This window comes from Sporosarcina cyprini (genome assembly GCF_022048975.1).
GTDB lineage: Bacteria > Bacillota > Bacilli > Bacillales_A > Planococcaceae > Sporosarcina > Sporosarcina cyprini.
Window position 1 is genome coordinate 1 of the sequence record NZ_JAKMHX010000028.1, and the last position, 115,343, is coordinate 115,343.

A 115,343-nucleotide genomic window follows, 5' to 3' on the forward strand; every position below is an offset into this window, starting at 1 on the left:
TGAAGTGACCCCTAAAAGTTAGACACGGTATTACTTCAGGCAGCTTGGGTAAAATGAGTTCGGTATTGCACCGGACTCATTTTTAATTTTGCCTTCAACCGTTTTGTATTATAGTAATTGATGTATCTTTCCAGTTCTATTTTGAAATGTTCTACACTTTCAAATTCCTTTAAATAGAGGAACTCGGATTTCATAATGCCAAAGAAATTTTCCATCACAGAATTGTCGTAACAGTTTCCCTTGCGGGACATACTTTGCACAATCCCCCTAGACTCAAGTGCGTGACGATATTGCTTCATTTGATAATGCCAACCTTGATCCGAATGCATTAGTAGCTGGTGGTCCTCCGGCAAGCGTTCCAAAGCCTTCTCCAACATATCGGAAACAAGTGAATACGTTGGTCTTGAACCAATGGTATAGGTAATGATCTCACCGTTAAACAAATCCAATACAGGTGATAAATAAAGTTTTTCCCCAAACAGCTTAAATTCCGTAATGTCGGTGACCCATTTTTCGTTTGGGGCATCTGCAGTAAAGTTGCGTTCTAAATTATTAGGCGCGATTTTACCAACCGTCCCTTTATAAGATTTATATTTTTTCATACGGACCAAGCACTTTAAACCTAACTCTCTCATGATGCGCTGAACCTTCTTATGATTCACCTTTCGTCCACGATTGGCAAGCTCATCACGGATACGACGATAGCCATAACGTCCTTCGTGTTCTTCATAAATCGACTTAATTTCTGCCTTTATATCTGCGTCTGGATCTGGCTGATTCAGACGTGCCACCAAATGATAATACGTACTCCGTGGAATACCAGCGAGCTTCACGAGTAACTTTACCGGATATGCATGCCTTAGTTCAAAGACTACTTGCGCTTTGTCTTTTTTGGTGATTTTTCCTTGTTTTGAACTAAGGCATTCAACTTTTTTAAATACGTGTTTTCCATTTCTAGTTGTTTAATACGAGCTTCAAGCGCCTCAGTAGACCCTTTAACCGGTGCAGGTTTATGTTGTTGATTGGATTCCTTTTTCACGGATGGACGCCCCTTTTTCTTTGATTGAAGGGCATCCACTCCTTGTGTCTCCAACTGTTTCCTCCAAACTAAAATTGTAGAAGGGGAAGGGATCTTAAAAATAGCCGCAGTTTCATTTAAGGATGTGCCCTGTTCAATCATGTAATTGAGTACGTCCAGTTTAAACTGTTGTGTGTAAGTTGTACAAGACTTAATAAAAGCTTCGGCACCATGATATTCGTATTGTTTGACCCACTTAAGGATTGCTTTATTATCTGTCTGCAAAGACTTGGCTATTTCATGTGAACTTTCCCTGCCATTTAAATAACGATTAACTGCATGTAACTTATCTTCTACAGTAAATTTAGCCATAGAAAAACTGCACCTCCAATTATTAGATGGTGTCTAACAATTGGGGTGCAGTTCAATATTCAAGGTTTTTTTCTATTACCCTGTTTCATCTGATTTCATGTAGTATCAATGGAACGTAGTCAAAGCGTAGTCATTTATCTTCATCTCAATGTAGTTGGCAAACTTCAATATAGATTCTTCTTTTGCATACGTCACCCCATTTCAATATGAGTTATTTGGTAAACGAGATACAGTTCACTTTGCTCAAGTGACCGATGTTTTATTGGGTTATCTCAAACCTGAGGATTTCCTGCTGTTGAAATGATAAACCAAAAATTGTTAAAGAGTATCCGTACATAAGGATACTCCATTTGTACAAGGGATTTAATGATTCGTTGTAGAATGTTAAATTAATGCGCTAAGGAGTGATATATTTTGAAATTTGTATACTGTAATGACACTGGTAGAGAGATAGGTATCCATCCAGCAACAAAGGAACACGGGACAGAATGCGATATGTCGATAATTAAACCGTTAGAAGTTCGCACTTTTTATCTCCCTAACGGTACCTATCCTTGGGTTAAAATGTGGGATTATGGGGAGGAACGTGGACTTAGTATATTAGTTTCCCCTCATAAGGAAAGTGATTAGGCTAGTAGTGGATTAGCCAATTTAAAGCCGAGATACAGCTTTAAATAATCGACTATTATGTCATAAAAATTGCCTAAAACCTTCCTGGTATTGTCGGAAGGTTTGTTTTGTTTAAAGGAGAAAGAAAAAAAGAACGAACCTTTTTTGGTTTGAAGGTGTATATAGTGTGAAGTTACTAAAAAAGGGGGGAGTTAATTTGGCAACAGAAATAACCAAGGATGAGGCAGAAAGGATATTCAATGAATATTCTCCTTATGTATATAGGACAGCATTATTGCTTACGAAATCTGAAGCACTGGCAGATGATATAACACAAGAAACATTCATTAAAGCATTTGAGAAATACCATTTATTTGATCCAACACGACCTATAAAGCCCTGGATTTATAAAATCACTGTCAACACGTTCCGTAATATGTATCGTAAGCAAAAATGGCTTAAATTTATTGGGGTGATTCCTGATATATCCACGATTGAAAATACGGTTGAAACTACGATTTTACGAGGAGAACAAAACCGGGAGATATACAATGAAGTTGCAAATTTGCCAGCTAAAAGCAGAGAAGTAATCGTTCTTTATTATTTTGCGGAACTAAAGATAAGTGAAGTTTCATTAATACTGGATATCCCTATAGGCACTTGTAAATCAAGAATAAATAGAGCTATAAAACAGTTGCGTTGCCAGCTGCCAGAAAATAAATTAAACCTTAAACGAGGAGGAGAAATTCATGGAGAAATTTAATCAAGACGTTAAAAACCATCTGTACAAAACAGTTGAGAATTTCAATCCAACGGTTGGTTTCGAACAAGTATGGAATAGGTACTCGTATAAAAAAAGTAAGAACAAAAAGGCTTATATCCGTCCAAAATTATCATATATCATAACTGCTGCACTATTACTTTTGGTAATGGTACCTGTTAGTGCTGCGATCGGACCGCTTGAGTGGAATGGAATAAAGATTACTTTGACAAAAGCTAATGATACTGGTGAAAATGCAAGTATAGAAAAGGAACTTTTATCCGGGCACAGTCCTATCTACAAAGAAATTGTCGATTATATAATCAAATCGGATGTTACATTTTCTTTGAAGGATGCTCAAAAGGAATTTCAATTTTCAATTTTAAGACCTGAAGTAGCATTAACACCAACAATGTCTTTAGGAACAATTAATGAAGTTGTTATACTAGAGGACGATGACAGGGAAAAGGTTGGTGGCTACAAGCAGGCTTTTCACGATTTTTATGAAACGGAAAATCAGTGGGCTGTCGTCACACAATTTTTAGATCAAACAACAACTGACTATTTGATTGGAAATATTGAGAGTATGCCGACTACATTTGTGGGTGATTGGGAAATTGTTGAGATGAGTGAAAACAAGATGGCAATGTTTATAGAAGGTGATAAGCTGAATAAAGAAGGCGATAAGGTGAATACATTAGTACTTAATTATCAAATCGATGATCAAAAAGTCATTATGTTGAATTTAATGGGAAATCAATCTAAGGAAGAGTTATTAAAACTTGCAGAGGCTTATAATATTCATATGGAAATGTCTATTAACTGAGTTTGCCATGTGCAACACGGCCGCAATACAACCAATACCAAGTGGCAATGAGTATTTTTAGCTGCAATGGGAGAAGGCGCATTGTACAGAAAGGGCAATGATTTTTTCATAAGGTTAATAATTGATCTCTAGAAACGGGCACTTTTCTTGAAAAAGATTGAAGTTTGGTGAGGTATTTGAAGAAAAGTGAACTTATAACTCAACTAAAAACTGCCCCCGCAACGTAAATTGGCCAAACCTAGTCAAAAACGTAGTCAAACTTATGCATTAACTACTGTTAACTCTAAGAATCATTGGCCTTACAGCACTTTCATGCGTATCGGGTTCGACTCCCACCGTCTCCATTTTGCAATTTTAATGAGTTTCAATGAGATGAAAAAGCCTTGATTATCAAGGCTTTTTCTTTTTTGCAGTGTCATTAGGTTTCAGTGGATTTAAATTACTCAGTACCTAAGTCAGTACCCGTTTTCTGTTGCATAATAAGATAGTTCGTAAACTTATCGACGACACCATCTTTTGCGTCTTTGGATAAATGTGCATAGATGCTCAATGTTGTCTGTACATCTTTGTGACCCAACCGGTCCTGTACTTCTTTAATAAGGATAGTATAACTACCAATCATCATAACAGTTACTATTATTCGGGAAATTAGATTCATGGTATTGTATAATAGTGGAAAAGAGAGAGTTCGAATGTCGAAAACTGTGATGCCTAATGTTTATGAAAGATCTTTCAATTGTCCCAAGGTGGGAAGTGTTATGTCTCAAGAACATCATGAATTAAGACTTAACTCACCTTCAGAACTGGATATATATTAGACATAAATAGCATCCCGTTGGTTTTTCATGGTGGTAAACCCATTAGGTTTGAACTAAGAAGGAGATGTGCAATGTGGTAAACATACATCCAAACGCACTTGAAGCACTAGCTGTGACAAGAATTGTGACATTAGCAATGCAACCAGGTACATTATTAGAGCCATCCATCCCTATTGGTGATAAGGGGGTATCATTTGATGGTCACATTTCAGTTTACAAAGATAATTCCTTAAAAAAATCTTCTTTATTAGGAAGAGTTCCTGTTCAAGTAAAAGGGAAGGCTGTTGAAAAATTCTCTTCCTTACAAACAAAATATTCTAAATTAGAGCTTGACGATTTGAGAAACTATTATAACGAAGGAGGAGTAATATTTTTTGTCTGCGAAGTCATGGAAAATGGGAATGTTGAGGTCTTTGCAAAAATTTTGTTACCATTAGATTTGAAGGCATTAATAGATGGTTATGGTCAACAACAAACAACAACCATTAATTTGAACCATGTCAAAGACCTGAAAACACTTACTGCTATTTGCAATCACTTTCTGAAAGAACAAAGAAGACAGCCTGTAGGACATATCGGAAAGCATTCTTTTCATTCACGTAAATACGAGAAATTTACAGTATCCAGAATTTCATTTGCACCATCTAAGGAACAAAGTACCTTTGTAAATCATGAAATGTATTTTTACGGGGTTGATGATGGTATAGAGTTTCCCATTGGTCTTATGAAATTCGAGGAATTTGCTAATGAGGGTACAACATATATAGAAATTAACGGAGTTTTAACCCCATATCATTATAAACTTTCTGAGTTGAGAGAAACGGATGAAATTATACTTGAACATTCGTTTTTAATTTCTCATAATCGTAAAACAAAATCGGTAAGATTTAAATTATTAAATTTTTATACATTAGAGTCTTACCAGAAGGTTTTATCGCTTTTAGAAAAGATTGAACAAGATAAATCAGTTTCAATGTTTGATGGATCTATTGAAATCACTGATTTAAAGTGGGACGATGGTGATTATGCTGAAATAGAAGAAGGAATAACGTGGTTAAGAAATATGACGAGAGTCTATGACAAGATAGGTATCCCACATGATTATGTTTCAAAAGGTACTTATGAAAATTTGAATGATTACCTACAAAGCCTAACAGAAGCTTTTATTGATGGAAACTATGATTCCGTAATAAAGAATTACCCTTCTGATATAGGTATGTTATATATTCGTTTGGGTGAGGATCATATTCTCACGTTCTATTCTCCAAATGAAGTGGAAAAATTACAGAGTGTTGCAGGAGAAAGCTTTAAGGATAAGGAGATTTCTTTGAGATTTGACGAAAGTTTAGAACAGTTCAAAATCAGTCCGTTTCTATTAGTTGATCCGGAGGGGTTGTTAACTGCAGCAAATGTAACTTTAGAATTAGTAAAGGATTCATTTAAACCCGATTCACATGTCTATAATAAATTTACATACCAAAAAACAAACCAATTTTGTTTAGAATGTCTAAATGCTTACGATAAGACTAAGCTGGTAGATTATCTTTATCTTGTTGAAACGATTTATGATCACCTTCTAGCCAATAAGATTTCGGAAGGCGATTATTCAATTGCTGCTATCAACTACTATCAGACACTGTACAGGAAGGATAAGGTGCTATCAGAAAATAAGCTTCAACACATTGTGGAAATTAAAGAAAATCCAGAAAACGTTGAAGATATAATGCTTCGACTATGCTGTAATGTATTATTACAAAATGTATTGGAATCCAAATATTATTTTAATAAATTGAATTCGAAGCAAACAGAAGATTTCTTAACTTTTCCAATTTATACTTTGTACCAGCAATTAGTCGATGAAGTATAGAATACAAGGAAGTATTAATAAGACCAAATTTTGCAGATTACTTTTTCTTTTGGAAAGGAGGTTCTTCATGCTTAGAGAAGAATTTATAGAAAAAATTTTTGGGTATGACAATAGAAATTCATTAAACAGTATTTACCATGATGCATATGTAATTCTTGATTCAGAACAGGAATATCAACTTTTTATCAATGAATATTGGGGTAAAGATAGTTCGCAAAAAGAAAGGTATCCTAAGTTATACCAAGGTGCCGTGCTTAGAAAATATAGAAAGGATAAAATAAAGCGGCTTAATATAACCAAGCAAGAATTTTTAATTGAGTATGATAAATGTGGGAAGACTGCACTTCAAAATTTGTTTCAGGAAAGTGTACGGGATATACATATGAAGGGTTTCTTTCGAATGTTAGGAGAAGAATCAGTTGAATTAGTATTCGATACTTTCTCCTTTCGAAAAGAGGAAAGGCTTCTGCGTATGACAACCGCCTCAATACGTTCGATTTATGAACTCGAAAAAAGATTTTATTTGAGAGAACAGAGTAGAGTCAAATTAACCTATAAGTCAGAAAACGATATTTCGATTGTTGATGTGGAAAATTTCGATACATTCAATACTAAAAATCACAGTGAAAAGGAAATTATGATTTCACGTTTGGTTAGGGATACCGCTCTTACAAAAAAACTTAAGGAGCTTTATGAAAACGAATGTCAAATATGTACTATTAAACTTAAATCTCCTCGTGGATTAATATCCGAAGTACATCACATTCGACCTTATAATAAAACACATAAAGGAGACGATGCTTGGGGTAATATGATCGTCTTATGCCCAAATTGCCATTCACAATTCGATAACCTTTATTTTGCAATTCATCCAGGAACAATTATTCTACACTGTGTCGATGAAGATCACCCTTATCATGGAAAAAAGATTGTGACCCGAGACGGTCATAAGTTTGAGTTGATTTATTTAGAATATACTTGGGAGAAATTCATTGATATTCAAAATAATCTGGCACGGGGATAAAATGAATATTAATTTAACGAAGGTTCTGTGAATAGGTTGGAAGAAATTCCAAAAATCATTCACTCTTTTAGTGGACTTAGCGAAAGAACAAAAGAATTCGTCGTCCATACGAACGGATGGAGACGGCTATTAAAAGCATACTTGAAAGCACTCCTAACGGGTGCTTTACTTGAAAATCAGTGAGCTGCTTAGACGGCTCTTTTTTCTTGTTTAAGGGGGGGGCAGAATAGTTCAATAATTAATTAGAAAATAATGTTAGAATGTTACTATAGATAAGGGGGCATTATATGGTTTTTGAGATACTATCAGGATGACTTTCGGTTGTAATTACACTCGCATTTGGCGTAATACTAATTGTTCTATATCCATTAATAGATATGGAAAATAAAAACTTTGTCTGGTTTTGGTAATGGACGTTTTAGTCGTATCGCTTTATTATGGTTCATCTTTGGTGATGAGATTATTAGATAAATCAGATACTTAAATATGACTACATTAAAAATTATTGTCTTATAATTGGAGGACTTTAAATGCGATTAAATTATATTGAGCTGAAAAACTACCGAAGTTTTATCGATGCTAAAATAAGTTTTGATGAAAAGACACTAATTATCGGAGCAAATGATATTGGTAAAACTAATGTTTTATATGCCTTACGACTGCTCTTAGATAAATCATTATCTGAAAACGACTTAGAACCGCTTGATGAAGATTTTTGCATTCATTCAGGTACAGAAACCAAGGAATTTTCTATCACTCTTCACTTTGTCGAAGCTGTTGAAGAGTGTATTTTGTCATGTTTTAGGGAACTTATCAGCGATGAAGACGAAGTCTACATTAGGTATACAGCTACACGAACTAGGATAGGTGGCACGAAAGATTATAAGCTATTTGTAGGGACATCTCCTGAAGAACTACAACTAGTTACAAGTAGGTTTTATTTAAGAGCATTGAACATGAGATACATTAGTGCCACTCGACAAATAGACCAATATTTAAAGAGTCAAAAAAATAAGCTCTTAGAATATTTGCAAGATGCTAGGTCGGAAGAGGAAGAACAGTCAGATAACGCAAGGTTTGAAGATTTAAGTGGTCGTATAAAAGTTATAGAAAATGAATTGAATACATTATCCTTTATTGGAAAAGCTGGAGAAACTCTTAATAACCAATTAAGAGACTTGTCAGAACACCATCAAGAACAGAAATTGAAGTTAGGTGTCGATTTACCATCAAATGATGATTTATTTAGAAAAATCAATCTTCTATCTAGTATTGGAGAACACACTATTCAATTGGGTGGTGAAGGAAGAAAGAACCAGGCTTTTATTGCTCTTTGGTCTGCTTTAAATCAAATTTCTATTAAGGATGGACAACCTGATGAAGTTTCTATTTTCTGTATTGAAGAATCAGAAGCACATCTTCATCCACATCAACAAAGAAAATTGGCGGAATATCTAGTTAAAGTATTACCAACGCAGGTGATCTTAACAACTCATTCTCCTTATATTGCGTGTGAATTTCAACCTAATTCAATTATAAGGTTGCATACGAAGCAAGGTTCTCCAGCTACAGTTTGTAATCAAAATGGAGTATCGAAGGAATTGGGAGACCATATTAGAGCGATGGAATATCGTTTAAGTCCTCTTATTGCAGAGGTATATTTTAGTGACTGTGTACTTCTGGTAGAGGGGACTTCTGAAATTGTTTTTTATAAGAGTTTAGCTCATGAAATAGGAATAGATTTGGACAAGTTAAATATAAGTGTTTTATCTGTTGAAGGTGTCGGTTTCACAAGATATATTGATTTATTAAATGCACTGGGTATACCTTGGGTAATGAGAACGGATAATGATTATCAAAAGTACAATCGACCAAAGCAACAGTTAAAAGAAGCATATTATCTAACTGGAATAAGAAGATTAATCACTATTTATTCTACAAAATGTTCTAGTAAAGTGCCAATTGGAGAACAGCTTTTAAATCTTGAAGAATTGATTTTTGAGAACAAAGAAAAACTCACGGAAAACTCTGGTGCAAGTAATTCTCATAGGCAGGAAATGTACGATTTATTTTACCAACCACTAAGTAATTACGGTTTGTTTTTAGCAAAAGAAGGATTAGAAGAAGATATTTATCATTCAAATAAAACTGTCCAAGAGTCAATAAATCAGTATTTTTCACCTAGACAAGAGGATGAAGAAACTTTAGTGATTCAAGATATGGTATCAGAAATGAAAAGTAAAAAATCTACATTTATGTATTACTTTTTAGAAAAAAATAGAGGCTTTTTAAGTTCTTTGAAGGATGATCCTTTAGCGGGACCATTGTATGCAGTTCAAACCATTGTACAGCAAATGAGGGTTGGTAATCATGGTGAACTTTGATCCGACACCTCAACAAAGTACCATACTAGGATGGAGTAATAACGCAGTAATTATTGCTGGACCTGGAAGTGGAAAGACCTGGACACTTGCTAAAAAGATTCAACAAGTTATATTGGATTGTAGAGAATACCAAGGAGTCATTGCTATTTCTTATACTAATAAAGCTAGTAAAGAATTAGAAAAGAGAGCAAAATTATTATGTAATGATACAAAGCAATCTTTTTTTAGTACAATCGATAGTTTTTGCAGTTCGGAAATCGTTTTGTCTTTTGGTAAGAGACTGATGGGAACAAGCTTAGGACAAGTCTTAGTTGAAAAAGTCCGGGACGAAGAACAAGAACGACTTATAATTTCTATAAAAAACGAAATAAAATCGATTATTGAAAAATATTCGCACTACCCCATTCAACAATTATATGACCAAGGAATTTGTGTATATGAAGAATTAGATCCTTCTTATAGAGTATATTTGGAAGAACGGTTTCTTTCGGGTTACTTTGATTTACATTTAATTGGTAGCATGGCGAATTTAATACTTTTGAGTTCTGAAACATGTGCTAAATATCTAAAAGCAAAGTATCGATATGTATTTATTGACGAATTTCAGGATTCGGATTTCGAGCAATTTAGCCTATTTAAACGGTTATCAGAGATTGGGATAATCAGCTGGGCAGTTGGTGATTTTAATCAATCCATATACTCGTTTAAATCTGGTAGTCCTGAGTATATGGAACAACTAACAACAATGGCTAATTTCGAGAAATTTGATATGAATATTAATCATCGGTGTCATCACTTTATTCAAAATTACGCAGACCTTTTTTTATGTCTTCAAAGAGGTATGGACCTTACTTCTGTTCCTGAAGGTGATAGTAGAATCGCTAGGGTCTCATTGACAGGAACGCAATATCAAATTGGATATTGGTTGAACGAATCCATTGAAAAGATCATTGAAATAACAGGTGTTAAAAAGAAGTTTGAGATTGCATTGCTAGGAAGAACAAATGAAACATTGGAAATGATATCAGACGTATTAACAATTCCACATCGATTACAGTACAAATTACTCTTAAATGACGACAGAAGTATTGGTGGGAATATGCTGCGACTATTGTTCATTTTATCATTTAATCAGAAAGAGTATACCGCTAAGGATTTTATTGAGAGTTATTTTGATTCCCGTGTACGAGGAATAAGAAAAAATATAGATGCTGTTAAGGATCTAATAAAAAAGTTTAAACTAGAATGTCAAAACGAAGCTACTGATGTTAATAAAAGCGAAAGAGTAATTAGTATTTTTAGTGAAATAGTTCGAAATATTTATCCTGATTATGAAATAAGCGAACTCACCAAAGCAGCTTGTGAACAATTGTTAAACAATCCAATGTTACTTGAAAATTTTAAGCCATTTAAGGAAGATGAGATTCAATTATTAACTATTCACAGTTCTAAAGGGTTAGAATTTGATGTTGTTTTACACTTAGACTTATTTGAAGATACGTTCCCGGATTTTCGTTCAGTGGGTGAACCTGTAAAACTACGAGAAGATGAAAATCTGCATTACATAGCCCTAACAAGGGCTAAAGAGTATGTATTTCTAATTTCAAACTCTATAAAGCGATTTTATTCATCAAATGCACAAAGGTATTATGAATTTGATAAAAAACCCTCACCATTTATTTCAGGTTCAATCGAAGAGTATCAGTTTACTATAGAATAAGCACTATTAAAGTAACGAGTAATCCGGTTCATCGCGTGGGGAACATCGAACAATAAAAAGCGGGTTAGTTAATAATCCGCTTATTTATTTGTCTCGAAATCGAACGTGTGTACTAAAATTACTTATACAACAATGAGTGATGAATAATGCTTTATTCAAAAAGAAGTATTTACACCATTAATGAAAACGAGGAACAATTCAAATGATCATTAAACGTTCGTCTTCATCGGTCATCTAGATATCTTCCATACCGCCTCTATAAAACTTCTCCCATTGGAACAAAATTTATTGATAAACGGGCTTATCGGTTATCAAAATGAAGAACATCACTGCCATCTATACCATTGTACAGAAGGTAACGCGGCAGTTTAGTTGAAGATGAATAATGTCTTGCAACAAGGATGGACTACCCAAAATTAGGTATTTATGTTAATGTTATTTATAAAGATTGGTAAAAATCTATTGCTGGAGGACATCCAATGGAATTAAAAGTAGTGCATTCAGTGGAGTTACCTTTTATATTAAATCTACCAAATGACACCTATGATACAAGAGTTGAATTTGGGGGAAATAGTTATCAGGTTGGTTTGCAAATTAGTAATACAAAATATAAAGTAATGACAACCTACCGAGGGAAAGAAGCATACATGGAAGTAGAAGAAGATGAAATTTCTACATTAAGTGAAAAAGAACAAAATAACTACAGAGAGAAATTACGTACTCATATTAGTTGGGATTTAAAAGAAAGCAAAATTTATACTAAACAAGAGTTAGATAGTGTAAGTGAGGAAAAAAGACTAAGTGAATTAACGACTAGTATTCTGATGAATAAAATTGATTACGAAGATGACCTAGAGGCTACTACACAAAAATTGTATTCAACTTTCACTGAGGAGGAAAAAGTAGAATTAAGCTACTCGTTCCTTATAAATAAAGAGCTTTCTAGATTAACCAATGCAGATTTGTTTTTAGAAGCAATTAATCAGTTAATAAAAGCATATTCAGTTTTCAGAAATGATTATTTTGTTGAAAAATGCTCTTATCACACATTACGAGGTGTCCAGATAACTCGATTTGTTGATAACGTTCAATGGGATGATTTCAAAAGAATAGAGAAATTACCTCCTATGATGAATAAGCCCTGGTTATCTGATAACACCCAAGACGAATTAACAGAGTTTCAAAACAACTTGCGCGCTGGAACAGAAATCGATCCCCTCCAATCTTTAATATTGGTCGCTAAGAATCTATTAGAGAAGAGTGAGACAAGATCCGCGATTATTAATATTTCAGCTGTACTTGAATATTCAGTAGAAAGAAAAATTAGAAATAAACTTCTGGCTAAAGGTAAGACTGAGCGAAGTATTGACAGGTTATTAGATAAAACTAAGATGAACTTCAGAGAAAGATGCGATAAAAATCTGAAAAATGCAACAGGTGTATCGTTAGTAACTAATTATCCGGACGAATGGAGAACAGTTCAATTTTATAGAAAAAAATATAGGCATTCAATAGCCCATTCGGTATTTGAACCAACACCTGCAGACACTAATAAAATGATTTTAGAGTTCGAGAAAGTAATTGCTATAGTTGAATCGTTATAACAAACTACATTAGTTGAACCACTAACGGGTACTTTAGCTAAAGATCATGGGGTTGCCATAGGCAGCTCTTTTATCTTATTAAACTAAAGGGGCAGCAAAAGAATAATTTTCCTCACATCACGAAGTGATGTAAACCGTTCATACTTCAATGTTTATAGAGGGAGTTTAGTTGAATAAGGGATGATTGTAACTGAAGAGGACAAACAAAACCTAAATATAATTTAGGGTGATGAAATTGGATAAGGATAAACCTCTTCTATTGGTTTTATTTAGCATACTAATTTGTGGGTTGTATTATGGAACAGTAAATGCAAATGTGAACGATACTACTCCTTCCATTGAGGAAAAAATCATTGAAGGCAAACAACTCACTCCTTTAGAAAGCCAATTAATATCTTTTCTGTATGGTTTGATGGTAGACGAACCGAAACAAGCCGTTGAATTGTGGATATTAGGCGTAAATAATCGAAGCGGTTCTGTTCAATATGTGATGTTGTCCCCTTCACTTCGAAAACAATCAAGGAGTAAGTTTGAGGAAACTCACTGGATAACAGGTCAATCAAGCCCTTCGGTTAGTAACTTTCGTTTTACAAAAGTAGAAAAGCTTAGCGAATCCAAAATGCGGTATACCGTTAAATACGATTTATGGGCATCATATGGAGATTTTGGAGGCGGGGAGAAGATAATAATTGTGGAAAAGAATTTAGAACCATCTAAAGAGTATTGGTTTATTTCATCAATAACAACGAAATTTAATCCATGGGAAGCATTTACCCCAGCCGAGACAGTTTTAAAATGAAAATATTGATTGAACAAACGGTAGTGCAGCAGTTTAGTTTAAGAATCGATGTTGTGTTAACCTGGTGTACCCGTTCTGAAACAATTTTCATCCTCTGTGGTGCAGTGTTTTTTTGCTGCATGGATTGGCTAACGGGTGCTTTAGTAAAATACCTCTCTAAAAAAACGCTCAAATTTCTGTGCTTTTTTTCGTGTTTTTTATTGCACTTTTCCCGATCAACCGAACCCGTTACTCTGGTATAACTACCTTTTTACGGTATAACTACCTTTTGATTCTCAAAAGGTAGTTATACTTTTCTTATTCTCCATACGAAAAAGACGGGCAATTCCCCCGTCATTAGAATTTGGCTTCAGAAGTTGCACTATGCAACATTTGAGTTTTATCGTGCATACTTTTATATATATGATACTTTGTTCGGTTCGTATGTTCATAAAAATCCATGCAATCTTCCATCATTTTTAGAAACTTATCATGAGGCATGGTTTCATTAAAATAGAAAAGTTCTTTCATTATTATCAACCTCCCCATAATTTTATATCACCGTTTTACAAATAACGGCGATTTCAGTCAAAAAGTTTAGTGATACAAAAAGGAGCCAATCCAACGTACTAGCCCAAAGTTGGGAGACAGATGAACAGATATTATAAATTCACCAATGCGAAGCATTGACTTTATATATACCAAACATTTTAAGGAGTATTGTAAATTAACAAAAGTTAAAAGATATTCATATTTAAAATGAATTAATTGGCTGTGTAGGTGATATTCTTTGAAAAAACGGCAATATATTAACGTAGAACAGTTTAAACAAACGAGCTGTTTATTCACCTGATTCAGTAGGACTATTGGTTGGATGGAAAATAAACGGACTGCAAGCTCTGAAAGAGCTGAAAGAAGTCTACACGTCCGATTGGGAAATGCTCCCTGTATATATAAATCAATTGGAGAATAATTTACAGGGGTTCTTGAGATAACCTTCTACAACCCTAATCATAATCCTGAATTGGATGCAGTATATTGGCTGGACTGAAAATAAGATCTCTACGATAGAATAGGGATAAAAAAGTCTTGTCTCCGTAAGTTTTGGACATATGAGTACCATTTTGAGTACCTAAAATTTAAGTAAGGCGTAAATAACCTTCATGAGCCTTGCTGTAATAATGTTTCGTTGAGAAGGGAGTTCGACTCCCACCGTCTCCATAGTAGATAAAGAAAGCAATGTGAGTCCTTCTCGCATTGTTTTTTGTTTTGTATTTGTTTCATTTGCAACAATTTTTCTAGAAATATTGCTAGTGATTTCGTAAAGATTTTTATAGGAAATCCTTCTTGCCATTTTGTTAAAATATCTCATTCTGTATGGTCGTTAAGTGCTCTTTTACATGAAATTCGTTTAGAACACTACAATTGGTGAATTGTAAGGATATCAATCTATTACTAGAGGGAGTGTGTGTGATGAAAAAGTGGACGTGGCTGATGTTGCTTCTCGCATGTGCTTTTGTTTTTGCAGGATGCGCCGATAAAAAAGATGACTCAGCTGGCGAGGTCGATGAGGAGACTGCAGCTGATCCGGCGGAAGATGGTGTTGAAGACGATGTTACAGATGAGGGTAACGTGCCGCCTGTGACTGTACATCTAAAGGATCGAGACGGAAAGTCGGTCGGAACGGCTGAGTTGAGCGAGGAAGAAGAAGGGCTGCGAATCATGGTGGACGCGAAGGATTTGCCTGAAGGAACTCATGGTTTTCATTTCCACGAAAAAGGTGTATGTGAAGCGCCTGACTTTGAATCCGCGGGAGGACACTTTAATCCTACCGATGCCAGCCATGGATTTGATCACAAAGAAGGTCCGCATGCCGGTGATATGCCGAATCTGGAAGTTGGCGCAGACGGAACGGTGAAAAAAGAGTTCACCGTGAAAAATCTCACATTGGAGAATGATGAAGAAAACTCACTGTTTCAGGATGGCGGCACAGCCCTTGTCATTCACGCGGAAGCAGATGATGGAAAGACCCAGCCATCCGGCGATTCTGGAGACCGCATCGCTTGTGGTGTAGTGGAATAATTCCGTTCGGTTAACTGCCTGCCGAATAGAGTAAATGAAGAAGCCAACCGTTTAAAGTTGCGGTTGGCTTCTTTCTATCTATCGGCTCTGACTATAGGAGAATTAATCGTATATAACATTTTTCCCTTCTTCACTTAACTTTTGTAAAGATGTAACCATATGGTTTATTTGTTCATCAGAATGTCTTTCCCATGAGCCTAATTCTGCTATTATTTTCAAAGGAGATGTAGACCGATAGGATCGTTTCGGGTTTCCGGGAAATCTTTTGTCCGTTAAGTTTGGATCATTTTCAAAATCACCTAACGGTTCTACGATATAAATTCTCTCTTTTGAATTAGACCTAGCTAATTCAGCACCCCATTTAGCAGCGTCTAACGTTGCGGTAAAATAGATATGGTTAGATTTTTTATCCTGATAATTGGAGAAGTGCAAAGGTTCGAGAAGGTCTCCAATTTCCAGCTTTGCTTTTGTGCCATGAAAGAACGGTCCAGGATCTAAAATATTTTTGTTGTCAGCCATGTAAATACACCCCTTAAGCTTTTTACTTGCGAATTACAGTATAAGGGATGGGATGGGTGGAAAAGTAGTCTATAATTAATTATTGGAAGATGTTATAATATAAGTAGAGGATAATAATATCGAAAGAATTACTAAAAAACAGCCGAATGGAGGGGACCCCCTTTTCATCCGGTTGTTTTTCTTCATATACATCATTTAACGCATATTAGTTTCATCTTACCAATATTTCATCAACTACCCGCTTGGCAAAAAAACAACTCCTTTTAGGGAAGATAGATGACTTGGCTAATAAAAAGGAATAATTCAACATAATATTATTGAGGAGGTATAGAAGTGGAATGTAAGGTTGGAACAATAATTTATCCCTTGCCGGACGATAGTTTAATTATTGAAAAGGAAGGTAAGTGGAGAATTAATTTACCGGAAAAATATAAAGAATTTATAAAGAAATATAACGGTGGTTCTCCAATAAAGGAGAGTTTTAAGTGTAAGGATAATATGTACGCGATTGATAGGTTTTTATGTATTCTAAAAGTAACAGGTGAAATAGAAGATGACTATTACGATATAGGAGTAGTTAGAACACAACTAGAAGAAAGAATTGTGTTTGATGAAAATTTTGTAGGTACTGAACTGTTACCAATAGCTGTTTTATTTGCAGGTGACTTTGTTTGCTTAGACTATCGGAGCAATGTTGAAGAGCCTATTGTATGCGTTTGGAATCATGAAGAGTCTTCAGATTTAAATCCTATAACTGATTTTATAAGTAATAGCTTTGAAGAATTTCTAAATATGTTAACAGACTGATACTGTAGTAATTAAATCTTGATAGTGCTGATTTAATAATCGCTAGCGATAAACCAACATCATGTTAATTTAAGATGACAGGTTCTAAAACAATTCAGGAATCAACAATTAGAACCTGCCCTCTAACTATTCCCTTACCAAAAGTAATTGGCCTCTCCCAAATCCCATTCATTTGAAGCTATCCAAGTTCCTTTCTTCCTTTTCGGCATGTTCTTAGGAACTGAAAATGCCAATGCAAATAGAACCAATCCCCACACAACCAAAAGAAGTCCTGATCCAAATAACTGTTGTTCATCAAAGAACAGTCCCTTTAAAGGAACATAAACAAACAAATAGCCATTAAATATTAAGGTTAGAAATAAATGAGCAAACATATCTACTGGTATTCCATATTTATAAAAAAGATAAACCAATCGAAGTTGAAAAAACCAATAGGCAAATGACAATGTGAGCACCACTATTATTCCCACCCATTCCCCTCCTAGCGTAGTTCTTCATTTATCCTAGTATACTGAATAAATAGAGGGAAATCTCCATTTCTCGTAACATAGTCAGTTATTTAATCATGATTTAGACTCATTAGTATCATAAGGAGGTTGATTTGGTTGAATGGCAACTTGGAAGAGTCAGAGGGCAAAGAAGATACTCCACGCGAGATTACGAATGAGGAAGCAAAGCGACTCGATGACAATATAGAAGAGGTTGAGGATGAAATCGACTTAGATAGATATATTAAGACAACCGCGGCAAAAATAGAGCAACGCCTTTCGGGGATAGACTATTTAGAGTATATGCAAGAAGTTCGGAAAAAGGATCGAGAAAGAAGGGAGGAGGAGTTACGAAAAATTTTGGAAAAACATAGTATTACTTTTGAGTATAAAAAAGAATGAGAAAAAGGTTGAGGGTACTGGAAAAGTCCATCCTTTCAAAGTTAATCTGAACCCTCCGATAACTTCATTTTGTGATGCCAAAGTTTTTTGGCTATATGACATATTAGTAAGTACACCAGGCATTAAATAGTACTTCAAGGAGTTTAGTAGCATGAGGAGGTTGAATGGGATGGATGAAAAGATGGATTGGTTAAAGTATATAGATGGTGCGTATAACGAAAAACTCATGAGGGAGATAATGGATAAGGACAAGAGGAGAATGGATGAAGAACTACAAAAGATACGAGATAAATATGCCAAGTTAATCAAGGAGCCTCAAGAAGAAAGTGAGAAGGCTTTACAAGATATTCGCCATAGAAATGGTATCAATTTGGAGGACGGAAAGTTTGAGAATTGACTAGATGGCACTGAAAAAGTCCGGTCGGAATTTAATGTGTATCGGGAACGCTAATCTTCATTTCCCAACTAGATGAATTCTGGTGTTCTTTTTATCTTGAATGAATTAGATTGCTTTTTCGATTCATTAGATGTAGATACACATAATGCGGAATGAGCGGGTGGCACACCATTTCGAAAGGGTGTGTTTACATGTTGACTTACAAAGCAATGAGTATGATGTTCCAACTTGCAATGTTTCATCAGCAATGGTGACAGCTTGGATGCCGACATTCCTATAAACAACAAAAGGAAGGTAACCACCCTCCGCTAAGTGACAAGTAAGCAGGGGAGATACTCTCCAATAAAAACTCTCTATTACTGCCGACGGCTCTTCATTCGGATGTCTGCTACATTGACAGGGTGTTCAAGCACCCGGTCTTTTTTTGTTTCCGTTAAGTTGCCTGGTCCTCGATCAGAAGCTAGCTATCACTTTCCTAGCTCACTTCCCACCCTCCACTCTTACCAACTCTATCATCATCTTTCCCTTGGGATCCGTACGCTTCACAAACCTAATACCTCTCACGAAGAGCATCCTTCGGAAACTTCAAGCGCCTTAAATCGTCCTGAATTGGCGGAAGGGCAGTCGGGATGAATGCAAAGAAAGCAGAGCCCGCTATGATTCTCCACTTCAACTTGGAAGTTTTTAACTTGACGAAAAGCCTCAAGAGGAGTACTATGTTTTAGTTGTAGAAATAAATTAACTTAAAAATAACATTTTCCGTAGATCAAATATGAAATTAAAAAATAAAAGGTTGGTGGTTACATGAGAAATCAATGGAAAGTGAAAGATTTTTTTCTACACAACTTTTTAGGATTCTATGCAGTCGCCGTCTTGTTGTTATGGATGAAAACATATATCGCTCAAACCACTCAATTTGATTTAGGGGTAGAAGGAGCACTTCAACACTTCCTGTTACTGCTCAATCCGCTCGGTTCAGCGATGCTGTTTCTAGGCATTTCATTCTTGTTTAAAGGTAAGAAAAAATATACAGTGCTCGTCGTCGTATACACACTGATGTCGATTCTTTTGTATGCGAATGTCGTCTATTACCGGTTTTTCAGTGATTTCATTACACTGCCTACTTTATTCCAAACACAGAATTTCGGGGATCTAGGCGGAAGTATTTTGTCTTTGCTACAACCTTTAGATGTTTTGTTCTTTGTGGATGTATTCGTTATGATGTACCTTCGATTTTCTCGTAAGGTGGAAAAAGGGACGAATCGAGTTGGAACTAGAACAGCGTCTGCCATTATTGCTGGCGCATTAGTCATTTCTTTGATTAATCTAGGACTGGCTGAAGCAAGCCGTCCGCAGCTGTTGACTCGTGGCTTTGATCGAAACTATATAGTGAAATATCTAGGCATGTACAATTACACGATTTATGACTCGGTGGAAACGGCGGCCGCTTCCACGCAGCGAGCGATGGCGGATAGCAGTGATATTACCGAAGTGATCAACTATACACAATCTGCTTATGCCGAGCCGAATCCGGCCTACTTTGGGAAGGCCAAAGGAATGAACGTCATCTATTTGCACTTAGAATCATTCCAAAACTTCCTCATTGACTATAAATTGAACGGGGAAGAAGTAACGCCGTTCTTAAATTCATTAACAAAAGATAAGAACACCGCGTATTTCGATAACTTCTTCCATCAAACGGGCCAAGGGAAAACGTCTGATGCGGAATTCATGTTAGAGAACTCCCTATTCGGGTTGCCGCAAGGATCTGCTTTTATTACGAAAGCTCAAAATACGTACCAAGCTGCGCCAAGTATTTTGAAGGATTACGGCTATACATCGGCTGTCTTCCACGGCAATAACGGCAGCTTCTGGAATCGAAACACTATCTATAAAGGATTTGGATTCGACCATTTCTACGATGCGAGCTATTATGATACGAGTAACCCAATCGACATGGCGGAATATGGATTGTTGGATAAACCGTTCTATGAACAATCGGAAAGTATGCTAAGCTCTCTGCCGCAGCCTTTCTATACGAAATTCATTACGGTTGCAAACCATTATCCATATGCGATGGATCAGAGTTTAGTGTCCATCGATAAAGCTCAGACCGGGGATGCCAGTGTGGACGATTATTTCCAAACTGCGCGGTACACAGACGAAACGATTGAAAAAGTCTTCACCCGCTTAAAGGAAATGGGCTTGTACGATAACTCGGTCATTGTGTTGTATGGTGACCATTATGGTATTTCCGAGAACCATAAAAAAGCGATGGCGCAAGTTATGGGGAAAGAAATTACTCCTTTTGAAAGTGCAAACTTGCAGCGCGTTCCTTTATTCATACACGCTCCTGGATTGAAAGGCGGCGTCAACCATACGTATGGTGGCCAAACAGACCTTCTTCCGACGTTGTTGCACTTGCTGGGAATTGATACGAAAAACTTCGTTCAATTCGGTTCCGATTTATTCTCGAAAGAGCATAATGAAGTAGTTCCTTTCAGAAATGGCGATTTTGTCAGCCCGACGATCGATTCCATTAATGAAAAGTATTACGACAGCCAAACAGGCTTGCCACTCGACGAAAGTAAATTGGAGCAAGCGGAAGCGATGAAAAAAGAAGTGGCATTTAAATTGGGGCTATCCGATAAAGTCGTCAATGGCGACTTGTTGAGATTCTATACGCCAAAAGGCTATACGCCTGTCGATCGATCTCAGTTTAACTACACCAAAGATGCAGATGTACAAGCTGGTGAATGATAGATAAAAGCAAAAGAAGCATGTTCTCTCCTGAGGGGGGAGGGCATGCTTCTTTTTTGGTAATATCTCCTTTGGTGCATTCCCGCATGCCGAATTCCAAAGCATGTGAGTGAGAGTAACTATCAGAATAGCGCTCAACGCTTAAATTTAGGACTGTCTCCTGTTTCCTAATGTAACAAGGATTATCGTTAGGGAGAGGACGATCATACAGATAATGACAGTAAGTGTAATGGCGGGATATTGGTTGTTGAATCCAGTTTCTGATGTATGTTTAGAGTAGATACCGAAATAAGCCCATAATACAGCCAAACCATATGCAGGGTTGTGTAAGCGAAGCATGGTTGTCACACTGATGATCGTTCCGATAATTAGTATGAGTATAGTCCATGTCACTTCAGACAGACCAAATCCATCCCATTCGATCGAGACAAGGAAAGCTGTAATGTTGGCAATTGTTGCGACTGTTATCCAGCCAAAATATATACTAAAGGGAAGTTTGATAAAAAAGCTCTCTTTTAAAGAGAGGGAAGCCTCTGCGGTCATTCTGTTGATGATGATTAGGCATAGGAGCAATCCGACCATGAGAATGACAGAAAGGAAGAGTTTTTCGTAATGCCATGCTAGTATCCAAAGAGTATTGAGTATAGAAGAAATGGAAAAGTAGATGCCGACTGGTGTTAACAGACGGGCTGTAGAAGGTTTTTGCTTTTTATGAAAGAAACCGAGTTGGTAAAAAACGTGTAATGCCAGTAAGACATATATGACGCTCCAGATTGAGAATGTAAAGCCTGCAGGAGCAAATAAATTACTGTATTTCGCTGAAACTTCCCCCGTCGTTTGGCCATTAATGGGTAAGACGTTCGCCAATACATTGGTGACAATCATTAAGACATATGTTAGAACGATTATTGTATTTAACCATATTCGTTTGCCTGTTAACTTCATCGAATCCTCCTTTCGTGAACACCATAGGAATGATCTGACCGGGCTTACTACTCTTTGCTAGGAAACGCCCTTCTGAAACGATAGTGATAACTGATCGCAATCCCAAGCACAGGCAACGATATAACGTCCCCTTATTTACCTTCCTCCATCGACACCAATTCCGTAATAACCTTTCCATTTTCACCTGTACTCTTTATAATTCCAACCCCTTCGGCAAAGTACTCTCGTGCGCCATTTGGATACTTAAGAATGACGGTATTCGTAAAGGTACCAGCTTTCACGGTCACAGTTTTTGTCGTGCTTTCGACCAACACCTTCTGCTCCTCGAACATCATAGACGAATCGGTTACTGACGCTCCTTGTTTCAATGGATAGGGAACATTGACGAAGATGAAGTCGGAGCTCGATACACCCATCAGCAGCCTTTTGCCGTCTTCGATATAGGTGAAGTTCGATAAATCCGGGTAGAGTGGGCTCTTTTTATTGTATAAGTACGTGTAGTCGTCCTCTTTTTCTACGTAAAATGTCTCTTTCTTGTCTTCCAAAAATGATGGTTCGTACGTTAAAATCAACCCTGCTTTAGGCGCCAGGCCGCCGGTAACAGTTGTGGCTGCAGCTTTCGGATTTTTCTTTGATAAGGCAGATGTATACACAAACCCTTTGTTTTTTCCGGCTTGCACATAGGACCACCCATTTGAGGAAGACAATACAGTTACCTTGGAATGGTTTTTTATCGTACTGATTTTAGTGGCGTTTTGCTTTGGTTTGTCACGCAAAATAATATCTGTTTTCGCGTTTACATACATGTCGGATGCCGCCGCTTGCGTTGTCTGAAGCGGAAAGGCGTAGGCATAACCAATCATCAGCATCATTATAGCTAGGAGTGCTTTTCGAATCGTGGATCACCCTTTCATCTCGTTCGTGCTAAACGAAGTTATGAAGCTAGTTTGGAAATTAGAACCCTTAGACTTCGTCATATCTTCCAGTTCAATTACTTAGAGGTTTCGTTGAGGTAAGCCTTAAACATCTCCCCACCGCTTGCAGTTCAGTTTCTGCTAGTCACCCCAATAGTTGTAAATATTAAATACCCCGTCTTTCAACCATTTAGTCATTCCCATTCATCCTGATATATTCATAATAGATGTGTCACGGCAAAGTCCGCTTCATTCTCCTTTTAGTCTGATTGCCGGCATCACTTATGCTAGTGAAGTTAATTTTGAGGTGGAAATTCTCAATTAAAATGCAGCAGATTTGTTTCGAGTCCATACGTCATATGGCTATACACATGTCGATTGATAACAGTATAACCACCTTGAAAATGCAGATGAACAAGCTGATGAACGATATTGTTTTGCGAAAGAAGCAAGTCTTTCCAGGGGAGGACATGCTTCTTTTTGTGTCGGCCACCCATTAAGATTGACCTTAAGTGATATCTGTTCTACTATTGGTATAACAAGAGCTTGTAATTTTATACCTAGTAATATGTGAAAATGTCGACAGCGTTATTACGGGAGAAAAGGGGTAATCTTTTTGAGTAAAATTAGAAAGAAAAAAGGTAAGAAGATCTTGCGTGTTTTTGCATGGATCTTAGGGATCATTGTTTGTTTGAATGTAATAGGATTTGCAGTCAACAAAATATTCTTTGCAAATGAGTTGGAAGCGATCTCGCCTTACGGAAAAATGGTTGAAGTAAACAATCAGAACATGCATGTCTATTCAATGGGACAAGGAGAGAAAACGATTGTTTTGTTACCTGGCTTTGGGTTGCCTTTGCCGAGTGCTGATTTTGGTCCTTTAATGAGAGAACTCTCGAAAGACTATACTGTAGTGACTGTTGAATATTTTGGAATGGGATTCAGTGACGAAACAGATACACCACGAACAAATGAAAATTATATGGAGGAAATCAGAACAGCATTATCACAGGCTGATATTAAGCCGCCTTATGTCTTAATGCCGCATTCTGCGTCTGGAGTTTATAGCGAATATTATGCATCACAATATCCTGAAGAAGTCTCTGCAATTATTATGCTGGACACAACTCCAACAGTAAGTATGGGATCAAATTTACAAACTTTCATGTTGGCGCCTAGAAATGTGAAAATCATATATGGTTTTAGTACATTACTTCAAGAAACTGGAGTAAATCGGATCATCAATGGATTGCTACCTTCTGAACAAACAGTTGAAAATGACTATACCGAAAAAGAAATCAGTGATAATAGATTATTTTCTTATCATGTTGTCAACGATACCATCATTAATCAGATTTCGAGTTTAAACGACAATATCAATGAAGTAAACAGCATCGTCTTCCCTGCAGAAGTGCCTGTACTGAAACTAATATCCTCGGTCTCCCAAAAACAATTAAAAAATGGAGAAGAGATTCAAAAAGATCATGTAAATCGCCTTGGTACAAATGCGGAGTTCCAGATTATTGACGGCTCTCATGGGTTCTATCAAACTCATGTTACAGAGATCTGTGATGCCACAAAGAATTTCCTTGATAAAATTGACTAAAGTGTTTTGAAACAAGACTTAAGGGAGCTGGAGATACAATATAGGCTCCCTTTTTATATTTTGTTAGGAATGTACTTCAACAATTCAAGACGAGGGTTAGGCTGAAATAGGAAACGAACTTGACGTATTAATCATTCTATTCTTCCAAAGAACTCAACATCCAAAATTTAAAGCATTACTGATGCTACATTCAATAAGGAAATATACCGGAATTCCGATAGGTAACGGTTAACAAGAAAACTTAAAGTTGAAGCCATTTACAGCTGTAAATCGAAAGGGTTTAGTGGAATCAAATAGATTGCAGCAAATAACTTGGCTGCATCTCTTTACTTGCAGTCAGTCCAAATTTGTAACAGCAAAGTTACATGCCATTTGAACAACTTTGTGATAATATAATACCAATTGAAAGAATAATAACAACTTTCAAACGTCGTTCTATATTGATTGGGGGGACAAGTCCACATGTAAACGCAAGATCGGTCATACAGTGGGAGGGAAGTAGATTGAAATTCGTTCGTTAAAAGAAAAGGAGGCTTTATCTATGAAACATGAAGTAAGCGTCAGCGAAAACTTGAGTGAAGCGCACACCTTGCCAGCTTGGCTGTACACAGATCCGGAAGTATTGGACTTCGAATTGAAAGAGATCTTCAGTAAAACTTGGCAGTATGTTGGACATGTCAGCGAGTTCAAAAAAGCAGGCGATTATATTACAACTGAAATCGTGGGCAAGCCGATTTTTGTGACATTGGGCGATGATGGAGAGATTCGTGCCTTTTATAATGTCTGCAGTCACCGGGCTGCGAAGCTGGTCGAAGGGGAAGGGAATAAGCGCATTATCACTTGCCCATACCACGCTTGGTCTTATCGGCTGGATGGGTCCCTGAACCGCGCTCCGAATATGAAAGGTGTCGAGAACTTTGATGAGTCTGCCTTTTGTTTGCATGATGTCAGTTTGGAGATTTTCGAGTCGTTCATTTTTGTGAATCTCGATCCGGATGCAGAACCGATGGCGAAGACGTTCGGTGGGTTATTTGAACATGTGAAAAAAGACAATTTAGATCAATTCAAGAAAACGCGGGTGAAAGAAACGATCTGTCATTCGAATTGGAAAATAGGCATCGATAATTATTTAGAATGCGATCATTGTCCGGGTGTCCATAAATCACTCGTTTCCAAAGTCGATATGAAACAATATGAATCGATCCTTTACGACAACTATGTTTATCAAGCGACTCCTTTAAAGGGACAAGCTGCTGATTTTGAAATGGGACAGGGCGGGAGGTACTACTGGCTTTATCCGAATATGTGGTTTTCATTTGATCCCGGACCCCCTAATTTATCCATTCACCAATCCATTCCGATTGATCATAAAACAACGAAATATATTTATACGACATTTTTCATGAACGATACGATTACGGAAGAGGAAGAAGTACTTATGTCTGTCGATGAAGACGTGCGTCGGGAAGACAAGGAGATCTGTGAGGTTGTCCAAAAGGGAATCGAAACAGGTGTATACCAGCAAGGAAGGTTTTCGCTGACTGAGAATTGTGTCCATCATTTCCATTTGCTTATGCAACAAAGATTAGAACCGATTTTGCCATTAAAAGAAGTTGAGGTCTGATTTTTTTGTAAACGCTTTCATTTGAAATGAGGAGGATGGTGAGTGGAGATGAAGACGACACAGGATAGTCCGCAAAAACTTAGGCGGGAGATGAAGAGCAGACACCTATTTATGCTTTCGCTCGGAGGCGTTATTGGAACCGGCCTGTTTCTCGGTTCGGGGTATGCCATTGGGGAGGCCGGGCCGATCGGTACCATTTTAGCCTATCTGGTAGGTGGGCTTCTCATGTATCTGGCCATGGTATGTCTAGGGGAGTTATCCGTCGTGATGCCGGTTTCAGGTTCTTTTCAGGCGCATGCGACGAAGTTTATCGGACCTGCATCAGGATTCGTCATCGGGTGGGTGTATTGGCTTAGTTGGGCACTTTACGTTGGTCTTGAATTTATCGCGGCGGGCTTGTTGATGGGCAGATGGTTTCCGGATGTCCCCGTATGGATCTGGTGTGCAGTATTCGTCGTTCTCCTGTTTGCCATCAATTCACTTAGTACGAAAAGCTTCGCCGAAACGGAGTATTGGTTCGCGGGCATCAAAGTTTTGGCGGTACTGCTGTTCATCGGAATCGGCTTTTGTGCAATGTTCGGTTTGATCACGATGGATGGGACGCCGGCTCCGTATCTTTCGAATATCGTCGGAGATGGTGTGTTCCCGACAGGGCTGACCGGTGTTTTCATCGTTATGATGACTGTCATTTATGCATTCCAAGGCTCTGAAATCATGGGTGTCGCAGCGGGAGAGACAGAGGAGCCGGAAAAGAATATTCCTAAGGCTATTCGAAACATCGTTGTGCGTGTTCTCGTGTTCTATGTATTAGCGATTTTTGTCCTGTCGGCAATCGTCCCTTGGAAAGAAGCGAGTGTTCTGGAAAGTCCGTTCGTCACTGTTTTTGATATTGTCGGGATTCCTTATGCTGCAGATATCATGAACTTCGTCATCTTAACGGCCATCCTTTCCGTTGGAAACACGGGTCTATTCGCTTGTACTCGAATCCTTTATTCGTTGTCCAAAGACGGGATGGCACATCCGATGTTCGGAAAGCTGAACAAACGAGGCGTTCCGATCAATGCGCTGCTCGTTACTCTCGGCTTTGCGCTTCTTTCCTTGCTGACTAGTATTATTGCAGAGACTACGCTCTTTGTCGTACTTCTATCGGTTAGTGGAATTGGAGGAACCATCACCTGGATGGCCATCGCAATTTCCCAAATACGCTTCCGGGTGCAGTATGTAAAAGATGGAGGAAAGCCGGAAGATTTGAAGTTCCGAGTCCGCCTGTTTCCAGTCGTCCCGATTCTTTGTATTGTAATTTGCGCATTGTTATTCGTCTTCGCCGCAGTCGATCCCACGCAGCGGGTTTCACTTGCTATCGGATTCGGTTTTATCGGGTCATGTTATTTGTATTATTATTTGCGATATACGCGAAAGAGGAAAACTGTTCTTTCTTCGTAAGAAAAGAGGGGATATTTCATGGGGCAGTTTCAAATATACTTCTGAATAATGGCTATATAGTTCAATTGTAAAAGGGCTTGCATACATGAAACTCAATCATGTATGCAAGCCCTTTTCTTGTTGAACTTATTACCCTTTGTACTTTATTGCAATGGAATATTCAGTTCGATGTTTTCTCCAATAGGATTGAAGTAATAATTAAAATATATTTTTGCTTTACCATCATAATCTTGAAATTTTGTCGTCTCAGTTACGTACTGCCCATCTCTTGAAATTTTGCTTCCTGTAAATTCTAACGGCGTACCATCTTCTTTTACAGCATTAGATAGCCACAAAAGATTACCTCCATTCTCCCCTTTCGTTACAGCAACTGATACCCCTTGCTGTTCTACGGAAATGTCCCAATCGAAATAATCAGGTTTTGAGAGTACTTCTTTTTTGTCAAAATCAACTTCTATAAAATCCTCGCCCTTTGGAACTGCTTGAACAGCACCAATATTTATCGTGAGGGAATCTGTCTCATGAAAATAATTACTTTGTACATTGAGCGTAATTTTGCCGTCGCGAATGGCTCCGTCTGTTGCACCTCCATTTATGAAACTGCCTCTTCTCTCTCCGCTATCCGTCGTGATCGTAATATCATCAAAAGCTAATATTTGCATTGTATTCGCTTCTTCTATTTCAATATCGATGGCCGTTTTTAATGGAGAACGGCGAATTTGTGTTATCGTAAATTTCTGACCATCAATATCTACAGTACGATTCACAGCAATTACTTTTTCCTGAGCGATTTCGTTTTGTAGTGTAAAGGGTATCCTTATTGCAATATTACCCTTATCTACATCCTCAAAATGAAAAACGGCCGTAAAATCATTCGAAGTATAAACGATTGGCTCTGCAAAGCTAAATTCTATTAAAGATGAAATGTGTTCTTGATTATCTGCATGGCTGGTAAAACTACTTGGGCCTGGTATTTCATCGTCTCCCTGGAACAATTGAACGTCATTCAAGTATAGTTTCGACATATCAAATAAAGCATCGGCGTCGTAGAAAAGTACAAAGCCCGAACGATCTGCAATCACGCCTTGTAATGTTAACGATAGGCCATTTTTAGACTCAGTTACATTGACATCTTGATAGTATTGATTGTCCACAATGTCTTTTATCCCAGCATCGCTTCTAACCGATGATACAAGTGCATAAAAACCAGGTATTTTTGCAACATAACTAGCAAAAGTAGGAGAAACACGAATTGAAAATAAAATACTTACGCAAAACAAAGCAACGATGGCAACTGGTAAAATACGCTTCTTTGTTCTTTTTTCTCGCTGAACTTTGCGCAAAGTATCCATTCGAATTTGTTGAAGTTTCTCTTTTGGAACGTCAATCGGTTGTAGTTTACTCATAGCCAGTCCTCCTTTTCCCCAGCAGAATTTCTAAGCTTCTTTAAAATGTAGTGAAGCTTCGATTTTACGGTGCCCTCAGGAATTTGATTGAGCTCAGCAATTTCTTTGTTTTTTAGTTGCTGAAAATATTTCATATAGACGAGTTGCTGCTCCGACAAAGATAATTGTTCCAGTAGTCGCTCCAAATCAGAATAGATAGCCCATCCAGACAAGTGATGTTCCTCAATCGGAACGGTTGGTTGTCGTTTTCTTAAATGGTCTTTACAACAATTGATTAACACACGGACGAGCCATGTTCTGGCATATTCCTGCTTTTTAACGGTATGCATTTTTTTTAGTGCCTTGTAAATTAACTCCTGCATTACGTCTAAAGTGTCTTGTTCATTTTTCATATATGTAAAAGCCATGCGATATAAAATCTCTTCATCCATTTCAATAAGTGAAAGTATCGCTTGATGATTCCCACGAATAGCACGCTGCACGATGTCAAATTCCATCCTTTTCGCCTCCTTCCTTCATTAGACGCAGCCTTTCTTCATATCGTTCAAAAAAATTTATGTTTTAAGATTTTATTTTGTTAATTTAGTCTACTCTACTCCATTTCCTTATTTAGAGATAGGGTGCTTTTACTTCCAAGGAAAAGCTTCAGTGAAAAAGTGCTGAATTTTCACCAAAGCATATGATTAGTTGTTATTTTATTGCTCGGAAATGTCTCCTTTCTCCTTCCTATGAATTTGAAAGTTTCTTGGGCTTTCCAGCTTGTCTTGCTATGATTCTATATAAAAGTAAAACAGTTTTGAAAAGTGATGAGAACATTTCACCGCCTCGAGCGATTAAGTAGGTGTAAAAGCTTTTACAAGTAAAAAAGGAGCAGACAATGAAAATTACAAACAAGAACTTTATTAAACGGTTCAAGAAAGGGAAGGAAGCGGCCTTCGAGTATGTCGTTGATGAATATATTGGCAGCGTCAAAGCTGTTGTCTACAACACATTGGGCTCCTATCACGACCCTGAGCTCATACAAGAATGCATCAACGACACATTTCTAGGTGCTTGGGACAACGCGGCACAATTTAACGGGGACGCTGAAGATTTCCGTAGATGGATTTGTACAATCGCGAAATTCAAGGCGATCGATAAACAAAGGAAGCAAATGAGGATGCATGATCCTTCTGAAATCACGGACGCTCATCTGGAGCCAGTGCAATCCGCTGAGACGGCTTTCATGGGAAGTGAATCGACGCGAGAGGTTTTGCTGCTACTCAGCACATTGAAAGAAATCGACAGAGACATCTTCATTATGAAATATTTTTTGGATATGAAGAATGAGGAGATCGCGGACGAGCTTGGTTTGACGAAAGCAGCTGTCGATAACCGACTGTACAGAGGGAAAAAGAAGATGCAGCAGACGCAGATAGGGGGAAGTTTTGCATGAAAGAGATTTATAAACGGTTCAGCGAATTGAAGATTGACCCGGATGTTGTCCCGATGCCTGTGGATGAGACGGAAAAGAACATAGTGAAAGGTCTGTACTTAAAAAAACGGAGAACTCACCATATTCTTCGGAACACTATTGTGGCAGCAGCAATTTTTAGTCTGTCCATCTTGGTTTTCAGCGCATCCTTCCCGGCGCTTGCGGCACAATTGCCGATCATAGGAAATGTGTTTTCTTTATTTCAGAAGGAGAGCCAGGTAGTGGGGGACTATGGAGCGTACACGACTGCTATTGGCATGTCGAAAGAGGATAAGGGCGTGAAGGTGACCGTCACGGATGCCGTTTACGATGGGGAAAGCGTATCGATTTCATTTACGATGGAAAGTGACCGGGACCTAGGCGAACATCCGGTATTGGATGGCATGGTGACGATTGAAGAATACGGAGAACAAAATCATTTGATGGGCAATTACATGATTGAAAAGGTGAATGACAACCAATACGCCGGCGTAAATATCGTGTATCTGATGACAGGCAGTAAACCGAAAGATACCATCCATGTTAATTGGAAGGGAAGAGAACTGAAAAAGGTTGAAGACGTAGCTAACTACATCCAAGGTGACTGGGAATTCGATTTTGAGTTACAGCCGCTACCTTCCAAAACGATTCAACTATCCGATCTGAATGTCAAATATCAGGGAGTCACAGTTGTTGTTAATAAGATGACGACAACCCCTGTATCAAATACTATCTATTTATCACATGTTACGGGGCAAGAGTTGAAAGACAAATGGGATGTCTTTTCATTGGATTTTAGGATAGAAGATAATTTAGGGAATCAATACGATGTTTTGCCGAATGGTGGGTATGGAAATAGCTCGTTTGCTATGAAATGGCGTATCATGACGCCGGTATTTGATCCGGCAGCTACTTCGATCATCATTACCCCGATAGCATCGGCTTATAATGAGGGGAAGGGAAATGAGCTTGAGCTGATCGAGGAATTTCCGATCACATCGATAGAAGTGCCGCTTGCAGGAGATGAATAAGTAGCCAGGCGGGTAGATCTGAGAGTTAGATAACGTGACTCACAGACCCGCCTTTTTTTTTGCACGCAAAAGTAACACGTCTGTCGATCGAGCTTAGTGTAACTACGCCAAGGATGTAGATGTACAAGATGGCGAATGATATAGGAAAGCAGAAGAAGCATGTGCTCCTGGATGGGGAGAGCATGCTTCTTTTTGCGGCGGCCACCCATAAAGATTGACCTTAAGTGATAACTGTTCTACTATTAGTATAACAAACGTTTGTAATATTATACCTAGTAATATGTGAAAATGTCGGCAGCGTTATTACGGGAGAAAAGGGGTAATCGTATTGAGTAAAATTAAAAAGAAAAAAGGTAAGAAGATCTTGGTTGTTTTTGCATGGATCTTAGGAATAATTGTTGGTCTGAATATAATAGGATTTGCGATCAACAAAATATTCTTTTCAAATGAGTTGGAAGCGATCTCGCCTTACGGAGAAATGGTAGAAGTAAACAATCAGAACATGCATGTCTATTCAATGGGACAGGGAGAAAAAACAATCGTTTTGTTACCGGGTACCGGGGCGCCTTTGCCAAGTGCAGATTTTGGTCCATTAATGAGAGAACTCTCGAAAGAATATAAAGTAGTTACAGTTGAATATTTTGGAGTGGGGTTCAGTGACGAGACAGATACACCACGAACAAATGAAAACTATATGGAAGAAATCAGAACAGCATTATCACAGGCTGATATGAAGCCGCCGTATGTCTTAATGCCGCATTCTGTGTCCGGAGTTTATAGCGAATATTATGCATCAAAATATCCTGACGAAGTCTCTGCAATTATTATGCTGGACACAAGTCCAACGGTGAAAATAGAATCTAAATTATATTCTTTCGTATATGACCCCCAAATTATAAAAATCTTAAATGGTTCTCTTATGTTAATGCAAGAGACTGGATTAAGTAGAATCATCAATGGATTGGTACCTTCTACTCAAACAGTTGAAAATGGCTATACTGAAAAAGAAATTAGGGATCATCAATTATTTTCTTATCATCTTTTCAACAAAACAATCAATAATCAGATTCGAAGTTCAGATGACAACATCAATGAGGTAATCAGCACCGTTTTCCCTTCAGAAGTGCCTGTACTGAAACTAATATCCTCATATGCTCAAAAAGAAGTAGAAAATGGAGAAGAGCTCCAAAAAGATCACTTGAATCGACTTGGTGCAAATGTTGAGTTCCAAATGATTGATGGCTCTCATACGTTCTATCAAACTAATGTTAAAGATATCACTGATGCCACAAAGAATTTCCTTGAAAGAATCGAGTAAGGATTTGTTATAAAAACAGGTAGCAGAAAATACAATCTGCGCATCATTATTAGTTTTAGAAATAAATTTACTTCAATAAAGGCACCATGTTTGTGGTATCTTAATGGTGGATATTCCTTCTTGGAACTGGGACAATTATTTCTAGTGAAAAATTTATCGTTTCATCATTTAACGAAGAACGCTTATTTATCAATGATTCCGCTTAAAAGGTTATTATCGGACCAATTGATATGGAGTGGATTCAACACTTTAATGAAAGATATAAAAAGTGAGTTTACAACTTACGATAGTTCAATTCGGTATTCTCAGATTGAAAAAACAGCCGAATGAAGAGGCAAACCCTCTCTCATCCAGCTGTTTTTTCTCATCATTTACTCTCAAAATCACAATCCTTCAACGGAACCAACTTCGTCTTATGCTTCACTTTATAAATTAGCCAAACAATCAAGAAGAGCGGAAGGCCAATATAAGAAACAAGCGCGCCATTCCAATCGATTTTATCGCCAGTAAACGCTTGGAAGTTTTGGCCGGCGATGATGAAGAGACAAAGTACCAAAGCGAGCAATGGACCGAGTGGGAACCATTTTGCGCGATACGGAAGATCCGAGAGATTCCGACCTTGCGCAATATAGGCCCTTCTGAAACGGTAGTGACTGATCGCAATTCCAAGCCACGTCACAAATCCAGCCATCCCTGATGCGTTCAATAGCCAGACGTAAACCGTACCATCTCCAAAGAAAGTGGAGAGGAAGGCAAGGGATCCAACTAAAGTAGTGGCAATCAACGCATTCACCGGAACGCCTCGCTTGTCCAATTTCCCTAAGAACTTAGGTGCATTCCCGCTTCGTGCCAAATCCCAAAGCATACGCGTGGACGCATACATCCCTGAATTCCCCGCAGATAAGACGGCCGTCAAAATGATAGCGTTCATGACGGAAGCTGCAAACGCAAACCCTGCCCGTTCAAAGACGAGTGTGAAGGGACTAACCGAAACCGATTCACTCAATAATCGTGAATCTGTATACGGAATAATCATTGCAATGACGAAAATCGCTAGGATGTAGAATAAAAGGATACGCCAGAATACGGAGTTCACTGCTTTTGGAATCGTTTTTTCCGGATTTTCACTTTCCCCGGCAGCTACGCCAAGCAATTCTGTACCTTGGAATGAAAAGCCGGCTGCCATAAAAATACCGAGTATCGCAAAGAATCCTCCATGGAACGGAGCATCGCCCATTGTAAAGTTGGAGAAGCCGATCGCTTTATCACCCATGATGCCAAAGATCATCAGCAACCCGGTAATGATGAAGATGATGACAGTCACCACTTTAATGAGTGAAAACCAAAATTCCGCTTCGCCAAACCCTTTGACGGACATATAGTTGAAGCCGAACATGATGAGGAGCGCAAGTCCGCTCCATAAAAACGAAGGGCTATGCGGAAACCAGAACTTCATGATCAACACGACAGCTGCGAGCTCTGCGGCAATCGTGATCGCCCAGTTGTACCAATAGTTCCAGCCAATCGCAAACCCGAATGCCGGGTCGACAAAGCGTGTTGCATATTCTTTGAAGGAACCGGCTACCGGCATATATGCGGCCATTTCTGCAAGACTTGTCATAAGGAAGTACACCATGATTCCGACTGCGGCATAGGCGACCAATGCGCCTCCTGGTCCCGCCGTATGAATCGCTCCGCCACTCGCCAGGAAAATACCGGTTCCGATCGATCCCCCGAGGGAAATCATCATCAGATGGCGTGCTTTCAATGTTCTTTTCAATTGTGGGGTAGTCGTAGATGTTGTGTTGCTCTCCAAGTTGTCCACTCCTTTAGTATGGTGGAAGGGGGTACTCTAAGCATAACTACAAATAAAAAACAGCCTTCGAAGAAAATCGACGGCTGCAGATAAGTGCGTTAATCCTTCCGAAGATAGTTCTCCACGTTGTACAACGTGACAATGATGTTCCTATTCGAAAACATCACCAGCATGGATATCCAATGATCTATCCACACTTCGGCAACTTATCCTTTCAAACGGAGTCCACAATCTCATAGAATCTCGTCCGCCCTACTCTTATAAGCAGCAACCTCTATCCCATCGGTAAATGGGAGTATTAAATTAATATATAAATTATAGTTGAATACTATTTGGAATGCAATGGGAAACATTGCATAATCACGTCTTTGCATCCATGTATATCGCGACAGCTTTTATTATGAGAAACATACATTCGCTATCCTGTCGATTAGTAATAGTGAATATGATAAACTAGTAATTGCAACGACATTAAGCGGATGGACGGTTGGCACTCCCTGGAAAGGGGGTGTTTATATGGTGACATACGATGCAATGAATATGATGTTCCAATTTGGAATATTTCTCGCAACTGTGGCAGGAGCCATTACAGCGATAATTGCTCTATCCACCAATAGAAAAAAGTAACCACCCTCCGCTAACGACCAAGTAAGCAGGGTAGTTACTCTTCAAAAAAATTACTCACTACTGGCCAACCGCTTAATTTGCGGAATGTCCGTTGCACTGACTGGATGTATCCTCATCCAGTCTTTTTTATACTACGTATAGTCTACCACATATATACGTAATAAACACGAAAATTGAGCGCAATGAAGACGAAGGATTAACGAGACATGAACGCAAGATAATTTGTCTATGTATGGACATACATAAAGTAGATGAGGAAGTTAAAAAAGATGACTTTGAATTATACGGTCATATCGAACAAGGAAATATTGTTCGAAATGCAACTTTGATTTAGTTTACTATGATAAATTTGATACGTATTTTTGTCCTTCCTGTAATCGTTGGACGGAATCTCAATGTAATGTTCCTGATTGCAACTATTGTATGAATCGCCCGGAAAAACCTTTATCTCATAAATAGGATTTCTGGAGTAACAGGAGTTGTACGTAAAGGCTGGAGAGCTGCATCAAGCAGCTCTCTTTTTATTTTTCACCTAATTTTCACCTAATTTTCACCATAATGAAAGAGAAGACCGTGTTTTATTTTGGAACTTTTTCCAATGGATACCGTCAAGCTAAGTACGAGAGTTTTTGTGAATACACATTTTATTTTTCAAGGGAGGAATGTAGTAATGATAAAACAAGCTATTATTTCAGGAGTAGTATGTAGTTCAATTTTATTGGCTGGATGTAATGGAAGCGAAAGCGAAGAACAAGTTCTAGCAGTAGGAAATGACCAAAAAATAGCAGCAAGTGAACAGAGTAAAATATTATCTGAACTACAAGATGAAATAATTACATCTATTTCAGAACAAACCGCAATTGAAGAGGATGTCATTTCCATCATGTTAGGTAGTGGTGCTGGAAGTTTTGATGTATCAGTAGGTTTCCCGAAGAAGCTAAAAGTTGATAAAAAGTTGATTGAGCAAATAATTGAAGACTCTATAAAGAAAGTGGCTGAATCAGAAAACGTAACCATTAGCGAAGAAATTATAAATATAAAAATTGAGAAATACTAACGCCTAAATATACGAGGAGGCTAGTCATGTTATTTTTGATATTTGGGGTCATCGCGATAGTAGCAACTTTATTCAATCTATATTTGTATAAAGTAGGGAAGGATTATAAGCTTGCTATGGCGCTCGGATTATCATTTACAGCATTAACACTTTGTGCAGAATACAGTCTGGTATCTAGGTGGGTAAAAGTAGAAGATTGGGCAGCTTTACTGGATGTAGTACCTGGTATGGAAAGGGCATTATGGTTTTTGACAATTGTTTCGATCTTATTGAATGTGACCCCTATTCTTTTAGAACGAACAGGTAAGAAATAATTACTGATTGCCATATCATCTATATTGAACGCAAGGAGGGGATCCCAATGAGTTTCATTAATAAAAGGAATCTACAAGGCGTTATATGGCTTTTAGTGATTGTTTTATTTGCAGTGTGCTTGATTATGCTTACCGATAACTATTTCAATAATCAACAGATTAATTTATTGCTAACGGGTTGCTCTAAAAATGGTGGAGAAGCCATATTAGAAATTCATAATAATTTTACAGGCAGTTATTCATTTGAGTGTAAGCCAAAATAGGTTAGTGAAAGAAAATGTTCCTAAGCCAGAGCGCTATTCTTTTTGAACTGGGTGGTTAATGGATAGAGGTGAAGAGAGAGTGCCTTTGAAGCAAAATGCATGGCTGGTTGGAGTAAGTCTACAGGTATTATTCTTTATTTTATTCTTTGGAGCAATTTTGCCAGAAATGAACAACATAATTGGTGCCTTTGTTTGTTTTGTTATTGGTTTATTAAGCTTATTCTTAGGCATAAAATCATTAAAACAGCACTTCCAACCCGTGTTATCACTGATTGTTATAGCTATTGCGATTCTAATTTTGCTATTTACGCTTTATGCTTATTTCACAACAGAAGCGGGGATTCCGCCAGCGATACTGCAATAAACACAATAAAAGAATATTTTACTTGATATAAATCTTTATGAAGGGAAGTATAGTAGTGTCGCGTAATCTAGTAAAAAGTAAGAATTCCGTTCGAATTCTGACACTTAAATAATAGAATAGAAGCAGCAGCTACATACAGCGGATGGGCGGTTGGCACTCCCTTGAGAAAGGGGGTGTTTAAATGGTGACTTACGAAGCAATTACGATGATGTTCCAATTTGGAATGTTCCTAGCAGCAGTGGCAGCAACCATTGTGGCAATGATTGCTCTATACACCAATAAAAAAAAGTAACCACCCTCCGCTATCCGGCTAGAAAGTTGAGTGGTTACTTTCAGTAACACCTTATAACTTGAACTGGCCAACCGCACTTCTTGCGGATGTCAGCTGCATCGACTGGGTGTTAGCGCACCCGGTCCTTTTTAGTATATGTTTAGTTTATCACACGCATACGAAAAATTCATACGTCCAGATATTGTCCTAGTATGGGACTGAAGCAAATATATACAATTTCAAAATGGAAATCACGAAAAGTGTATTTTCGTGGCTTACTCTAATTGTTTATTACTGCTTAAGTCTAACACTGTTGTCCGTTAATAATAGTTGAAAGTTCGCTCCTGATGAGAAGGGGGGCTTAGCAAGATTTAATTTAACGTTTTAAGACCGAGATAATGGTTAAGTTCGGTATTTAAACAACCTGTATTATCCTGAACAGATGCCTGCCATGTAATTTCTATCCAAACAAAAGGTGAAATTTAACAGTCGAAATGCTAAAATGATGTTTGTGCAGTCCCATTATTAATCGAGAAGAAAGTAGTGAAAATGTATGGCAATCGCATCTCATTCTGTAATCATTCCTGCATCTGTAGAAAACGTATGGAATTATGTGAGTCAAATTGAGAATTGGGCAACGATGGTTCCAGCTTATAAGGAGCATGAACAAATTGATGAGCATAAGTCAGTTTGGACATTCGAAGGGAATTTTAAAGGATTTACAAAGACTGTGAAAATGGAGTTAACCATCACGGAATTCCATGAGCCATCCATGATCCGTTTCGAATTAAATGGCATTACGGATAACTTTACAGGAAGTGGAGAGTTCACTGCTGAGGAAACAGCGGGGGACACTACGATGACAGGGACGGTTGAAGTGAATGCAGGCGGCCTAACCGGCGCTGTGTTATCACCTGTTATTAAAATGGTGCTGCCTAAAGTGACAACACGTTTAACTGAAAAAATTGCCCGCAATGTGAACCGGACAGAGATGCCGATTTCGTAAACCAGCGATGTACGATCCTTTTGCCTTTTGACTAGAAATAGGTAAGACCACTTAATGTTCACGCATTAAGTGGTCTTTTTATGAAGAATTTTATGCCTTAATTTATCACGGTGCCAACAGGTTAATCGTCGTGATAATGATCGGCGCGCTAAAAATTACGTCCATCAGGAAGGCGCCGACAATAGGGACGACTAAGAAGGCGGTGCGTGACGGGCCGAACTTATTGACAGTGGCACCCATATTGGCCATGGCGTTTGGCGTGGCACCCAATCCGTGGCCAAGGAAACCGGCGATCATGACAGCTGCATCGTAATCCTTGCCGAGTGCGCGGAACATGAAGAACACGGCGAATCCGACAATGAAGACCACCTGAATCAGGATAATGCCGACGAGCGGAAGGGCAAGATCTGCGATTTCCCATAGCTTAATGCTCATAAGCGCCATGGAAAGGAAGATGGCGAGCGACACATCACCGATCAGATTGATCTCCTTCATGTTGATGGTGCCTGGCAAGAAACGATCGACAATGTTGCGGATAATAACCGCGACGAACATGGCACCGATGTACGCGGGCAAAACGAATCCGGTGGCTTCGGTGAATAGGTCACCAAGTAATGTTCCGCCTGCCATTGATAAAGTAATCATAGTCACCTGTACCATGAAAGAGTGCTGGCCGATCGGCTTTTCATCTTTTTCCACATATTCTTCCACTACACCAGTGTTCGGCTTCAAATTATATTTGCGAATCAAATGCCGGGCGATCGGTCCCCCTGACAAACTGCCGCAAATAAGCCCAAGTGTCGCAGCAGCCATCCCAATCGTCACCGCGGATGTAATGCCGAGATCCTCAATCGTCTGACCATAAGCAGCGGCTCCACCGTGCCCGCCGCTCATTGATACAGCGCCACTCATGACTCCGAGTAACGGATCAATATTGAACACTTTCGCAAGGGAGACGCCAATCACGTTCTGCATGAAAACGGTTACGCCGCAAAGCAGTAAATAGATGATTAAAAGCTTTCCCCCAAGCTTGATCAGCTTAAAACTTGCGCCAAGTCCCACTGTCGTAAAAAAGGCAATCATGAATAAAGATTGCAAGGACGTGTCCAAAGAAATTTCCACAATGCCTGATGTTTTCAGAAGGAGCGCGACAATAGCGAACAACAGACCGCCGACAACCGGTGCCGGAATGAGGAACCGGTCGAGGATGCCAATTCGATTAACAAGCGCCATGCCGAGCAGGTACAGTGCCGCTGCGAGAAATAATGTTGTAATCTGGTTGAGTTCCATTAGGCAATTTCACCTTTCTTTAACGCTTATACAATTGTTCGAATCTTTTTAGTAGACAAATGTAATAGGCAGTACCTGAGTACGATACCCGATTTGTCTAAACACACACCCGTCTAATGAATGTATCAAATTCATCGGCAGCTTTAAACCATTTATACCGTACAACTAATATTAAAATATCTTGGCAATTATCTTTAAATATAAATAAATACCGCAGACAGCAGAAGGATAGCAGATGACAGGCGGTTACAAAAAAGGTATGTTGGAGTCAATTGATTCATTTTAACGTTCAACTGATTGCTTAAGAAAAATAATGTATAGATCCTAGGGGGTTGTGAATGCGTATGAAAGTAGAAGATTTATACAGATTAGTAGATGTAGCTCCTCAAAATGAATGGTCAGAGGTAAAAAGATGTTAACCGGGAAGAGATGTCGGTTATCCAATAAGGTTAAAGATGATTTTTCTTTTCGAAAATCTATAAGAGACAATGGGGGAGATCAACATAAAGCTGAATAAATACGCACTGCTCATTTTAGTCGTTTATTGCATCCCATTCGCATTTCTGTCCATGTATGTCGACCTGGCAAAGCAGTCCATAGTTGTTTACATTGTGACCGTTATCGTCGGCTCAATTATGACTTTCTTGGCAAAACGGAAGTCTTCCCTCATCGTTTTACTTGGAGCAAATAGTTTGTCTCTCATCCATTCTTATGTTTGGGTGACATATGTCACCGAATTTGAAGAAAGGGGATACTATTTCAGTCCGTTCATGCCTGATACGCTAGTCATCGTTGTAACGGTGCTGTTTGTACTTCTACAACTGGTCGTCTATGTATTCACTAAGCCTTCGGGTTATCAGCGCAAGTTAATAAGAGATTGAGCTAATGCTATGAATGCAGTGATGATGAAACGCAAAGAAAAAATAGGGATGCCGATCCCTTTTAATTGTGACAGGTACCTGGCTCTTTGCGTGTAGGAAATCTTTTATCTCAATGAGAAACCTTACGAGTGGTTTAAGCAGAGTATTGGATTTTTCCTTTTCATGCTTATAAAGTAGTGATATTAATACTTTAGGAGGAGTTAAATTGAGTATATATAACTATTTGGTGAAAAAGCCTAATGGAGAAATTCTGTCGATGGAAACGTATCGGGGTAAGGCCATATTAATCGTCAATACGGCGAGCCGCTGCCGATTCACGTATCAATTTGAAGAGCTACAGAAGTTATATGATCAATACAAGGAACAGGGGCTAGTCGTGCTGGGCTTCCCGTGTGATCAGTTCGGACAGCAGAATCCGGAGAATGGGGAAGAGTCCGTACAATTTTGCCAACGGAACTACGGTGTCAGCTTTCCTGTCTTTGATCTAGTGCAAGTGAATGGGAAAGAGGCAGAGCCTTTATTTACTTATTTGAAACACGAAGTGCCGTTCCGTGAGCTGGATGACTCGATTGCAACGGAAAAGATGCTGAAAGCCCGGTTGCAGCAGGAATATCCCGACTATCTAATCGGCCGGAACATCCGCTGGAATTTTACGAAGTTTCTTGTCGATGCAAGCGGGGCAGTCGTTAAACGATTTGAGCCGACAGAATCGGTCTTGGATGTCGAGGCGGAAATTGAACGCATCTTGCCTATTTCGGCTTTAGCTTAATCAGTAGTTATACTTAGAGAAAAGCCAATCAAGTCTGTCTCTGATTGGCTTTTTGGTCGGTGAAGTCACGTGTAGTCACTAACTGCACATGTATTGGCTCAGTCGGATTTCAAACTGATAAGAATAAGTGTAATTCCAGCAAATAGACAAATCATTCGTGTGAGAGATATTTTTTCAGAGAGACCGATTAATGCGAATGCTGTCGTGATGATCAATACACATGGTCCTACAAGAGCTAGTAGCGTATTGATGTAAAATGCTTTTTCCAAGTCATTGAACTTGTACATTAACAAGGCGGCCGTAATATCCACGCTGCCGGAAAAGATCCTCAATAAGATAATCACTAGCAATGCTCTTTCAATCAATCAAGTTCCTCGTTCCCTTCCTTGTATGTTTCCTACTATATGTAAGTTGACTTTGATTCATTATGGAAACTTCTTTGAATTAATAAAGGGACTAGCTTCCTACGGTTGGTTGCTTTACAATCGCCAATAGAAAAAACCGCCCTATTGCACATAAGGCGGTCTCTTTTTATCTGACTCTTTGTTTTCTCATCCACTGTGTTGCGACCCACTTTTCACCTGTTATCACAGGTGCTCCGCCATGCAGCGTTAACTCGTTTAACGATTGATCGTTATAGAAGTACTCAAAGTAGACAGCCATCCCTTTTTTTGGTGTTACGGAAAAGTTCAGCTGAGGGAAGAAGGTTTCTCCGCCTTCTTCGACATCATTTAAGTACATGACGAGCGTGCTGATGCGATTGTTCGTTACTTTGCTGTTGGCAGAAAAGTAATCATAATGTGCTTTATATTGTTGCCCCGGCGTATACCGAAGAATTTGAAGGCATTCTCCATGTTCGATGGGGATATTCATGATTGCTGCAATTCTATTTTTGACTCTCGTGACAATTTCGTTTTCGCTTTCTTCCATAAACATCCCGCTGCTCGTTCTTAGTTCATTTTCTACGTGTGTCGTCCCGATCTTCGAGCGTTTCATTTTGTCCATCGACATTTGGATCAGTTCATCGCACTCTTCGTCGCTCAAAACATTTCCTAGAACTACGATTAAAGGCTCCTCTAATCGTGCGACGATGTCAATTTCTCGATCTGTCGTTATCTTACTTCCTGTGTGGTTAAAAATCGTTTGCTCTTTGATCTCCGCTATCAACTTCAAACACCTCTTCAGTCGTTAAATTTCAAAATAAAATACAATCTAGGCTAATGGGTTTATGTGCAATAACGGACTACTTGTTGGGGTTCCACATCCTTTTGGAATTAAATTCAATATATTTTAGCACGCTGATTTTATCTAGTAAATGTTAAATGAAGGGTTTTTTTGAACGTTTTCTAAAAACATCTGGAGCAGCATTGGTAGATGTTTTCTATAACAATGAGATATCCGTAAGCATCGAGATCAACAAAAGTAATTGGAAAATTATTCTTACAATATTATTTATACTTTATACTATATATTTTCTTGAACTGACCGATAATACTAAGGGACTACTATACAAAAGAGGAGATAAGAACTATGAAAAAGATGGGAACATTCCAGAGAAATTTAATATTCACCTTAGTTATTTCAATCTCAATTCTCGTCATTTCGATTGTTGCCATCAACTATTTTCGAAGTCAAGAGAGCTTAGAAGTTGAAAAAGAGGAAACGGAAAAGCTAATCGAGGATCATTTGTTAAGTGTAATTGAAGGCTCTGATGTCGCCTATTCAATTATTGAAGAATCGCTCTCCGGAAAAATGGAGGCGTTCACGAGAATTCTGCAAGAAGAGTATGCGGAGAATCCTGACGTGGCTTCTTGGGACTTAGAGGCGTTTAAGAAACGATTTGATGGATTTGATATTTTTATCATTAACGATCGTTTCGTTATCGAGTATGCAACAAGGGAAGCGGATCTAGGACTCGATCTTAAAGAATTTGGCTTGGAAAAGCTATTGCAGCAGCGAATGGATTCGGGTGCTTTCTTTACGGACCGCTTAGAGATCAGTGAAGCGACGAAGGAAACAAATAAGTTCAGCTATACCGCAACTTCTGATAAGAAATATATGATTCAAATTGCTGCAACGGCTGATCAATTTTCTGATTTGATTCAATCCATGAACCTGGAAACAATCTCAACTGACTTAAAAGAGAAGTATCCATATGTAAAGGATATTGGCATTTACACTATCACAATTGATGGGGAGCCTGCCTATTCCATGAATCAGAAGAACGCCAACGGGGAAGCTGCGCTCTTATCGGATTCCTTGATGGATGAAGGGAAAAAGGCAATTGCAGAAGAGAAGGAAGTTATTGTTCGAAACATTGATGGGGAAGAAGGGATTGTCCATAAACTCATTCCCCAAATTAAAGTCGATGCCAATGGTGACAATACATATCGTCAATCACGCCTTCTTACTTTGACTTATGATGAAAACTTTTATAACGATCGATTACATGCGAATAATGTTACATCTATCATTATGATACTCATTTCAGTCATCGTTTCGGTTTTATTATCAATTATCATTGGACGCCGGGTTTCCAAACCGATTCATCAATTCAGTCAAGTCATTAATCGGACAGCTCAATTAGATTTTACGGAAGATGAATATGTTGAGAGCTTACTGAATCGAAAAGACGATTTTGGCGTGTTAGCAGAGCAGTACGAGGGAATGCTTGCTTCGGTACGTTCTGCTTTCGATAAGGTGATTAGCTCATCTGACCAATTACTCGCGATGTCGAGTGAATTTACAGCCAGCGCGGATGAAACGAAAATTGCCTCCATCCAAATTGCTGACTCCGTGCAGCAAATGTCGTACGAAACGGAAGGGCAAACGAAGACGGTAAACCACGCGGTATCCGATATAAGCACAATCACCGAGGAAGTTCGGGAACTGTCCGAAAAAATGAGCAAGGTAAATGAACTCGTTCAACAAACGGTATCCATCTCGACAGACGGAAACGCCAGTGTGGCCAATACCGAAAAGAGTATGGAACAGATCAATGCCTATACAAAACAATCCAAAGAAACAGTCATTGCACTGCATGAAAAGTCTTCACAAATTGAGGATTTCTCGGCATTCATTACATCGATTGCGGAACAGACCAATCTATTGGCTCTCAATGCTGCCATTGAATCAGCGCGTGCAGGGGAAGCGGGCAAAGGATTTGCCGTCGTTGCGGATGAAGTCCGAAAACTGGCGGAGGAATCAAGCAATGCTGCCAGCCATATTCGCAAGCTTATTAGCGAAATTAAACAAGATATCGCCCATACGGTAGACAGCATGACAGATGGATACGAAGCTGTGCAAAACGGATCTGCTTTGGTCAATAGCACAGGGGAAGCATTCAAAAGCATTTTACAAGCAGTCCATACTGTCTCTGAACAATCATCAGAAGCGACAAGCATTTCCGCAGAAGTCGAAAGCGTCATGGGCAACTTATTGAACTCCATCGAGCAAATTTCTTCGTTATATGAGAAATTAGCGATGCACTCTGGAGAAATCGCGGCCACTACTGAAGAGCAAACGGCTACTGTAGAAGAAGTCTCCTACGCCGCTAGAAACTTAGCTGAAATAGCGGAAGACTTGAAGAATGAAATTGGAAGGTTTACAGTTTAAGGTTTAGTAGAGATTAATTGAAAATCCCGTTAGAAAGCGTTTTGCTTTCTGGCGGGGTTCTTTTGATTGAATGAAATAGTGCGTATAAGAGGTATTTTCATATATTGGGGAGAAATAGAGTATGGGTTGGATTGGTTTTTGGATAAAAAAAGGATGTGATACATATGGAATGGAGAGAGATAAAGGGAACTGAGGATATAAATGAGCTTCTAACGAACTTTGGTTACTTTCATGATAGCTGCTTAAAAGAGATGATCATGTGGAGTGGCTTTCATGTAAATGAGGAAACCATGACATTTGGAGATGGGCTGCCTAACAACGTACGTATCCTTTTTCAAGGACATTATAAGGAAACGTCAGCAATTGAGTTGTTATTTGAAGGGGTTGAAGAATTGCATCTAGGTAATGCCGGATTTATCTACGATGTAACTTTCACTTATCAAGATGGGATGTTTTTTTGGGCGGATCTGTATGGGGTGAAACGAAATGATAACAGGAAGGATGTTACCTGGATTGCATCTAAGAATATTAAATGGCGTGATGTAAGTCGGTGGATGGGTGATACGAGAAGATACGGAGAGTTGGGTAGCAGTTGAGGTGAAAAGTATTTTTCACAAAATGTATTGAGGAAAAGAGAGGGGAAGTCATGAAATCACAGTACTACGAATGGGGTAATCCGGACAAACCAACGTTGGTTTTTTTGCATGGCTTGGGCTCTTCTGGCTTAAGTTTTGGCGAGCTCGCACAACTTACAATGAATGATTTTCATGTTATTTCTTTTGATTTGCCGGGACACGGGGGAGCTGCTGGCTTGGCAAACGAGGAAGATTATCTTCCGTCAAGAATGGCTCAACGATTGCATCTTATGCTTCATTCACTGGAGCTAACGGACATATATCTTGTGGGACATTCATGGGGTGCACATTTGGCCTTGTATGTGGCTGGAATGGACCCTGAAACTATCAATGGAGTCATCTTACTGGATGGCGGTTATTTTCAGCAAGATCCGTTCGGTGATTCTTTGGAACAGCAGCTTTCAGATGTGGATGGTTTTATAGAAAGCATTCGTTTTCCTTCTTGGGAAGCAATGCTAACAGCAGAGAAAGCAAATTCTTCAAGATGGTCAGAACAGATGGAAGCCGCATCTTTAGCTCAGTTTACTGAGATCGAAAGCGAGATTCGACTGGCGGTATCTCCTTTTACAGCAAAATCAATCATAAAAGGAATGGACCAGCAACCTACAGGGGAGATCTTTTCAAAGGTTCAGTGTCCAGTTTTCTTAATGCACAGTACATTACCTGAAGAGTTGGAGTATGAAAGGCATAAGGCAATTAACTATTTGAAGGCTGGTATCCCACAAATTGAGATTTTGAGTATCCCTGATACGAGCCATGATATATATTGGGATGCTCCGGACTTAATTGCTCGTTACATAAAAGATTGGGTCAGTAGACAAGTTTCTTTCACCAACTAGCCAGTTTGTATACTAAAACGTAATAATGAAGGAGGGATACAAATGAATTTACTTTTGATATATCAGATTAAGTCGATCACCTTGGAAACCTTTTGTTCACTTGTATCCATGATTTTTTTTTGTTGATCATTTCATCATTTTGGTATGAAAGATTATTTGATTTGATTATAAGCGTAAGTTTGTATGTGCCATTTGTTTTCGTTGTGCTAGGCGGGATATTTCGGTTGGGTGGGGATTAAAGGTAATGTTTGATGGAGCTTAATTGGAATAAATGCTTTGGCATTAATATTTTGTACCATTGTGTTTTTTGCAGAGTTAATTGGGTTTCGACAGCCATTAACATAGAGAGTGGTGGTGAGTATGATGGTTGAAAGTAAAATGGAGAAGTTCGAAAAGGTATCGAAAGATTTCCAGCCATTAAAACATATATTTTCACGTATTCAGGAAATGGAACGTAAATCGGAATATGGATTGAGGGTCGCTTCTAAATGGAGTGACATAGTCAAACAAACTTTTAGGGATGTAGATTATCCTGTAGTGCATCCAATTGGTCGGGAGACTTTCTCTTTATATGGGGAGTTCCCGTTAGGTGTGTTTGAGTATGCATTTGACATAGATGGTGCTACCTCGCATATTGAAGCAGAGGGGATTCAGTATGTAAATATGAACCCATCTACAATCATAGCTTCAGTGGATGCAGGTAATATTAATAAAGATTTAGATAAAATAAAGAAGAATCATAAGAATCCTGTAATGTTACTTGAAAGTCAGTATCTAACGAGGAGCATGCCATATTGTATCAATGGGAATCATAGGATATTTGAAGCTTATCGTAATTACGAAGAACAAATAGAAGTGTATGTATTCAAAGAGCTCGAATTCATTTCTTTTTTCTATGATGCTTTGAGCAAAGCTATATATTTGTTAGAGTTGGATTATCACAATGTAATTCAAAATGTAAGCTGGACTTTTGACGAGAAGCATGCTGCCTACTCCTATTTCTAATATTATGGTGGTGATCATATGGAGTTTCTATTTATTCGTCATGGACAAGGAGAACACACACTAGATATACCTAATAGCTTTCAAATAACAAACCCTTCATTAACGCCGAACGGCAGAAATCAAGCAAAGCTGCTGAGAAATAAGTTCTTCTTAACGGAAGACGATATTATTCTCATAAGTCCTATTAAAAGAACGATCGAAACGGCTTTAATTTGGTCTGAAAAAGTCGAGTGCCGTAAGATTGTCACTCCCAAAGTGGGGCCACGTATATTTCCCACACGTACTGCTGGAAAGACTTTGCCCTGTGATGAAATCATTGATTTCGCGACTTTGAAACTAGAATATCCGAATCTTGAACTGGATACGAATGCGACTTCTAATTTGTGGCGTTGGGGTATTAATACTTTGCCGGAACATGAATTTGATAATATCGCACGCGACTTGATTGAAGAGATAAGGTCGTTAAAAAGAAAGAGGATTTTTATTGTTTCGCACGATGGCACCATTACGGCATATCGCCAATTTATTACAGGGGGCAGGTTATCAAGAAGCGACTTTCTAGATGAAACAGGCTCGTTTAGATTGGATCTTGGTTAAATCATAGATGAAATTGAAGGCTAGCCAGGTTCCGAGACATTAGAACCTGGCACACCTCCCATTCATTTAGGCGGGATTAACGAGCACTAGTATTTTTCCATTCTCCACATCGGTAGAGTACTGCTCAGCATCTTCATCCGGAACGCCGGCTTCCATAAGAGCGTGCTTTAATCCGCCGGCATTGGAGTTGGCACCAATGACTGCTCCACCAATGGTTGTCAGAATGGGGCCAGCAGCTAACACAGCACCTAGTCCCGGAACCAATACAGTGGATAAGCCTACTAGTAATCCCGCAATGCCAATGGCACCTCCAGTAGCAGCTCCCGCGATGGCACCATCCGTAGTAGACGGTTTTACTTTCTGCGTTATTTCAGGCAAATCCTTTGTATTTTTAGCAACAACCGAAATTTCTTCAGTCGTATAGCCTTCCTTTTTTAAGTTCTCAACAGCTTCAACCACTTGCTGTTCATTGTCATATAAACCAATTACATGATTCTGCATTGAAAAGACCTCCTGTTGTCTGGAAATATGTTTTCTATACCCGGTCTTTTATTTTTTTAGACATAGCTAGTTTTGACAGGCATGGTTAATCTTAAGAATTTCTATTAATAAACCTCAATCTGAGCTTAAACGAATCTCCGTACACATCTGCAAATTTTCAGCATTTCAGTGACTAGTGCCAACCGCTCGTATAATTGCCGCAACCTCTCGTATCTGTCTGGGACCGCTCGTATATTTCTGGAAGCGCTCGAATAACTTCAGGAACCTCTCGTATCCTTTGGCAACCGCTCGTATATGATTTTGAACCACTCGTATCTGTTCAGTAGCCGCTCGTATCCGCCGGATGACATTGCTCCTAGGTTATTGCTGTTACCTTGTATGATCCTGAAGAATACTGTAAGTCTTTCGAAGTCCCCGTATATCATAAAGAGTCCGCATAAGTCCTTGCGAAGTGCTCATATCTACTAATGAGTGCTCATAAATGTAGCGGACTGCTCGAATCATTCGGAAGAGTGCTCGTAAATTCCGCAGAGTGCTCGTATACCCAAGAAAAGTGCTCGTAAGCTGTTGCCGAGTCAATTTGTTTATTTCCTGAAACTAGATTACCCAACCACGAAAACCAAACAAAAAAAGCATGAGAGACAAGCCCTCTCATGCTTCATTTTCCGTTCACTCAAAAACAAGTAAATGCATCGATCCGGTCTAGATCAATACCGAAGTACTCCCAACGTCTTGTGGAGCTGCGCCAACGGTATCCTGCGACGGATGTCCGGCCGACGAATGTTGGGAAGAACCAGAAGCCGTTTCTGCGGGACAGCCAAATGTAAGTGTAGCGGTAGAGGCAACCGCGGATGCCGCCTGGGTCGACTCTAAAAAGCTGTTGTTCCGGGTAGGCCGGTGTATAGCTTGGTGGCGGAGCGGTCGGTGCTTGACCGGCGCCCTGTCCGGGTGGCTGGCCTGGGAAACCGCCTTGACCTGGAGGGAAACCTCCCTGTCCCGGTGGGAATCCAGGTGGTCCTGGAGGAAATCCACCTTGCCCCGGAAAACCGCCTTGGCCCGGGAACCCAGGGCCTCCAGGGAATCCTGGTGGATCGTATGGATTATTCTGCGAAGGCCATCTGCCTGATGACGGCATGCCTGGGATCATACTTCCGCCTGGCCAGTTTTGACCTGGCATCCATCCACCACCGAACGAAGCGGGCATCACACCTCCGCCACCGTACATGTCTGGCATGCCGGCACCTGGCATCATTCCTCCTCCACCATACATGTCGGGCATGCCAGTACCAGGCATCCAGCTGCCGCCATACATGTTGGACATGCCACCTGGCATCCAACCATCCATTCCTGCTGTATTCATTCGATCATCCTTTCCTTCAAAGCCTTCCGGCAAACGTGGGTACCATTGTTCGTTTCCTAAGCTATCTGATTTCATTTTGCTGCAAGCTCTCCTTTCACGTTATCAACCTAGTGTATGCACCTAGATGAAAATTGGTTGGACGCTACACAAATTTGCCCCGGCCAATGAATTGAATCAATTGACTAATTCATGGGGAGCGAAGCTTTCTTCAGCATAGTAAATCGGCAGCACATTACCATAGAACAAACTTTCGGAAAAATGAACAAAATGCATTTGAAATCGTGTACGATGTCGGTAGGGAATACGTTTACATTTTCATGGAGAGGGATGGTAGGCATGGTGGTTTTAACAGGTTCTTCATTAACACTCGAACAGATGAATGAGATTTTATATAACAATCAAAGCGTTACTTTGGATGAAGCAGCGCTGGAGCGTGTACAAAAAAGCAGAGAAGCGGTGGAGAGCATTGTCCGTAACGACAAAACCGTTTATGGCATTAATACCGGGTTCGGCAAATTCAGTGATGTGAAAATTGACGAAAAGGATACGAAGGCGCTGCAGCTCCATCTCATCCGATCACATGCTTGCGGTGTCGGAGAGCCGTTTCCGGAAATGGTATCACGCGCGATGGTGGTTCTCCGTTTAAATGCGTTGCTTAAAGGATTTTCCGGCATCCGGCCAGTTGTTTTGGAGCGCTTTGCTTATATGGTGAACAACGGCATCCATCCGGTAATTCCTCAGCAAGGTTCACTTGGTGCATCTGGTGATTTGGCGCCGCTTTCCCATTTGGCGCTCGTGCTGCTGGGGGAGGGGTACGTTTGGAAAGACGGAAAACCGGAGCCGGCGCAAAATGTCTGGAAAGAACATGGAGTAGAGCCGATTGTCTTGGAGGCGAAGGAAGGGCTTGCGCTCATTAACGGCACACAGGCCATGACTGCGCAAGGCGTCGTAAACTATCTCGAAGCGGAAAAATTGGCGTACGCGAGCGAATGGATTGCTGCGATGACGATGGAAGCACTTTTCGGCATTACAGACGCATTCCACCCAGCCATCCATGAAGCGCGCGGCTACAAGGAGCAGGTGGATGTCGCTTCACGGATGCTGGATTGGCTGCAGGGAAGCAGCCTGACGACGACGCAAGGTGAGAAACGGGTACAAGATGCCTATTCGATCCGCTGCATCCCGCAAGTGCATGGGGCGAGTTGGCAAGTTCTCACGTATGTGAAGGAAAAGCTGGAGATTGAAATGAATGCGGCGACAGATAATCCGCTCATTTTTGAAGATGGCGATGTCGTCGTGTCAGGCGGGAATTTCCATGGCCAGCCGATCGCGTTTGCGATGGATTTCCTGAAAATCGGGGTCGCAGAACTCGCGAATATTTCCGAGCGCCGAATCGAACGACTCGTAAATCCGCAGCTGAACGAAGGGCTGCCGCCATTCTTAAGCCCGCAACCAGGCTTGCAGTCGGGCGCAATGATCCTGCAATATTCTGCGGCTAGTCTCGTATCTGAAAACAAGACGCTGGCCCATCCGGCTTCCGTCGATTCCATTCCTTCGTCAGGAAACCAGGAGGACCATGTATCGATGGGGACAATCGGATCCCGCCATGCGAATCAAATCATCCAGAATGCCAAACGTGTGCTGGCGATCGAGGCCTTATGTGCACTGACAGGCTGCCGTTATCGTGGAGAAGACCAGATGGCGCCAAAGACGAAAGCGAAGTTTGATGAATTGATTTCTGTAGTGAATCCGATTGACGAAGATCGGGTATTTGCACCGGATATTGAGAATATTGCTGGTTTGCTTGGGAAGTGAGCGTTGTAATTGAAAAGAGGTGAAGGGAGTAAACCAACCCTTCACCTCTTTTTACTTTTACCGAATAATCGCTTCCTCCGTCCCAGGAACACTCCGATCCAGCCCAACAATATCCGAATAAGCCGGTTCCTTTCCTTGAATTAAATCAGCCAACATCTTGGAGCCGAGCATGCTGTACACGGTTCCGTTTCCGCCGAAGCCGAGCAAGTAATAATGATTCGGTTTCTCGGGATGCCTGCCTATAAAGGGAAGCTCGTCTTTGGATTCTCCGAATAATGCGCAGTAAGCCATGTCCACTTCCAACTGGAGGCCGGGGATTAGTTTATTGGCCTCTGCAATCAGCTCGTCCGCCTTTTCTTGGATTTTTTCCTGGGAGATATCCATTTGGTCGGTTTCCTCATCTAATCCGCCGATGATGATCCGGCCGTCGACAGCAGTCCGCATATACAAATAAGGGCGTTTTGTTTCCCAAATCATAGCATTTTCATACCAGGCAGGCTGCTCGACCGGCTTGCTTACGGCGACGTAGGACCGTTTTATGATATCGCCAGTCAGCTTGCCGACTGGCGGTTTTATGTAGCCAGTCGTAAAGATGACATTTCTGGCTTTAATGCTGCCGCTCGATGTCAGGATGTGCAAGATTCCTTCTTCATCCCGGACATCTTCCACTTCCAAACAGTCATGTACATCTGCGCCTTGCGACTGGATCAATTGCAGGATGCCTCGCACCAATTTAAATGGATTAACTTCCGCATCTCCGCACGTCCATAAGGCGCCTGGCTTGTCGATGCCCGTCTTATCGAGAAGGGCAGGGCGGTCCCAATACTCGCATGGAAAGTCATGTTTGGAAAGGGCTTTGTATTCCTTTTGGATTTTCATCAAGTCGTTCTCATCGCTTGCATAATAAAGGCTCGGCCTTGTGATAAAGGCGGGATCGATCGGCAGTTGCTCCGCAGCTTCCTGCAAATCCTTTAGCGCATCGTAGCACAATCGATAAAATGCAACCGCCTTTTCCTCCCCAATCTGTTCAATCAGCTCGTGAAGCATGATATCATTGGAGTATTGCAGCAATCCAGTATTCGCGGCTGTGCTGCCGTAAGCGAATTCTTCTTTCTCGACAACGGCCACTGTCATCCCTTCGTTTACGAGGGATAGCGCGGTCAATGCGCCAGACATGCCGCCGCCGATGATGACGGCATCGTATGTCTTATCCGCTATGTGATTTTGGATTGGATTTGCTTCGTTCATTGTCGTCGGCCAATATAACTGGCCCGCATGGATTGGCATATGGATTCCCCCTTGCAAGCAATATACCCGCTAACTGAATGACTATAAACGAGGCGACACAAAAAAAGGAGGATATAGAAATGGAGACAAATCAAAAACCACATATATTACTTATCGATGGGATGGCGCTGTTATTCCGTTCGTTTTTCGCAACTTCGGCCATGGGACATTACTTTCCGAATGCAGAAGGTGTTCCGACAAATGGCGTTCAAGGTTTTGTCCGGCATACAATGACGGCGGTGTCGATTTTCAAGCCGACCCATATGGCCGTCTGCTGGGATATGGGCATGCATACGTTCCGGAATGATTTGTTTGATGGATACAAGGCGAACCGGCCAGCACCGGCGCCTGAGATGGTCCCACAATTCGATATGGCTCGGGAACTGTCGGAGAAAATCGGCTGGAAAAACTACGGCATTGCGGGCATGGAAGCAGATGACTTGATCGGCTCGCTCGTTTGCGAGTGGGACGGCCAAGCGGAAGTGACAATCGTGACAGGAGATAAAGATTTATTGCAGCTCCTGCGGCCGGACGTCAAGATTGCCTTTATGAAAAAAGGATATAACGTTTATGATGTTTATACGGAGGATCGTTTTCGTGAGGAATACGAAATTTCGCCAATGCAGTTTATTGACACGAAGGCGTTTACGGGTGACACGAGCGATGGCTATCCCGGCGTCAAGGGGATTGGACCGAAGACCGCATTGAAACTCATTCAGCAATACGGCTCCGTCGACGGTGTCATCGAGGCGCTCGATGAATTGTCAGCAGGCACGCGCAAAAAAATCGAACAGGACATGCCGATGCTGCGCTTATCGCGCCAACTGGCGGAAATTCACTGCAAGCTCGACTTTGACGATCCGCTTGAAGCATTGAATCTTCCTGACTTTAATACTGCCTTGCGTGAGGAATTAGTGGAGATGGGACATACAATGATCGTCCGGCAAATGGATTCGTTGTTCCAAACTTCATCATAAAAAAGGACCGCTGCAGCTCAAGCAGCGGTCTTTCTAATTTTCACAAATGATAGGATGGAACGGTTCGCTTGATAGGAAACCTTGCGCAAGCGGCTTTCCCTGTGGCGTCCTCCGTTGTCATGAATCAGGAGAAAGATGTCGCCTTCTGACTGTTCGTACCCGACGACCGGCACCCAGTGATAATCAAATTCGTATGTACCCAGCCAGTGAAAAGTGAACCATTTATCGAACTTGGCGGCGACAGGACGGCCATGTTGAAGTTCGGTCTTTAGTTCTTCAATCGTGCAAGATTCAACTTCCCAGGCGTTCCCTAGCAGTTTTCGTAAATTTCGTAGCAGGCGCCATTTGAATAAACCGATCCGGGTGCCTCCCAGTTTTCGGTACAATTCATTCACATCGAGGTCGCCATGTTCATTCAAATAGCGTAGAATCGTGTAGGCGGTTACAGGGCCGCAGGCGGATGGCCTGTAATTCGGATCAATGTCCTCGTCATATTGGGATTTTCCATCAAAAGGGACGTGATGCATCCAGGCGCCTCCTTCTTGCAACATCGGTCAAATCGTGGACAAGGATCGTCCTTCTTCTTTTAAAAGAACCTTTAAAGCTGTTCTGAAGTTGATATACGACTCAAATTCCATTTGAATGCCCGCGGCTACGATTTCCCGGACGATATGCGGATTGAAGCCGACTGAAATCGGGCGGACCCCCATCAGTTTCAATGTACTGTTTAGCATGTCCAGTTCCACTGCCAGTACATTCAGCTGGGCGTCTTTCGCTTTATCCAAATCTGCACCAGTGAAATCAAACACCGCACAATTGACCTGGCGGTTCTTGTCCAAGTATTCTAGCACGCGTGAACGGATAAGCTCAAACCGTTCAGAACCGGCGTAGCCGACAACCGGAACTAAAATTGTATTTTCTACAATAGATGAAATGATCGGCACGGACGTTTCCCTGATGATCTGTTCACATTCTGCGATTCGTGCCTTTAATCGCTCGATCTCTTTTTCGTAGTCCATGTTCCACCTCATGATTGGTTTTCTTTAGTATAATTGATTTGATTCAAAACAGATAGAAAAATAGCGGCAGCAAGTTGTAAGTAACTGCTACCGCTATGGATGAAGCTTATTGTTCTTTTACGCTTTCCAAGAAATCGATCACTTGATCAGGTGTCTTAGCGCTTGCGCTGTGAAGATGTGCTTTTTTCTCGCCATTTTGGAATATCAACAAGCTTGGGATCCCCATGACATCATATTTTTCAGCGATTTCTGGAAGAACGTCGCGGTCTAGGTCGTACCAAGTGTACATATCGTATTCTTCTACGATCGGATCGATGAACATGTCCATTCGCGTACAGTCAGGGCACCAGCCTGCTTGAAATTTAACTAAAGCTTTATTATCGTTTGAAATGATTTCGTTGAATTGTTCAACTGTCGTAATTGACTTCATGTATTTTTCCCCCTCCAAGTTGCTACCAACTAGTTTACATCCTTTTGCCCGAGGCGTGTACTAAAATGCCCTGAAGGAGGGAAGTGGAAGATTTTTAAAAATTTCCGATTTAAATATTGCGAAAACAACTCTAATGTTCTAAAATGATAGACATAGAGTTCGAGGTATTTTTTTTACTCGCAAAATGAATGAGCATTCATTCAAATAAAGGGAGGCTTCGCACGTGGCTTATCAAATTAAAAAAGCGGCAGTATTAGGTTCAGGCGTCATGGGATCTGGCATTGCAGCCCATCTCGCGAATATCGGCATTCCCGTCTTGTTGCTGGACATCGTCCCGAACAAATTGACGGCAGAAGAGGAAGGGAAGGGACTATCCCTTGATGATCCAAAGGTGCGCAATAAGTTTGCAGCAAGCGCTTTGGAAAAACTCGTGAAACAGAAACCGGCACCGTTAACTTCGAAAAAGAACCTATCTTTAATCCAGGTCGGCAACTTGGATGATGATTTGGAGAAATTAAAGGATGTCGACTGGATCATTGAAGTCGTCGTAGAAAACTTGGAAGTGAAGAAAGGGCTGTACGAGAAGATTGATGCGATCCGCACGGAAGGAACGATAATCAGTTCCAATACGTCCGGCATCAGCATTGAGGCAATGGCAGAAGGACGATCGGAAGATTTCCGGAAGCATTTCCTTGGCACCCACTTTTTCAATCCACCGCGCTATTTGAAACTGCTCGAGATTATTCCGACGGAAGCGACATCAGCCGAAGTTGTGGAATTTATGACGAATTTTGCAGAAGATCGTCTCGGCAAAGGCGTCGTTCTGGCGAAGGATACACCGAATTTCATTGCCAACCGGATTGGTACATACGGTTTGCTGATCACGTTGCGTGAAATGGAGAAGCGCGGCTTTTCAATCGGAGAAGTCGACTCTGTCACGGGTACACTGATCGGCCGTCCGAAATCGGCAACGTTCCGTACGTTGGACGTGGTAGGTCTCGATACATTCATGCATGTAGCAAAAAACGTCTATGATCAGACGGAAGGTGAAGAGCAAAAAGTATTCGAATTGCCGCCTTTCATGAAGAAAATGATCGACAATGGATGGCTTGGCGCAAAATCCAAGCAAGGATTCTATTTGAAGAAAGACAAAGAAATCCTTGAATTGTACCCAGAAACATTTGAATACGGACCGACGAAAAAAATGAAAACGCCTTCAATTGAGATGGCGAAGCAGCAAAAAGGGCTTGCGAACAAAGTGAAAAGCCTTGTTTACGCCAAGGACCGGACGGGAGAGATCCTTTGGCATATCCTTGCTCCAACACTCGTTTACTCAGCTCAATTGCATGGTGAAATTGCTGATGATATCGTCGCGATTGATAATGCGATGAAGTGGGGCTTCGGCTGGCAGCAAGGTCCGTTCGAAATTTGGGATGCGATCGGCGTAACGAAATCTGTCGAGCGGATGGAAGCGGAAGGGCTCGAGATTCCTTCATTTGTCCGGTCTTTATTGGATAAGGGCTATGAAACTTTCTATAGAGAAGAAGACGGAGATGTTTTCTATTTTGACGGTGAAACGTATCAGCAGGTACCGGTCAATGAGAAAGTCATTGATTTGAAACGATACAAGAAAAAGCACGGTGTCATTAAAAAGAATTCTGGCGCCAGCCTGATTGATCTTGGAGACGGTGTTGCGCTTCTCGAATTCCATTCGCAGTCCAACGCAATCGGTCTCGATATTATCCAAATGATCAACTTCGCGATTGACGAAGTGGAAAAGAACTATAAAGGGCTTGTCATCGGCAACCAAGGCAAAAACTTCTGTGTCGGCGCGAATCTCGGCATGATTTTAATGGAAGCGCAGGATGACAATATTTTTGAACTTGATTTCACGATTCGCCAATTCCAGAACGCGATGATGAAAATAAAATATTGCCGAAAGCCTGTCGTGGCGGCTCCATTCCAAATGGCGCTTGGCGGCGGTGCGGAAGTTTGTTTGCCGGCGGCTCATATTCAAGCATCGATGGAGACGTATATCGGTCTTGTCGAAGTCGGCGTCGGGCTTATTCCAGGCGGAGGCGGAAATGTTAACTTGTACTCGAAGCACTTGAAAGGCCTGCCGAATGGCGTTCATGTTGATTATCAATATGTGGCCAATAAAGTGTTCGAAACAATCGCCATGGCAAAAGTGTCGACATCTGGCGAAGAAGCGCGGGAGAATAACTTCCTGGATTTTGCGGATGGCATCAGCGTCAATCCGGATCATCTGCTATATGACGCGAAGCAAGCAGCACTTGCTCTCTATGAAGGTGGCTATACCCCTCCTGTCAAAGCACAGATTCCAGTCACGGGAGATTCAGGCTATGCGACGATGCTGCTTGGAGCGGAAGCGATGCATCTATCGGGTTATATCAGCGACCATGACTTGAAAATCGCGAAGAAGTTGGCCTTTGTCCTCTCAGGAGGAAAAGTGCCATACGGAACACTTGTCGATGAACAATACATGCTCGATCTAGAGCGGGAGGCGTTTCTAAGCCTTGTTGCGGAACCGAAGTCTCAACAGCGGATGCAGCACATGCTTCTGAAAGGGAAGCCGTTACGCAATTAACAGTGCACTTTAGCAAAGGAGGAAGTCGAATGCGGGAAGCAGTACTAGTGGCCGGTGCACGTACACCGGTCGGCAAAGCAGGGAAAGGATCGCTGGCAACGGTTCGCCCGGATGATCTGGCAGCACTGACTGTCAAAGAAACGCTACAACGAGCAAATGGATATGATGGACCAATAGATGATTTGATCATGGGGTGTGCAATGCCTGAAGCGGAGCAAGGGATGAACGTAGCGCGTAACATCGGAGCGCTTGCCGGATTGCCTGATACAACGCCGGCAATTACGATTAACCGGTTTTGTTCATCCGGCCTGCAATCCATCGCATATGCAGCAGAACGGATCATGCTCGGCCATTCACATGCAATTATTGCTGGCGGGGTCGAATCAATGAGCATGGTGCCCATGATGGGCAACACGATTCGCCCGAATTTTAAGCTCGCCGAAACAGCGCCTCAATATTATATGGGAATGGGGCATACGGCAGAGCAAGTGGCGCAGAAATATGGCGTCAGCCGAGAAGACCAAGACGCGTTCGCAGTCCGTTCACACGAAAGGGCGGCCGCTGCAATTGAAACAGGGAAATTCGTGGACGAAATTGTGCCGGTTGAAGTGACGAAACGCTATGTCGATGCATCAGGTAAATACAAAGAAACGACTTTCCAATTTGAAATGGATGAAGGAGTCCGCGTAGGTACGTCAATGGAAGTGCTCGCGAAGCTGCGTCCTGCGTTTTCCGTAAAAGGATCTGTCACGGCGGGGAATGCGTCCCAGACGTCGGATGGAGCCGCATCTGTCCTCGTCATGGATCGGGAAATGGCAGAAGCGCAAGGGCTCAAGCCGCTTGCGAAATTCCGTTCGTTCGCGGTAGGTGGAGTGCCGCCAGAAGTCATGGGGATCGGCCCGATTGAAGCGGTACCGAAAGCATTAAAGCTTGCCGGACTTTCTATCGAAGATATCGATCTGTGGGAATTGAATGAGGCATTCGCTTCCCAGTCCCTGCAAGTTATCCGTCATCTGGGCTTAGATATGGATAAAGTAAATGTCAACGGAGGAGCGATCGCACTCGGCCATCCACTTGGCGCGACCGGATCCGTCTTGACATTGCGCCTGATGAATGAGCTGCGCCGCCAAGGTAAACAGTTCGGAGTCGTTACAATGTGTATCGGCGGCGGCATGGGAGCAGCAGGAGTATTTGAATTACTGTAATTAGGGCAACCAATTGTGTCTGATGAGGCATATAGATAAGCAGTTTACTATTGATAACTTAGGGAGGAATACCAATGACTGAAACGAAAACGACAGATCTCATCCGGGGCGGGGCTTTCTTAATTGAAGATATCGAAGCGAACCGTGTTTTCACGCCGGAGGATTTCACTGATGAGCATAAAATGATTGCCAAGACGACAGAAGAATATGTGAAGAATGAAGTGGCGCCAGTGATCGAAAACTTGGAGCATCACGAGTTCGAACATTCTGTTCGCCTGTTGAAATCAGCTGGAGACCTTGGGCTTCTCGGTGCTGATATTCCGGAAGAATACGATGGCTTGGGCTTGGATAAAATCTCGTCCGCTTTGATTGCGGAAAAAATGTCCGTAGCTGGTGGTTTTTCAATCACGCACGGAGCGCATGTCGGAATCGGTACGCTTCCGATCGTGCTGTTCGGCAATGAAGAGCAAAAGAAGAAATACTTGCCGAGCTCTGCAACGGCTGAGAAGATTTTCGCGTATGCATTGACTGAGCCGGGCTCCGGTTCCGATGCTCTTGGTGCGAAAACAACGGCGAAATTGAACGAAGCCGGCACCCACTATATTTTGAACGGGGAAAAGCAATGGATTACAAACGCAGGCTTCGCGGACGTATTTGTTGTCTATGCGAAAGTCGATGGCGATAAGTTTTCTGCGTTCATCGTAGAAAGAGAATTCCCAGGCGTTTCGGTTGGGGCAGAAGAGAAGAAGATGGGGATCAAGTCATCCTCTACCCGTACACTTATTTTGGAGGATGCGGAAGTGCCGGTCGAGAATCTGCTCGGAGAAATCGGCCGCGGCCATATTATCGCCTTCAATATTTTGAATATCGGGCGCTACAAGCTGGGCGTCGGAACGATTGGCGGATCCAAGCGTGCGCTTGAGCTGGCGATCACTTATACGAATCAACGCCAGCAATTTAAGACGCCGATTTCCTCTTTCAATTTGACGAAAGAGAAATTGGCGACAATGGCTTCTAAGTTATACGCAACAGAGAGCTTGATCTACCGTACGGTCGGCTATTTCGAGGAGCGCAACAGCCAAATGACGCCGGAGCAGCAGAAGGATGGCAAAGAAGTGGCTGCGTCCGTAGCTGAATATGCGATCGAATGCTCGATTAACAAAGTGGTTGGCTCAGAAGTGCTTGACTATATCGTCGATGAAGCGGTCCAGCTGCACGGCGGCTATGGCTTCATGCAAGAGTATGAAGTAGAGCGTATCTATCGTGATTCCCGTATCAACCGTATTTTCGAGGGAACGAACGAAATCAACCGGATGATCGTGCCGGGCACGTTCTTGAAAAAGGCGATGAAAGGCGAATTGCCATTGCTAGAGAAAGCACAAAGCCTGCAGGAAGAACTGCTTATGATGATGCCGGAGGAAATTGGAGATGAAGCGCTTGCTCAAGAGAAAGTGCTCGTGAAAAATGCGAAGAAGATTGGTCTTCTTGCAGCGGGTATGGCGGCGCAGCGTTTCGGCACGAAACTCGAAACAGAACAAGAAGTGCTCGTGAACATTGCGGATATCGCAAACAATGTCTTCGCCATGGAATCTGCTTTGCTCCGCGCAGAAAAAGCTGTAGCGAAAAACGGCGAAGAAAAAGAAAAGCAAAAGATCCTTTACACACAAATTTTCTGCCAAGAAGCATTTGAAGCGATTGAAAAAGATGCGAAAGAAACCTTGCTCGCTTCTGTTGAAGGGGATAACCAACGAATGATGCTTTCTGCTTTGCGCAAGTTGACTCGTTCCAACCCTTATAACATTATCGCGAAAAAACGCGAAGCTTCCGCAAAATTGATTGAAGCTGAAAAGTACATCGTTTAATAGCAAACCATCCGGATAACCACTTTTTGTCCGGATGGTTTTTCTGTTATACTGAATGGAAAAAGCGGGGTGCATACGATGGCAATTACAGTTTATGGTTATCCTAAATGCGGTACATGCAAGAAAGCAGAAAAATGGATGGATTCGAAGGGACTGCAGGTGGATTATGTGAATATCGCAGAACAGCCGCCGACTGAAGATACCCTTCGCACGTTCATTGAACAGTCGGGTCTCGAAATTAAGAAGTTTTTTAATGTGAGCGGGTTGAAATATCGGGAATTGCAATTAAAGGACAAGCTGCCTGAGATGTCTGATGATGAGAAAGTGGCGCTGCTTGCATCCGATGGCATGCTCATCAAACGACCAATTGCGACAGATGGAAAAAGAGTAACGGTCGGCTTTGATGAAAAGCAGTATGAGGACACGTGGGGTAAGGAATAACTTTCTTGTCTTTATGCTAGGAATATGTCAAAATTGAATGGAATGAATATTTGTATACTTAATGGAGGGTTATGGGATGAGCACACCTACAAACTTGCGTTATTCAGAAGAACATGAATGGGTAAAAGATGAAAGCGGCAAATACCGCATCGGCATTACGCACTTCGCGCAATCCGAACTTGGCGATATCGTATTCGTCGAACTTCCACAAGTCGGTGACGATGTAACAGCGGACGAGCCTTTTGGCAGCGTTGAGTCTGTTAAGACAGTTTCCGAGCTTTACGCACCAATCAGCGGTAAAGTTGTCGAAGTGAACGAAGAGCTGGAAGACAGCCCAGAACTAGTAAACGAATCACCATATGAAGGCGCTTGGATGATCGTCGTAGAAGCTTCCGACGAATCAGAACTAGACGCACTTATGTCTGCAGAAGACTATGACAAAATGACTGTTGGCGAGTAATTAAGGGTACGCTTTTAATAACGAGCGCAACAGGCTGAGGCGCCGGAGAAATCCGGCGCCTTTCATGTTCCGGATAGGGGTGCAAGATGATAAATGAAGACAAAGTGATCTTTGTGGAAGGCCATTCGGATAAAAAACGTCTGCTCGCTGTATTGGCGGAGCCTGTCGAAATCGTATGTACGAATGGTACAGTCAGTCCGTACAAATTGGAAGAGCTCCTCGCTCCCTATGAGCACCAGGATATCTATGTATTCGTTGACGCAGATGCGTCTGGAGATGCGATACGAGCACTTTTTAAACGGGAATATCCTGAAGCCATTCATCTGTATACAGAGCGAGTGTATCGGCAAGTCGAGACAACCCCCTATCGAGCGCTTGCTCTTATTCTTCTGGCAGCGAATTTCAAGGTGCATCCCGACCTGTTGTTCTGAAAAGGCGCCTTACGACACTTGATTCACAAGGAGGACATCTATGGATAACTGGACACGTGAGCAATGGGAAGAAAAACGGAGCCAATTTCCGGATGCCGCATTTTATTTATATACACCGCTATGCGGAACATGCGCAGTTGCTTCTAAAATGATGGAGGTCATAGCGGAGCTGAAACCTGATTTGCCTCTCGGCAAGGCGGATTTGAATTACGTCGAATCGATTGCGGTTGATTACGAGATCGAAAGCGTGCCCTGCCTTCTCATTCAAAGGGATGGGGAGCTGGCACATAAGATTTATGCGTTTCAATCCGTGCCGTATTTGCTTGAAAAATTAAGTTGACAGTAAAAACACCGCATGGTATAACTGTTAACAATCAATTGAATATGTCGCTCTTATAAAGAGAGGTGGAGGGAAGTGCCCTATGAAGCCCGGCAACCGTCACATTTGTGAAATGGTGCCAAGTCACGCAAAGCGAATTGCTTTGAGAGATGAGAGATCGGACGAACGTTTATTACATAATACGTGATGCCTTTCTGCTTGTCTGCAGGAAGGCTTTTATTTTTGGCCTGACAAGCGGATACTAAACGGCAGCGACATGATCAGCGAGAATAGCAGAGGTGAACAAAATGATTGAATTAAAAGATGTCAATAAGCGATATGGCCAAAAAGACGGTTTACTGGCCGTCGATGGAGTCACGCTTTCTATTGGGGACGGCGCCATATTTGGCATCATTGGATATAGTGGAGCGGGTAAGAGTACGCTCATCCGTTTATTGAATGGCTTGGAAAAGCCGACGTCCGGGACCATTACGATTGCAGGTCGTGAAATCTCCTCCGTTTCTGCAAAGGAACTTCGGAAAGTCCGCCAGAAAGTAAGCATGATCTTTCAGCATTTCAACTTACTCTGGTCTCGGACAGTGAAAGGAAATATCGCATTCCCTTTGGAAATTGCCGGTGTGCCAAAAGCGGAACGAGATCGCAAAGTGGAGGAACTCATCGACCTTGTTGGTCTTCGCGGAAGGGAAAATGCTTATCCATCGGAACTTTCCGGCGGGCAGAAGCAGCGGGTCGGCATTGCACGGGCGCTTGCGAATGAACCGGAAGTACTCCTTTGTGATGAAGCGACATCCGCACTGGATCCGGAAACGACTGATCAGATTTTAGATTTATTGACCGACATCAATCAGCGTCTTGGATTGACGATCGTCATGATCACACATGAAATGCATGTCATCCGGAAAATTTGCCATCAGGTTGCCGTCATGGAAGCCGGCCGTGTTGTCGAAATCGGCAATGTGTTGGATGTGTTCCAGCAACCGAAAGCTGCTATCACCAAGCGGTTTGTTTCCCAAGTGACCGAGCCGGCTGGTACGGAGCAAGCTCTGGCTCACGTTCGCCAGGAAGTGCCGGACGGAACACTTGTCAAGCTGGTGTTCATCGGTGAGCGTACAGAACAGCCGGTTCTTTCCAGCCTGATTCGTTCTTTCCAAGTGGATGTGAACATCGTGCAAGGGAATATAACCCATACACAAGGCGGGGCATATGGAACATTGATTCTGCAAATTCTTGGCAATGAAACGACCGTCCAAGAGGCGATTCAATACTTGCACAACGAAGGCGTTCAGGCGGAGGTGATCGTCCATGATTGAAAAATTCTTTCCGAATGTTGATTGGGAACTAATGTGGGAAGCGACGAAAGAGACGATCTATATGACGGCCGCTTCGACTTTCTATACATTCATCTTTGGTCTGATCCTTGGGATTGTGTTGTTCTTGACGAGTCCCGGGCAGCTATGGGCAAATCGCACCTTGAACTTTATCACGGGTACTTTCGTCAATGTGTTCCGGTCCATTCCGTTCTTGATTTTGATCATTTTATTGATACCATTCACGAAATTGATTATGGAATCCATGCGAGGACCGCAGGCAGCATTGCCGGCGCTCGTTATCGGCTCCGCTCCGTTTTACGCGCGGATGGTACTGATTGGCTTGCAGGAGATCAATAAAGGCGTCATTGAGGCAGCTCGCTCGATGGGCGCCAAAACGAGCACAATCATCTTTAAAGTACTCATCCCAGAATCATTGCCGGCACTTATTTCAGGGATTACTGTCACAGCGATCGCTTTGGTCGGCTATACAGCAATGGCCGGCGTTATCGGAGCTGGCGGTTTAGGGAATCTGGCGTATCTAGATGGTTTCCAACGAAACCGGGGAGATGTGACGCTGGCAGCGACGATTCTCATCTTGATCATCGTCTTTATCATCCAATTTATCGGCGATTTGGCAGTGAAAAAAATCGACAAACGCTAAGTAAGGAACTGCAAGCTTCGGCTTGTTGACATAAAGCAACTAAAAGGAGAGAAACTACATGAAAAAGATCATTTCGGCATTATTGCTCGCAACGCTTGTCTTGGCATTAGCAGCTTGCGGCACAAAAGATAAAGACAGCAATAACGCGTCTTCTGGAGAAGGATCACAAGAAAAAACGAAAATTGTAGTCGGCGCTTCGAATACACCTCACGCGGTCATCCTGAAAAAAGCAAAGCCATTGCTTGAAGAAAAAGGATATGAGTTAGAGATTGAAACGTACCAAGATTATGTCCTTCCGAATAAAGATTTGGATGCAGGCGACTTGGATGCGAACTACTTCCAGCACATTCCGTACATGGAAGGTCAAATCGCTGACTTCGGCTATGATTTCGTCAATGCTGGGTCAATCCATATCGAACCAATCGGCGTTTATTCAAAGAAATATAAGTCACTGGATGAGCTTCCAGAAGGTGCGACAATCTTGATCAGCAACTCGGTTGCAGACCATGGCCGTGTACTTGCGATGCTTGAAGAAAAAGGACTTATTACACTCGCTGAAGGCGTGGATAAAGTAAAAGCGGAATTGGGCGACATCGTCGACAATCCGAAAAACCTGAAGTTTGATGCAAACTATGAACCGGCTCTAATGCCGCAGCTTTATAATAACGACGAAGGCGATGCGTTATTGATCAACTCCAACTATGCGATTGATGCTGGTTTGAATCCACTTGAGGATGCGATTGCTCTTGAGAGCGAAGACTCCCCATATGTAAACATCATTACCGTCAATAAAGGCGATGAGAATAACGAAGCAATCAAAGCGTTAGTCGAAGTTTTAAAGTCAAAAGAAATCCAAGACTTCATCCTTGAAGAGTGGAAAGGCTCTGTAGTGCCTGTTAAGTAATCAAATGAAACTGACCTCTTTCCGTCATGGAAAGGGGTTTTTTTTGATAAATAATTATGAAAACTCCCTGTACTGTTCCACTGCTTCCAATAGTATGGTAGAGTTAAATGGTTGGAAATACAGTTGTACATCTAGGGAGGACATGGGATGAGAATTAAACTAGGACTTATTTGGCGCATCATTATCGCCATCGGACTCGCTATCTTATTAGGATGGTCACTGCCTTTGCTTCATGAAGGGTTTGCAAAAGGCTTCGGCAGGACGTTTGCCACGTTCAATATGATCTTCGGCGGCTTCTTGAACTTCGTCGTACCTTTAATCATTGTGGCTTTCATTGCTCCGGGTATTGCAAAGCTCGGAAAGGGTTCCGGAAAATTGCTCGGCTTGGCAACGGCTTTCGCCTATATTTCGACGATAGTCGCCGGCGTGCTCGCATTCTTTGCCGCAACGACGATTTTGCCAAACTTTATTAAAACAGGTCAAAAGCAGATCGAAGGAACGCATCATGTGCTGGAGCCGTTTTTTGAATTGGAATTGACTCCGCTGATGGGTGTCATGACTGCTTTATTGCTTGCTTTCATTCTCGGTATCGGAATGGCATCCATCAACAGCAAGTCGATGCTCGCATTTTTTGATGAATTTAACTTGTTAATCGAGAAAGTCATCTCGTATATCATCATTCCATTGCTACCGATCCATATCTTTGGGATATTCCTTAATATGACTTACACGGGCGAGGTAGCGAAAGTTCTCTCTGTCTTCGCAATGGTTTTTGTCATGATCATCACGCTTCATTTAATCATGCTGACTCTGCAGTACACAGTGGCGGGAACATTGAATGGTAAAAATCCGTTCATGCTCATGAAAACGATGGCACCAGCTTACATGACGGCAATCGGTACACAGTCATCAGCCGCTACCATACCCGTTACATTGCGTCAGGCGAAAAAGACGGGGGCTTCTGATAAGGTGACTGATTTCACCATTCCGCTATTTGCGACAATCCATCTGTCAGGAAGTACAATCACACTCGTGTCATGTTCCATTGGCGTTCTTCTAATGAACGGCATGCCAATTGAATTCGGCAGTTACTTTCCTTTCATTCTCATGCTTGGTGTCACAATGATTGCGGCACCGGGTGTGCCTGGAGGAGCAGTCATGGCAGCTGTCGGTTTACTTGGAACCATGCTTCATTTTGACGAATCGATGATTGCGCTCATGATCGCATTATATATGGCGCAAGACAGCTTTGGTACAGCTACGAACGTAACAGGGGACGGAGCGCTAGCGATGATTGTCGATCGTTTCACTCCGAAGGAAAAAGCGTAAAACAACTGAAATTCGCAATTAATCATCCCGGTTTTATCTTCCGGGATGATTTTTTTCGTCTTGTATTCTCAATCAACAGAGGATAATTGAAAATATCATGTTAGTGGAAAGTCAATAATTTTCTGCGGACAAAGAGGGCAATCGGCAATTACTTTATAATGATTCTCAATGATTTGCAACGTAGCTGGGAATGCGATAAGATTAGAATGATACTAAAATGAGAATGGATAAACCGTTCATCTTGATCATACTGGAGGTAGTGGAATGGCAACTTTGGAAATTAAAGACCTTCATGTCGAAATTGAAGGCAAGGAAATATTGAAAGGTGTCAATTTGACAATTAATACAGGCGAGATCCATGCGATTATGGGTCCGAATGGTACAGGTAAATCTACGCTGTCATCAGCGATTATGGGCCACCCTAAATATGAAGTAACATCCGGAACAGTAACATTGGACGGAGAAGATGTCCTTGAAATGGAAGTGGACGAGCGGGCTAAAGCAGGTCTTTTCCTTGCCATGCAATATCCAAGTGAAATTTCCGGCGTAACAAATGCTGACTTCTTGCGCTCTGCAGTGAATGCGCGCCGTGAAGAAGGCGATGAGATTTCATTGATGAAATTCATCCGTGAACTAGACAACAAAATGGATCTCCTTGAAATGGATCAAGATATGGCAACACGTTATTTAAACGAAGGATTCTCTGGTGGAGAAAAGAAGCGTAACGAAATTCTTCAATTGATGATGCTTCAGCCGAAATTCGCAATCCTTGACGAAATCGACTCCGGTCTAGATATCGATGCTTTGAAGATCGTGTCGAAAGGAATCAACGAAATGCGCGGAGAAGGATTTGGCTGCATGATTATCACGCACTACCAACGCCTTCTAAATTACATCACTCCAGACTTCGTCCATGTCATGATGCAAGGTAAAGTCGTTAAATCAGGTGGAGCAGAACTTGCGAAGAAGCTTGAAGAGAACGGTTATGACTGGATTAAAGAAGAACTTGGAATTGAAGACGAGACTGTTGGACAAGAAGCATAAGAAAGGGGACGATTCAAAATGACGGTTGAAACAACAATGGCATTGACCGAACAGGACGTCCGCTCTTTTTCCGCAAAAATGAATGAAGCCGACTGGATGGCTGAATTCCGTGCGCATGCACTGGCGAAAGTGGAACAGCTTCCGATGCCAACACCAGATAAAACAAAGATTGATAAATGGAATTTCACAAGTTTTCCGGTCCACGCGGTGGAATCCGGCACATATGCATCTTTAGCAGAACTGCCTGAAGAAGTAAAAGGGCTTGTGAACGTCGAAGAACAAAAGAACATCTATGTGCAGCACAACAATACGCCTGCATACCTCTCGCTTTCTGAAGAGCTGAAAGCACAAGGCGTCATTTTGACGGACATTTTCACTGCCAGCCGTGAGCATTCTGAACTTATTCAAAAATACTTGATGACGGACGGCGTGAAAGTGGATGAACACCGCTTGACTGCGCTTCATGCAGCTTTGATGAATGGCGGAGTGTTTGTCTACGTTCCAAAGAACGTGGTCGTTGAAGAACCGATCCAAGTTGTTTATTTACATGACGATGCGCAAGCATCCCTATTTAACCATACATTAATCGTCGCAGATGCGAACAGTTCAGTCACATATGTCGAAAACTACCAATCCACAGTTGCGGAAGCGCAAGGTTTGGCAAATATCGTTGCAGAAGTATTCACTGGCGACAATGCAAAAGTGGAATACGGTGCAGTGGATGTATTGGCTAAAGGATTCACAACCTATGTAAACCGCCGCGGAGTCGCAGGCCCAGGCAGCCGCATCGAATGGGCGCTTGGTCTGATGAATGACAGCGACACTGTTTCGGAAAACATTACACACCTCGTAGGAAATGGCTCTTCCAGCGACTTGAAGACAGTAGTCGTCGGCCGTGGCAATCAAAAGCAGAACTTCACTTCTGAAATTGTGCACTGGGGAATGGATACACAAGGCTTCATCCTTAAGCATGGCGTCATGAAAGAAGAAGCATCGTCCATCTTTAATGGAATTGGCCGTATCGCAAAAGGCGCGACAAGATCGGATGCAGTTCAGGAGTCCCGTGTCCTCATGCTGAGCGAGAAGGCTCGCGGAGATGCGAACCCGATCCTTTTGATTGACGAAGATGATGTAACAGCAGGACACGCCGCTTCTGTTGGCCGTGTTGATCCGCTGCAGCTTTTCTATTTGATGAGCCGTGGAATTTCGAAACAAGAAGCAGAACGCCTCGTCATCCATGGTTTCCTAGCACCTGTCGTAAATAGCTTGCCAATCGAAGGTGTCAAGAAGCAATTGACGGAGGTCATTGAAAGGAAAGTGCGCTAATGCTCAGTAAAGAGATCCGCAACCATTTCCCGATACTTGACCAGGAAATCAACGGGCATCCGCTCGTTTACTTAGATAGTGCTGCGACTTCCCAGAAGCCGCAGCAAGTCATTGATGCATTGACGAAGTATTATGCCGAGGATAATTCAAACGTCCACCGTGGTGTCCATTCCTTAGGGAACCGGGCAACCGAGGGCTATGAGAATGCCCGCGAAAAAGTGCGGGAATTCATCAATGCGAAATCGACCCAGGAAATCATTTTCATGCGCGGTGCGACGACTGCTTTAAATACTGTCGCCCAAAGCTATGGACGTGCCAATGTCGGTGAAGGCGATGAAATCGTGATTACGTACATGGAACACCATTCAAACATCATTCCATGGCAGCAGCTTGCGAAAGAAAAAGGTGCAGTGCTGAAGTATATCGATCTTGAGGAAGATGGAACGCTATCGCTTGATAAAGTGCGTGAGACCGTGACGGACCGGACGAAAATCGTATCCGTCATGTATGTGTCGAATGTCCTTGGGACGATGAATCCAATTAAGGAAATCGCAGAAATTGCACATGCTAATGGTGCTGTCATGGTAGTGGACGGCGCGCAAGCCGCTCCACACCTGAAGCTCGATGTGCAGAAGCTCGATTGCGATTTCTTGGCTTTCTCCGGCCATAAAATGTGCGGACCTACTGGAATCGGCGTCCTTTACGGCAAAAAGGAATTGTTGAACCAAATGGATCCAATCGAATTTGGCGGCGAAATGATCGACTTTGTCGGTTTGTATGATTCCACATGGAAAGAGCTTCCGTGGAAATTCGAAGGCGGCACGCCGATTATCGCTGGTGCGATCGGTTTAGGCGCTGCGATCGATTTCCTCAGGGAAGTTGGATTGGATAAGATTGAACGCCATGAACATGAGCTGGCCGGTCTTGCGATGGAAAAGATGTCCGAAATCGAAGGCCTGCAAATTTACGGTCCAGTAGACCCGAAAAAACGTGCCGGCATCGTGACGTTCAATCTGGAAGGCGTCCATCCGCATGACTTGGCGACTGTACTTGACATGAACGGCATTGCAGTTCGTGCCGGCCATCATTGTGCCCAGCCGCTCATGAAATGGCTTGACGTTTCTGCCACGGCTCGCGCCAGCTTTTACTTATACAACACCGAAGACGATGTGGATCGGCTTGTAGAAGGGCTCCGCATGGCAAAGGAGTATTTCCAATAATGTCAATTAACAAATTAGACCAATTGTACCGGTCCGTTATAATGGACCATTACAAAAACCCAAGAAACAAAGGCGTATTATCCGACAACAATGTAACGATCGATATGAATAACCCGACTTGCGGCGACGTCATCCATTTGACACTTCAAGTGGAGGATGGCGTCGTGCAAGACGCGAAATTCGAAGGGGAAGGATGTTCCATTTCCATGGCATCCGCATCGATGATGACCCAATTGGTCAAAGGCAAAAAGACGGAAGACGCCGTGAAATATGCCCATCTATTCTCGGACATGATGCTTGGCAAGGATGTAGATGATTCCGTCGATTTAGGAGACATTGAAGCCTTATCGGGTGTCGCAAAATTTCCAGCCCGTATCAAATGCGCTACATTGGCGTGGAAGGCGCTGGAAAAAGGAGTCGGGAACGAATCCGAGGATTGATTATTCTACCTCGAATGAAGGGACCTGGCTACTGACAAATAAGAACGGAGGATTCAAATGGCGAAAAAAATGCCTGAAATCGGCGATTATAAATATGGTTTCCATGACAAAGACGTATCTGTTTTCCGTTCGGAACGTGGATTGACGAAAGAGATCGTTGAAGAAATTTCTCGAATGAAAGAAGAACCGCAATGGATGCTTGACTATCGGTTGAAATCCCTTGAAATCTTCTACAGCAAGCCAATGCCACAATGGGGTGGCGACTTGAATTCATTGAACTTCGATGAAATCACCTATTACGTAAAGCCATCCGAAGCGACAGAACGCTCATGGGATGAAGTACCGGAAGAAATCAAACGGACTTTTGACAAACTCGGTATTCCGGAAGCAGAACAAAAATACTTGGCTGGTGTATCCGCACAGTATGAATCTGAAGTGGTCTACCACAACATGAAAGAAGATCTCGAGGATATGGGGATCGTCTTCAAGGATACGGATTCCGCCCTTCGTGAAAACGAAGAGCTATTTAAAAAATACTGGGGCACTGTTATTCCGAACACGGATAACAAATTCTCTGCATTGAACTCTGCTGTCTGGTCCGGTGGTTCTTTCATTTACGTACCGCCTGGCGTGAAAGTGGAAACGCCATTGCAAGCCTACTTCCGTATTAACTCGGAAAACATGGGACAATTTGAGCGGACGTTGATCGTTGTCGACGAAGGCGCAAGCGTACATTATGTTGAAGGATGTACAGCACCTGTTTACACAACGAACTCCCTGCACAGTGCGGTTGTTGAGATCATCATCAAGAAAGACGCATACTGCCGTTATACAACGATTCAAAACTGGGCGAACAACGTCTACAACCTCGTTACGAAGCGTGCTGTTTGTGAAGCGAACGCAACGATGGAATGGATCGACGGCAACATCGGTTCGAAATTAACGATGAAATACCCGGCTTGTATCCTGAAAGGCGAAGGCGCACGTGGAATGACACTTTCCATCGCACTTGCCGGTAAAGGCCAACACCAAGATGCTGGAGCGAAAATGATGCACTTGGCGCCGAATACGTCATCTACAATCGTATCCAAGTCGATTTCCCAACACGGTGGTAAAGTAACCTACCGTGGTGTCGTACACTTCGGCCGTCGTGCAGAAGGCGCTCGTGCGAACATCGAATGTGATACGTTGATCATGGATAAGCTGTCTACATCCGACACAATTCCATACAACGAAATCCTAAACGACAATATTTCACTCGAGCATGAAGCGAAAGTTTCCAAAGTATCCGAAGAGCAGCTCTTCTACTTGATGAGCCGCGGTATTCCGGAACAAGAAGCGACTGAAATGATTGTCATGGGCTTCATCGAGCCATTCACAAAAGAATTGCCGATGGAATACGCAGTTGAAATGAACCGTTTGATCAAGTTCGAAATGGAAGGGTCTATCGGTTAAATATATATTGCCCTTGTCACATCTCGTTTGTGGCAAGGGTACTTTTTTGTAAACTTACATTCATTAACTACACTCCAAAATACAACTAGAATGACATATGCCGTAGGAGATTTATTAGGAGGACATATGAGAAAGTTTGTTTTTGCATTCAGTATTATTTGTCTGCTGCTAATGGCTGGCTGTGGAAATGACCAAACGAGCAGTAAAGCGGAAGGACATGAAGGGACTGCTGGAGGCAGCACTGAAGAGAATACAAATCAACAAGTTGAAATAAAAGATTTGGAAGTCGTCGAGTATGGGTATGAACGTGACGCAGATGGTTATTTACAAGTAGCCGGAGTCTTTAAGAACCCGAACAAAGAACATACAGCAAAATCAGCTCACATCAATTGGACGATTACGGACGAAAATGGGGTAGTCATTGCTGAACCTAGTACTGTAAGAACCATTCGTCCAGGTGAAACCGTAGTGATGAGTTTTCCCGCAATTCAACACCAAGACTTTGAGGAAATTAAAGTGGGATTGGAAGTGAAAGAGGAAAATTGGATTATTGAAGAGGCGCCTTTGGCCTCATCCTCTGATATTGCATTAACCGACCTTGTAGTGGAGAAAAATTTCTACGAAGCATATGTGGTCAATGGCTATATAGAAAATAAAAGCGAGTATGATATCTCGTCTGTTGATGTTGGAATGATATTTAAAAAGGACGGGAAAATTGTAGGTGGGGCATTCCGTGAAATCTATTCACCATTGAAAGCCGGGCAGGAATATGATTTTAACATGGCTTCCTCCATTGCATTCCCTGAAATGGATGACTACGAAATTTTTCTTTATAACATTGAAGTAAAATAGAAGACTTTATAACGAGCAGCCTGATAGTTAATGGGAAGCTCGTTTTTTTATGATTGTCAGGTAGAAGAGATATTTCAATAATTTAAAAAGGGTATTCCCATGCAAGCCTAGAATTCTCAAGGAATAAGGAGGATGAGAGAATGGATATAGCAAACAGTGCATGGTGGAATGGCAACGTTGTGGTTTGGCATTATGTGCAAGACTTGAAGCGGGCAATTGAATGGTACTCTGAGATTCTGGGGATACAGCCTGTGGATCAATTAGATGTAGCTTGTTTTTTTCGAATTAATGAAAACACAAAATTAGCACTAAGTAATCGTTACAAAGCCAATGAAGATAACGACCTGCCTGTCAGTTCCGTATTAGATCTGCAATGTGATGATGTTATTTCTGTACACCGGTTGTTGAAGAGCCAGGGGGTAAATGTAGAGGAACTTACAAATCCGCTGCATACCTATTCTGAATTTTATTTCGAAGATTTAGATAAGAATTTGATTAGAGTCCACGGATTTGTACAGAACAAAGAAGTATCTGAACTTCCATCCAACGATTGAAAGTAAAAGTGATACACCCCAGCAGGACGAGTAAAGTCTTACCTGTTGGGGTGTATTATTAATTCTATCAATTATTCTCTGTCAGGAAGATAAAACTCGTTTACCCGGTGATTATAGTCTCAGGCGGTGATAGAATCCGTTTACCTGGTGATAGAGCAGTCTCAGGCGGTGATACAACCATATTAACCGGTGATGGAACGGTTATAGGTGGTCTTCTTCATGATGTTGACGAATATATGAGGAGGTACTTTTAATGGTATATGTTTAACAACCTGATCCGGTATCTACAGTCCCGAAATCCTCATTCGCACGCTTACTTAACTTGAATCATACCGTCTTTCGTCTCGATAGAAAGCATATTGGTCCCTTCGCCGATTATTCCGGTCTTCTGATTATAACTTGGCAGTTCTACTTTAACTATTTCGCCACTCGTCAATACTTTTAGTGAGGACGGGGGTGTTTTATAGATAACCTGAATGTCGCCGGTTTTGCTTTTTAGTCTGACATCGGTTTGCTCTGTCGCTTCGGTCAATTTAATTTGTCCGTCGACTGACTTTGCCACAAGTGTTGTGCCCTTGCTCTCCCGAATGGTTACATTGCCGGAAGTTGTTGAAATGCTGCCATTTTCCATAACGCTGTTGTGAATCGTTACATTTCCATCTGTCGATTGCAAATCAGATACTGACGCAGTCATATTCTGGATGGTTACTCTGCCTGTCGTTGATTTCACTTGAATTGCATCTACAGCCAAGCCTTTTAAAATGGAATCTCCATCCTTATGGGAAATAGTAAGTGAAATCTCACGGGTCTTTGGAATTTGCATGATGATCTTTGGTTGAGAACCTATCGTGATATAATCATTCCACTGCTTCTCATTTTTCTCTTTTACTATTAGTTTAGTCTCGTCATGGTCAATCGATAGTTGCTCCTCATTTCCCTTTTTCCCTTCCAATAGCACATGGATCTTATCGTCAGGGGAACTCGCCATTTCAATTGTCATCATTTGGAGATCCGCTTCAATAGCAGGGACAGCTTCGTATGTCCCGATGGTAATTGTTTCGGTTGGTTGTTTAAAGAAGATGAAAATTCCTAAGCCGATAGCCAAGAGTAAAACGGCCATTATTAATTTTTTTATCATTACACTACGTCCTTTCGGTCAATATTGCGAATGGATAAATAAGCGATTCCTGCGCCTAGCAATGAGAATATCAGTGGTATTATAATTACATCACTAAGACTGAAAGAGGCACCACCATTGGAGACTGTGGAATTGATCAAAAATCCAATAATGACTGCTGATGTGATTGTCGCTGAGGTTGATTTCTTCCGCATGCCAAAATAGAGAGGGATTAATGCAATCGCTCCCATCATGATTGCATTCGTTACTGTTTTCGGGATTGTGGCGAGCATCTCTTGCATGGTAAATGTTCCTTCAAAAAGTCCGAGAGATGGTTGTAGGAAATAGGTGAGTACTTGCATGATCCAAGTACCCAGGAAAAGTCCAACGGTAGTTACCGTAAAAACAAGCAGCAGCTTGGACAGCATCAGTACCTTTCGCCGGATAGGATAAGTAAATAATACATTGATTGTCTTGGTGCGGAACTCAGAAATGATGACACGTGACAGAATGACGCCGCCGAGTATGATAAATGTTATGTTTGTCAGTAGCGTAACTAAGGTCAAAAATTCTTGGTAGGATGCCATCAAACCGTCTATATCGTGTTTCGAACTTAATGCTGCAAAAATAACGAACCCATAGATTCCCACTATACATGAAAAGAAGCTTAGAAAATAGCGGGACATCCGGTGTTTTCTCCATTCGAGTTTAAGTAATTGCCACATGTTTTTTCCCTCCATTAATCCGATTGACAAAGTACTCTTCCAACGTTTCATGGAATGTGACGACTTCTTCTACATCGACACCTTGGAAAATAAGACGTTTGGTCAATGTTGCAGTTGTTTCCTTTGTTTTTGTCACATGCACAGTTTTCTCATCAACGATTTTTGCTTGCGTGTGATCAAACCCTTCGAGCAAGCGTTTGGCTTCCTTCACATTGCTGACAACCATTTTAATTGTCGGCTGATTCCGCTGACGCAAGGCAGACATTGAAATTTCCTCAATTAACTTTCCATCATCGATGACGCCAATGGTATCTGCAATCGATTCAATTTCGGAGATGATATGGCTAGAAATAAGTATCGTCATTCCATATTGGCGCTTCAATAATACAAGCAGCTCTCTTACTTCTTTTATCCCGATTGGGTCCAGGCCATTAATTGGTTCATCTAAAATCAAGATTTTAGGTTTTGTTACAATGGCTCTAGCAATGGCAAGCCGCTGGCGCATTCCAAGCGAAAATTCCTTTACTTTCTTTCGGTCGATATTACGCAATCCCACTGTATCCAGCACGCTCACAATATGGCTGTCGTCCTGCTGGCCAATATACGTGCAATGTATCTGCAGGTTTTCATAGGCCGTTAAATCCTCATAAAAGATAGGATACTCAATGAGGCTGCCAATCTCTTTCAAATAATGATAGGACATGAGATTGACAGGATTTCCTTGAATGAATATGTCCCCGGATGACGGTTTGACCAGATTTAATAACATTTTCATAATCGTTGTTTTTCCTGCGCCATTGGGACCGAGGAATCCGTAAATTTCTCCTTCTTTTATTTTCATGGTGACGTGATCGATCACAAGATCGGTTGCAAACCGTTTTGTCAGTTGATGTGTTTGAATGATATAAGTCATAGTGAACCTCCTGTCTAGTGCTTACCTTTATCGTACTAGTTGAAAGTAAAAACAAAGTAAACAGGAAGGAAAAAGTACGTAATCTTTTTAGATTCATATAGGTGCTTAGAGAAAAACTTGGTAGGATGTAGATAGAAGAGAGGGGATCACATGTCGGACGATGCAAGAATCTTAGTAGTGGATGATGAAATCGGGATTATTAAGCTGCTGGAGATTACGTTGAGAAAAGAACATTTTACGCAAATTGTCACCGCCACTTCGAAAGAAGAAGCGCTGCAGGCGTTAGAGGAGAATGACTTTGATGTGATTTTGCTCGACGTCATGCTGCCTGACGGAGATGGGTTCACGCTTTGTTCCGCGATTCGGCAGCTGACAACCGTTCCGATTTTATTCATTAGCGCCCGCTCTAGTGATTTTGATAAATTAACCGGACTTAGTGTAGGTGGAGATGATTATATTACAAAGCCGTTTAACCCGCTTGAAGTGGTGGCAAGAATCCGGGCGATATTACGCCGTCAGAGGGTCTATGAAACGCCTGCTCCCCCTGTGCCTAAAGTTTACGAGTATGAGGCTTTCAGCTTTTCACCTGATGAAGCCGTACTGACAGTGGGAGGGGAATCGGTAGACACCACGGCCAAGGAGTTGGAGCTCCTTCATTTCTTTTGCAAACACCCGAACCGCGTGTTCACGACGACACAGCTTTACGAAAACGTCTGGGGTGAGGATGTATTCGGGGAAGAGAAGACGGTCACTATTCATATAGCGAAACTGCGCAAAAAGCTTGGCGACGATACAAGGAAGCCGAGAATCATAGTTAATTTACGAGGAATTGGCTATAAATTTATTCCTCCGAATGGAAAACCATCATGAAAATACAAAGACGATTTATCACACATTTCCTATTAGGAGTCCTGCTTTGGATTCTGCTGTTGGCCGCAACACTCCCCGTGACGATGGAGGGAATCCTGCCTCATTACGGTTTAGTCGGAGAAGGCTATGAGTGGGTCGTTCTCGTTGTCGTCGGGATTGTTTCCCTCATTAGCATCGTTTGGTTCGGCTGGTATTTTGGCAGCCCGCTCATCCAGATCATGAGATGGATTAAACAGCTGGCCGAAGGGGATTTGGCTGCGTTCCATGACTATGAGAAAACATGCAAGAAGAATGGGAAATTCAAAATGCGTTATCAGCTCTATCAGGAAGTCATTGATCAATTGATGGATATGCGCGCACAGCTGGAAAGGGCCCGGATGGAACGTACAGAAGTGGAAGAGGCGAAACGTGACTGGATTGCAGGTATATCGCATGACTTGAAAACGCCGTTGACTTATATAAAAGGCTATTCTACTTTATTGCTAAACCCGGATTACAAATGGTCGGAAGAGGAACAACGCAACTTTGTGGATGAAATCGATAAAAAAGGAACGCATATGGAACAGCTCGTAGAAGACTTAAATCTCGCAATGCGATTTGATAGTTCCGAGGCAGTTCCGATTCATAAAACGACACAGGATCTCGTCAGTTTTACGCGGGAGGTGCTCGCAGAAGTTAGCAACGATCTCCGTGCGCAGCTTCATCATTTTGAACTGCTGGCAGATGAACCAATCCAGGTTGCTTTTGATCCGAAGCTGCTAAAACGGGCATTGCATAATCTATTCATGAATGCCGTTGTTCATAATGAGTCGTCCGTGCATATTGTGGCAGCCATCGAAGAACGGCTGGAACAAGTCGTAGTAACAATCCAGGATGACGGCGTCGGCATGACAGAGGATACATTGCGCAATGTATTCAACCGATACTATCGTGGAACGACGACCGAGCAGACATCAGAGGGGACGGGCCTGGGAGTTGCCATCGTCAAAAGCCTGATTGAAGCACATGAAGGGACGATTCAAGTGGAAAGTGTCTTTCAGAAAGGGACGACCATCACCCTCACCTTGCCGAATCAATCGTAAATGGACAGCAGTAAAAAGAAAAAAGGAAGAACAGAGTCTTTTCGGACTCGTCCTTCCTTTTATGTTACTTCCCTGCTATGTTCAGGCACCAAGTAAAGTTCTCCCAAGCGGTATACCAGCCAGTGAAAAGCTCTTGCGAATCATCCCAACGTACTTCAAACTTCTTCTGGCCGTCCACTTCTATTAAATACAGCTCTAGAGTAGGATCCTCCTTAGACACCGCTAGCTTCATGCCGTTTTGTAGTTCTTCCTCGGTAAACTCGACATCTGAAACGGAACGTACCTGTGCTTGTTCGAATACTGCTTTGTTACTGATTCTATAATTCATAATAACCTCCAAATTAAACAATTAACTTTTATCCAAACTCGTTCTGCAAACGATAGAACTACAAGAGTATATACTAAAGCATTTAGCGATGAAATCAAGCATTAAATTAGCAGCTGGAGGTTCCATTGAACGATGTGGCGCAGTTCATTTCCTGCATAAAAAGGAATGCCCCGGGTCTCATGCCTTCCGGCAGGCGGATTCGGACGGTTACTGCTATTCCATATAGGGAAAGGGGAGAGTGTGAATTAAAATGCAAACTAGCAATGCATCCGGTTAGGCATATGCTATGATGGATTATACGAAATCTAGAAAGGGGAGAGGGCATTGATTCAAGTCGGTTTGACAGGATGGGGAGATCATCCCGATGTTTATAGCCCCACTTCGAATGCCAAAGAGAAATTGATTGATTACAGTACCCATTTCCCGATCGTCGAATTGGATTCGAGTTTTTACGCCATTCAACCGGAGCGGAATATCCGGAAATGGATCAGGGAAACGCCCGATACTTTTCAATTTATCGTCAAGGCGTACCAAGGCATGACTGGCCATCAGAGAGGGAAGATCCCGTATGATACGCCGGAAGAGATGTTTCAGGCATTCCGTTTGTCGATCGGGCCTTTGAAGGAAGCGGGAAAGCTTGCGATGGTGCTTGTTCAATTTCCGCCATGGTTTGATTGCATCCGGGCGCACGTTGAAGAAATCAGATACATATGCAGAGAGCTGGCGGATTATGACGTGGCGATTGAGTTTCGCCATCAGAGCTGGTATTCCGACGAATTTAAGGAGAAGACACTCGAGCTGCTGCGGGAATTGAAGGCAATTCATACGGTGTGCGATGAACCGCAGGCTGGAGAAGGCAGTGTGCCGCTCGTTCCGATCGCAACCCGTGCCGATAAAACATTTGTCCGTCTGCATGGCCGGAATGTGGGTGGCTGGCGCAACGTTACAGGCGATAGCAAAGAGTGGCGCAAAGTGCGGTATCTCTATAATTATTCCGATGAGGAGCTGGAGGAAATCGGGGCGGCGGTTGCCGACCTTGAAAAGCAGTCGGAACAGATTTACATCGTGTTCAACAACAATTCCGGAGGGCATGCGGCAGAGAATGCAAAGCGTTTTCAGCGTATGCAAGGACTGGATAGTGCCGGCCTTGCATCGAAGCAGTTGGACCTCTTTGGAGGAGATGAGTAATGGAATACGTATTATTAGCGATTATCGGTGCGCTTGCAGGTGTGCTTGGATCGATCGTCGGCTTAGGGGGCGGGACGATCCTTGTACCCCTTACATTGCTCGTCGGCATTGATCTCGGTTGGATTCCCGGCATCACACCGCAAAGTGTTGTCGGATTGTCCGTCATCATGATGATCTTCAACGGGCTTTCTTCGACCATATCTCACATGAAGGTAAAGACGGTCGATTATCAAAGCGGCTTCATTTTCTTTATAGGAACGGTCCCAGGGACTTTGATTGGGGCATTTGTGAATAAAAATGTAGACTTGCCATCATTTAATTTATATTTTGGTATTTTGCTTATAGTGCTGGCTGTTTTATTGCTCGCTCGAAAATATTTGAAGCCGATCCATTGGTTTGTCAATCATGGGAAGGAACGTGTCTTCATTGATCCAAAAGGAGAAACCCATGTATATGGCTATCCGATCTGGTTTGCCTTGCTGCTCACGTTTGTGATTGGCTTCACGTCCGGACTCTTCGGCATCGGCGGGGGAACGATGATCGTGCCGGCGATGATTTTACTGTTCTTATTTCCTCCGCATGTTGCGGTCGGCACATCGATGTTTATGGTGTTTTTATCAGCAATCGTCAACTCAATCACGCATATTTCGCTCGGGCATGTGCCTTGGCTGTATACACTCCCGGTCATTCCAGGCGCGTACATCGGCGGTACGATCGGTTCGATGCTGAATAAAAAAATGAATTCGGAAACGCTTGTTGTTGTTCTGCGAGTCATTTTATTGCTGTTTGGAATTCGATCGATCATTGAAGGGATCTGGGGTTGAAATGAAGGAATCTATTATCTCAATTCATCTTTACCATACAAATGATCTTCATAGCCATTTTGATAACTGGCCTAAAATCGGCCGGTATTTAAAAGAGAACAAAGAAAAGCATCAGCTGCAAGGCGATGCTTGTTTTGTATTCGATATCGGCGATCATATCGACAGATCCCATCCCTATACCGAGGGCACGAGGGGAAAGGGGAATGTCGCCCTTTTGAACAGCGCGGGATTCGATGCAGTGACAATCGGCAACAATGAAGGGATCACGTTGTCGAAGAATGCATTGAACACTTTATATGAAGGGGCGGCGTTCGACGTGATCCTCTGTAATTTGGAGGAACCGGACGGGACGTTTCCCAAGTGGCTGAAGCCGTATCGCATCTTTGTGACAGCAGAAGGCGTGCGCATCGGTGTAATCGGTGCAACGGCGATGTACCCGGCTTTTTACTCCCGTTTGGGGTGGAAGATAACAGAACCGCATGCCGCCCTTCGAAAGATCGTGGCGGAAATAGAAGGACAGGCGGATGTTCTAATTTGCCTATCCCATCTAGGTATCCATGAGGACCGGAAGCTTGCAGAAGAACTTGATTCGATTGATGTGATCCTTGGTGCGCACACCCATCATTTATTCACGGAAGGGGAATGGATCGGGGATACAATATTGGCCGCGACGGGGAAATTCGGAATGTATGTCGGGCATGTCTCGCTTGAATACGACGTTGAGAAAAAACGAATCACGCGTAAAGAGGCGGCTGTCGTCCGCTGTGATGGGTTGGACAGTGACCCGGGAGATACGGCAATGGTCAATGGATTGATGGACCGCGGAAAAAAGACGCTGGATGAAAACGTCTTTTATAATATTGAGTCGATGCCGCAGGAATTGTTCGGTCCAAGCAAGCTGTCCTCTTTCTTCGGAGAGGCGCTAATTGCCTACACAGAGGCCGACTGTGCATTGTTCAACGCAGGTATCTTTCTAGGCGGTCTGGAAGACGGCTGGGTTACCAAAGGGGATCTGCATGCTTTGCTGCCTCATCCCATTAACCCGTGCATCGTTAGTCTAAGCGGCAGAGAGTTGCTTGAGCTGTATGAGCTCTCCCTGAACGATGAGCTGCCGCTGACAGAAGTGAGAGGTCTTGGCTTTCGCGGCACCTTAATGGGAGCTATGATCCGTGAACGGCTGGGGATGAAGGAAGGAACCTTGTGTATCGGTGGCGAGGAAGTGGAGGAAGACAAGAGCTATCGGCTAGTTACCTTGGACATGTTCACCTTTGGCTACTTCTTTCCGTTATTGAAGGACGCGCCAAAGGAGTATATTATGCCTGAATTGATCCGCGATGTCGTCGGTTGGTTTGGCAAACGCCGGCTGGAAGAGAGCCGGAATGACGATCAGCAAATGGAATGAACGGCTCCTTGCCTGCATATATTTATGTAGGAGGAGTCGTTTTGAAATTTTATGGTCAAGTCCCGCGGAAATACTACGGCAGGAAAAAGAAAAAGCGTAAATGGATATCTCTTATATTGCCTGCGTTTCTTCTGACAATTGCCATTTTCCTCTACTTCATAAACTCCAGACTTACACCTATTTACATACAGTACGCGGAATTTCAGACGGAAATCATAGCGGCGCATGTCATTACGCAGGCGATCAAATCCCGGTCTACGGAAATTTATAACGTTAATGATATCATTAAAAACATTCCCAACGATTCGGGTGCGATGGTCACGACACAGTTCGATACGGAGATCATCAGTAAGACCATGGCGGAAATCCATAGTTTAGTGGAGTCTCATCTCGATATGGCGGAAAGCGGCAATATGGATATGCTGCCGCTTAATGAAAATATCGAATATGACCCACAAGCAATGGAAAGCCATGGAGGCGTTGTCTTTTTTGTACCGGTTGGGCAAGCGACGAACATCCCGTTGCTAGGTAATCTCGGCCCGAAAATCCCTATCCGCTTTCATGTCGTCGGAAGCGTGCATACCGATGTGGAAACGGTAGTGACCGAGTTCGGCATCAATAATGCGATCGTTGAATTGAATGTCCTTGTTACGGTGGATGTTCAAATCATCGTACCGTTGGCGACACGTACGACAACGGTAGAGCAGCGCATTCCAGTTGCTTTCGGCATGATTCAAAGCCCGATTCCGCAAATTTACAATAAGGGTGATGGCAACGCGCCGCAAATCGAAGTGCCTTTGCAGCCGGGAGGTAAGGATAATTAACCATTGATTTTGCCATCTATTCTTGTTAGGCTAGTACATGTTAGAAGAATATCGATTAGGTAGAGGCTGCATTGCTTATGAGTAACGTACGAGAGGGTGACACCGTTGACCGTGCTAGAAAGGAAGCTTTGCCGAAGCTGAATGGATTGTCGGATCCTTCAAGCTGGGGTCATTCCGAACAGGGATGACACTGTCATGCATGATTAGAATGTATGATGAGCTACAGATCGTACGTTAGATAGTATGAAATTATCCAACAAACGAACCGTAGATAGCCGATACCGGATACACGAAAGTGTGAAGGTATCGGTTTTTTCATTACCCCCTACTTGGCCTCGATTCATAGAAATGGAGGAAAGCAACTTGATTGGAACTTGGGTATCAATTTTACCGCCGCTCATTGCGATTGTGATGGTGTTGGTGACAAAGCGGGTCTTATTATCATTAGGAAGCGGAATTGTGGCTGCGGCTTTATTGGTCGCTTCGTTTTCACCGGCTGAAACAGTCAGCTATTTATGGAAAGGGATGATCGTCTCGTTTTGGGATGACGGCGCCCTAAATACGTATAATATTTTTATTATGCTTTTTATTTTATTACTGGGTGTGATCACTGCGTTTGTCAGTCTCTCGGGAGGGAGCAGGGCATTTGCGGAATGGGCCGTTCGCCGAATCAAGACAAAACGCGGTGCCAAATTGCTGACCGTCATTGTTGGCGTGCTCATCTTTGTGGATGACTATTTCAATGCGCTGGCAGTTGGACAAATTGCGCGTCCCATTACGGACGAGCATAAAGTGTCCAGAGCGAAACTTGCTTATTTCATCGACTCGACATCCGCTCCTGTCTGTGTCATCTCCCCGATTTCCAGCTGGGGAGCATTCCTGATCGGCCAGCTGGCATTGATCCTCGGATCGACGGCAGCATTGAGCTACTCGCCGCTATCTGCATTCCTGCTGATGGCACCGATGAATTTCTATGCAATCATCACATTGTTGATGGTGTTCTTCTTCGCTTGGACAAACATCGACTTCTTTACGATGAAAAAGCATGAGGAACGAGCGGACGAGGGCCAGCTCTTCGATCCCGATAAAGATATCCCTGGCCAGCTGAAAGAGGATTTTCCTGTTCATCCCTATGGCAAGGTTAGAGATTTGGTAGCGCCAATTATTACGCTCGTCGTCGCGACGTTTGGCATGATGATCTACACGGGCTATCAGGCAGGCGGAACGATGAATATCTGGTCGATTTTTGAAAATACCGATGTGCCAAGATCTTTGTTGGTCGGCGGAACGATCGGAACGCTTGTCGCGGGATGGTCTTATGTCGCTCAATTAAAAAATAACGAAACGGCGTCTATACAATGGCTCGGGAAAGCGTTTATCAGCGGTATCAAAGCGATGATGCCGGCTGTTCTGATTCTGGTGTTCGCTTGGGCTTTGACCGATTTGATCGATGTATTGGAAACGGGCCAATTTTTATCTGGAGTTGTAGAGAAATCCAATATTCCTGTCGGTTTCATACCTGTACTGATGTTCGTCCTGGCGGGTGTCATGGCGTTTTCCACTGGCACTTCTTGGGGATCCTTCGGCATCCTGCTGCCGATTGCCGGCACGATCATGCTGAATGCAGAGCCTGAGCTGCTGTTGCCTGCATTGTCAGCGGTACTCGCGGGTGCTGTGTTCGGAGACCACTGTTCTCCAATATCTGACACGACGATCCTGTCATCTACGGGAGCAGGTTGCAACCATATGGACCATGTGTCGACGCAGCTGCCTTATGCTCTGGTGGCGGCAAGCATCAGTGTAGTAGGCTATGTCGTTTTAGGATTGACTGGCTCTGTCTGGATGGGTCTGCTGGTGGCACTTGCTGTACTCGGAGCGTTGTTCTTTGTATGGACCGCAAAGAGTAAAAAAATGAAAGCAGGACAATCCGCATAACGGGTTATTTATCTTTGGTAATAGTTAGGTAGGGGCGATGATTTTTCATCGCCCTTTTGTTATGGATGCGGTAATTGTCGAATAAAATATTGTTTTGACAATAGTCAGTTAGACGTATATACTAATCTCTAAGATTATATACTAATCTGAAAATATATAACTTTGACTCCTTTTAGAGAAGGAGCAATAGGGAAAGGGGAGAGCTTTATGGAACAGCGTTCGCAATGGGGCACGAGGGCCGGATTTATCATGGCTGCTGTAGGTTCCGCGGTAGGGCTCGGCAATATCTGGCGTTTTCCATACGTGGCGTATGAAAACGGCGGAGGGGCATTTTTCATTCCATATTTATTCGCACTACTGACTGCCGGCATACCGATTTTGATCATGGAATTTACAATAGGCCATAAGTATCGCGGTTCGGCTCCATTGTCATTCTTCCGTATGAACGGAAAAGGAGCGGAGTGGCTCGGATGGTGGGGGATTTTTGTTTCGTTCGTCATCTCGACTTACTACGCTGTCATCATCGCGTGGGCGATGAAGTATACGATTTATTCCTTCAATATGGCATGGGGGGATGATACGGGCGGTTTCTTGTTCGGCTCCGTATTGCATCTCGCGGATAATCCGGGAGAAATCGGTGGAATAGTTCCAGGCGTATTACTTCCATTGCTGCTCGTGTGGGCGATTGCCTTCATTATTTTGCTTGCCGGCGTCAAAAAGGGGATAGAATTGGCAAACCGTATTTTCATCCCGACACTTGTCGTCGTCTTCCTTCTCGTCGTTCTGCGCGCGGTCACGCTCGATGGAGCGGCTGTAGGATTGCAGGCTTTCTTCAAGCCTGATTTAAGCAAGTTAGCGGATTCGACCGTCTGGGTGGCGGCGTATGGGCATATCTTTTTCAGTTTATCCATCGCCTTCGCCATCATGATTACCTATTCCAGCTATTTGCCGAAGAAATCGGATATTACGAACAATGCATTCATCACGGGATTTGCAAACTCCGGCTTTGAATTGCTTGCAGGAATTGGGATTTTCGCGGCGCTAGGATTCATGGCGACGCAAGCGAACGTGCCAGTCGGCGAAGTCGCTACTGCAGGTGTAGGCTTGGCGTTTGTCGTATTCCCGCAAATTATCAATGAGATGCCGGGGATGAACGGAATCTTCGGTGCACTCTTCTTCCTGTCACTCGTACTGGCAGGGCTCACGTCGCTTATTTCGATCTGTGAGACGTATATTGCAGGGGTTTCCGATAAGTTCAATGTGTCCCGTACTAAGTCCGTTATTATCGGTGTGGGGGCAGCTGCGCTGATCTCCTTGCTGTTCGCAACGAATGGCGGTTTGTACTTGCTTGATACGGCCGATTACTTTATCAACCAGTTCGGAGTTGCAGCAATTGGATTGATTGAAGTCATTCTCATTGCATGGGCATTCCGTAAGCTTCGCGTGTTCGAGACACATGCAAATGAGATATCCGATATTCGGGTGGGAACGCTCTGGCGTATTTGTTTGAGCGTCATAACACCTATCGTATTGGGCTGGATGATGATCGACTTGTTCCGTAAAAATATCTACAGGCTGCATGACACGGATAACGGAAACTACGAAGGGTATCCGGACGGATTCATTTTGGCTGGCGGATGGTCAGTTGCCATCTTCGCCATTGTCATGGCACTGATTTTCACAGCGATGAAGTGGAATAAGAAAGCGACAGAATTCACGGATTATGATAATCGATAAGGAGGATTCACAATGAGCGGAGATGCAATTTTAATGATGGTTGTTGGGATCCTCATTATCTGGGGTGGTTTAGCGGCAAGCGTCGTCTATGCAATAATGAAATCCAGAAGCCGAGCTTAATAGGGGAAAGCGCGTCTGATAGAAGGCGCTCTGGACTGCAGGCAAAGTCAAGAAACCTTGATTTTGTCTGCAGTCTTTTTCTTATGAATCAAACGGTACTTCCGCTCCGGCATGTAGAAGAAAAGAGAATGCCAAGTATCATAAGAAAGAGAATCCATTTCATGCGAACAGCTTTAGAATTATTTTAGTTTTGGGAGCGGCGGGAGGTTGTTTGAAGTCTGAATATATGTTACATTGACAGGTATAAGGGAATATATCGTCAAGCAGATTGGAGTCGGTTGTCTTGTCATGCAGACCAGAAGTTAAAAAAAGAGATGAACATGTCCGTAAACCGGATTGGTTGAAAATCAAGCTGAACACGAATGACAATTATACAGATTTGAAAAAATTGATGCGTGAAAAGAACTTACATACTGTTTGTGAAGAAGCACGCTGCCCGAATATCCATGAGTGCTGGGGAGAACGCCGAACGGCTACGTTTATGATTCTAGGGGCTGTCTGTACTCGTGCATGCCGCTTCTGTGCGGTAAAAACGGGTCTTCCGAATGAATTGGATCAAGCAGAACCGGAACGTGTCGCAGATTCGGTTTCTTTGATGAACTTAAAACACGTCGTGGTCACTGCGGTAGCACGTGACGATTTAAAGGATGGCGGTTCTGCCATTTTTGCGGAAACGATCCGGGCCATCCGGCGTAAAAATCCGTTCACGACAGTGGAAGTACTTCCTTCAGATATGGGCGGAGATTATGATAACTTGAAGCGTCTCATGGATGCCAAGCCGGATATTTTGAACCACAATATTGAAACGGTTCGAAGATTGACACCAAGAGTCCGTGCACGTGCGACGTATGATCGTTCTTTGGAACTTCTGCTCCGTGCTAAGGAAATGTATCCTGATATTCCAACCAAATCTTCTTTAATGCTAGGACTTGGAGAGACGTGGGAGGAAATCATCGAGACGATGGACGACCTCCGTGCACATCAAGTGGACATCATGACGATCGGCCAATATTTGCAGCCGACGAAAAAGCATTTGAAAGTCCAGAAGTATTACACTCCACAGGAATTCGGCGAATTGCGGAAAATAGCGATGTCAAAAGGTTTCTCACATTGTGAAGCAGGGCCGCTTGTTCGTTCAAGTTACCATGCAGATGAACAGGTTAACTCGGCGGCGAAGGAAAAGCAACGGATTGGTGATGAATTATTGGAGTCAGCGGTGAAAAGCTGAATGGTGGTGTGACATTGATTACGATAGAAAATTACACATATGATCTCATTAAAGACTATCGCGATGGTTTTAATGAAGAGGCATTGAACGCACGTTTCAGTGACGTCTTGTTGAAGTACGATTATATTTTGGGGGATTGGGGATACGGCCAGCTCCGTCTCAAAGGGTTCTTTGAAGATCGGAACAATAAGGCCACCTATGAAACCAAAATTAGTACGGTCCAAGATTATTTATACGAATACTGTAATTTCGGCTGTGCCTATTTTATCTTGAAAAAGACCGGGAAAGTGAAGTCGACTCCTGTCGAGGCTGTACCGGATGAGGAAACGCATGTGTAATCTACACATGCGTTTTTCCTTGTCTTTATTTGACGAGCCTGATGGCAACGAAATGACGGAAAAGAGTATAATAAGATATGTGATATGATGGAAGCATGAAATTGCTTACTTAGGAGGAGACCCAATTGTATTTCATTGATCGCAACAAAATTTACGCTACCCTTACCTACATGGAGCAGCTGCTTGAGTTATTCCGCCAGGAGGCAGGATGGCAGAAGGATCAAGTCCACGCACTCGCATTAGAAAGACTTTCGCACGGAATCGTCGAATCGATCATCGACGTCGGCAACTCGATGATTGACGGTTTCATCATGCGGGATCCGGGTAGCTATGAGGATATCATCGATATTTTAGAGGATGAAAAAGTGATCACTCCGCAGATGGCTGAACCGTTGAAACGGGTAGTGGAACTTCGGAAAATGATTGTACGTGACTTCATGAAAGTGGATATTGGCACATTGGATACCGTGTTATCTGGAGCTCTCGAGGAACTGGCTGCATTCCCGCCAAGGGTTCGTGATTATTTGGAGAATGAACTAGGTCCGGTCTCCGCTTTTTTACCTTCGGAGCAGGAGTAATCGAGAATGGACAAGTATAAAGCGGTCTGTTTTGATTTGGATGGGACAGTGTACAGAGGGAAGGAAGCCATTCCGGAGGCAGTCGAGCTAATTGATGCACTGGGCAGCCGGGGAACAGCTCCGTATTTTGTTACGAATAACTCGTCCATGACTGCAGGGCAGCTCCAAGCTAAACTTGCCTCCCTAGGCATTCAGGCAGAAGAGGACCATATTATGACGTCTGCGATTGCGGCGGCAGCGTACTGTAAGGAACATTTTGACGGTGCCTCTGTCATGATGATCGGAGAGGAAGGACTGCGCGCTGCGTTAGTGGAGCAAGGGTTCTCCCTCACGGATCGCAACCCGGATATTGTCGTGATGGGAATTGACCGCGGCGCGACCTATGACAAACTGGCAGAAGCCTGTCTAGCCATCCGAGCGGGTGCCGGATTTGTGGCGACGAACGGAGACAAAGCGTTTCCGACAGAACGCGGACTGGTGCCTGGAAATGGCTCGTTCGTAAAGCTAATGGAATATGCCACTGATGTCGTTCCGGTCATTGTAGGCAAACCAGAGCCGCATATGCTGCATTTTATCCAGCAGCAAGGCGGTTATCAGAAGGATGAAATGGTGATGATCGGGGATAATTATGAAACGGATATTGAAGCGGGTCTTCGTTTCGGTATTGACACGATTCACGTGGAAGGCGGCGTCACAAGCCGGGAAACTGTAATGAAAGCAGCGAAGCAGCCGACACATCTCTTTGCAACACTCACCGATTGGAGCCGATAAAGGACCACGCATAGACAATATAAAAGGCAATCCATGTGAACACTGGATTGCCTGCATTTTTTCCTAATTAGTTTTTTAAAATAAAGGATTTTCTTCAATGAATTGATAGATTTTCTCTGTCAATTCCTCTGGCGTGTCCGCTTTCACGATTTCCCCATTTACGAGGGCGTAAAGCGAGTCCGCACAGGCTGTGCAATAACTGAGACAGCCATATTCCAATACATCTATGTTTGGATCCCTTTCTAACGCTTCCAATGTTTTTTGTGAACCGTTTGCAAGATTGCTCATGCAAAATTCAACTATCGGATTCACGACGATCACCTCACCTAAATGGCATCCTACTCTTTTTTCCGAACGGCGTCAATTTTCAAGTCTTATTGTGAAAGTTATCACAAACTGATATAATAGGGTGGAAAAATAACGGAAACTGTTAGACGAAGGAGAATACTATGAAAAAACTTGTCTTATTAGGTGCAGGGTATGGAAACATGCGCATCTTGCTCCGCCTTTTGAATAAAGAACTTCCTGACGACATTGAAATTACACTGGTGGACCGCACGCCATTTCATAGTTTGAAGACAGAGTTCTATGCTCTGGCTGCAGGCACAGTTCCAGACTCCGAAGTACGAGTCGCATTGCCTGTGCATGATCGGCTACGTGTAGTAGAAGGGGAAATCGAGGATATCGAACTGGCTGAAAAGCTGGTCCTTCTGCAGGATGGCAAGGAAATCCCTTACGATCAGTTGGTGATCGGTCTTGGCTGTGAGGATAACTATCATGACGTTCCAGGAGCCGCTGAGAACACGTACAGCATCCAAACGATCGGGAAGTCCCGAGTTACGTACAAAAAGCTGCTAGGCCTCGGTGGCGGCGCTACAGTCGGCATCGTAGGCGCAGGGCTAAGCGGAATTGAATTGGCGAGCGAGCTGCGCGAAAGCCGTCCCGATTTGAAAATCAAGCTGTTCGATCGCGGATCCCGAATTTTAAAAGACTTTCCTGAGCGGCTCAGTAACTATGTGAAGGATTGGTTCATCAAGCATGACGTCGAAGTTGTCTCCAATTCGAACATTACAAAAGTAGAGCCGAACGCCCTCTACAACCACGAAGATCAAATCGAAGTCGATGCTGTCGTTTGGACAGCCGGCATTAAACCAGCTGGATTAATCGAAAATCTGGATGTAGAAAAGAATCGGTCGGGCCGTGTTGTGTTGAACCAATATCACCAAGTTCCAGGTCATACGGAAGTGTATGTCGTTGGAGATATTGCAGCTCTGCCACATGCGCCGAGCGCTCAGCTTGCAGAGGAACAGGCCGAGCAAATCGTTCGTGTCCTTCGGATGGAATGGAACGGCGAGCCGTTGCCAAAAGAAATGCCGGAAATCAAACTAAAAGGATTCATGGGCTCCCTTGGGAAGAAGCAAGGTTTCGCCTACTTAGCCGACCGGACCGTAACCGGCCGGATTGCAAGATTATTGAAATCCGGTGTTCTTTGGATGTACAAGTGGCATAATGGTTAATATGAAAAATCCCTTCAGCATGTGAAGGGATTTTTATTTTGACCACTTATCGATCAGCCTTGGGGTACAAAGCCGTGTTTCTCAAGTTCGGTAAAGACCGGCTTTAATTGAATATAGCCTTCACCGACCACTTCTCCCTCTACTATGACGAGCGGGTAGAAGTATTCATCGTTCAACACTTGCTCGGCAACCAATTTTTGAGCCTCATCCGTAATATCCGATTCAATATCGATGTATTCGATGTGATACGGATGTCCGGGATATTTTCGGTCAATGGCCGCTTGCAGCCATTCATATGTATCCTTAGACGAAGGCGCGTTGACACAGCTGGCACAGACGATATCCGCTCCGTAAATTTCTATTCTCACTGAACTTTCCCCCATATGACAGTTCCCTCCGATCTGTTAACGAATCTTCTATCTTTATGATAAGAAAGATATGAGATTTTAGCAAACTATTATCCGGTTCGGAGTTAATAAACTGTTTCATTGAAATCGACGGTTCAATTGCTGGTATGCACATATGTCCAATCGATAGGGAATAGCCTATTGATGATAACGCAATGGGGAGGAATTTGTATCGGGTATTACGTTAATGTGGATCGGGGAGTGAACTTGTATGTGGAAGATCTGAACCCCGAAGCTGAAAATACAATCCTGTTCATCCATGGCTGGCCGTTAAGCCACAAACAGTTTGAGTATCAGTTTGATGTTCTGCCGGCTATGGGATATCGTTGCATCGGACTGGATTGGCGAGGGTTTGGTTTATCGGATAAGCCGTTCAATGGCTACACATTAGATCGGCTGGCGGATGATCTCCGGGCTGTCGTCGAGGCGCTCAAGCTCCGAAATTTTACGCTTTTGGGCCATTCAACAGGCGGGGCAATTGCCATCCGGTATATGTCGAGATATCGAAGCTATGGCGTGTCAAAGCTTGTTCTCGTTGATGCGGCAGCGCCGACAGGTTTTTCTGTCGAAACGGCAAACCGTTATTTAACGCAAACCGTAAACGACCGCCCTAAACTAATGCATGACGTCACGGACGGTTTCTTCTTTCAATATATTTCGAAGCCTTTTTCGGATTGGTTTTTTCAAATGGGGATGCAGGCAGCAGGTTGGTCAACGGCAGCTATTGTTGTTTTATTGCGTGATGAAAATGTGGAAAGAGATCTCGCCGTTATTCAGGCACCAACGTTACTCATTCACGGGGTTCATGATAAAGTGATTCCTTTTTCTCAAGCAGAAGAGGTAAAAAAGAAAATCCGCAATTCGCAGCTCATTCCTTTTCATTACAGTGGCCATGGCCCGTTTTGGGAGGAAAGGGAGCGTTTTAATCGCGTGTTAATGGAGTTTATTCAGTAAAATCTATTTGGTACGAAGGAAAACACTAGGTTTCGCCTTTCTGCATACAAACGCAAAAGCGGTAAAAACTAAGTTAGAACCAGAACTTTCATATGCGGACAAATTTATTAATTTGTATTTGCAGTGCTCTTTAATTATAATAAGTATAATGAAAGGGGAGAACTTATATCATGACAGATACAACAATGATCGATTCTGTACAAGAAGTTTTAAATAAATTGCGTCCATTCCTCTTGCGCGATGGCGGCGACTGTGAATTGGTCGATGTGGAAGATGGCATCGTCAAGCTTCGTCTTTTGGGGGCTTGCGGCACTTGCCCGAGCTCGACGATCACACTGAAAGCCGGAATTGAGCGCGCATTGCTTGAAGAGGTACCTGGCGTTGTAGAAGTGGAACAAGTATTTTAATGGAATTGTCTAAATGAGAAAGCGGCCTGTGCAATGGGCCGCTTTTTCATGGTTGTGTTTTCATCTCACGTATCTCCTGCCAACGATCTTTCGCGAGTTGGATGACATGGGGTTCTGTCGAAGAGCGCTGGCTCTCAATAATACGGGATAAGTTCCGTATCGCTTCTTCCTCGTCCCCAATTTGCCAGGACAGTTCTGCAATCATATAAAGGACTCGGGTTTCTGACATTTGGGTTCCAGCAAAATCGCCATTTGAATACGCTTCTGTGTATAGGTCGCGTGCAATGGCTTTAAATCTTTTCTCGGAAGCCTCGTCGTCTTTGTCTTTGTATAGCCAGGCAATCCGCAACGTGATGCCAGCCATCGTCAGTGATTTTTCCCTTTTGATGCTGGCGCTCAGATAGGCCAGCTTATAGGACTCGATCGCTTCATCAATTGTCCGCTCGCTGCCGAATGAGCGGCCGCTCCAGAGCGAAGTGATCGTTTGGGCAATTTCTTCTTTGACGCCCGGGCCGAAATAAGGCGTGAAATCTTCTGTGAAGGAAAAACCACAATGCGGACAAACCGCGACATTATAAAATAACGGATGCAAATCCGAGTTGTTGTAGATTGGCTTGAAGTCACTCTCATGCTTGATGACGCGCACGAAACGAGAACGGATTTTGGTAGTAGTAAATTTCTCCTTGCAATGAAGGCACTGAATTTTCTTTTCGTAGGTAGGATTTATCTCCATAGCGCACCATCCTTTCGTACTATTATCTTTATTATAACCTAAATCTTTAGAACTGGAAGCAACTATATTTGCACAGCTCCGAAAAACCTTGATATGATTAGGGAAATGATAAAAAAATTAATGACATGCCGGATAAATCGGCAACTAATTTGCAGGAAGGTGAATAAAATGACTCAATATGTTGAAATTACAGAAGCGGCTGCTTTTCAGGTGAAAAAGATGATGGAGCATAATGGGGAAGAAGGTTCATTCTTGCGTGTCTCTGTCAATGGAGGCGGCTGCAGCGGATTGACATACGGATTAGGCTTTGCGGAAGAACAAACGGATGAAGATATTTTATCCATACAGCATGGCATCAACGTGCTCGTTACGAAAGAAGATGCGCCGATTCTCACGGGGACCAAAGTGGATTATAAGGAGTCTCTCATGGGTGGAGGTTTCACAATCGATAATCCGAATGCCATTGCTTCCTGTGGATGTGGGACATCCTTTAGAACAGCATCCAAAGCAGGATCCCCGCAGTCTTGCGATTAATTAACATAGAGGGGTACACCCTTTGAAAATACCTAGGGGCATAGTTTGCTCTATTTCAGTATTTTCAAATCATAACTATTTTTATTATAGTGTTGAAAACGCTTATTAAAAGGGCTAGTATAAGTATAGAAGTTTGTCGAAAATGGACAAATGCCAGGACTATGAAAATCGTCTCACATACCGATTTCCTATGGGCCGGGCGCAAAAAGTGCTACTTCAATCGAAGTGGGGTCCCCACACCCTCCGATTGCAAGTTAGACCATTTGGCCGACAGGTTTGATATCCTGGCAAGCCGGCTGGTGTAACACTTTTTTTAAGTGGGGGCTCTCCCGTTTTGCGGGCTAATAAATTCAAAGGTGGTTTCGATTTTCGTGAAAAGACCGACAATCTTAGTACTAGGTGCGGGTTACGGCGGTTTAGCTACAGTCGTTAACTTGCAAAAATCGATTGGAACTGATGAGGCGGATATCGTACTTATCAACAAGAACGATTATCACTATGAGTCGACTTGGCTGCATGAAGCTGCAGCTGGTACATTATCTCCTGAGCAGGTCCGTTATGATATAAAGCACGTTATCAGCCAAGATAAAGTCAAGTTCGTCAAAGCTGAAGTTCAAGCGATCGACGTGAAGGGCAAAGTGGTTACAACTGATGTGGGTACACATGCTTATGACTATCTTGTTATCGCACTAGGTTTCGAAGGAGAAACATTTGGCATTACTGGATTGGACAAATATGCTCTTTCCATTGCGAATGTTAAAGCAGCACGTCAAATCCGTGAACATATCGAATACCAATTCGCTACATGGTCATTGGAAGATGAAAAAGACGATAGCCGCCTGACAATCGTAGTAGGTGGAGCTGGTTTCACAGGTATTGAATTCCTAGGTGAATTGGCAAACCGTGTACCGGAACTTTGCAAAGAGTTCGATGTACCGCGTGAAAAGGTTCGTGTTATCTGTGTAGAAGCGGCACCTATGGTACTTCCAGGATTTGATCCTGAACTAGTCGATTATGCAGTTCGTCAATTGAAGTCAAAAGGAATCGAATTCTCAATTGGCACGCCAGTTGTAGAGGCGACTCCTGAAGGCGTTAAGATCAAAAAAGGCGAAGAGGAATTCGAGTTCATCAAAGCGGGAACAGTCGTATGGGCAGCAGGTGTCCGCGGTAACCGTTTGATCGAAGAAACTGGCATTGAAAACATGCGTGCGCGTGTCAAAGTTGAAAAGGATCTTCGTGCTCCTGGCTTTGATGACGTATTCATCGTGGGCGACTGCGCATTGATGATCAATGAAGAAACGAACCGTCCATATCCTCCAACTGCACAAATCGCGATGCAGCAAGGTGATATGTGTGCAAATAACCTAGTGGCCCTAATTAAAGGTCAATCGACATCCGAATTTGTTCCTGACCTAAAAGGAAGCATTGCGTCCCTTGGTGATGACGATGCAATCGGTGTTGCTTTTGGCAAGAAGATGACAGGTAAAAAGGCATCTTTCATGAAGAAGATGGTTGACAACCGGGCATTGTTCTTGATTGGCGGTCTAGGCCTCACATTGAAAAAAGGGAAGTTCAACCTTTTATAATAAGATAAGTTCATGATGAGCATCTGCCTGTAGTACAGGGCAGGTGCTTTTTTTAGAAAGGGGGATCTTTCTGTGACAGCAAGGGGCAATGTTTGGCTTGGCGCTGCCGGCCTCGTGATAAACAGCAATGGGGAGTGGCTCGTTGTTAAAAAGACGTATGGGGGGTTGAAAGGTTTCTGGTCCCTTCCTGCAGGATTTGTGGAAGGCGGCGAAACGGCGGATCAGGCAGCCATCAGGGAAGTGAAGGAAGAAACGGGAATCGAAACCGAGCTGGTCGGCATGATCGGCTTCCGGACAGGCGTCCTGAATGGCGCGATCAGTGATAATATGGCTATTTTCTTATTGAAGCCGAGCAGTCAAGGGCAGATGATCCAGCGTGATACGAAAGAGATTGCTGTCGCCGCCTGGCAATCTCCTTTCGAATTAAAGGATGGGGATGATGTTTCCCTGATGCTCAAAGAGATGGCAGAAAAAACGATAGAGTCCGGCCTGTTTCGAATGAAGGATCGAAACCCCGGTGACTGGTTTGGCTATACGGCTTACAAACTATTTTTTAGTGAGTGATCTTTGACAAATCGGTGACTGTTCCTCATTCTGTTGAAAGGGTGCCGATGTTCCTGTAAAATGGTGATTGGAAAACGGGGGTAGTCGAATTGGAACAAATTTCTTTGGTGGAAGTCATCTTATCCGTGTTAATTTTCGTTGTCATGTTCTTTGGCATCGGTTTTTTATTAAATATGCTATTGCGGATGTCTTGGCTGATGGCCATCATTTATCCGATCGTTGTCATCTTGATTATCGATGAAGTGAAATTTTTTGAGTACTTTACGAAACCGGCTTATGCATTCAATGCCTTGGGACATAAGATCATGGCTTTGCATGCGGTCGATATTATCATTTTGACAAGTGGTCTTGTCGGTGCCATCATCTCGGGGATCGTCATCAAAGCATTGCGGAAACAAGGCTATCAAATGTTTTAACTTAGCACGCAGCATACTGTTTTTATACATGAGAAAAGGCTCAGCTTGGAGGGAATTCCCCCAGGTGAGCCTTTTTCATTTGATAAAGGTGTACGTAATAAGGGAAATGAGTATCCCCGTAACAGAACCTGCAAATACTTCACTCGGCTTGTGGCCAAGCAATGTTTTCAGCTCCTGTATTTTTTGCTGTCCGTCTTTCTGTGGCCAGCCTTTTATCTCCTGAACAAACGTCTGGAAGTCCAGCCGCATCTGATTGATGATCAGTGCTTGCTGCCCCGCCTGATAGCGAATGCCTGTCGCATCGAACATTACAATCACTGCGAAAATCGCAGACACAGCGAAGAGGGGAGAATCTAAACCAGTTTCAAAGGCAATGGCTGTCGTCAAGGCTGATACGGCTGCCGAATGGGAACTCGGCATGCCACCGGTGGACGTCATCAGTTTCCAATCGAGTTTTCGTGTCAATAAATAATGAATTGGAATTTTGACGAACTGCGCAAAGAAGATGGCAAATAAAGCCGCCAAAAGCGGAGTGTTTTGTACTATACCCATCTGCTTACACTCCTTGTTAAAAGATAATGGCCGTAAAAAACTTTTTCGGCGAATGCAGTACTTCTTTTCGATTTTTCAATCGTTTTTTTCAGTATACCATAGCGGCTGGAAGAGGGCTTGAAAATTACAACTTTTCCGTTCCGAAATTTTAAGTAAATGGACCAATGGTATATAATACAAGATGTATGAAAAGTCAGGAGGAGTCAAATGAAAACACTATCAATTGAAACAGAACTTAGCAAAGTGACCGCAGACGTTTTAGTTGTCGGGGTACCCGAACATCCTGAAAATGTAGAAGGGTGGGCTGCGTTTGCGGAATCATTCAGTTCACGGATTTTGGATTGGGTGCGCGCCGGAGATATTAAGACTGGATTTAAAGAAATCGTTAAAATGCCGTCTTTATCCGAACAGAGCTATAAACGCGTGCTGTTTGTAGGGCTAGGCGCATCGAAGGACTTGACTGAGGAGAAGCTTCGCCAGGCGTTTGCGGCTGTCGGAAAAGAATTGCTTGCAAGCAAGTATGAAAACGCAGCCATTTGGACAGCTCCGTTCACAACCGAAGAGTTGACATGTGCGGATGTCGCTTATGCGGCAACTGAAGGGATCGGCCTAGGTACGTATAAATTTGAAGGCTACCGGACGGATTCCAATGAGAAGGATTTCTCTATCGAGTCGCTGCAGTTCATTTCTTCATTAGATGAAGATGAATTGAAAGCTGCTTATGCCGTTGGAAAAGCATATGCACGGGCAGTAAATGAAGCGCGCAACCTTGTGAATATGCCGCCAAATTTGCTGACGCCTACCAAACTTGCGGAATATGCTGAAGAACTAGCGGCGAAATACGATTTTGAAATTGAAACACTAGGCAAGAAAGAGATGGAAGAGCTCGGAATGGGAGCTATTCTTGCGGTCAATAAAGGTTCTGTCGAGGAACCGCGTATGATCGTATTGAAATATTCGGCTACAGAGGAATGGGAAGATGTTGTAGGTTTGGTCGGTAAGGGGGTTACATACGATACAGGCGGCTACTCCTTGAAACCAAGAGAGAGCATGGTCGGAATGAAAGGAGACATGGGAGGAGCTGCTGCTGTTCTAGGAGCCATGGCGATCATCGGCGAATTGCGGCCTGCCCGTAATGTCATCGCCGTTATTGGAGCCACTGATAATATGATATCCGGAGAGGCTTTTAAACCAGACGATGTCATCACTTCATTAAGCGGAAAAACAATTGAAGTACTGAACACGGATGCGGAAGGAAGGCTCGTGCTGGCAGATGCTGTCACGTATGCGAAGCAGTCCGGCGCAAACTATCTGATTGATGTTGCGACTTTGACAGGCGGTGTCATCGTAGCTCTTGGAAATGATAAAACAGGGGCACTCACAAACAACGAGGCGTTCTTCGAGGAATTCATGGAAGCTTCCTTGGAAACAGGCGAATTTGTATGGCGTCTGCCGTTGACGGAGAACGACAAGAAGCGAATCCGTAAAAGCGATGTCGCGGACTTGAACAATTCGCCGGGCCGTGATGGCCATATGATTTTTGGCGGTGGTTTTGTCGGAGAATTCGTTGGCGACACACCATGGATCCATTTGGATATCGCGGGTACTTCAGATGCGTCCGCTCCTCATGATCTCGGACCAAAGGGCGCGACAGGTGTCATGGTACGCACACTTGCAACTTTGGTTGAAAGAATGGCGGAAAAGGATTCAGAATAGGCCATTGTCCCTCCACCAATCATCTATGTTGAATAGGATAGGTGGGAAAGGGGGATGAAGATGTCACGTTATGGTAGAGGTGGTCGTGGTTATGGCGGCGGATTTGGACGGGGTTTTGGAAATAATGGGTTTGGATTTGGATTCGGTGGACCGTTTTTAGGAGGGCTGGTAGGCAGCTTTTTAGGTAACGCGGTTTTCCCGCAGTCTTATTATCCGACTCCATATTACAATTATTATCCGTATGGAGGTTATCCGGGGTACTATCCTCCGTATTATCCGCCGTATTATCCATATTGATAAAAAACGCGCAAAGGGAACAAGTACGTTCTCTTTGCGCGTTTTGTTATTGATCTTCGGATTTTAATGAACCGCTTTCCTTCTTCGCTTTCTCGACAACTTCCTTCAGGTCATCCCCAACTGTCAATTCAGTTGGTTTTACACCTGCCATATAAGCCGCACGGCTCATCAAATGTCCGCCGATCGGAGAGGTCACAAACAAGAAGATGATACCTAACAGCAGTTGAATGCTGAAATGACCCTCGTTATACCAGAAGTGAATGAATACACCAAGCAGGATACTCATGACACCGAGTGTGGCACTCTTAGAGGCTGCGTGAGCCCTTGTATAGACATCGGGGAACCGAAGTATCCCTATGGTCGTAACAGCCGTAAAAACAACGCCTACGGTAATTGTAATGACAATTAGAATGTTAATGATGACGCTCACGTTCGATAATCTCCCCTCTTTCAATGAATTTGGAGAACGATACGGTTCCGATGAAGGAAATGATAGCGATGAGCAAAATCACATCGATATAAAATCTCGTATCGAACAATATCGAAAGAAGCGCAATCGCTGAAATGAGCATGACACCGATTCCGTCCAGCGCGATGAGCCGGTCAGGCACAGACGGCCCCTTGAATACACGGTACATCAGTCCGGCCATGGATAGAGAGACCACAATCATACTGATCCAAATGAATATTGTCATGCGCGGCTCACCTCCATAATCGCTTTCTCAAAAGAGTTTTTAATCGATTCGATCGCTTCATCCACATCGTAAACATCCAACGCATGAATATAAAGCGTCCGCTGATCATCCGACACATTGACCACAATCGTACCCGGTGTCAATGTGATGAGGCTTGATAACAGTGTAATCTCCCAATCATGCTCCAGCTCAGTCGGCAATGCAAAAAACATTGGTTGGAGATTCAACTTCGGCCGGATGACGAGCATGAAGACCGAAATGTTGGAGAGCGTCAATTCCTTCAGGAAAAGCAAGGTCAGTTTGAGCGCAGCCCAAAGCTTCCAGACATAAAGCCTGCTTTTGAAAAATCGCCTTGTCAAAAAGAGGAGGATCAATCCAATCAGGAACCCGATTACGAAAGTCGAAGCACTGAAGGAAGACGTCATGAACATCCAAGTGACTGCGATAAAAACATTTAATAATATTTGAAAGGCCATCGACATCTACTCCTTTAACACCGCATCAATATAGATGGATGGTTGTAGTAATACATTCGATGCATCCGTCATGTAAGGGAGAAGCCATTCTGTCCCGACACCATAGAGGACAGAGAGAACGACGAGCACAACAGTTGGAACCATCATTCGTCTATACGGTTTCCGCTCCACTGAAGGCAATGCTTGAGGTTCGCCCCAAAAAGCGTAAATGAAAATACGGATGACAGATAGTAACACAACAAGACTGGAAGCCAAGACGACAATGCTTCCCCATATATGGTCAGCTTGGAATGCCCCTTCCACAATAAGCAGCTTTCCGATGAAGCCGCTCAAAGGCGGGATGCCGGCCAGGCCGAATGCCGCGATTAAATAAAACCAGCCTAGTGATGGATGCGTCTTCATCAGACCACCCATTTTTCGCAAATCGGAAGTGCCTGTCACATAAATGATCATCCCGATCAAGAAGAACAAAGCCCCTTTGATCAGCATGTCATGAAGCAAATAAAAGACAGCGCCGGAAAGCCCCGATTCGTTCATTTGTGCAGAGCCGAACAAGATGACCCCGACCGCAATGACGATATTGTAAATGACAATCTGTTTCAGGTCGAAATAAGCAAGTGCCCCAATACATCCGGCGATGATTGTCAAAATGGATAACACCATCAGAAGCCCGTGTGTAAAGTCCGTATGGTGGACGAAAAATAAAGTGTAGGTCCGCATGATTGCATACACCCCGACTTTTGTCAGCAAAGCTCCGAACAGAGCGAGGACAGGAATCGGCGGTGCCGCATACGAACCAGGAAGCCAGAAGTATAGTGGGAAGATAGATCCTTTAATCCCAAACACAATGAGCATCAGCACGGCAATGACCGTAATAATGCCTGGCTGGCCAATCTCAGCAATTTTGACCGAGATATCTGCCATATTTAGCGTTCCGACAACGGAATACAAGTAGGCAACTGTAATGACGAATAAAGCAGATGATACGACATTGATCAATATGTATTTAATAGACTCACGCAACTGTCTCTTTTCTCCACCAAGAACAATCAAAACATAAGAAGCAATGAGCAGCACTTCAAAGAAGACGAACATATTGAAAATATCACCCGTCGTGAATGCACCATTCACACCAGTAACCATGAAGAGGATTGCCGAGTAATAGAAATAATGCTCTCTGGCTTCCCCGATGGAAGTGAAGCTATAGATGACGACAAGCAGTGTAATAATGATTGTCGTCGTGACTAGCAAGGCTGAAAACATGTCCGACACCATCGAGATACCGAAAGGAGCCGGCCAGCTGCCAAGCGTAATCGTTTGCACGCCGTCTTGTTTAACGGTGTGAACGAGAAACAAGGAAGCTGCCAGGGCAGCGATCAGGCCAACTGCAGCCAATACTCGCTGCAGCACAATCCGTTCCTTGAAAAACAGCAGCACGATGGCAAAAAGAAATGGAATTATGATAGGAAACAAAAGTAGATTAATCATGTTCGTCATTTCCTCTCATCAAATTCATATTATCTGTTTTGTGTTCGCCGTACGTACGGTATGCGAGGACGAGCATAAAAGCTGTCACTCCAAAACTGATAACGATCGCTGTCAAAATCAAAGCTTGAGGCAAAGGATCCGCAAAATTCGTAGCCTCTTTATCCAGTACAGGTGGGGCAGAACCGCCAAGGCCTCCCATTGTTAAAATGAGCAAATGTGCTCCGTGGCTCAATAGCCCGGTGCCTAAAATCACTTTCAACAGGCTTCTGGATAAGATGAGATAAACAGCTGCCGTGAACAAAACACCGATTAGAATCGCCATCAGCAATTCCATTACGCATCCCCTCCAATCGATTGGATGATGGTCATCGCTGATCCGACAACAACCAAGTAGACTCCCGCATCAAACAGCATTGCTGTATGGAGGGAGGTCTCCCCGAAAAGGGGGAGCGTAAAATCGTCAAAGGCATGGGTGAAAAAAGGAACGTTGAACAGGATGGAGCCTGCCGCTGTGCCAAGAGCCAGTAGCAGCCCGATGCCAATGACAATAACGAAATTGAAAGGCAATGCCTTTTGGACCGTTTTCAAATCAAATGCGAGCAACAGCAACACAAGGGCTCCTGTCGTCAGCAATCCGCCAACAAATCCGCCGCCCGGCGTATAGTGGCCAGCAAAGAAAATATGGATGGCGAAAAGGAAAATGATGAAAAAGACAACTTTTGTCGTCGTTTGCAATATGACATCATTTGTTCTCATCCGAATTCTCCTTTCTTCCAAGGCGAAGCTTAATCATACCGAGCACGCCGATACCTGCGATCGATAAGACGGCAATTTCAAACAATGTATCGAAACCACGGTAATCCACCAGGATAACGTTTACAATGTTTCCGCCGCCCGCCTCGGTCTTCACTGTATCTTTGTAGAATTGAGCAATGGATGGAATCAGCTTTTGGGAGTGGGCTGATAAAGCAACCAGCGTCACTGTGATTCCGACCCCTATTGCGACAATGCCATTTGTCATTTTCGTTTTTACCGTTTCACCATGATCCTTTAGAGCAGGCAAATGCTTGAATGCGAGCAGGAACAGAGCGACTGATACGGTTTCGATGACGAGCTGCGTCAACGCCAAATCTGGCGCCTTGAAAATGACGAAGAACAAGGCGACTGAATAGCCGACAGCGCCAAGAGCGATGATGGCTGCCAGTCTTGTTTTCGATAACAAGACGAAGCACACGGCCAATAGTAGGATGACAGCATTGATCACGCTATAGACTCCAATATGGGCAAAGCTGTCCATATCAACGACAAACGCGTCTTGCGTGAATAAGATGACAAGAACGGCGACGCTGATGAAAGCGAAGATGTAAATCATATACGTACGGATCAACCCGGTCATATAGAAACGGGAAATCCGATTCATCCCTTTTTCACTGAAACTCATCATGCCGTCATACAAGGCATTTAGAGAAAGCTTAGCAGGCTGCAAGCCATACACCTTTTGCCATTTGGATAGCGAGATGAAGAGCAAGGCTCCAACTACAATAACGCCCACTGTCAGCCATAGTTCAACTGATTTAAAACCATGCCAGGCAGCTACATGGATATCTATGTCGCCAGGCTGTGAATACAAATTCGGCTGAATCGCTGCAACAGCCGGTTTTATTAGCCACTTTGCAACAAAGTTGGGAATAAAGAATATTCCGACGACCAAAACTCCGAGAATGACAGGAGAAATGAGCATGCCGACAGGTGCTTCATGAGGCTCCTGAGGCAGCTGGCCTTCTTTTCGCTTACCTGCAAACGTTCGGAACACAAAATAGAAGCTGTAGACAAACGTGAAAACGCTAGCAATCCATGCGATGACAGGGAACAGGATGCCCCATGTGTCGAATTGGAACAGTTCGAATTGCCGGATCGCCACCATCGATTGCAGGAACATTTCTTTACTGAGGAATCCATTGAATGGCGGCAGGCCGGCCATCGACATGGAACCAATAAATACGATTGTGAAGCTGACAGGCATGATGCTCATCAAGCCACCCAGTTTCCGGATATCCCGTGTCCCGGTTTCGTGGTCGACAATACCTGCGATCATGAAAAGGCTTCCTTTAAATGTCGCATGATTGATCAAGTGGAAGATTGCCCCGAACATGGCAAATTTAAATATCGCATCATTGGAGTGGAACGTGATAGCCCCAGCACCGAGTAGTGACATGATCAATCCGAGTTGACTGACGGTGGAGAATGCTAAAATCGCTTTCAAATCCGTCTGTTTTACAGCAAATAATGAACCCCAGAAAAGGGTGAGCAAACCGATGCCTGTTACAAGCCAGACCCAAACTTCTGAAAAAGCGAAGATCGGCGTGAAGCGTGCTACTAAATACAGTCCTGCTTTAACCATTGTCGCCGAGTGGAGATAAGCACTGACCGGGGTCGGCGCTTCCATGGCATCGGGCAACCAAATGTAGAACGGGAACTGTGCTGATTTCGTAAATGCCCCGAGCAAGAGAAGAACCAGCGCGAGAGTAAAATAGTCGTGCCCAACAAAATCAGGAGCGGACGCAATCAATTCACGAATGGAGTATGTATCCCCCATAATGCCGAGAAGGACGAATCCCCCGAGCATCATCAAACCGCCAAAAACAGTGATCATCATGGACTTCAATGCACCGAATCTGGAACGGTCCCGGGTAAACCAGTAGCCGATCAAAAGAAATGAAGAGATCGACGTCAATTCCCAAAACAGATAGAGGGAGATGACATTATCGGACTGAACGACTCCGAGCATGGCGCTCATGAAAAGGAGAAGATAGACATAAAAGTTACCTAGCTTCTCCTTGTTTTTATCCAAATAGAAGATGGAGTAAAGTACTACAAGTGATCCGATCCCTGTGATCAGCAATGAGAAAAGCAGGCTGAGTCCATCAATGTAGGAGACAAATGAAATGCCCATGGATGGAATCCACTGCAGTTCGGATATGGCATGTCCTCCATCCATTGTGGACGGGATAAATGTTGCGTAATAGAGAAACAGTACGAGAGGGACTGCCAGAACAAACCAACCAGTATGTATACGTTTCATTCTTTTAAATAAAAGGGGAATGAATAAGGCAGCCACAATCGGCAAGAAAATCAGCAATACGAATTCCAAGAAAATCCTCCTTCCAACAACTGAATCAAAATTCCTTACATTGCTTAAAAGTATAACGTAATTCGGGCATATTTGCATAGGCGATGTCGACACTTTATTGCTAAAGTCGACTCTCTTCCTATATTATAGAAAAAGATAATATTTTTTGGGGTGTCAAATGAGGAATCCATATTTGTTCGGTTATTTGCCTTTTGTTACCATATCACTGTTCAGTTTAACGTTTGGTGTTTATACAGTAAGTGCATCGGTCGGGTTTTTTCAGGAAATCGGGCTTTATGCTGGAATGCGGGAATTTTTGACGGATGCTCAACTCCGGCTCTTCTTGCTTATCATCTATGCACTTGTTTTTTTTATGCTGTTTTCTGCGTTAAAGCTCATTGCAGAGACGATTCATGAAACCGCGATGCTGTTTTTTTCGAAGGATGCGAAAGGGGAGTCATACAGCGAGGCGAAGGGCGGCAATGTCATTTACTTTTTCGGTGCTCTTGCTTCTGTTGTCGGTATCCAATCAGTCACTATCCTTTTACTTGTCTTCATCTTAACGACATTCATTTATTTCATCTACATCGTGTTCAAACTAACAAAGTTCATGACACTGGGCAGCACAGTCGGTTTAATTGCGTTTGAAATTATTATTTGGAGTCTGTTTCTGTCTTGTATTCTTTATATCTTGTTGAAGTTATATAACGGCGTCATGGCCAGTCTGCCGAAAGTATAGAGGAGCAGCCCAATAAGGGCTACTCCTCTAATAATGCGTTAAAAGCGCGTAAATGTATTTTTTGGTCACTGGCGTACTTGATTGGCTGCGGGGTGTCGCGTCCGATCCAGACGGCTGTCGTAAACCGGTCATTGAAGCCGGCTACCCAAATATCTTTGTAGTGATTGGTCGTACCGGTCTTTGCCCCTGTGTAGGCAGTTGTCAATCGGATGCCTTTCCCTGTACCGTTGCGCACGACATCATTCATCATCGACCGCATAGTGACGGTTGTGGAAGAGCTCCAGACGGTTTCCCGCTTGTCGTTCCATTGGTATAGTGCTTCACCGTCATAGCTGCTTACAGCACGTATGGCATGCGCTGGCTGGTACGTGCCATCAATGAAGCTGGAGTAGGCAGATGCCATTTCTAATGGCGTCACGCCTTTGGAAAATCCCCCAAGTGCGGCTGAATAGGTTTTGTCTTCTTCCGTCACCATCTTGAAATGAAAAGGAGTTAGCGAATCGAATGCGCGATCCAGCCCGACAGTCAGGAGCAAGCGGACGGCTGCTGTATTATGGCTATACCGGAAGGCTTCGCCGAGCGTTGTGATGCCATACCGGTATCCACCGATGTTTGTCGGACAATAGGAGCCAACGCAAATATTGCTGCTATCGATTGGCGTTCGTTCCGAATAGGGCCCGCTTTCAAGATAGGGGCCATATACCAGCAACGGTTTGATGGCAGATCCCGGCTGCCGGTAGGCTTGGTAGGCGCGGTTGAAATCCGCTTTGCGGTAGCCTTTTCCAGCGTAAATGCTGACAATCTCTCTCGTGTCATTGTCTATGACAGCCGCACCGGCTTGCAGACCGTTTTCCGGAAGCAATGCATCCAGCGCCTTTTCGTCATGCAGTTGCTTCTTTGGTAACAGTGCGGTGTCGATGACAATTCCGCTTTGGGCAATCTCGGTTGTTCTTTTCTGCAAGTTTTTTTTCAATGCCTCTTTCTCTTCAGGGGTAGCGGCAGTTTGAATCTTGTCATCGAATCCTTCCGCTTGGGCAACCAGTTCTTCCAGCTCAGCAAGCACATAAGAACTGTATGCATCGTAACCACGCGCTTTCTTTTTTAAGCTCAGCTGAATCGGATATTTTTTATACGCTTCGCATTCCTCATCTGTAATAACGCCCTCTTGTGCCAATTGATTGAGCAGCAGCTCCTGCCTCTTTTTCGTCTTGTCGAAATGACGAACCGGATCGTAGAGGGACGGATTGTTTGGAATAGCGGAAATGAAAGCCATCTCCGCCTCATTCAGCTGTTCGAGAGGACGGCTGAAGAAGTACGTGGAAGCGGCACCGATGCCATACACCCGGTGTCCGAAGTACATTTCATTCAAATACATCTCTAAAATGTCGTCCTTCGACGTCTGTTTTTCCATTTCTGCCGCATAGAGCAGTTCACGGAATTTCCTTTCATACGTTTTCTCCGTTGTTAAGAAATTCATTCGGACTACTTGTTGCGTAATCGTCGAACCTCCCTGTTTTCTGTCATCGGCTGCGGCATTTACAGCGAAAGCCCTTGCGATGGCCGAGACGTCATACCCGCGGTGTTCATAAAAGCCCCTATCTTCACTAGTAATAAACAGCTGCTGAATAAAGAGGGGAATAGAGGACAGTTCGAGAGGATGTCTCCATTCTGCGTATTGTTCGGCAACGATAATCCCGTTGCGGTCTTTGATGATAATGGGCAGACTATTTTGCCCTTCAGTTAGTTCAAGCGAATCTTGTAACTCGTTATGAGCTGATTGTGCTTTCGTTACCTCAGAAGCGATTGAATGCTGGACGCCCCATAACAGCGGGATGCAAAGAAATATGAATCCCACACCGATTAACTGCTTCAAATACGAGCCTCCATTCCAAATTATGCATATAAAAAATATAGCACACTTCGAAAGTCGAAGTGTGCTCATTTTACGGAAATGTCTATTAAACTTTTGCCCTTTGTTTCTCGCCCTCAGCAAGAAAATCCTCGAAGTCCTGAACCGGTTTGCGTTTTGCATAATATAAAAATGCAAAACCAAGCAAAAACAAGACGCCTGTCAGGATAAAGACAGAAGAGATGCCGATGAATCCGCTCACGATACCGCCGAACATAGGCCCGATAATATTTCCGAGGAACCGGAAGCTCGTGTTATAGCCCATCACTTCTCCTTGAATATTAATCGGTGCTTCTCTCCGGACCAAAGCCGTTGTAATCGGAATCATGCCACCCATGGAAATCCCGAATAACAGCCGGCAAATGATTAATTGCCAGATATTCGTTACGAACGCCTGCGGAATGATGAACAGGAACGATAACAATAATAAGGTGCCAAGCACTTTTTCATATCCGATATCGTCGCCGAGCTTTCCCCATCGCCGTGCAAATAAAAGATTGCCCACACCGGCTGCACTAAAAGTGATCCCCGCTAAGAATGCTACATTTGTCGCATGGCTTAAATCAGCGACATACAAAGAAAGAAGCGGTTGAATGCTGAAGTTCCCGATTTGGATCAGCGCGGTGACGATCATGACATTCAGCATGAGACGATGATGGAGCAGTCCGCTTAAAATCGTTTTGCGGGAGTAATGGGCACTCTTTGCGTCCTTTATTCTTTTCTCTTCTTTAATACCGATCAATACAATAATTGCGGCCACGACGACCGAAAAGGAAGTAATGATGAATGTGTACTTGAAGCCGAATGCGTCTGCCAGCAATCCACCGAGGATTGGGCCAAACAAAGTACCGGTGACGCTTCCCATTTGTAATGTGCCGAGCCTCTTTCCGGCTTCTTCCCGAGCGGTCTGAGAGGAGACGAACGCAAGAGAAGTCGGAATGAATCCAGTTACGACACCATTCAGAAGACGAAGAAGGAAAAATGCTTCGACGGAATGGACGAAGCCCATGAGGAAAACAGAGGTCGCAATCCCGAAACCGTTAATTAACAGAATCGGCTTATAGCCGTATTTATCGGCAACACGGCCCCAGATTGGCGACATGATCAATGCGGTGATGAATGTGGCACCGAATATGAGTCCGGCCCATTTTTGTACATAAGCTTCTGAATGGTCTCCGAATGTCTCAATATATAAGGAGAGGAAAGGCATGATCATGGTCATCGTTCCGGCCACGAGGAAGTTAGCAAACCATATAATAATAAAATTCCGTTTTTGTACTGTCATTTGGAAACCCGCTTTCTTCGCATGCAAATGCGCTAATGCCTGGAAAGTTCCAATCAAAAAAAGGATTCCCTTTGCCTGTTGGAACTAAACTTTACCTACTGACATGCAATAGTATAAAACAATTCGATAACCGAAGGAAATAACATGCTTAATAAATCGAAAAACAGAAATGAATATGGTAAACTTGGACAGGGTGAGCAGAAGTAATGAAAATGACCATCAGTGCGATGATCATGTTAATGATTTTATTAACGGCTTGCGGTCAAAGCGAACTCAAGCCAGAAGAACCACTAGAGGAAGAGACGAATTCTTCCGTAAACCAATCAGTTTCAAATTCAGAGGAGGCTACTGCCATGTATCCACAATTGACAAACGAAGTTGCTGCAAATGAAGCACTAGTTGTGATGAACACAACATTGGGGCCGATCAAAATCAAGCTGTTTCCTGAACAAGCGCCAAAAACGGTTGAAAACTTTTTGACTCATGCAGAAAACGGCTATTATGATGGCATCATTTTTCACCGTGTTATCAATGATTTCATGATCCAAGGCGGAGACCCTACCGGCACTGGCATGGGCGGCGAAAGCATTTATGGAGATTCATTCGAGGATGAATTCACAATGGATCTTTTCAATATTAGAGGAGCCCTTTCCATGGCAAATGCGGGCCCGAATACAAACGGAAGCCAGTTCTTCATCGTTCAGGCGAGTCGTGCACCAGGTTCTGCTGACCAATTGAAAAAAGGCGGCTGGCCTGACGAAATCGCTGAAGCATACTCTGAGCGTGGCGGCACTCCTCACTTGGATCAAAAACATACCGTTTTCGGCCAAGTCATTGAAGGAATGGACGTTGTGGATAAAATTGCTCAAGTGGAAACTGGCCGTCAAGACAAGCCGGTTGAAGATGTATCGATTCAATCCATTGAAATCATTCAAAAATAATGTAAACTCAACAAAAAAGGAAGTGTCGTAATTGAACGCGATTCTAATGCCGTTCCTTTACTTTCCGGAAGATAAGACCGAGTATATTCCGGCCGCTATCTCATTTGCGTTTTTCATGGTCCTTCTTGTTCTCACATTCATGTGGATTCGTCATAATTCGAAAAAGCAGGAAGAAGAGACGAGGGAATTGGAAGAGCGAATTTTACGAGAGCGCCGCGAAGCAAGAGAAAAACAGCATCCTCATCTGTGAGGATGCTGTTTCTATTTACTTAATCTTTTTCAAGCCAATGCGCGGATGAACCGTTTCACGCCGTCTTCCACAACAGAACGTGGAGTTGCTACGTTCATGCGGAGGAAGCCTCTTCCGGATTCGCCGTATTTAGTGCCGGGCTCCAGCGCGAGTTTACCTACATTCAATAGCTTTTCCATCATGTCTTTCTCGTCTAAGCCGGTTCCCCGATAGTCGATCCACAGCAGGTAGGTTGCTTCCGGCTTGGCGATCTTGATACCAGGTACTTTCGCTTCAAGTTCTTCCTTTACGTAATCCATGTTGCTTGAGATGACTTCCAGCAGTTCGTCCAGCCATGGACCGCCTTCTTTATAGGCAGCAGTTAATGCAGAAGCGGCAAATGCGTTTAATTCCATTTGTCCGTGCGCTAACGCATTTTGGGCGAGCGCCGCCTGAAGATCTTCGTCCTCGGCAATCATGACGGCAGCTTGTACGCCGGCGAGGTTGAAAGTTTTGGTCGGAGCGACACATGTGATGACACGACCGCCTTCGGTTTCGGCAATCTTCGCCAACGGAATGTGACGGCTGCCCTCGAATACGAGGTCGGCATGGATTTCATCTGATAAGACGAGCACATCATATTTTTTGCAGAGTCGAAGGATTTCCTTCAGCTCGTCCTCTTTCCATACGATGCCTCCCGGATTATGCGGGTTGCAGAAGATGAATAACTTCACATTCTGTTTTAAAGAGTTTTCGAATTCCGAAAAATCGATCGAGTAACGTCCCTCTTCTTCTTTCATTACACACTCGACAAGATTGCGTTTCTGATGGCCTGGTACATTGAAGAACGGCGGGTAGACAGGAGGCGTAATTAAAATGTTGTCGCCTTCCTTTGTAAATGTTTCCACAACTGTGGCAATAGCCGGAACGACACCGTGATGGAATAACATCCATTCGTTTTTCGTCTCCCATCCATGACGGGAAGAAAGCCATTCACGGACAGCATCCTTACAGCCCTTGCATATGTATGAATAACCGAAAACCCCATGGTCCAAGCGTTCCCGCATAGCATCAATCACGGGTGCAGGGGCTGCGAAATCCATATCAGCAATCCACATTGGCAAGATCTCGGATGCATCTTCCACACCATATACGGCCTCCATATTTCCCCATTTGACGGAGCGGGTATTTCGGCGATCGATCACATGTTCAAATGCTTTCAATGAAAATCCCTCTTTCCTTTTTTCTTTGACTATACTATGCTATCATAAATAGGAGAAAAGAAAAATAAGGTGACCTGTCGTGCAAACAATTGAGATGAATAAAAGAGCAGTGGCGCTTCTTGAAGAATGGGATCCATTCGATGCCGGTACACATGCATATGACTTGGAGATTACGGAGGTAGTCGCGGAACTTCAAGTGCTTGATCATCCGACAGATTTGGCTAAACGGATCCGTGAGATTTACGAACACTCATATGAATTATGGATTCCGCTTGAGCATTGTATGCAAATTGCCTACAAATTGCTGGCCATCAAATATGAAGCGAAATGTATAGTCTAATATAAAAACCATTCACATCGCATCTGTCCACTGGGCAGATGCTTTTTTTATTTCATATGAAACAATTCAACGATTGCCGTCGTATCATCTGCAATAGAGAGAACGGGGGAAGAGAAATGGATGAGTCCGAACTGATAGCCAAGGCCCAGGCTGGGGATCATGCGGCTTACGGCGAATTAATGTCGAATTATTATCGAACGGTGGAGAAATTTGCATACCAATGCGGCGTGCGACTGGATGATATCGGCGATGTGACGCAAGAAGTGTTCATCAAGTTATATCGCTTTCTCCCCCAATTTAACCAGCAGCGTTTTACGACGTGGCTCTATAAAATCACGTTAAATGCAACAAGGGATTATTACAGGAAGGAAGGACGAGAAAAAGAGAAGCGAGAAAAGTTCGTCACCAATCGATTTGATTCCAGCGAACCTTCAGCCGAGGACCAAGTCTTCCTTTTTGAAGAAGACCGGGAATTGCATGAAGCGATGGTCCGTCTGGATGAAAAATATCGCATTCCGCTCATCCTCTTTTATTTTCAAGATGTGAGTTACCAACAAATTGCAGATATTTTGAATATGACCATGCCAGCCGTCAAGACGAGGATCTTCAGAGCGAAGGAATTGCTCAAAAAAGAAATGATCTCGCAAGCAGGAGGTGCTTCAAATGGACAATGAGCGTTTTGAGAAACGGATGGAATTGCTGAAAAAATCGTATGAGCGGGTTCCTTCCACATTTGATCCAAGCAAGGTGCTCCAAAAACTTGAAGCGGAAACCAAACCAGCTGACATGCCGGCAGGGAAGCGAAAGAAGATTAACCAGCAAGTCATGGTATGGGTCGTTGGCATCGCAAGCATTCTGATCATCAGTCTAATTGCGGGATTATATGTGGCGGATCAAAAAAATACAGATGAAGAACCAGTTACATCCGACGAAATAGATCAGCTTATGGAGAAATTAAAAAAGGATTACGAGGTGGAGAGAGAGAAGCGAAGAGTTTTGTTGAAATTGGAGAAGCAGGATTTTGATAAGTATGATTCGTACGATCCTTTTTGGATGGTAACGAACGGTTCAACTTCATCCTTACTACAAGATGGTGATCCAAAAGGAAGGTTAATGCAATTTTACAATCAAGGCGTGGAGAATTTAAAAACACCTTCTGAAATGGTGGCGGATCTTAAATCGAATCCGTTAACTGAGGATAAAGAGGGTAGCCTTGAATTTATCAATGCCTATAGAGAAAAAGTAGAGCGCCTTACTGCGATCTACAATGAAATTCTTCAGGAAAATAACGACCTTTTGCAAGCATATGAGGTCGATCCGTCCCTTGATAAAGCGTATATGATTGGAATGAGTAAGGGGGCGTTCCCGGAAAGGCTTCAAAATATCCTTGATACAATGAAGGAACAGTCGATTCAATTGCAATCTGACGTGGATTCATATGGCGAAGAGTTTTTCACTAAGTACTATTCTTCCAAAATACATGAACAAATTGTTCCACTTCTGAACCCCGACACGCGGGCGTATATCGATATGATGACAGAAGCCCCTTATATTGTGGCAGGTGAGCTGGTGTATCCGTTGGAGGAATCAGTGGAAATGATGAGAGGCATGCAGCATTCTTTGACAAATGTTGAAGACAATTCGGCTCTTTATCAACTCCTGGAAACGTATTACGTCACTATGTTCAACACGATTTTGCGGGGCACAGAGAAATCACCTGTCTTTGATGAACAAGGGAAGGTGAAGCAGGAATACAGAGAAGCGTGGAAGAACATGGCGTCTGGTTCCGAGGCAACTCCTTTGCGATATGTCATGATGCCTATTGTTGAAGAGATGGAAGAATCGGGCTGGACAACATCCGAAACGTTGAACCGGATTGGGTACGATGCACTTAAAGACGCCTTAGTCGTGCAAAGGGCAGGGCAATTAGAAATGTATATGTACGGAGAACAACCGGTGTTTCCAGACGAGGAGATTAAAGTACCGGATGCTGCGTTTGAGCAAAAAATCGAAGGCCTTTACAGTTCATTCAAAAAACAATATGATCTTGCGGTATTAGAAGGGCGGTCTCCTATCGATATTGTCGCGCTATATGATCTGGCGAATAAGAAAAATGATACTGAAATGATGTATCACTTGCATCATGAAAATGTATGGAAGTACTCCGAAAGTGGATACGAGATGTCACTGAAGCAGTACAAGGCATCGTGGCAAAAGGCGTTGTCCTTATTATCTCTCAGCGATGAAATCAGCTTCTCCGGGGAAGATGTTTTTCGGAACGATAACCTCTTGTATGGCACTGTCAATTTATCCAGGCAGGGGAATGTAAGATATGCACTGAACGTCATACATGACAATGGGATTTGGTTCATTGGAGATGTGACATTGCAGAAATTACCTTCTTACGAAGAGCAGCCTCTCACTGAAATCACTGATGATACGATGAAGAATATCGTCCGGCTTTACAATCAAGTGTCGGAGGACCAAAATGGGGAAGCGCTTCTAGGGATAGAGCCGATGTCGATTGTAGCACTCTATTACTATGCCGGCTTCCGCAATGACCTCGACACGTTATATAAACTGTATTATAAAGGTCCGGGGAGTGACCTCGTGGGAAAGGAAGAATTCATAAAGACCATGAAGCCGTCATGGCCACGATTTAATGAGTTGTTCACATCTATGTCGTTCAAAGGAATGGAACAGGACAAAGAAGGAAACTGGCCGGGCGTTGCTACCCTCCATGTGAATACAGAGCAGTTCCCTGATTATGAAAAGACCGTGGAACTCCGGATGATCTGGACGGAAGATGGATGGCGTGTGAAATACGAACCGAAGTAAGGAAATGTCTCTGAGCTGCTGCCTCTCCGGGTGGCAGCTTTTTGTATGTTTGTCCAGAACTAGATAACTTGATAAGATAGAGGGACAGAGATTGGAGAGAGTGGGAGATGATTCCATGGGGGAACGAACAGAACGCCTGATGCAACTGGCGAGACAGGTGGAGCAATTGGCCATCCAACTTGGTGTGCCACCAGAAGTCGCTGGAGAATGGACCGAAACGTTTTTTCAAGAA

At 42.9% G+C, this 115,343-nt stretch carries 118 protein-coding genes and 3 riboswitches (1 of these 121 running past the window's edge); of the genes, 82 read left to right on the top strand and 36 right to left on the bottom strand.

What is annotated here, in order from left to right; genetic code table 11:
* Nucleotides 1-35 precede the first annotated feature (35 nt).
* Nucleotides 36-1,390 (bottom strand): IS3 family transposase gene (locus L7D49_RS11260; protein ID WP_238080140.1). Its coding sequence is split into 2 segments (ribosomal slippage): nt 36-937 and nt 937-1,390, totalling 1,356 coding nucleotides; the frame shifts between segments, so codons are not numbered across the junction.
* 826 nt (nt 1,391-2,216) lie between these two features.
* Here L7D49_RS11260 and L7D49_RS11265 point away from each other — a divergent pair.
* Nucleotides 2,217-2,762 (top strand): RNA polymerase sigma factor, encoded by a 546-nt coding sequence (locus L7D49_RS11265; RefSeq protein WP_238080942.1) that lies wholly within the window; start codon nt 2,217-2,219, stop codon nt 2,760-2,762.
* Nucleotides 2,749-3,585 (top strand): hypothetical protein, encoded by an 837-nt coding sequence (locus L7D49_RS11270; protein WP_238080943.1) that lies wholly within the window; start codon nt 2,749-2,751, stop codon nt 3,583-3,585. The genes L7D49_RS11265 and L7D49_RS11270 overlap by 14 nt, the downstream gene beginning before the upstream one ends.
* A gap of 439 nt (nt 3,586-4,024) precedes the next feature.
* On the opposite strand, the gene L7D49_RS11275 is transcribed toward L7D49_RS11270, so the two are convergent.
* Nucleotides 4,025-4,162 (bottom strand): hypothetical protein, encoded by a 138-nt coding sequence (locus L7D49_RS11275; RefSeq protein WP_238080944.1) that lies wholly within the window; start codon nt 4,160-4,162, stop codon nt 4,025-4,027.
* A 314-nt stretch (nt 4,163-4,476) separates the two neighbouring features.
* Here L7D49_RS11275 and L7D49_RS11280 point away from each other — a divergent pair, with 314 nt between their 5' ends.
* The 7 genes from L7D49_RS11280 to L7D49_RS11310 all read left to right on the top strand — a co-directional run bounded on the left by L7D49_RS11280 (nt 4,477) and on the right by L7D49_RS11310 (nt 15,862).
* Entirely contained in the window at nt 4,477-6,270 is a 1,794-nt protein-coding gene (locus tag L7D49_RS11280) for a hypothetical protein (RefSeq protein ID WP_238080945.1), read from the top strand.
* A gap of 67 nt (nt 6,271-6,337) precedes the next feature.
* On the top strand, nt 6,338-7,294 hold the full coding sequence (locus tag L7D49_RS11285) for an HNH endonuclease (RefSeq protein ID WP_238080946.1): 957 nt from the start codon (nt 6,338-6,340) through the stop codon (nt 7,292-7,294).
* 530 nt (nt 7,295-7,824) lie between these two features.
* Nucleotides 7,825-9,678 carry an AAA family ATPase gene (locus L7D49_RS11290; RefSeq protein ID WP_238080947.1) on the top strand — a complete coding sequence of 618 codons (1,854 nt, stop codon included), beginning with the start codon at nt 7,825-7,827 and terminating at the stop codon, nt 9,676-9,678.
* Nucleotides 9,665-11,398 (top strand): UvrD-helicase domain-containing protein, encoded by a 1,734-nt coding sequence (locus L7D49_RS11295; protein WP_238080948.1) that lies wholly within the window; start codon nt 9,665-9,667, stop codon nt 11,396-11,398. Before L7D49_RS11290 ends, L7D49_RS11295 begins: the two co-directional genes overlap by 14 nt.
* 479 nt (nt 11,399-11,877) lie before the next feature.
* Nucleotides 11,878-13,002: a hypothetical protein gene (locus L7D49_RS11300; protein ID WP_238080949.1), complete on the top strand. Its 1,125-nt coding sequence runs from the start codon at nt 11,878-11,880 to the stop codon at nt 13,000-13,002.
* Nucleotides 13,003-13,231: 229 nt separating this feature from the next.
* Nucleotides 13,232-13,801, top strand: a complete 570-nt coding sequence (locus tag L7D49_RS11305; RefSeq protein ID WP_238080950.1) for a hypothetical protein — start codon at nt 13,232-13,234, stop codon at nt 13,799-13,801.
* Between the two features lie 1,452 nt (nt 13,802-15,253).
* Nucleotides 15,254-15,862 carry a superoxide dismutase family protein gene (locus L7D49_RS11310; RefSeq protein WP_238080951.1) on the top strand — a complete coding sequence of 203 codons (609 nt, stop codon included), beginning with the start codon at nt 15,254-15,256 and terminating at the stop codon, nt 15,860-15,862.
* A 102-nt stretch (nt 15,863-15,964) separates the two neighbouring features.
* Here the strand turns inward: L7D49_RS11310 and arr are convergent, their stop codons facing one another.
* Nucleotides 15,965-16,381 (bottom strand): NAD(+)--rifampin ADP-ribosyltransferase, encoded by a 417-nt coding sequence (gene arr, locus L7D49_RS11315; protein ID WP_238080952.1) that lies wholly within the window; start codon nt 16,379-16,381, stop codon nt 15,965-15,967.
* Nucleotides 16,382-16,714: 333 nt separating this feature from the next.
* Between arr and L7D49_RS11320 the strand changes: the two genes are divergently transcribed.
* Complete coding sequence (locus L7D49_RS11320; RefSeq protein ID WP_238080953.1) at nt 16,715-17,188, top strand: SMI1/KNR4 family protein; 474 nt, start codon at nt 16,715-16,717, stop codon at nt 17,186-17,188.
* 134 nt (nt 17,189-17,322) lie between these two features.
* Here L7D49_RS11320 and L7D49_RS11325 read toward each other — a convergent pair whose 3' ends face one another.
* Nucleotides 17,323-17,658 carry a hypothetical protein gene (locus L7D49_RS11325; protein ID WP_238080954.1) on the bottom strand — a complete coding sequence of 112 codons (336 nt, stop codon included), beginning with the start codon at nt 17,656-17,658 and terminating at the stop codon, nt 17,323-17,325.
* A 135-nt stretch (nt 17,659-17,793) separates the two neighbouring features.
* Between L7D49_RS11325 and L7D49_RS11330 the strand changes: the two genes are divergently transcribed.
* The 3 genes from L7D49_RS11330 to ltaS all read left to right on the top strand — a co-directional run bounded on the left by L7D49_RS11330 (nt 17,794) and on the right by ltaS (nt 21,235).
* Nucleotides 17,794-18,078 carry a hypothetical protein gene (locus L7D49_RS11330; RefSeq protein WP_238080955.1) on the top strand — a complete coding sequence of 95 codons (285 nt, stop codon included), beginning with the start codon at nt 17,794-17,796 and terminating at the stop codon, nt 18,076-18,078.
* A gap of 169 nt (nt 18,079-18,247) precedes the next feature.
* On the top strand, nt 18,248-18,475 hold the full coding sequence (locus tag L7D49_RS11335; protein WP_238080956.1) for a hypothetical protein: 228 nt from the start codon (nt 18,248-18,250) through the stop codon (nt 18,473-18,475).
* Between the two features lie 804 nt (nt 18,476-19,279).
* Nucleotides 19,280-21,235, top strand: coding sequence for a lipoteichoic acid synthase (ltaS, locus tag L7D49_RS11340; protein ID WP_238080957.1), 1,956 nt, complete (start codon nt 19,280-19,282; stop codon nt 21,233-21,235).
* Between the two features lie 147 nt (nt 21,236-21,382).
* Here ltaS and L7D49_RS11345 read toward each other — a convergent pair whose 3' ends face one another.
* Nucleotides 21,383-22,180, bottom strand: a complete 798-nt coding sequence (locus L7D49_RS11345) for a tryptophan-rich sensory protein (protein WP_238080958.1) — start codon at nt 22,178-22,180, stop codon at nt 21,383-21,385.
* A 131-nt stretch (nt 22,181-22,311) separates the two neighbouring features.
* A complete protein-coding gene (locus L7D49_RS11350) occupies nt 22,312-23,052 on the bottom strand; it encodes an SH3 domain-containing protein (protein WP_238080959.1) in 741 nt (246 codons plus the stop codon).
* A 658-nt stretch (nt 23,053-23,710) separates the two neighbouring features.
* On the opposite strand from L7D49_RS11350, the gene L7D49_RS11355 reads away from it, so the two are divergent.
* The 3 genes from L7D49_RS11355 to L7D49_RS11365 all read left to right on the top strand — a co-directional run bounded on the left by L7D49_RS11355 (nt 23,711) and on the right by L7D49_RS11365 (nt 27,767).
* Nucleotides 23,711-24,700: an alpha/beta fold hydrolase gene (locus L7D49_RS11355; RefSeq protein WP_238080960.1), complete on the top strand. Its 990-nt coding sequence runs from the start codon at nt 23,711-23,713 to the stop codon at nt 24,698-24,700.
* A gap of 541 nt (nt 24,701-25,241) precedes the next feature.
* Nucleotides 25,242-26,324 (top strand): aromatic ring-hydroxylating oxygenase subunit alpha, encoded by a 1,083-nt coding sequence (locus L7D49_RS11360; protein ID WP_238080961.1) that lies wholly within the window; start codon nt 25,242-25,244, stop codon nt 26,322-26,324.
* Nucleotides 26,325-26,372: 48 nt separating this feature from the next.
* Nucleotides 26,373-27,767: an amino acid permease gene (locus L7D49_RS11365; protein ID WP_238081097.1), complete on the top strand. Its 1,395-nt coding sequence runs from the start codon at nt 26,373-26,375 to the stop codon at nt 27,765-27,767.
* 143 nt (nt 27,768-27,910) lie between these two features.
* Here the strand turns inward: L7D49_RS11365 and L7D49_RS11370 are convergent, their stop codons facing one another.
* On the bottom strand, nt 27,911-29,173 hold the full coding sequence (locus L7D49_RS11370; protein ID WP_238080962.1) for a DUF4179 domain-containing protein: 1,263 nt from the start codon (nt 29,171-29,173) through the stop codon (nt 27,911-27,913).
* Nucleotides 29,170-29,670 (bottom strand): sigma-70 family RNA polymerase sigma factor, encoded by a 501-nt coding sequence (locus L7D49_RS11375; RefSeq protein WP_238080963.1) that lies wholly within the window; start codon nt 29,668-29,670, stop codon nt 29,170-29,172. Before L7D49_RS11375 ends, L7D49_RS11370 begins: the two co-directional genes overlap by 4 nt.
* A 380-nt stretch (nt 29,671-30,050) precedes the next feature.
* Between L7D49_RS11375 and L7D49_RS11380 the strand changes: the two genes are divergently transcribed.
* From L7D49_RS11380 to L7D49_RS11390, 3 genes are all read left to right on the top strand, one after another.
* Nucleotides 30,051-30,608 (top strand): sigma-70 family RNA polymerase sigma factor, encoded by a 558-nt coding sequence (locus L7D49_RS11380; RefSeq protein ID WP_238080964.1) that lies wholly within the window; start codon nt 30,051-30,053, stop codon nt 30,606-30,608.
* Entirely contained in the window at nt 30,605-31,657 is a 1,053-nt protein-coding gene (locus L7D49_RS11385; RefSeq protein WP_238080965.1) for a DUF4179 domain-containing protein, read from the top strand. Before L7D49_RS11380 ends, L7D49_RS11385 begins: the two co-directional genes overlap by 4 nt.
* Nucleotides 31,658-31,985: 328 nt before the next feature.
* Nucleotides 31,986-32,975, top strand: coding sequence for an alpha/beta fold hydrolase (locus L7D49_RS11390; protein WP_238080966.1), 990 nt, complete (start codon nt 31,986-31,988; stop codon nt 32,973-32,975).
* 367 nt (nt 32,976-33,342) lie between these two features.
* Here the strand turns inward: L7D49_RS11390 and L7D49_RS11395 are convergent, their stop codons facing one another.
* Nucleotides 33,343-34,791: an amino acid permease gene (locus L7D49_RS11395; RefSeq protein WP_238080967.1), complete on the bottom strand. Its 1,449-nt coding sequence runs from the start codon at nt 34,789-34,791 to the stop codon at nt 33,343-33,345.
* A 106-nt stretch (nt 34,792-34,897) separates the two neighbouring features.
* Nucleotides 34,898-35,076, bottom strand: a riboswitch (Lysine riboswitch).
* A 231-nt stretch (nt 35,077-35,307) separates the two neighbouring features.
* Here L7D49_RS11395 and L7D49_RS11400 point away from each other — a divergent pair.
* From L7D49_RS11400 to L7D49_RS11430, 7 genes are all read left to right on the top strand, one after another.
* Nucleotides 35,308-35,418 (top strand): putative holin-like toxin, encoded by a 111-nt coding sequence (locus L7D49_RS11400; RefSeq protein WP_238080968.1) that lies wholly within the window; start codon nt 35,308-35,310, stop codon nt 35,416-35,418.
* A 670-nt stretch (nt 35,419-36,088) separates the two neighbouring features.
* Nucleotides 36,089-36,475 carry a topoisomerase gene (locus L7D49_RS11405; RefSeq protein ID WP_238080969.1) on the top strand — a complete coding sequence of 129 codons (387 nt, stop codon included), beginning with the start codon at nt 36,089-36,091 and terminating at the stop codon, nt 36,473-36,475.
* Nucleotides 36,476-36,501: 26 nt separating this feature from the next.
* Nucleotides 36,502-36,789 (top strand): hypothetical protein, encoded by a 288-nt coding sequence (locus L7D49_RS11410; RefSeq protein WP_238080970.1) that lies wholly within the window; start codon nt 36,502-36,504, stop codon nt 36,787-36,789.
* 47 nt (nt 36,790-36,836) lie between these two features.
* Complete coding sequence (locus tag L7D49_RS11415; RefSeq protein WP_238080971.1) at nt 36,837-37,052, top strand: hypothetical protein; 216 nt, start codon at nt 36,837-36,839, stop codon at nt 37,050-37,052.
* 58 nt (nt 37,053-37,110) lie between these two features.
* A complete protein-coding gene (locus L7D49_RS11420; RefSeq protein WP_238080972.1) occupies nt 37,111-37,416 on the top strand; it encodes a hypothetical protein in 306 nt (101 codons plus the stop codon).
* A gap of 181 nt (nt 37,417-37,597) precedes the next feature.
* Complete coding sequence (locus tag L7D49_RS11425) at nt 37,598-37,708, top strand: putative holin-like toxin (protein ID WP_238080973.1); 111 nt, start codon at nt 37,598-37,600, stop codon at nt 37,706-37,708.
* 532 nt (nt 37,709-38,240) lie between these two features.
* Entirely contained in the window at nt 38,241-38,693 is a 453-nt protein-coding gene (locus L7D49_RS11430; RefSeq protein WP_238080974.1) for a CoxG family protein, read from the top strand.
* A gap of 105 nt (nt 38,694-38,798) precedes the next feature.
* Here the strand turns inward: L7D49_RS11430 and gltS are convergent, their stop codons facing one another.
* Nucleotides 38,799-39,983, bottom strand: coding sequence for a sodium/glutamate symporter (gltS, locus tag L7D49_RS11435; protein ID WP_238080975.1), 1,185 nt, complete (start codon nt 39,981-39,983; stop codon nt 38,799-38,801).
* Nucleotides 39,984-40,471: 488 nt separating this feature from the next.
* On the opposite strand from gltS, the gene L7D49_RS11440 reads away from it, so the two are divergent.
* Both L7D49_RS11440 and L7D49_RS11445 read left to right on the top strand, forming a co-directional pair.
* A complete protein-coding gene (locus L7D49_RS11440) occupies nt 40,472-40,864 on the top strand; it encodes a hypothetical protein (protein WP_238080976.1) in 393 nt (130 codons plus the stop codon).
* Nucleotides 40,865-41,069: 205 nt separating this feature from the next.
* Nucleotides 41,070-41,633, top strand: coding sequence for a glutathione peroxidase (locus L7D49_RS11445; protein WP_238080977.1), 564 nt, complete (start codon nt 41,070-41,072; stop codon nt 41,631-41,633).
* A 98-nt stretch (nt 41,634-41,731) separates the two neighbouring features.
* Here the strand turns inward: L7D49_RS11445 and L7D49_RS11450 are convergent, their stop codons facing one another.
* Together L7D49_RS11450 and L7D49_RS11455 are read right to left on the bottom strand one after the other, a co-directional pair.
* Nucleotides 41,732-41,998, bottom strand: a complete 267-nt coding sequence (locus L7D49_RS11450; protein WP_238080978.1) for a YqhV family protein — start codon at nt 41,996-41,998, stop codon at nt 41,732-41,734.
* Nucleotides 41,999-42,164: 166 nt separating this feature from the next.
* Nucleotides 42,165-42,800 carry a 2OG-Fe(II) oxygenase gene (locus L7D49_RS11455; RefSeq protein ID WP_238080979.1) on the bottom strand — a complete coding sequence of 212 codons (636 nt, stop codon included), beginning with the start codon at nt 42,798-42,800 and terminating at the stop codon, nt 42,165-42,167.
* Between the two features lie 363 nt (nt 42,801-43,163).
* On the opposite strand from L7D49_RS11455, the gene L7D49_RS11460 reads away from it, so the two are divergent.
* The 5 genes from L7D49_RS11460 (at nt 43,164) to L7D49_RS11480 (ending at nt 48,324) form a co-directional block, all read left to right on the top strand.
* Nucleotides 43,164-45,248, top strand: coding sequence for a methyl-accepting chemotaxis protein (locus L7D49_RS11460; protein WP_238080980.1), 2,085 nt, complete (start codon nt 43,164-43,166; stop codon nt 45,246-45,248).
* Between the two features lie 164 nt (nt 45,249-45,412).
* Entirely contained in the window at nt 45,413-45,844 is a 432-nt protein-coding gene (locus tag L7D49_RS11465; RefSeq protein WP_238080981.1) for a hypothetical protein, read from the top strand.
* A gap of 50 nt (nt 45,845-45,894) precedes the next feature.
* Nucleotides 45,895-46,722, top strand: a complete 828-nt coding sequence (locus tag L7D49_RS11470; RefSeq protein ID WP_238080982.1) for an alpha/beta fold hydrolase — start codon at nt 45,895-45,897, stop codon at nt 46,720-46,722.
* 363 nt (nt 46,723-47,085) lie between these two features.
* On the top strand, nt 47,086-47,727 hold the full coding sequence (locus L7D49_RS11475; RefSeq protein ID WP_238080983.1) for a hypothetical protein: 642 nt from the start codon (nt 47,086-47,088) through the stop codon (nt 47,725-47,727).
* Nucleotides 47,728-47,745: 18 nt separating this feature from the next.
* Nucleotides 47,746-48,324, top strand: a complete 579-nt coding sequence (locus L7D49_RS11480; RefSeq protein WP_238080984.1) for a histidine phosphatase family protein — start codon at nt 47,746-47,748, stop codon at nt 48,322-48,324.
* 66 nt (nt 48,325-48,390) lie between these two features.
* Here the strand turns inward: L7D49_RS11480 and L7D49_RS11485 are convergent, their stop codons facing one another.
* A complete protein-coding gene (locus L7D49_RS11485; RefSeq protein ID WP_238080985.1) occupies nt 48,391-48,825 on the bottom strand; it encodes a general stress protein in 435 nt (144 codons plus the stop codon).
* 673 nt (nt 48,826-49,498) lie between these two features.
* The gene (locus tag L7D49_RS20365) at nt 49,499-50,260 is read right to left on the bottom strand and encodes a hypothetical protein (RefSeq protein ID WP_336246391.1); all 762 of its coding nucleotides are present in this window, start codon (nt 50,258-50,260) and stop codon (nt 49,499-49,501) included.
* A 261-nt stretch (nt 50,261-50,521) separates the two neighbouring features.
* Here L7D49_RS20365 and hutH point away from each other — a divergent pair, with 261 nt between their 5' ends.
* A complete protein-coding gene (gene hutH, locus L7D49_RS11495; RefSeq protein ID WP_238080987.1) occupies nt 50,522-52,000 on the top strand; it encodes a histidine ammonia-lyase in 1,479 nt (492 codons plus the stop codon).
* Between the two features lie 57 nt (nt 52,001-52,057).
* Here the strand turns inward: hutH and L7D49_RS11500 are convergent, their stop codons facing one another.
* Entirely contained in the window at nt 52,058-53,287 is a 1,230-nt protein-coding gene (locus L7D49_RS11500) for an NAD(P)/FAD-dependent oxidoreductase (RefSeq protein WP_238080988.1), read from the bottom strand.
* An 80-nt stretch (nt 53,288-53,367) separates the two neighbouring features.
* Here L7D49_RS11500 and L7D49_RS11505 point away from each other — a divergent pair, with 80 nt between their 5' ends.
* Nucleotides 53,368-54,264: a 5'-3' exonuclease gene (locus L7D49_RS11505; RefSeq protein WP_238080989.1), complete on the top strand. Its 897-nt coding sequence runs from the start codon at nt 53,368-53,370 to the stop codon at nt 54,262-54,264.
* A 17-nt stretch (nt 54,265-54,281) separates the two neighbouring features.
* On the opposite strand, the gene L7D49_RS11510 is transcribed toward L7D49_RS11505, so the two are convergent.
* The 3 genes from L7D49_RS11510 to L7D49_RS11520 form a co-directional block, all read right to left on the bottom strand.
* A complete protein-coding gene (locus L7D49_RS11510) occupies nt 54,282-54,791 on the bottom strand; it encodes a C39 family peptidase (protein WP_238080990.1) in 510 nt (169 codons plus the stop codon).
* Nucleotides 54,792-54,818: 27 nt separating this feature from the next.
* Nucleotides 54,819-55,283, bottom strand: coding sequence for an STAS domain-containing protein (locus tag L7D49_RS11515; RefSeq protein WP_238080991.1), 465 nt, complete (start codon nt 55,281-55,283; stop codon nt 54,819-54,821).
* Between the two features lie 106 nt (nt 55,284-55,389).
* The gene (locus tag L7D49_RS11520; protein WP_238080992.1) at nt 55,390-55,713 is read right to left on the bottom strand and encodes a thioredoxin family protein; all 324 of its coding nucleotides are present in this window, start codon (nt 55,711-55,713) and stop codon (nt 55,390-55,392) included.
* A 223-nt stretch (nt 55,714-55,936) separates the two neighbouring features.
* Between L7D49_RS11520 and L7D49_RS11525 the strand changes: the two genes are divergently transcribed.
* From L7D49_RS11525 to L7D49_RS11610, 18 genes are all read left to right on the top strand, one after another.
* Nucleotides 55,937-58,321, top strand: coding sequence for a 3-hydroxyacyl-CoA dehydrogenase/enoyl-CoA hydratase family protein (locus L7D49_RS11525; protein WP_238080993.1), 2,385 nt, complete (start codon nt 55,937-55,939; stop codon nt 58,319-58,321).
* A gap of 29 nt (nt 58,322-58,350) precedes the next feature.
* Nucleotides 58,351-59,526 (top strand): acetyl-CoA C-acetyltransferase, encoded by a 1,176-nt coding sequence (locus L7D49_RS11530; RefSeq protein WP_238080994.1) that lies wholly within the window; start codon nt 58,351-58,353, stop codon nt 59,524-59,526.
* A 74-nt stretch (nt 59,527-59,600) separates the two neighbouring features.
* Nucleotides 59,601-61,388, top strand: coding sequence for an acyl-CoA dehydrogenase family protein (locus L7D49_RS11535; RefSeq protein ID WP_238080995.1), 1,788 nt, complete (start codon nt 59,601-59,603; stop codon nt 61,386-61,388).
* Nucleotides 61,389-61,466: 78 nt separating this feature from the next.
* Nucleotides 61,467-61,829 (top strand): arsenate reductase family protein, encoded by a 363-nt coding sequence (locus tag L7D49_RS11540; RefSeq protein WP_238080996.1) that lies wholly within the window; start codon nt 61,467-61,469, stop codon nt 61,827-61,829.
* A gap of 76 nt (nt 61,830-61,905) precedes the next feature.
* Nucleotides 61,906-62,289 carry a glycine cleavage system protein GcvH gene (gene gcvH / locus L7D49_RS11545; protein ID WP_238080997.1) on the top strand — a complete coding sequence of 128 codons (384 nt, stop codon included), beginning with the start codon at nt 61,906-61,908 and terminating at the stop codon, nt 62,287-62,289.
* A gap of 86 nt (nt 62,290-62,375) precedes the next feature.
* Nucleotides 62,376-62,720, top strand: coding sequence for a toprim domain-containing protein (locus L7D49_RS11550; RefSeq protein ID WP_238080998.1), 345 nt, complete (start codon nt 62,376-62,378; stop codon nt 62,718-62,720).
* A gap of 40 nt (nt 62,721-62,760) precedes the next feature.
* The gene (locus L7D49_RS11555; RefSeq protein ID WP_238080999.1) at nt 62,761-63,060 is read left to right on the top strand and encodes a thioredoxin family protein; all 300 of its coding nucleotides are present in this window, start codon (nt 62,761-62,763) and stop codon (nt 63,058-63,060) included.
* Nucleotides 63,061-63,110: 50 nt separating this feature from the next.
* Nucleotides 63,111-63,216, top strand: a riboswitch (SAM riboswitch).
* Between the two features lie 131 nt (nt 63,217-63,347).
* Entirely contained in the window at nt 63,348-64,370 is a 1,023-nt protein-coding gene (locus L7D49_RS11560) for a methionine ABC transporter ATP-binding protein (protein ID WP_238081000.1), read from the top strand.
* Entirely contained in the window at nt 64,363-65,031 is a 669-nt protein-coding gene (locus tag L7D49_RS11565; RefSeq protein ID WP_238081001.1) for a methionine ABC transporter permease, read from the top strand. The genes L7D49_RS11560 and L7D49_RS11565 overlap by 8 nt, the downstream gene beginning before the upstream one ends.
* A 58-nt stretch (nt 65,032-65,089) precedes the next feature.
* Nucleotides 65,090-65,935 carry a MetQ/NlpA family ABC transporter substrate-binding protein gene (locus tag L7D49_RS11570; protein ID WP_238081002.1) on the top strand — a complete coding sequence of 282 codons (846 nt, stop codon included), beginning with the start codon at nt 65,090-65,092 and terminating at the stop codon, nt 65,933-65,935.
* 147 nt (nt 65,936-66,082) lie between these two features.
* A complete protein-coding gene (locus tag L7D49_RS11575; RefSeq protein ID WP_238081003.1) occupies nt 66,083-67,264 on the top strand; it encodes a dicarboxylate/amino acid:cation symporter in 1,182 nt (393 codons plus the stop codon).
* Nucleotides 67,265-67,528: 264 nt separating this feature from the next.
* On the top strand, nt 67,529-68,308 hold the full coding sequence (sufC, locus tag L7D49_RS11580; RefSeq protein WP_238081004.1) for a Fe-S cluster assembly ATPase SufC: 780 nt from the start codon (nt 67,529-67,531) through the stop codon (nt 68,306-68,308).
* Between the two features lie 18 nt (nt 68,309-68,326).
* Nucleotides 68,327-69,634 (top strand): Fe-S cluster assembly protein SufD, encoded by a 1,308-nt coding sequence (sufD, locus tag L7D49_RS11585; RefSeq protein ID WP_238081005.1) that lies wholly within the window; start codon nt 68,327-68,329, stop codon nt 69,632-69,634.
* The gene (locus L7D49_RS11590) at nt 69,634-70,854 is read left to right on the top strand and encodes a cysteine desulfurase (protein ID WP_238081006.1); all 1,221 of its coding nucleotides are present in this window, start codon (nt 69,634-69,636) and stop codon (nt 70,852-70,854) included. The genes sufD and L7D49_RS11590 overlap by 1 nt, the downstream gene beginning before the upstream one ends.
* Nucleotides 70,854-71,294 (top strand): Fe-S cluster assembly sulfur transfer protein SufU, encoded by a 441-nt coding sequence (sufU, locus tag L7D49_RS11595; protein ID WP_238081007.1) that lies wholly within the window; start codon nt 70,854-70,856, stop codon nt 71,292-71,294. Before L7D49_RS11590 ends, sufU begins: the two co-directional genes overlap by 1 nt.
* Nucleotides 71,295-71,351: 57 nt before the next feature.
* Entirely contained in the window at nt 71,352-72,749 is a 1,398-nt protein-coding gene (gene sufB, locus L7D49_RS11600) for a Fe-S cluster assembly protein SufB (RefSeq protein ID WP_238081008.1), read from the top strand.
* Nucleotides 72,750-72,875: 126 nt separating this feature from the next.
* Nucleotides 72,876-73,601, top strand: a complete 726-nt coding sequence (locus L7D49_RS11605; protein ID WP_238081009.1) for an FxLYD domain-containing protein — start codon at nt 72,876-72,878, stop codon at nt 73,599-73,601.
* A gap of 140 nt (nt 73,602-73,741) precedes the next feature.
* Nucleotides 73,742-74,155: a VOC family protein gene (locus L7D49_RS11610; RefSeq protein ID WP_238081010.1), complete on the top strand. Its 414-nt coding sequence runs from the start codon at nt 73,742-73,744 to the stop codon at nt 74,153-74,155.
* A gap of 313 nt (nt 74,156-74,468) precedes the next feature.
* Here the strand turns inward: L7D49_RS11610 and L7D49_RS11615 are convergent, their stop codons facing one another.
* Genes L7D49_RS11615 through L7D49_RS11625 form a run of 3 tightly spaced genes read right to left on the bottom strand, consistent with a single transcriptional unit; the run spans nt 74,469 to nt 76,910 of the window.
* Nucleotides 74,469-75,293 (bottom strand): DUF4097 family beta strand repeat-containing protein, encoded by an 825-nt coding sequence (locus L7D49_RS11615; protein WP_238081011.1) that lies wholly within the window; start codon nt 75,291-75,293, stop codon nt 74,469-74,471.
* A complete protein-coding gene (locus L7D49_RS11620) occupies nt 75,293-75,997 on the bottom strand; it encodes an ABC transporter permease (RefSeq protein WP_238081012.1) in 705 nt (234 codons plus the stop codon). Before L7D49_RS11620 ends, L7D49_RS11615 begins: the two co-directional genes overlap by 1 nt.
* The gene (locus L7D49_RS11625) at nt 75,981-76,910 is read right to left on the bottom strand and encodes an ABC transporter ATP-binding protein (RefSeq protein WP_238081013.1); all 930 of its coding nucleotides are present in this window, start codon (nt 76,908-76,910) and stop codon (nt 75,981-75,983) included. The genes L7D49_RS11620 and L7D49_RS11625 overlap by 17 nt, the downstream gene beginning before the upstream one ends.
* Before the next feature lie 150 nt (nt 76,911-77,060).
* Between L7D49_RS11625 and L7D49_RS11630 the strand changes: the two genes are divergently transcribed.
* Entirely contained in the window at nt 77,061-77,780 is a 720-nt protein-coding gene (locus L7D49_RS11630; protein WP_238081014.1) for a response regulator transcription factor, read from the top strand.
* Complete coding sequence (locus L7D49_RS11635; protein WP_238081015.1) at nt 77,777-78,862, top strand: sensor histidine kinase; 1,086 nt, start codon at nt 77,777-77,779, stop codon at nt 78,860-78,862. Before L7D49_RS11630 ends, L7D49_RS11635 begins: the two co-directional genes overlap by 4 nt.
* Before the next feature lie 64 nt (nt 78,863-78,926).
* Here the strand turns inward: L7D49_RS11635 and L7D49_RS11640 are convergent, their stop codons facing one another.
* Nucleotides 78,927-79,190, bottom strand: a complete 264-nt coding sequence (locus L7D49_RS11640; protein WP_238081016.1) for a hypothetical protein — start codon at nt 79,188-79,190, stop codon at nt 78,927-78,929.
* 324 nt (nt 79,191-79,514) lie between these two features.
* Between L7D49_RS11640 and L7D49_RS11645 the strand changes: the two genes are divergently transcribed.
* The 11 genes from L7D49_RS11645 (at nt 79,515) to L7D49_RS11695 (ending at nt 90,135) form a co-directional block, all read left to right on the top strand.
* Complete coding sequence (locus L7D49_RS11645; protein WP_238081017.1) at nt 79,515-80,378, top strand: DUF72 domain-containing protein; 864 nt, start codon at nt 79,515-79,517, stop codon at nt 80,376-80,378.
* Nucleotides 80,378-81,202 (top strand): sulfite exporter TauE/SafE family protein, encoded by an 825-nt coding sequence (locus L7D49_RS11650; RefSeq protein ID WP_238081018.1) that lies wholly within the window; start codon nt 80,378-80,380, stop codon nt 81,200-81,202. The genes L7D49_RS11645 and L7D49_RS11650 overlap by 1 nt, the downstream gene beginning before the upstream one ends.
* A gap of 1 nt (nt 81,203) precedes the next feature.
* Complete coding sequence (locus L7D49_RS11655) at nt 81,204-82,604, top strand: bifunctional metallophosphatase/5'-nucleotidase (protein WP_238081019.1); 1,401 nt, start codon at nt 81,204-81,206, stop codon at nt 82,602-82,604.
* 41 nt (nt 82,605-82,645) lie between these two features.
* Nucleotides 82,646-83,428 (top strand): sporulation protein YunB, encoded by a 783-nt coding sequence (gene yunB / locus L7D49_RS11660; protein WP_238081020.1) that lies wholly within the window; start codon nt 82,646-82,648, stop codon nt 83,426-83,428.
* 52 nt (nt 83,429-83,480) lie between these two features.
* A riboswitch (Lysine riboswitch) is annotated at nt 83,481-83,659 on the top strand.
* Nucleotides 83,660-83,791: 132 nt separating this feature from the next.
* Nucleotides 83,792-85,363, top strand: a complete 1,572-nt coding sequence (locus L7D49_RS11665) for a Na+/H+ antiporter NhaC family protein (protein ID WP_418895877.1) — start codon at nt 83,792-83,794, stop codon at nt 85,361-85,363.
* 207 nt (nt 85,364-85,570) lie between these two features.
* Nucleotides 85,571-87,100 carry a sodium-dependent transporter gene (locus L7D49_RS11670; RefSeq protein ID WP_238081021.1) on the top strand — a complete coding sequence of 510 codons (1,530 nt, stop codon included), beginning with the start codon at nt 85,571-85,573 and terminating at the stop codon, nt 87,098-87,100.
* Nucleotides 87,101-87,112: 12 nt separating this feature from the next.
* Entirely contained in the window at nt 87,113-87,220 is a 108-nt protein-coding gene (locus L7D49_RS11675) for a methionine/alanine import family NSS transporter small subunit (protein WP_238081022.1), read from the top strand.
* A gap of 283 nt (nt 87,221-87,503) precedes the next feature.
* On the top strand, nt 87,504-88,448 hold the full coding sequence (gene lipA, locus L7D49_RS11680) for a lipoyl synthase (protein ID WP_238081023.1): 945 nt from the start codon (nt 87,504-87,506) through the stop codon (nt 88,446-88,448).
* A gap of 14 nt (nt 88,449-88,462) precedes the next feature.
* Nucleotides 88,463-88,786: a YutD family protein gene (locus tag L7D49_RS11685; protein WP_238081024.1), complete on the top strand. Its 324-nt coding sequence runs from the start codon at nt 88,463-88,465 to the stop codon at nt 88,784-88,786.
* 125 nt (nt 88,787-88,911) lie between these two features.
* Complete coding sequence (locus L7D49_RS11690) at nt 88,912-89,364, top strand: DUF86 domain-containing protein (RefSeq protein WP_238081025.1); 453 nt, start codon at nt 88,912-88,914, stop codon at nt 89,362-89,364.
* A gap of 6 nt (nt 89,365-89,370) precedes the next feature.
* The gene (locus L7D49_RS11695) at nt 89,371-90,135 is read left to right on the top strand and encodes a TIGR01457 family HAD-type hydrolase (RefSeq protein WP_238081026.1); all 765 of its coding nucleotides are present in this window, start codon (nt 89,371-89,373) and stop codon (nt 90,133-90,135) included.
* A gap of 75 nt (nt 90,136-90,210) precedes the next feature.
* Here the strand turns inward: L7D49_RS11695 and L7D49_RS11700 are convergent, their stop codons facing one another.
* Complete coding sequence (locus L7D49_RS11700; protein ID WP_238081027.1) at nt 90,211-90,447, bottom strand: YuzB family protein; 237 nt, start codon at nt 90,445-90,447, stop codon at nt 90,211-90,213.
* Between the two features lie 137 nt (nt 90,448-90,584).
* On the opposite strand from L7D49_RS11700, the gene L7D49_RS11705 reads away from it, so the two are divergent.
* Nucleotides 90,585-91,652, top strand: coding sequence for an NAD(P)/FAD-dependent oxidoreductase (locus L7D49_RS11705; RefSeq protein WP_238081028.1), 1,068 nt, complete (start codon nt 90,585-90,587; stop codon nt 91,650-91,652).
* A gap of 53 nt (nt 91,653-91,705) precedes the next feature.
* On the opposite strand, the gene L7D49_RS11710 is transcribed toward L7D49_RS11705, so the two are convergent.
* Nucleotides 91,706-92,035, bottom strand: coding sequence for a YuzD family protein (locus tag L7D49_RS11710; RefSeq protein WP_238081029.1), 330 nt, complete (start codon nt 92,033-92,035; stop codon nt 91,706-91,708).
* A gap of 195 nt (nt 92,036-92,230) precedes the next feature.
* On the opposite strand from L7D49_RS11710, the gene L7D49_RS11715 reads away from it, so the two are divergent.
* Nucleotides 92,231-93,013, top strand: coding sequence for an alpha/beta fold hydrolase (locus tag L7D49_RS11715; protein ID WP_238081101.1), 783 nt, complete (start codon nt 92,231-92,233; stop codon nt 93,011-93,013).
* A 170-nt stretch (nt 93,014-93,183) separates the two neighbouring features.
* The gene (locus tag L7D49_RS11720; RefSeq protein WP_184212455.1) at nt 93,184-93,420 is read left to right on the top strand and encodes a NifU family protein; all 237 of its coding nucleotides are present in this window, start codon (nt 93,184-93,186) and stop codon (nt 93,418-93,420) included.
* A 46-nt stretch (nt 93,421-93,466) separates the two neighbouring features.
* On the opposite strand, the gene L7D49_RS11725 is transcribed toward L7D49_RS11720, so the two are convergent.
* Complete coding sequence (locus tag L7D49_RS11725) at nt 93,467-94,153, bottom strand: DUF2225 domain-containing protein (RefSeq protein WP_238081030.1); 687 nt, start codon at nt 94,151-94,153, stop codon at nt 93,467-93,469.
* A gap of 168 nt (nt 94,154-94,321) precedes the next feature.
* Between L7D49_RS11725 and L7D49_RS11730 the strand changes: the two genes are divergently transcribed.
* The 4 genes from L7D49_RS11730 to L7D49_RS11745 all read left to right on the top strand — a co-directional run bounded on the left by L7D49_RS11730 (nt 94,322) and on the right by L7D49_RS11745 (nt 97,253).
* The gene (locus L7D49_RS11730) at nt 94,322-94,687 is read left to right on the top strand and encodes a HesB/IscA family protein (RefSeq protein ID WP_238081031.1); all 366 of its coding nucleotides are present in this window, start codon (nt 94,322-94,324) and stop codon (nt 94,685-94,687) included.
* Between the two features lie 371 nt (nt 94,688-95,058).
* Nucleotides 95,059-96,273: an NAD(P)/FAD-dependent oxidoreductase gene (locus L7D49_RS11735; protein ID WP_238081032.1), complete on the top strand. Its 1,215-nt coding sequence runs from the start codon at nt 95,059-95,061 to the stop codon at nt 96,271-96,273.
* A 72-nt stretch (nt 96,274-96,345) separates the two neighbouring features.
* Nucleotides 96,346-96,837, top strand: a complete 492-nt coding sequence (locus L7D49_RS11740) for an NUDIX domain-containing protein (protein WP_238081033.1) — start codon at nt 96,346-96,348, stop codon at nt 96,835-96,837.
* An 89-nt stretch (nt 96,838-96,926) separates the two neighbouring features.
* A complete protein-coding gene (locus L7D49_RS11745) occupies nt 96,927-97,253 on the top strand; it encodes a YuiB family protein (protein WP_238081034.1) in 327 nt (108 codons plus the stop codon).
* Between the two features lie 75 nt (nt 97,254-97,328).
* Here the strand turns inward: L7D49_RS11745 and L7D49_RS11750 are convergent, their stop codons facing one another.
* Nucleotides 97,329-97,805, bottom strand: coding sequence for a divergent PAP2 family protein (locus tag L7D49_RS11750; RefSeq protein ID WP_238081035.1), 477 nt, complete (start codon nt 97,803-97,805; stop codon nt 97,329-97,331).
* Nucleotides 97,806-98,012: 207 nt separating this feature from the next.
* Here L7D49_RS11750 and L7D49_RS11755 point away from each other — a divergent pair, with 207 nt between their 5' ends.
* Both L7D49_RS11755 and L7D49_RS11760 read left to right on the top strand, forming a co-directional pair.
* Nucleotides 98,013-99,521 (top strand): leucyl aminopeptidase, encoded by a 1,509-nt coding sequence (locus L7D49_RS11755; RefSeq protein ID WP_238081037.1) that lies wholly within the window; start codon nt 98,013-98,015, stop codon nt 99,519-99,521.
* Nucleotides 99,522-99,581: 60 nt separating this feature from the next.
* Nucleotides 99,582-99,818: a hypothetical protein gene (locus tag L7D49_RS11760; protein WP_238081039.1), complete on the top strand. Its 237-nt coding sequence runs from the start codon at nt 99,582-99,584 to the stop codon at nt 99,816-99,818.
* Nucleotides 99,819-99,864: 46 nt separating this feature from the next.
* On the opposite strand, the gene mnhG is transcribed toward L7D49_RS11760, so the two are convergent.
* The 7 genes from mnhG to L7D49_RS11795 are packed head-to-tail and all read right to left on the bottom strand — an operon-like array spanning nt 99,865 to nt 105,628.
* On the bottom strand, nt 99,865-100,248 hold the full coding sequence (gene mnhG, locus L7D49_RS11765) for a monovalent cation/H(+) antiporter subunit G (RefSeq protein ID WP_238081041.1): 384 nt from the start codon (nt 100,246-100,248) through the stop codon (nt 99,865-99,867).
* Entirely contained in the window at nt 100,232-100,513 is a 282-nt protein-coding gene (locus L7D49_RS11770) for a Na(+)/H(+) antiporter subunit F1 (protein WP_238081044.1), read from the bottom strand. Before L7D49_RS11770 ends, mnhG begins: the two co-directional genes overlap by 17 nt.
* On the bottom strand, nt 100,510-100,989 hold the full coding sequence (locus L7D49_RS11775) for a Na+/H+ antiporter subunit E (protein ID WP_238081046.1): 480 nt from the start codon (nt 100,987-100,989) through the stop codon (nt 100,510-100,512). Before L7D49_RS11775 ends, L7D49_RS11770 begins: the two co-directional genes overlap by 4 nt.
* A 6-nt stretch (nt 100,990-100,995) precedes the next feature.
* Nucleotides 100,996-102,477 carry a Na+/H+ antiporter subunit D gene (locus L7D49_RS11780; protein WP_238081048.1) on the bottom strand — a complete coding sequence of 494 codons (1,482 nt, stop codon included), beginning with the start codon at nt 102,475-102,477 and terminating at the stop codon, nt 100,996-100,998.
* Entirely contained in the window at nt 102,470-102,811 is a 342-nt protein-coding gene (locus L7D49_RS11785) for a Na(+)/H(+) antiporter subunit C (protein WP_238081051.1), read from the bottom strand. Before L7D49_RS11785 ends, L7D49_RS11780 begins: the two co-directional genes overlap by 8 nt.
* Nucleotides 102,811-103,233, bottom strand: a complete 423-nt coding sequence (locus L7D49_RS11790; RefSeq protein ID WP_238081052.1) for a Na(+)/H(+) antiporter subunit B — start codon at nt 103,231-103,233, stop codon at nt 102,811-102,813. Before L7D49_RS11790 ends, L7D49_RS11785 begins: the two co-directional genes overlap by 1 nt.
* A complete protein-coding gene (locus tag L7D49_RS11795; RefSeq protein ID WP_238081054.1) occupies nt 103,220-105,628 on the bottom strand; it encodes a Na+/H+ antiporter subunit A in 2,409 nt (802 codons plus the stop codon). The genes L7D49_RS11790 and L7D49_RS11795 overlap by 14 nt, the downstream gene beginning before the upstream one ends.
* 157 nt (nt 105,629-105,785) lie before the next feature.
* Here L7D49_RS11795 and L7D49_RS11800 point away from each other — a divergent pair, with 157 nt between their 5' ends.
* A complete protein-coding gene (locus L7D49_RS11800) occupies nt 105,786-106,346 on the top strand; it encodes a YufK family protein (protein WP_238081056.1) in 561 nt (186 codons plus the stop codon).
* Between the two features lie 19 nt (nt 106,347-106,365).
* On the opposite strand, the gene L7D49_RS11805 is transcribed toward L7D49_RS11800, so the two are convergent.
* On the bottom strand, nt 106,366-108,219 hold the full coding sequence (locus L7D49_RS11805; RefSeq protein ID WP_238081058.1) for a transglycosylase domain-containing protein: 1,854 nt from the start codon (nt 108,217-108,219) through the stop codon (nt 106,366-106,368).
* Between the two features lie 85 nt (nt 108,220-108,304).
* Nucleotides 108,305-109,540, bottom strand: a complete 1,236-nt coding sequence (locus L7D49_RS11810) for an MFS transporter (protein WP_238081061.1) — start codon at nt 109,538-109,540, stop codon at nt 108,305-108,307.
* Nucleotides 109,541-109,746: 206 nt separating this feature from the next.
* Here L7D49_RS11810 and L7D49_RS11815 point away from each other — a divergent pair, with 206 nt between their 5' ends.
* Nucleotides 109,747-110,481 carry a peptidylprolyl isomerase gene (locus L7D49_RS11815; protein WP_238081063.1) on the top strand — a complete coding sequence of 245 codons (735 nt, stop codon included), beginning with the start codon at nt 109,747-109,749 and terminating at the stop codon, nt 110,479-110,481.
* Between the two features lie 46 nt (nt 110,482-110,527).
* Nucleotides 110,528-110,731: a hypothetical protein gene (locus L7D49_RS11820; RefSeq protein WP_418895878.1), complete on the top strand. Its 204-nt coding sequence runs from the start codon at nt 110,528-110,530 to the stop codon at nt 110,729-110,731.
* A 29-nt stretch (nt 110,732-110,760) separates the two neighbouring features.
* Here the strand turns inward: L7D49_RS11820 and L7D49_RS11825 are convergent, their stop codons facing one another.
* A complete protein-coding gene (locus tag L7D49_RS11825; RefSeq protein WP_238081067.1) occupies nt 110,761-111,933 on the bottom strand; it encodes a MalY/PatB family protein in 1,173 nt (390 codons plus the stop codon).
* Nucleotides 111,934-112,012: 79 nt separating this feature from the next.
* Between L7D49_RS11825 and L7D49_RS11830 the strand changes: the two genes are divergently transcribed.
* From L7D49_RS11830 to L7D49_RS11845, 4 genes are all read left to right on the top strand, one after another.
* The gene (locus L7D49_RS11830) at nt 112,013-112,273 is read left to right on the top strand and encodes a DUF1871 family protein (protein WP_238081069.1); all 261 of its coding nucleotides are present in this window, start codon (nt 112,013-112,015) and stop codon (nt 112,271-112,273) included.
* Between the two features lie 116 nt (nt 112,274-112,389).
* Complete coding sequence (locus L7D49_RS11835) at nt 112,390-112,947, top strand: RNA polymerase sigma factor (RefSeq protein WP_238081071.1); 558 nt, start codon at nt 112,390-112,392, stop codon at nt 112,945-112,947.
* Entirely contained in the window at nt 112,937-115,111 is a 2,175-nt protein-coding gene (locus L7D49_RS11840; protein ID WP_238081073.1) for a hypothetical protein, read from the top strand. The genes L7D49_RS11835 and L7D49_RS11840 overlap by 11 nt, the downstream gene beginning before the upstream one ends.
* A 115-nt stretch (nt 115,112-115,226) precedes the next feature.
* Nucleotides 115,227-115,343, top strand: the 5' portion of a protein-coding gene (locus tag L7D49_RS11845; RefSeq protein ID WP_238081076.1) for a hypothetical protein. The gene runs 1,539 nt beyond the window's last position; only the first 117 of its 1,656 coding nucleotides appear in the window; its start codon is at nt 115,227-115,229; the stop codon falls past the right edge of the window.

Coding starts and splice junctions, on each gene's coding strand:
- L7D49_RS11635 (WP_238081015.1), top strand. CDS start 77,777: ATGAAAATACAAAGACGATTTATCACACATTTCCTATTAGGAGTCCTG.
- L7D49_RS11310 (WP_238080951.1), top strand. CDS start 15,254: ATGAAAAAGTGGACGTGGCTGATGTTGCTTCTCGCATGTGCTTTTGTT.
- L7D49_RS11590 (WP_238081006.1), top strand. CDS start 69,634: ATGCTCAGTAAAGAGATCCGCAACCATTTCCCGATACTTGACCAGGAA.
- L7D49_RS11425 (WP_238080973.1), top strand. CDS start 37,598: ATGGTGACTTACGAAGCAATTACGATGATGTTCCAATTTGGAATGTTC.
- L7D49_RS11670 (WP_238081021.1), top strand. CDS start 85,571: ATGGAACAGCGTTCGCAATGGGGCACGAGGGCCGGATTTATCATGGCT.
- L7D49_RS11290 (WP_238080947.1), top strand. CDS start 7,825: ATGCGATTAAATTATATTGAGCTGAAAAACTACCGAAGTTTTATCGAT.
- L7D49_RS11485 (WP_238080985.1), bottom strand. CDS start 48,825: ATGCAGAATCATGTAATTGGTTTATATGACAATGAACAGCAAGTGGTT.
- L7D49_RS11610 (WP_238081010.1), top strand. CDS start 73,742: ATGGATATAGCAAACAGTGCATGGTGGAATGGCAACGTTGTGGTTTGG.
- L7D49_RS11570 (WP_238081002.1), top strand. CDS start 65,090: ATGAAAAAGATCATTTCGGCATTATTGCTCGCAACGCTTGTCTTGGCA.
- L7D49_RS11465 (WP_238080981.1), top strand. CDS start 45,413: ATGGAATGGAGAGAGATAAAGGGAACTGAGGATATAAATGAGCTTCTA.
- L7D49_RS11650 (WP_238081018.1), top strand. CDS start 80,378: ATGGAATACGTATTATTAGCGATTATCGGTGCGCTTGCAGGTGTGCTT.
- L7D49_RS11810 (WP_238081061.1), bottom strand. CDS start 109,540: ATGACAGTACAAAAACGGAATTTTATTATTATATGGTTTGCTAACTTC.
- L7D49_RS11505 (WP_238080989.1), top strand. CDS start 53,368: ATGGAGACAAATCAAAAACCACATATATTACTTATCGATGGGATGGCG.
- L7D49_RS11560 (WP_238081000.1), top strand. CDS start 63,348: ATGATTGAATTAAAAGATGTCAATAAGCGATATGGCCAAAAAGACGGT.
- L7D49_RS11335 (WP_238080956.1), top strand. CDS start 18,248: ATGGATGAAAAGATGGATTGGTTAAAGTATATAGATGGTGCGTATAAC.
- L7D49_RS11350 (WP_238080959.1), bottom strand. CDS start 23,052: ATGATGCTGATGATTGGTTATGCCTACGCCTTTCCGCTTCAGACAACG.
- L7D49_RS11730 (WP_238081031.1), top strand. CDS start 94,322: ATGACTCAATATGTTGAAATTACAGAAGCGGCTGCTTTTCAGGTGAAA.
- sufB (WP_238081008.1), top strand. CDS start 71,352: ATGGCGAAAAAAATGCCTGAAATCGGCGATTATAAATATGGTTTCCAT.
- L7D49_RS11370 (WP_238080962.1), bottom strand. CDS start 29,173: ATGAGTAAACTACAACCGATTGACGTTCCAAAAGAGAAACTTCAACAA.
- L7D49_RS11475 (WP_238080983.1), top strand. CDS start 47,086: ATGGTTGAAAGTAAAATGGAGAAGTTCGAAAAGGTATCGAAAGATTTC.
- L7D49_RS11375 (WP_238080963.1), bottom strand. CDS start 29,670: ATGGAATTTGACATCGTGCAGCGTGCTATTCGTGGGAATCATCAAGCG.
- L7D49_RS11705 (WP_238081028.1), top strand. CDS start 90,585: ATGAAAAAACTTGTCTTATTAGGTGCAGGGTATGGAAACATGCGCATC.
- L7D49_RS11470 (WP_238080982.1), top strand. CDS start 45,895: ATGAAATCACAGTACTACGAATGGGGTAATCCGGACAAACCAACGTTG.
- L7D49_RS11515 (WP_238080991.1), bottom strand. CDS start 55,283: ATGGACTACGAAAAAGAGATCGAGCGATTAAAGGCACGAATCGCAGAA.
- L7D49_RS11415 (WP_238080971.1), top strand. CDS start 36,837: ATGAGTTTCATTAATAAAAGGAATCTACAAGGCGTTATATGGCTTTTA.
- L7D49_RS11695 (WP_238081026.1), top strand. CDS start 89,371: ATGGACAAGTATAAAGCGGTCTGTTTTGATTTGGATGGGACAGTGTAC.
- L7D49_RS11755 (WP_238081037.1), top strand. CDS start 98,013: ATGAAAACACTATCAATTGAAACAGAACTTAGCAAAGTGACCGCAGAC.
- L7D49_RS11405 (WP_238080969.1), top strand. CDS start 36,089: ATGATAAAACAAGCTATTATTTCAGGAGTAGTATGTAGTTCAATTTTA.
- L7D49_RS11785 (WP_238081051.1), bottom strand. CDS start 102,811: ATGGAATTGCTGATGGCGATTCTAATCGGTGTTTTGTTCACGGCAGCT.
- ltaS (WP_238080957.1), top strand. CDS start 19,280: ATGAGAAATCAATGGAAAGTGAAAGATTTTTTTCTACACAACTTTTTA.
- L7D49_RS11460 (WP_238080980.1), top strand. CDS start 43,164: ATGAAAAAGATGGGAACATTCCAGAGAAATTTAATATTCACCTTAGTT.
- L7D49_RS11410 (WP_238080970.1), top strand. CDS start 36,502: ATGTTATTTTTGATATTTGGGGTCATCGCGATAGTAGCAACTTTATTC.
- L7D49_RS20365 (WP_336246391.1), bottom strand. CDS start 50,260: ATGAAATCAGATAGCTTAGGAAACGAACAATGGTACCCACGTTTGCCG.
- hutH (WP_238080987.1), top strand. CDS start 50,522: ATGGTGGTTTTAACAGGTTCTTCATTAACACTCGAACAGATGAATGAG.
- L7D49_RS11345 (WP_238080958.1), bottom strand. CDS start 22,180: ATGAAGTTAACAGGCAAACGAATATGGTTAAATACAATAATCGTTCTA.
- L7D49_RS11520 (WP_238080992.1), bottom strand. CDS start 55,713: ATGAAGTCAATTACGACAGTTGAACAATTCAACGAAATCATTTCAAAC.
- L7D49_RS11535 (WP_238080995.1), top strand. CDS start 59,601: ATGACTGAAACGAAAACGACAGATCTCATCCGGGGCGGGGCTTTCTTA.
- L7D49_RS11500 (WP_238080988.1), bottom strand. CDS start 53,287: ATGCCAATCCATGCGGGCCAGTTATATTGGCCGACGACAATGAACGAA.
- L7D49_RS11420 (WP_238080972.1), top strand. CDS start 37,111: ATGGATAGAGGTGAAGAGAGAGTGCCTTTGAAGCAAAATGCATGGCTG.
- gltS (WP_238080975.1), bottom strand. CDS start 39,983: ATGGAACTCAACCAGATTACAACATTATTTCTCGCAGCGGCACTGTAC.
- L7D49_RS11305 (WP_238080950.1), top strand. CDS start 13,232: ATGAAATTGGATAAGGATAAACCTCTTCTATTGGTTTTATTTAGCATA.
- L7D49_RS11625 (WP_238081013.1), bottom strand. CDS start 76,910: ATGACTTATATCATTCAAACACATCAACTGACAAAACGGTTTGCAACC.
- L7D49_RS11530 (WP_238080994.1), top strand. CDS start 58,351: ATGCGGGAAGCAGTACTAGTGGCCGGTGCACGTACACCGGTCGGCAAA.
- sufU (WP_238081007.1), top strand. CDS start 70,854: ATGTCAATTAACAAATTAGACCAATTGTACCGGTCCGTTATAATGGAC.
- L7D49_RS11510 (WP_238080990.1), bottom strand. CDS start 54,791: ATGCATCACGTCCCTTTTGATGGAAAATCCCAATATGACGAGGACATT.
- sufC (WP_238081004.1), top strand. CDS start 67,529: ATGGCAACTTTGGAAATTAAAGACCTTCATGTCGAAATTGAAGGCAAG.
- L7D49_RS11760 (WP_238081039.1), top strand. CDS start 99,582: ATGTCACGTTATGGTAGAGGTGGTCGTGGTTATGGCGGCGGATTTGGA.
- L7D49_RS11620 (WP_238081012.1), bottom strand. CDS start 75,997: ATGTGGCAATTACTTAAACTCGAATGGAGAAAACACCGGATGTCCCGC.
- L7D49_RS11800 (WP_238081056.1), top strand. CDS start 105,786: ATGAGGAATCCATATTTGTTCGGTTATTTGCCTTTTGTTACCATATCA.
- L7D49_RS11840 (WP_238081073.1), top strand. CDS start 112,937: ATGGACAATGAGCGTTTTGAGAAACGGATGGAATTGCTGAAAAAATCG.
- gcvH (WP_238080997.1), top strand. CDS start 61,906: ATGAGCACACCTACAAACTTGCGTTATTCAGAAGAACATGAATGGGTA.
- L7D49_RS11430 (WP_238080974.1), top strand. CDS start 38,241: ATGGCAATCGCATCTCATTCTGTAATCATTCCTGCATCTGTAGAAAAC.
- L7D49_RS11655 (WP_238081019.1), top strand. CDS start 81,204: ATGAAGGAATCTATTATCTCAATTCATCTTTACCATACAAATGATCTT.
- L7D49_RS11790 (WP_238081052.1), bottom strand. CDS start 103,233: ATGAGAACAAATGATGTCATATTGCAAACGACGACAAAAGTTGTCTTT.
- L7D49_RS11300 (WP_238080949.1), top strand. CDS start 11,878: ATGGAATTAAAAGTAGTGCATTCAGTGGAGTTACCTTTTATATTAAAT.
- L7D49_RS11775 (WP_238081046.1), bottom strand. CDS start 100,989: ATGGCCTTTCAAATATTATTAAATGTTTTTATCGCAGTCACTTGGATG.
- L7D49_RS11565 (WP_238081001.1), top strand. CDS start 64,363: ATGATTGAAAAATTCTTTCCGAATGTTGATTGGGAACTAATGTGGGAA.
- L7D49_RS11380 (WP_238080964.1), top strand. CDS start 30,051: ATGAAAATTACAAACAAGAACTTTATTAAACGGTTCAAGAAAGGGAAG.
- L7D49_RS11720 (WP_184212455.1), top strand. CDS start 93,184: ATGACAGATACAACAATGATCGATTCTGTACAAGAAGTTTTAAATAAA.
- L7D49_RS11725 (WP_238081030.1), bottom strand. CDS start 94,153: ATGGAGATAAATCCTACCTACGAAAAGAAAATTCAGTGCCTTCATTGC.
- L7D49_RS11640 (WP_238081016.1), bottom strand. CDS start 79,190: ATGAATTATAGAATCAGTAACAAAGCAGTATTCGAACAAGCACAGGTA.
- L7D49_RS11710 (WP_238081029.1), bottom strand. CDS start 92,035: ATGGGGGAAAGTTCAGTGAGAATAGAAATTTACGGAGCGGATATCGTC.
- L7D49_RS11295 (WP_238080948.1), top strand. CDS start 9,665: ATGGTGAACTTTGATCCGACACCTCAACAAAGTACCATACTAGGATGG.
- L7D49_RS11615 (WP_238081011.1), bottom strand. CDS start 75,293: ATGATAAAAAAATTAATAATGGCCGTTTTACTCTTGGCTATCGGCTTA.
- L7D49_RS11820 (WP_418895878.1), top strand. CDS start 110,528: ATGCCGTTCCTTTACTTTCCGGAAGATAAGACCGAGTATATTCCGGCC.
- L7D49_RS11385 (WP_238080965.1), top strand. CDS start 30,605: ATGAAAGAGATTTATAAACGGTTCAGCGAATTGAAGATTGACCCGGAT.
- sufD (WP_238081005.1), top strand. CDS start 68,327: ATGACGGTTGAAACAACAATGGCATTGACCGAACAGGACGTCCGCTCT.
- L7D49_RS11285 (WP_238080946.1), top strand. CDS start 6,338: ATGCTTAGAGAAGAATTTATAGAAAAAATTTTTGGGTATGACAATAGA.
- L7D49_RS11575 (WP_238081003.1), top strand. CDS start 66,083: ATGAGAATTAAACTAGGACTTATTTGGCGCATCATTATCGCCATCGGA.
- L7D49_RS11750 (WP_238081035.1), bottom strand. CDS start 97,805: ATGGGTATAGTACAAAACACTCCGCTTTTGGCGGCTTTATTTGCCATC.
- L7D49_RS11360 (WP_238080961.1), top strand. CDS start 25,242: ATGAAACATGAAGTAAGCGTCAGCGAAAACTTGAGTGAAGCGCACACC.
- L7D49_RS11675 (WP_238081022.1), top strand. CDS start 87,113: ATGAGCGGAGATGCAATTTTAATGATGGTTGTTGGGATCCTCATTATC.
- L7D49_RS11555 (WP_238080999.1), top strand. CDS start 62,761: ATGGATAACTGGACACGTGAGCAATGGGAAGAAAAACGGAGCCAATTT.
- L7D49_RS11770 (WP_238081044.1), bottom strand. CDS start 100,513: ATGACAATATTCATTTGGATCAGTATGATTGTGGTCTCTCTATCCATG.
- L7D49_RS11270 (WP_238080943.1), top strand. CDS start 2,749: ATGGAGAAATTTAATCAAGACGTTAAAAACCATCTGTACAAAACAGTT.
- L7D49_RS11780 (WP_238081048.1), bottom strand. CDS start 102,477: ATGATTAATCTACTTTTGTTTCCTATCATAATTCCATTTCTTTTTGCC.
- L7D49_RS11365 (WP_238081097.1), top strand. CDS start 26,373: ATGAAGACGACACAGGATAGTCCGCAAAAACTTAGGCGGGAGATGAAG.
- L7D49_RS11835 (WP_238081071.1), top strand. CDS start 112,390: ATGGATGAGTCCGAACTGATAGCCAAGGCCCAGGCTGGGGATCATGCG.
- L7D49_RS11440 (WP_238080976.1), top strand. CDS start 40,472: ATGGGGGAGATCAACATAAAGCTGAATAAATACGCACTGCTCATTTTA.
- L7D49_RS11540 (WP_238080996.1), top strand. CDS start 61,467: ATGGCAATTACAGTTTATGGTTATCCTAAATGCGGTACATGCAAGAAA.
- L7D49_RS11815 (WP_238081063.1), top strand. CDS start 109,747: ATGAAAATGACCATCAGTGCGATGATCATGTTAATGATTTTATTAACG.
- L7D49_RS11630 (WP_238081014.1), top strand. CDS start 77,061: ATGTCGGACGATGCAAGAATCTTAGTAGTGGATGATGAAATCGGGATT.
- L7D49_RS11605 (WP_238081009.1), top strand. CDS start 72,876: ATGAGAAAGTTTGTTTTTGCATTCAGTATTATTTGTCTGCTGCTAATG.
- L7D49_RS11400 (WP_238080968.1), top strand. CDS start 35,308: ATGGTGACATACGATGCAATGAATATGATGTTCCAATTTGGAATATTT.
- L7D49_RS11480 (WP_238080984.1), top strand. CDS start 47,746: ATGGAGTTTCTATTTATTCGTCATGGACAAGGAGAACACACACTAGAT.
- L7D49_RS11550 (WP_238080998.1), top strand. CDS start 62,376: ATGATAAATGAAGACAAAGTGATCTTTGTGGAAGGCCATTCGGATAAA.
- arr (WP_238080952.1), bottom strand. CDS start 16,381: ATGGCTGACAACAAAAATATTTTAGATCCTGGACCGTTCTTTCATGGC.